General features: G+C 50.4%; 95 protein-coding genes. 63 read left to right on the plus strand and 32 right to left on the minus strand.

All coding sequences use genetic code 11. The features are described 5' to 3' along the window. The first annotated feature begins 742 nt into the window (after positions 1-742). From IEX98_RS07650 to IEX98_RS07680, 7 genes are all read left to right on the plus strand, one after another. Positions 743-2,533 (plus strand): sensor histidine kinase, encoded by a 1,791-nt coding sequence (locus IEX98_RS07650; protein ID WP_188888326.1) that lies wholly within the window; start codon positions 743-745, stop codon positions 2,531-2,533. Then, entirely contained in the window at positions 2,526-4,121 is a 1,596-nt protein-coding gene (locus IEX98_RS07655; protein ID WP_188888327.1) for a response regulator, read from the plus strand. Before IEX98_RS07650 ends, IEX98_RS07655 begins: the two co-directional genes overlap by 8 nt. Before the next feature lie 124 nt (positions 4,122-4,245). Continuing rightward, a complete protein-coding gene (locus IEX98_RS07660; RefSeq protein WP_188888328.1) occupies positions 4,246-5,550 on the plus strand; it encodes an ABC transporter substrate-binding protein in 1,305 nt (434 codons plus the stop codon). Between the two features lie 75 nt (positions 5,551-5,625). Further along, positions 5,626-6,504, plus strand: a complete 879-nt coding sequence (locus IEX98_RS07665; protein ID WP_188888329.1) for a carbohydrate ABC transporter permease — start codon at positions 5,626-5,628, stop codon at positions 6,502-6,504. Then, a complete protein-coding gene (locus IEX98_RS07670) occupies positions 6,504-7,322 on the plus strand; it encodes a carbohydrate ABC transporter permease (RefSeq protein WP_188888330.1) in 819 nt (272 codons plus the stop codon). Before IEX98_RS07665 ends, IEX98_RS07670 begins: the two co-directional genes overlap by 1 nt. A gap of 130 nt (positions 7,323-7,452) precedes the next feature. Further along, positions 7,453-9,561 carry an alpha-galactosidase gene (locus tag IEX98_RS07675; RefSeq protein WP_188888331.1) on the plus strand — a complete coding sequence of 703 codons (2,109 nt, stop codon included), beginning with the start codon at positions 7,453-7,455 and terminating at the stop codon, positions 9,559-9,561. 48 nt (positions 9,562-9,609) lie between these two features. After that, a complete protein-coding gene (locus IEX98_RS07680; protein WP_188888332.1) occupies positions 9,610-10,542 on the plus strand; it encodes an aldose epimerase family protein in 933 nt (310 codons plus the stop codon). A 9-nt stretch (positions 10,543-10,551) separates the two neighbouring features. Here the strand turns inward: IEX98_RS07680 and IEX98_RS07685 are convergent, their stop codons facing one another. Continuing rightward, the gene (locus IEX98_RS07685) at positions 10,552-11,439 is read right to left on the minus strand and encodes an AraC family transcriptional regulator (protein WP_188888333.1); all 888 of its coding nucleotides are present in this window, start codon (positions 11,437-11,439) and stop codon (positions 10,552-10,554) included. A 173-nt stretch (positions 11,440-11,612) separates the two neighbouring features. Here IEX98_RS07685 and IEX98_RS07690 point away from each other — a divergent pair, with 173 nt between their 5' ends. The 3 genes from IEX98_RS07690 (at position 11,613) to IEX98_RS07700 (ending at position 17,676) form a co-directional block, all read left to right on the plus strand. Further along, a complete protein-coding gene (locus IEX98_RS07690; protein ID WP_188888334.1) occupies positions 11,613-14,966 on the plus strand; it encodes a tetratricopeptide repeat protein in 3,354 nt (1,117 codons plus the stop codon). Between the two features lie 1,063 nt (positions 14,967-16,029). Next, on the plus strand, positions 16,030-16,797 hold the full coding sequence (locus IEX98_RS07695) for an alpha/beta fold hydrolase (protein ID WP_188888335.1): 768 nt from the start codon (positions 16,030-16,032) through the stop codon (positions 16,795-16,797). A 6-nt stretch (positions 16,798-16,803) separates the two neighbouring features. After that, positions 16,804-17,676, plus strand: a complete 873-nt coding sequence (locus tag IEX98_RS07700; protein ID WP_188888336.1) for an SGNH/GDSL hydrolase family protein — start codon at positions 16,804-16,806, stop codon at positions 17,674-17,676. 69 nt (positions 17,677-17,745) lie between these two features. On the opposite strand, the gene araA is transcribed toward IEX98_RS07700, so the two are convergent. From araA to IEX98_RS07725, 5 genes are all read right to left on the minus strand, one after another. Then, positions 17,746-19,245, minus strand: a complete 1,500-nt coding sequence (gene araA / locus IEX98_RS07705) for an L-arabinose isomerase (RefSeq protein WP_188888337.1) — start codon at positions 19,243-19,245, stop codon at positions 17,746-17,748. A gap of 26 nt (positions 19,246-19,271) precedes the next feature. Then, positions 19,272-20,939: a ribulokinase gene (locus IEX98_RS07710; protein WP_188888338.1), complete on the minus strand. Its 1,668-nt coding sequence runs from the start codon at positions 20,937-20,939 to the stop codon at positions 19,272-19,274. Positions 20,940-20,942: 3 nt separating this feature from the next. Next, on the minus strand, positions 20,943-21,650 hold the full coding sequence (gene araD / locus IEX98_RS07715; RefSeq protein WP_188888339.1) for an L-ribulose-5-phosphate 4-epimerase: 708 nt from the start codon (positions 21,648-21,650) through the stop codon (positions 20,943-20,945). 177 nt (positions 21,651-21,827) lie between these two features. After that, positions 21,828-22,919: a GntR family transcriptional regulator gene (locus tag IEX98_RS07720; RefSeq protein WP_188888340.1), complete on the minus strand. Its 1,092-nt coding sequence runs from the start codon at positions 22,917-22,919 to the stop codon at positions 21,828-21,830. 983 nt (positions 22,920-23,902) lie between these two features. Continuing rightward, a complete protein-coding gene (locus tag IEX98_RS07725) occupies positions 23,903-24,400 on the minus strand; it encodes a hypothetical protein (protein WP_188888341.1) in 498 nt (165 codons plus the stop codon). Between the two features lie 357 nt (positions 24,401-24,757). On the opposite strand from IEX98_RS07725, the gene IEX98_RS07730 reads away from it, so the two are divergent. The 4 genes from IEX98_RS07730 to IEX98_RS07745 all read left to right on the plus strand — a co-directional run bounded on the left by IEX98_RS07730 (position 24,758) and on the right by IEX98_RS07745 (position 27,888). After that, entirely contained in the window at positions 24,758-24,949 is a 192-nt protein-coding gene (locus IEX98_RS07730; RefSeq protein ID WP_188888342.1) for a hypothetical protein, read from the plus strand. A gap of 125 nt (positions 24,950-25,074) precedes the next feature. Beyond that, positions 25,075-25,977: a helix-turn-helix transcriptional regulator gene (locus tag IEX98_RS07735; RefSeq protein ID WP_229692057.1), complete on the plus strand. Its 903-nt coding sequence runs from the start codon at positions 25,075-25,077 to the stop codon at positions 25,975-25,977. Then, complete coding sequence (locus IEX98_RS07740) at positions 25,974-27,242, plus strand: hypothetical protein (protein ID WP_188888344.1); 1,269 nt, start codon at positions 25,974-25,976, stop codon at positions 27,240-27,242. The genes IEX98_RS07735 and IEX98_RS07740 overlap by 4 nt, the downstream gene beginning before the upstream one ends. Continuing rightward, the gene (locus IEX98_RS07745; RefSeq protein WP_188888345.1) at positions 27,175-27,888 is read left to right on the plus strand and encodes a hypothetical protein; all 714 of its coding nucleotides are present in this window, start codon (positions 27,175-27,177) and stop codon (positions 27,886-27,888) included. Before IEX98_RS07740 ends, IEX98_RS07745 begins: the two co-directional genes overlap by 68 nt. A 52-nt stretch (positions 27,889-27,940) precedes the next feature. On the opposite strand, the gene IEX98_RS07750 is transcribed toward IEX98_RS07745, so the two are convergent. After that, positions 27,941-28,642 carry a FadR/GntR family transcriptional regulator gene (locus tag IEX98_RS07750; protein WP_229692041.1) on the minus strand — a complete coding sequence of 234 codons (702 nt, stop codon included), beginning with the start codon at positions 28,640-28,642 and terminating at the stop codon, positions 27,941-27,943. A gap of 128 nt (positions 28,643-28,770) precedes the next feature. Between IEX98_RS07750 and IEX98_RS07755 the strand changes: the two genes are divergently transcribed. The 3 genes from IEX98_RS07755 to IEX98_RS07765 all read left to right on the plus strand — a co-directional run bounded on the left by IEX98_RS07755 (position 28,771) and on the right by IEX98_RS07765 (position 32,259). Further along, complete coding sequence (locus IEX98_RS07755; protein ID WP_188888347.1) at positions 28,771-30,186, plus strand: FAD-binding oxidoreductase; 1,416 nt, start codon at positions 28,771-28,773, stop codon at positions 30,184-30,186. 16 nt (positions 30,187-30,202) lie between these two features. Further along, a complete protein-coding gene (locus IEX98_RS07760) occupies positions 30,203-31,573 on the plus strand; it encodes a (Fe-S)-binding protein (protein WP_188888549.1) in 1,371 nt (456 codons plus the stop codon). 128 nt (positions 31,574-31,701) lie between these two features. Further along, a complete protein-coding gene (locus IEX98_RS07765) occupies positions 31,702-32,259 on the plus strand; it encodes a maltose acetyltransferase domain-containing protein (RefSeq protein WP_188888348.1) in 558 nt (185 codons plus the stop codon). A gap of 88 nt (positions 32,260-32,347) precedes the next feature. On the opposite strand, the gene IEX98_RS07770 is transcribed toward IEX98_RS07765, so the two are convergent. From IEX98_RS07770 to IEX98_RS07780, 3 genes are read right to left on the minus strand one after another with little or no spacing between them, the layout of a single operon-like run. Continuing rightward, a complete protein-coding gene (locus IEX98_RS07770; RefSeq protein WP_188888349.1) occupies positions 32,348-33,427 on the minus strand; it encodes a Gfo/Idh/MocA family protein in 1,080 nt (359 codons plus the stop codon). A gap of 33 nt (positions 33,428-33,460) precedes the next feature. Continuing rightward, on the minus strand, positions 33,461-34,411 hold the full coding sequence (locus tag IEX98_RS07775; RefSeq protein WP_188888350.1) for an AraC family transcriptional regulator: 951 nt from the start codon (positions 34,409-34,411) through the stop codon (positions 33,461-33,463). 55 nt (positions 34,412-34,466) lie between these two features. Next, entirely contained in the window at positions 34,467-35,471 is a 1,005-nt protein-coding gene (locus tag IEX98_RS07780) for a Gfo/Idh/MocA family protein (protein WP_188888351.1), read from the minus strand. A gap of 470 nt (positions 35,472-35,941) precedes the next feature. Between IEX98_RS07780 and IEX98_RS07785 the strand changes: the two genes are divergently transcribed. Together IEX98_RS07785 and rpmG are read left to right on the plus strand one after the other, a co-directional pair. Next, on the plus strand, positions 35,942-37,150 hold the full coding sequence (locus IEX98_RS07785; RefSeq protein ID WP_188888352.1) for a GTP-binding protein: 1,209 nt from the start codon (positions 35,942-35,944) through the stop codon (positions 37,148-37,150). Positions 37,151-37,165: 15 nt separating this feature from the next. Next, a complete protein-coding gene (gene rpmG / locus IEX98_RS07790) occupies positions 37,166-37,315 on the plus strand; it encodes a 50S ribosomal protein L33 (protein ID WP_042166002.1) in 150 nt (49 codons plus the stop codon). Positions 37,316-38,224: 909 nt separating this feature from the next. Here rpmG and IEX98_RS07795 read toward each other — a convergent pair. Further along, on the minus strand, positions 38,225-38,857 hold the full coding sequence (locus IEX98_RS07795) for a hypothetical protein (protein WP_188888353.1): 633 nt from the start codon (positions 38,855-38,857) through the stop codon (positions 38,225-38,227). A 215-nt stretch (positions 38,858-39,072) separates the two neighbouring features. Continuing rightward, a complete protein-coding gene (locus tag IEX98_RS07800) occupies positions 39,073-39,633 on the minus strand; it encodes a hypothetical protein (protein ID WP_188888550.1) in 561 nt (186 codons plus the stop codon). A 101-nt stretch (positions 39,634-39,734) separates the two neighbouring features. Here IEX98_RS07800 and IEX98_RS07805 point away from each other — a divergent pair, with 101 nt between their 5' ends. Together IEX98_RS07805 and IEX98_RS07810 are read left to right on the plus strand one after the other, a co-directional pair. Further along, positions 39,735-40,334, plus strand: coding sequence for a TetR/AcrR family transcriptional regulator (locus IEX98_RS07805; RefSeq protein WP_188888354.1), 600 nt, complete (start codon positions 39,735-39,737; stop codon positions 40,332-40,334). A 44-nt stretch (positions 40,335-40,378) separates the two neighbouring features. Beyond that, positions 40,379-41,368 carry an acrylyl-CoA reductase family protein gene (locus IEX98_RS07810; RefSeq protein WP_188888355.1) on the plus strand — a complete coding sequence of 330 codons (990 nt, stop codon included), beginning with the start codon at positions 40,379-40,381 and terminating at the stop codon, positions 41,366-41,368. 129 nt (positions 41,369-41,497) lie between these two features. On the opposite strand, the gene IEX98_RS07815 is transcribed toward IEX98_RS07810, so the two are convergent. Next, positions 41,498-42,256, minus strand: coding sequence for a YheC/YheD family protein (locus IEX98_RS07815; protein ID WP_188888356.1), 759 nt, complete (start codon positions 42,254-42,256; stop codon positions 41,498-41,500). Positions 42,257-42,416: 160 nt separating this feature from the next. Here IEX98_RS07815 and IEX98_RS07820 point away from each other — a divergent pair, with 160 nt between their 5' ends. The 3 genes from IEX98_RS07820 to IEX98_RS07830 are packed head-to-tail and all read left to right on the plus strand — an operon-like array spanning position 42,417 to position 45,729. Next, on the plus strand, positions 42,417-43,742 hold the full coding sequence (locus IEX98_RS07820) for a CoF synthetase (RefSeq protein WP_188888357.1): 1,326 nt from the start codon (positions 42,417-42,419) through the stop codon (positions 43,740-43,742). After that, the gene (gene sbnA, locus IEX98_RS07825) at positions 43,739-44,749 is read left to right on the plus strand and encodes a 2,3-diaminopropionate biosynthesis protein SbnA (RefSeq protein WP_188888358.1); all 1,011 of its coding nucleotides are present in this window, start codon (positions 43,739-43,741) and stop codon (positions 44,747-44,749) included. Before IEX98_RS07820 ends, sbnA begins: the two co-directional genes overlap by 4 nt. Beyond that, positions 44,737-45,729, plus strand: coding sequence for a 2,3-diaminopropionate biosynthesis protein SbnB (locus IEX98_RS07830; protein ID WP_188888359.1), 993 nt, complete (start codon positions 44,737-44,739; stop codon positions 45,727-45,729). The genes sbnA and IEX98_RS07830 overlap by 13 nt, the downstream gene beginning before the upstream one ends. Before the next feature lie 841 nt (positions 45,730-46,570). On the opposite strand, the gene IEX98_RS07835 is transcribed toward IEX98_RS07830, so the two are convergent. The 4 genes from IEX98_RS07835 to IEX98_RS07850 are packed head-to-tail and all read right to left on the minus strand — an operon-like array spanning position 46,571 to position 50,131. Next, complete coding sequence (locus IEX98_RS07835) at positions 46,571-46,777, minus strand: twin-arginine translocase TatA/TatE family subunit (RefSeq protein ID WP_042165979.1); 207 nt, start codon at positions 46,775-46,777, stop codon at positions 46,571-46,573. 56 nt (positions 46,778-46,833) lie between these two features. Beyond that, positions 46,834-47,601, minus strand: a complete 768-nt coding sequence (gene tatC, locus IEX98_RS07840) for a twin-arginine translocase subunit TatC (RefSeq protein WP_188888360.1) — start codon at positions 47,599-47,601, stop codon at positions 46,834-46,836. Next, positions 47,602-49,323 (minus strand): GMC family oxidoreductase, encoded by a 1,722-nt coding sequence (locus IEX98_RS07845; protein ID WP_188888361.1) that lies wholly within the window; start codon positions 49,321-49,323, stop codon positions 47,602-47,604. A gap of 13 nt (positions 49,324-49,336) precedes the next feature. Continuing rightward, complete coding sequence (locus IEX98_RS07850) at positions 49,337-50,131, minus strand: gluconate 2-dehydrogenase subunit 3 family protein (RefSeq protein ID WP_188888362.1); 795 nt, start codon at positions 50,129-50,131, stop codon at positions 49,337-49,339. Between the two features lie 187 nt (positions 50,132-50,318). On the opposite strand from IEX98_RS07850, the gene IEX98_RS07855 reads away from it, so the two are divergent. Next, positions 50,319-51,083, plus strand: a complete 765-nt coding sequence (locus IEX98_RS07855; RefSeq protein ID WP_188888551.1) for an SDR family NAD(P)-dependent oxidoreductase — start codon at positions 50,319-50,321, stop codon at positions 51,081-51,083. 15 nt (positions 51,084-51,098) lie between these two features. Then, the gene (locus IEX98_RS07860) at positions 51,099-51,587 is read left to right on the plus strand and encodes a hypothetical protein (RefSeq protein ID WP_188888363.1); all 489 of its coding nucleotides are present in this window, start codon (positions 51,099-51,101) and stop codon (positions 51,585-51,587) included. Positions 51,588-52,124: 537 nt separating this feature from the next. On the opposite strand, the gene IEX98_RS07865 is transcribed toward IEX98_RS07860, so the two are convergent. Beyond that, entirely contained in the window at positions 52,125-53,126 is a 1,002-nt protein-coding gene (locus IEX98_RS07865) for an aldose 1-epimerase (protein ID WP_188888364.1), read from the minus strand. Between the two features lie 114 nt (positions 53,127-53,240). Beyond that, positions 53,241-53,603 carry a LytTR family transcriptional regulator DNA-binding domain-containing protein gene (locus IEX98_RS07870; RefSeq protein ID WP_042165970.1) on the minus strand — a complete coding sequence of 121 codons (363 nt, stop codon included), beginning with the start codon at positions 53,601-53,603 and terminating at the stop codon, positions 53,241-53,243. A gap of 182 nt (positions 53,604-53,785) precedes the next feature. On the opposite strand from IEX98_RS07870, the gene IEX98_RS07875 reads away from it, so the two are divergent. The 7 genes from IEX98_RS07875 (at position 53,786) to IEX98_RS07905 (ending at position 66,108) form a co-directional block, all read left to right on the plus strand. Continuing rightward, entirely contained in the window at positions 53,786-54,874 is a 1,089-nt protein-coding gene (locus IEX98_RS07875) for a lactonase family protein (protein WP_188888365.1), read from the plus strand. A 23-nt stretch (positions 54,875-54,897) separates the two neighbouring features. Next, positions 54,898-56,127 carry an MFS transporter gene (locus IEX98_RS07880; protein WP_229692042.1) on the plus strand — a complete coding sequence of 410 codons (1,230 nt, stop codon included), beginning with the start codon at positions 54,898-54,900 and terminating at the stop codon, positions 56,125-56,127. A gap of 34 nt (positions 56,128-56,161) precedes the next feature. After that, the gene (locus IEX98_RS07885; protein WP_188888366.1) at positions 56,162-56,788 is read left to right on the plus strand and encodes a hypothetical protein; all 627 of its coding nucleotides are present in this window, start codon (positions 56,162-56,164) and stop codon (positions 56,786-56,788) included. A gap of 95 nt (positions 56,789-56,883) precedes the next feature. Next, positions 56,884-57,657: a DUF2087 domain-containing protein gene (locus tag IEX98_RS07890; RefSeq protein WP_188888367.1), complete on the plus strand. Its 774-nt coding sequence runs from the start codon at positions 56,884-56,886 to the stop codon at positions 57,655-57,657. 41 nt (positions 57,658-57,698) lie between these two features. Beyond that, complete coding sequence (locus IEX98_RS07895) at positions 57,699-58,109, plus strand: GIY-YIG nuclease family protein (protein ID WP_188888368.1); 411 nt, start codon at positions 57,699-57,701, stop codon at positions 58,107-58,109. Positions 58,110-58,282: 173 nt separating this feature from the next. Next, positions 58,283-59,488, plus strand: a complete 1,206-nt coding sequence (locus tag IEX98_RS07900; RefSeq protein WP_188888369.1) for an S-layer homology domain-containing protein — start codon at positions 58,283-58,285, stop codon at positions 59,486-59,488. An 872-nt stretch (positions 59,489-60,360) separates the two neighbouring features. Continuing rightward, positions 60,361-66,108, plus strand: a complete 5,748-nt coding sequence (locus IEX98_RS07905; RefSeq protein ID WP_188888370.1) for a hypothetical protein — start codon at positions 60,361-60,363, stop codon at positions 66,106-66,108. A gap of 58 nt (positions 66,109-66,166) precedes the next feature. On the opposite strand, the gene IEX98_RS07910 is transcribed toward IEX98_RS07905, so the two are convergent. After that, on the minus strand, positions 66,167-67,363 hold the full coding sequence (locus IEX98_RS07910; protein ID WP_188888371.1) for an ROK family protein: 1,197 nt from the start codon (positions 67,361-67,363) through the stop codon (positions 66,167-66,169). 166 nt (positions 67,364-67,529) lie between these two features. On the opposite strand from IEX98_RS07910, the gene xylA reads away from it, so the two are divergent. The 3 genes from xylA to IEX98_RS07925 all read left to right on the plus strand — a co-directional run bounded on the left by xylA (position 67,530) and on the right by IEX98_RS07925 (position 72,348). Then, on the plus strand, positions 67,530-68,843 hold the full coding sequence (gene xylA, locus IEX98_RS07915) for a xylose isomerase (protein WP_188888372.1): 1,314 nt from the start codon (positions 67,530-67,532) through the stop codon (positions 68,841-68,843). Between the two features lie 18 nt (positions 68,844-68,861). Continuing rightward, on the plus strand, positions 68,862-70,358 hold the full coding sequence (gene xylB, locus IEX98_RS07920) for a xylulokinase (RefSeq protein WP_188888373.1): 1,497 nt from the start codon (positions 68,862-68,864) through the stop codon (positions 70,356-70,358). 274 nt (positions 70,359-70,632) lie between these two features. Further along, entirely contained in the window at positions 70,633-72,348 is a 1,716-nt protein-coding gene (locus IEX98_RS07925) for a methyl-accepting chemotaxis protein (RefSeq protein ID WP_188888374.1), read from the plus strand. Between the two features lie 28 nt (positions 72,349-72,376). Here IEX98_RS07925 and IEX98_RS07930 read toward each other — a convergent pair whose 3' ends face one another. Then, on the minus strand, positions 72,377-73,270 hold the full coding sequence (locus IEX98_RS07930) for a helix-turn-helix domain-containing protein (protein ID WP_188888375.1): 894 nt from the start codon (positions 73,268-73,270) through the stop codon (positions 72,377-72,379). A 218-nt stretch (positions 73,271-73,488) separates the two neighbouring features. On the opposite strand from IEX98_RS07930, the gene IEX98_RS07935 reads away from it, so the two are divergent. Continuing rightward, complete coding sequence (locus IEX98_RS07935) at positions 73,489-73,881, plus strand: hypothetical protein (RefSeq protein ID WP_188888376.1); 393 nt, start codon at positions 73,489-73,491, stop codon at positions 73,879-73,881. 295 nt (positions 73,882-74,176) lie between these two features. Here IEX98_RS07935 and IEX98_RS07940 read toward each other — a convergent pair whose 3' ends face one another. Both IEX98_RS07940 and IEX98_RS07945 read right to left on the minus strand, forming a co-directional pair. Further along, positions 74,177-74,890, minus strand: a complete 714-nt coding sequence (locus IEX98_RS07940) for an IS3 family transposase (RefSeq protein WP_188888377.1) — start codon at positions 74,888-74,890, stop codon at positions 74,177-74,179. 176 nt (positions 74,891-75,066) lie between these two features. Then, a complete protein-coding gene (locus tag IEX98_RS07945) occupies positions 75,067-76,347 on the minus strand; it encodes a BaiN/RdsA family NAD(P)/FAD-dependent oxidoreductase (protein ID WP_188888378.1) in 1,281 nt (426 codons plus the stop codon). A 335-nt stretch (positions 76,348-76,682) separates the two neighbouring features. Between IEX98_RS07945 and IEX98_RS07950 the strand changes: the two genes are divergently transcribed. From IEX98_RS07950 to acpS, 9 genes are all read left to right on the plus strand, one after another. Continuing rightward, the gene (locus IEX98_RS07950) at positions 76,683-77,522 is read left to right on the plus strand and encodes an alpha/beta hydrolase (protein ID WP_188888379.1); all 840 of its coding nucleotides are present in this window, start codon (positions 76,683-76,685) and stop codon (positions 77,520-77,522) included. Between the two features lie 124 nt (positions 77,523-77,646). Then, positions 77,647-79,308 (plus strand): ATP-binding protein, encoded by a 1,662-nt coding sequence (locus IEX98_RS07955; protein ID WP_188888380.1) that lies wholly within the window; start codon positions 77,647-77,649, stop codon positions 79,306-79,308. Positions 79,309-79,383: 75 nt separating this feature from the next. Next, the gene (locus tag IEX98_RS07960; RefSeq protein WP_188888381.1) at positions 79,384-79,500 is read left to right on the plus strand and encodes a spore protein; all 117 of its coding nucleotides are present in this window, start codon (positions 79,384-79,386) and stop codon (positions 79,498-79,500) included. Between the two features lie 17 nt (positions 79,501-79,517). Continuing rightward, positions 79,518-79,676, plus strand: a complete 159-nt coding sequence (locus IEX98_RS07965; protein WP_188888553.1) for a DUF3905 domain-containing protein — start codon at positions 79,518-79,520, stop codon at positions 79,674-79,676. Between the two features lie 124 nt (positions 79,677-79,800). After that, positions 79,801-80,235 carry a BrxA/BrxB family bacilliredoxin gene (locus IEX98_RS07970; protein ID WP_042165934.1) on the plus strand — a complete coding sequence of 145 codons (435 nt, stop codon included), beginning with the start codon at positions 79,801-79,803 and terminating at the stop codon, positions 80,233-80,235. A gap of 15 nt (positions 80,236-80,250) precedes the next feature. Beyond that, the gene (nadE, locus tag IEX98_RS07975) at positions 80,251-81,060 is read left to right on the plus strand and encodes an ammonia-dependent NAD(+) synthetase (RefSeq protein ID WP_188888382.1); all 810 of its coding nucleotides are present in this window, start codon (positions 80,251-80,253) and stop codon (positions 81,058-81,060) included. Positions 81,061-81,196: 136 nt separating this feature from the next. Next, positions 81,197-81,424, plus strand: coding sequence for a hypothetical protein (locus tag IEX98_RS07980; protein ID WP_188888383.1), 228 nt, complete (start codon positions 81,197-81,199; stop codon positions 81,422-81,424). Between the two features lie 23 nt (positions 81,425-81,447). Then, complete coding sequence (locus tag IEX98_RS07985) at positions 81,448-82,179, plus strand: SDR family NAD(P)-dependent oxidoreductase (RefSeq protein WP_188888384.1); 732 nt, start codon at positions 81,448-81,450, stop codon at positions 82,177-82,179. A gap of 73 nt (positions 82,180-82,252) precedes the next feature. Continuing rightward, the gene (gene acpS / locus IEX98_RS07990) at positions 82,253-82,651 is read left to right on the plus strand and encodes a holo-ACP synthase (protein ID WP_188888385.1); all 399 of its coding nucleotides are present in this window, start codon (positions 82,253-82,255) and stop codon (positions 82,649-82,651) included. Positions 82,652-82,710: 59 nt separating this feature from the next. Here acpS and IEX98_RS07995 read toward each other — a convergent pair whose 3' ends face one another. Continuing rightward, positions 82,711-83,073 carry a c-type cytochrome gene (locus IEX98_RS07995; RefSeq protein WP_229692043.1) on the minus strand — a complete coding sequence of 121 codons (363 nt, stop codon included), beginning with the start codon at positions 83,071-83,073 and terminating at the stop codon, positions 82,711-82,713. An 83-nt stretch (positions 83,074-83,156) separates the two neighbouring features. Here IEX98_RS07995 and IEX98_RS08000 point away from each other — a divergent pair, with 83 nt between their 5' ends. The 4 genes from IEX98_RS08000 to IEX98_RS08015 are packed head-to-tail and all read left to right on the plus strand — an operon-like array spanning position 83,157 to position 86,840. Continuing rightward, entirely contained in the window at positions 83,157-84,044 is an 888-nt protein-coding gene (locus tag IEX98_RS08000; protein WP_188888386.1) for an AraC family transcriptional regulator, read from the plus strand. Continuing rightward, positions 84,041-85,234, plus strand: a complete 1,194-nt coding sequence (gene mutY / locus IEX98_RS08005; RefSeq protein ID WP_188888387.1) for an A/G-specific adenine glycosylase — start codon at positions 84,041-84,043, stop codon at positions 85,232-85,234. Before IEX98_RS08000 ends, mutY begins: the two co-directional genes overlap by 4 nt. A 25-nt stretch (positions 85,235-85,259) precedes the next feature. After that, positions 85,260-85,898, plus strand: a complete 639-nt coding sequence (locus IEX98_RS08010) for a bifunctional 4-hydroxy-2-oxoglutarate aldolase/2-dehydro-3-deoxy-phosphogluconate aldolase (protein ID WP_188888388.1) — start codon at positions 85,260-85,262, stop codon at positions 85,896-85,898. An 18-nt stretch (positions 85,899-85,916) separates the two neighbouring features. Beyond that, positions 85,917-86,840, plus strand: coding sequence for an alpha/beta hydrolase (locus tag IEX98_RS08015; protein WP_229692044.1), 924 nt, complete (start codon positions 85,917-85,919; stop codon positions 86,838-86,840). 489 nt (positions 86,841-87,329) lie between these two features. Here IEX98_RS08015 and IEX98_RS08020 read toward each other — a convergent pair whose 3' ends face one another. Then, complete coding sequence (locus IEX98_RS08020) at positions 87,330-88,601, minus strand: MFS transporter (protein ID WP_188888389.1); 1,272 nt, start codon at positions 88,599-88,601, stop codon at positions 87,330-87,332. A 31-nt stretch (positions 88,602-88,632) separates the two neighbouring features. Further along, a complete protein-coding gene (locus IEX98_RS08025) occupies positions 88,633-89,250 on the minus strand; it encodes a TetR family transcriptional regulator (RefSeq protein WP_188888390.1) in 618 nt (205 codons plus the stop codon). Positions 89,251-89,423: 173 nt separating this feature from the next. On the opposite strand from IEX98_RS08025, the gene IEX98_RS08030 reads away from it, so the two are divergent. Next, a complete protein-coding gene (locus IEX98_RS08030) occupies positions 89,424-92,540 on the plus strand; it encodes a hybrid sensor histidine kinase/response regulator (RefSeq protein WP_188888391.1) in 3,117 nt (1,038 codons plus the stop codon). A gap of 80 nt (positions 92,541-92,620) precedes the next feature. On the opposite strand, the gene IEX98_RS08035 is transcribed toward IEX98_RS08030, so the two are convergent. Both IEX98_RS08035 and IEX98_RS08040 read right to left on the minus strand, forming a co-directional pair. Then, on the minus strand, positions 92,621-93,643 hold the full coding sequence (locus IEX98_RS08035; protein ID WP_188888392.1) for an immunoglobulin-like domain-containing protein: 1,023 nt from the start codon (positions 93,641-93,643) through the stop codon (positions 92,621-92,623). Positions 93,644-93,819: 176 nt separating this feature from the next. After that, on the minus strand, positions 93,820-94,977 hold the full coding sequence (locus IEX98_RS08040; protein ID WP_188888393.1) for a response regulator: 1,158 nt from the start codon (positions 94,975-94,977) through the stop codon (positions 93,820-93,822). A 139-nt stretch (positions 94,978-95,116) separates the two neighbouring features. Here IEX98_RS08040 and IEX98_RS08045 point away from each other — a divergent pair, with 139 nt between their 5' ends. The 5 genes from IEX98_RS08045 (at position 95,117) to IEX98_RS08065 (ending at position 100,703) form a co-directional block, all read left to right on the plus strand. Further along, complete coding sequence (locus tag IEX98_RS08045) at positions 95,117-95,539, plus strand: response regulator (protein ID WP_188888394.1); 423 nt, start codon at positions 95,117-95,119, stop codon at positions 95,537-95,539. Positions 95,540-95,704: 165 nt separating this feature from the next. Then, positions 95,705-97,198, plus strand: coding sequence for a spore germination protein (locus IEX98_RS08050; RefSeq protein WP_188888395.1), 1,494 nt, complete (start codon positions 95,705-95,707; stop codon positions 97,196-97,198). Between the two features lie 6 nt (positions 97,199-97,204). Further along, positions 97,205-98,299, plus strand: a complete 1,095-nt coding sequence (locus tag IEX98_RS08055; RefSeq protein ID WP_229692045.1) for a GerAB/ArcD/ProY family transporter — start codon at positions 97,205-97,207, stop codon at positions 98,297-98,299. Continuing rightward, the gene (locus IEX98_RS08060; protein WP_188888396.1) at positions 98,292-99,407 is read left to right on the plus strand and encodes a Ger(x)C family spore germination protein; all 1,116 of its coding nucleotides are present in this window, start codon (positions 98,292-98,294) and stop codon (positions 99,405-99,407) included. Before IEX98_RS08055 ends, IEX98_RS08060 begins: the two co-directional genes overlap by 8 nt. Positions 99,408-99,551: 144 nt before the next feature. Next, positions 99,552-100,703 carry a transglutaminase domain-containing protein gene (locus IEX98_RS08065; RefSeq protein ID WP_188888397.1) on the plus strand — a complete coding sequence of 384 codons (1,152 nt, stop codon included), beginning with the start codon at positions 99,552-99,554 and terminating at the stop codon, positions 100,701-100,703. Positions 100,704-101,007: 304 nt separating this feature from the next. Here the strand turns inward: IEX98_RS08065 and IEX98_RS08070 are convergent, their stop codons facing one another. Continuing rightward, on the minus strand, positions 101,008-102,159 hold the full coding sequence (locus IEX98_RS08070; protein WP_188888398.1) for a virulence factor: 1,152 nt from the start codon (positions 102,157-102,159) through the stop codon (positions 101,008-101,010). A gap of 244 nt (positions 102,160-102,403) precedes the next feature. Here IEX98_RS08070 and IEX98_RS08075 point away from each other — a divergent pair, with 244 nt between their 5' ends. From IEX98_RS08075 to IEX98_RS08090, 4 genes are all read left to right on the plus strand, one after another. Continuing rightward, positions 102,404-103,447: an MBL fold metallo-hydrolase gene (locus IEX98_RS08075; protein WP_229692046.1), complete on the plus strand. Its 1,044-nt coding sequence runs from the start codon at positions 102,404-102,406 to the stop codon at positions 103,445-103,447. Between the two features lie 103 nt (positions 103,448-103,550). Further along, entirely contained in the window at positions 103,551-104,615 is a 1,065-nt protein-coding gene (locus IEX98_RS08080) for a Gfo/Idh/MocA family protein (RefSeq protein WP_188888399.1), read from the plus strand. Positions 104,616-104,749: 134 nt separating this feature from the next. Then, on the plus strand, positions 104,750-106,213 hold the full coding sequence (locus tag IEX98_RS08085; protein ID WP_188888400.1) for an FAD-binding oxidoreductase: 1,464 nt from the start codon (positions 104,750-104,752) through the stop codon (positions 106,211-106,213). Next, positions 106,210-106,800, plus strand: coding sequence for an MFS transporter (locus IEX98_RS08090; RefSeq protein ID WP_188888401.1), 591 nt, complete (start codon positions 106,210-106,212; stop codon positions 106,798-106,800). The genes IEX98_RS08085 and IEX98_RS08090 overlap by 4 nt, the downstream gene beginning before the upstream one ends. Before the next feature lie 562 nt (positions 106,801-107,362). On the opposite strand, the gene IEX98_RS08095 is transcribed toward IEX98_RS08090, so the two are convergent. Next, on the minus strand, positions 107,363-107,683 hold the full coding sequence (locus IEX98_RS08095; protein ID WP_188888402.1) for a hypothetical protein: 321 nt from the start codon (positions 107,681-107,683) through the stop codon (positions 107,363-107,365). Between IEX98_RS08095 and IEX98_RS08100 the strand changes: the two genes are divergently transcribed. Continuing rightward, positions 107,664-109,283: an ABC-F family ATP-binding cassette domain-containing protein gene (locus tag IEX98_RS08100; RefSeq protein ID WP_188888403.1), complete on the plus strand. Its 1,620-nt coding sequence runs from the start codon at positions 107,664-107,666 to the stop codon at positions 109,281-109,283. The two genes, IEX98_RS08095 and IEX98_RS08100, sit on opposite strands and share 20 nt — an antisense overlap. Before the next feature lie 57 nt (positions 109,284-109,340). On the opposite strand, the gene IEX98_RS08105 is transcribed toward IEX98_RS08100, so the two are convergent. After that, positions 109,341-111,062: a methyl-accepting chemotaxis protein gene (locus IEX98_RS08105; RefSeq protein ID WP_229692047.1), complete on the minus strand. Its 1,722-nt coding sequence runs from the start codon at positions 111,060-111,062 to the stop codon at positions 109,341-109,343. 212 nt (positions 111,063-111,274) lie between these two features. Between IEX98_RS08105 and IEX98_RS08110 the strand changes: the two genes are divergently transcribed. Both IEX98_RS08110 and IEX98_RS08115 read left to right on the plus strand, forming a co-directional pair. Continuing rightward, positions 111,275-112,153 (plus strand): cation diffusion facilitator family transporter, encoded by an 879-nt coding sequence (locus tag IEX98_RS08110; protein ID WP_188888559.1) that lies wholly within the window; start codon positions 111,275-111,277, stop codon positions 112,151-112,153. Between the two features lie 363 nt (positions 112,154-112,516). Further along, positions 112,517-113,368, plus strand: a complete 852-nt coding sequence (locus tag IEX98_RS08115; protein ID WP_188888404.1) for a C40 family peptidase — start codon at positions 112,517-112,519, stop codon at positions 113,366-113,368. A gap of 55 nt (positions 113,369-113,423) precedes the next feature. Here IEX98_RS08115 and IEX98_RS08120 read toward each other — a convergent pair whose 3' ends face one another. Further along, positions 113,424-114,266, minus strand: coding sequence for a polysaccharide deacetylase family protein (locus tag IEX98_RS08120; protein WP_229692059.1), 843 nt, complete (start codon positions 114,264-114,266; stop codon positions 113,424-113,426). Between the last annotated feature and the right edge of the window lie 111 nt (positions 114,267-114,377).

Genomic DNA, 114,377 nt, shown 5'->3' on the forward strand with positions numbered 1-114,377 from the left:
TTTCGCAAATGGAGAACCTAGGTTCACGAAAAGCGAAAATCGCTTCGCTAATTTGCAAATGCCGCGTCGCGACAGGCAGATTAACGAAAACAGCTTCGTTAAACAGCGAAGCCGCTTCGCTCTGGCTGGTCAGTGAAGTTGCCCCGCACCCTCTCGCACCTCGTGCTGCTGAGTCCACCGTCCTCCTAATTCGCCGCCGCATTCCACTAAAATTGTTCTTATGGAAGCCCAGCGAACCAGCTTCGCAAAATAACGAAGCAAACTTCGTAGTTAGTTGGTTGAGTGGACTGCAACGTTGACACAGCGAAGCAAACTTCGCAAATGGAGAACCTAGGTTCACGAACAGCGAAAATCGCTTCGCTAATTGGCAAATGCTGCGCCCCAAAGAGGGAGATTAACGAAATTCGCTTCGTTAAACAGCGAAGCTGCTTCGCTATAGCCCGTCCGTCGGGGATACTAAGCTTAGCCATTCCCGGAGTCTCGAACGCTGCCCCGCCAACACTCGTCCTGTACCCTACACACCAACACACCGGCCCTGACCACTGCTCTCGAACACCAATTCCACGCCCCCCGACTAATACCCCGACCCTCGCTAGTATAAAATATTGAACATCAAACCGACAAAAGACTAAATTGTGGCAGGTACATGCGAAATGTTACAATTATGAGCGCAAAACGCGCTGCGTTTTAAGCAATCATTACGATAAGCAGTGACATCATGACGGGGGAAGTGGCATAACGCATGTATAAATGGCTTTTCGTGAACCGAAGCATTCGAACGAAGATCGTTTGGAGCAGCGTCGTCATCTCGCTTATTCCGCTGCTGGTGCTGTCTTTTTTGTTTTACCGCAGCAGTAATCTGTCGCTGGAGAAGGCGATGGTTCGCAGTGCGGATCAGAACGCGGCTTATCTCTCGGATGATTTGGATGAATATTTTCGCAACTTCACTTCCTCTGCTCTTCAGGTATACGGCTTTAGCCGGATTACGAACATGATGGCGCATGGCGCAGATTACAACAACGCGGATGTTATCAACCTGCGAGAGTCGCTGGCCAGCTATTATCTGCTTGTCGTCAATAAAAACACGGACATCATTAAGATCATGATTTATGGTCAAAACAACGAGCTGCAGGATACTTGGTCAAGGGCGTCAAGCTACAATACGATTCGGCTGGGACCGGGCACTCCCCACTTCAAGGAGATGCTCGATTTGCCGTTTCAGCATACGTTGATGTATACCTACCGCGAGCCGGCGCTGAATCAAGACTTATTTGTCTATTCCATTACGATCTACGATCCGTTTTACCGAAAAAAATTCGGTTCCATGGTGTTTTTCGTGCAGCATAAAGAACTGGCCAAAAAAATTGAATCAATGAACCGGCCTCCAAACGTCATCTCGCTGCAAAATGCTTTCGGCGAGACCTTTTATCGAACGAACGATGCTTACCCGAATGAGGTGCAGCCGTATACAAGGCCCGATGAACCGCCAGTCGAACGGACGAGGGAATTGTATTTTTCGAAAAGCAAGGATTTGCTTGTGAGTCAATCTCAGCTTGATCACGCAAACATTGGCCTTACCTTGCTTTATCCGGCAACCGAGCTTGCCCAAAACCGCAAAAACACCATGTTCATCATTATCGGCGCGGTCGCCTTCGTTATGATTATCGTTGCGGTGTGCTCCATGCTGGTACAGAAGTCGATTACGAAGCCGATACAGCTGCTTGGAAAGGCGATGAAGTCTGTGCGCGGGGGCGACTTCCATGTCACCTTGGAGCCGAGGCGCTATCGGGACGATTTGTCAGAGCTGATGCGCAACTTCAATTTCATGACTGATAAAATCAGAGAGCTGATCGAGACGGAGTACCAGATGCAGCTCCGCAATAAAGAAGCACAAATTTTAACGCTGCAAATGCAGATTAATCCTCATTTTTTATACAATACGCTCCAAACGATTGGCGGCAAGGCGGTGCTGATCGGCGAATATGATATTCACGAAATGTGCCGGGCATTGGCTGATATGTTCCGTTACAGCTTTTACGAGGGCAATATGGAGTCGACGATTACGCATGAGCTGGCTCATGTGAACAACTATTTGTACATTCAGCAGCTTCGGTTTGAGGAATCGATCTCGACCGAATTTGAAATTGAGCCCGATCTGATGGACGTTTCCATCATCCGCTTTGTCATGCAGCCGATTATCGAGAACGTCGTCATTCATGTTCTGGACAAGCATAGTGAAGGCCAGCTTCGGATACGGGTAGCCGCGTTCCGCCAGAATGAATCGGTCGTCATTGAACTTCGGGACAACGGCCCCGGCATTGAGCCGGAGAAGCTGTCTGCCTTGCAGCGCAATCTGGAGAAACGTTCCCTTGAGGTGCTGTCGGGCGTCTCCATCGGTCTGAAAAACGTACATGAACGCATCCGGCTCGTCTATGGTGAACCGTACGGACTGGAAATAGACAGTGAGCTAGGGAGAGGGACGACGATTCAAATACGAATCCCCTATAAGAAAAGAGGGATAGATCATGTATAAAATTATGGTAGTCGACGATGAGGCGCTAAGCCGTAAAACGATTGTCAAAATGATAGACGAGCTCGGGCTGCAGACGGAAGTGATCGCGGAAGCGAAGCATGGCGAAGAGGCGCTCCAGCTCATTCAGATCAATAAGCCGCATATCGTCGTTACAGACATGAACATGCCTGTGATGAACGGACAACAGTTTCTGGAGACGCTGTATCGCGAATTCAGTGAGATTAGAGTTATCGTCATCAGCGGCTACTCACAATTCGAATATTTGAAGGCGGCATTGACCTTCCAAGCTTGTGAGTACGTGCTGAAGCCGGTAGCCGTTACAGAGCTGCGCGGGGCGCTTAATAAAGCAATTGAAGCGGTGAGCGAATATTCCAGCAGGCAGCAGGAGCGAAAGTCCTCCCGGGAGATGATGAAGCTGCGCCGTGAGGATTTTCTTCAACATGTAGCCAACAAGCGGATTACGAATAAATTCGATATTCAATCGCAAGCGGAGGAGCTTGGGCTCGCACCGGTGCTGTCCGCAGGCGGCTACCGGGTTGCGGTCTGCGTCATTCGCCAGTTCAAAGAGATATCGCGTACTAAATTTCATGGCAATGCTGATCTATTTATGTTCTGTCTCGAAAATATTATGTACGAGCTATTGCCGCAGGAAGAGTGTGCATGGATCTACAAATCGGATGACCGGTTTCGTCTCTGTCTCATATTGCCCGTGAATGCCTTTCAAAAGAAGCGTACCGAGGAAACGCTGCTGGCCTTTCACAAGGCCGTCCATCAGACACTTGGCGGAGACGTGGCGGTGGGCATCAGCCCCGAGTTCAGCGGATTAGAGAAGCTGCCAGAGGCATACGGCACAGCGATTGATGCGTTTGAGCATAACCCGTTCGCGGGCAATGGCTTGACCGTCCGTCATGCGGAAGCCGGGGGACGGGCAGCAGAGCTGGAGCTGCTTGCCTCCTTCGATCAGAAGCGGCTTGGACAGGCATTTGGCTCCGGCAAAGCGAAGGATATGCGGGGCATTATGAGCGATTTTGTACGGAAGCTGGGGCAGCATGCCGAAGCGGCGATTCGTGACGTGCACCGGGAGCTGTTCAAAATCCGGCAAACGGCCATTTCGGAAATGAACGGCATCGCGACGGCGGAGCCCTCTTTATTCGATTCGCAAGCTGTGGAGGCCGTGCTTAGTCCGCTCGAGCTGCGCTCCTTTCTCGATAAGCTGGCCTCGGCAGCAGAGGATTTTGGCAAAAATCGCGATATGCCCGAATCGGTTCAGACCGTCCGGCAAATCGCGCAATATATGGATGAGCATTACTTCGAGGATATCGGCTTGATCGACATTGCGACGCGTCATTATATGGACCCCGCTTATTTAAGCAAGCTGTTCAAGGCGGTAACCGATGAGAATTTTATCGAGTATCTGACGCGCAAGCGGATGGAGAAAGCTTGTGAGCTGCTATGCTCACCCGAGCGGAAAGTGAATGAAATTGCGGAGCTGGTCGGCTATGAGAATCAGCGGTATTTCAGCCAGGTGTTCAAGAAATTTACCGGCCGTACACCCTCCGAATACCGGGAGGCATTTGGCCAGCTGTAGCCGCGATTTCAAAAAAATAAACATGAGGCTCACAATAAATTGGATTACCGTTCCTCCCGGCGATTAGTAAGCTAGGTTCAGAACATGCAAGTTGTTCCCGTATAAATCGAGGAGGGGTTACAGAATGAAAAAAGCTTTTAGCCTGATCATCGTATCGGCGCTCCTGACACTGCTTCTGGCAGCATGCGGCTCCAGTAACGAAAAGCCGGCAAACACGGCCGCACCGACAAACGGCGAGAATCAAGGAGGCAAACCGGTCACGATTTCATTCATGCATTTCAAGAGTGATTTCACCGACGGCGTAGCGAAAATCGTCGAGCAGTTCGAGACTGAGAATCCATTGATCAAAGTCAATGTACAGCCAGTCAAATATGATGATTACTACACCTTACTGAAAACAAAGCTGGCGGGCGGAGACATCGTAGACGTCTTCACGCTGAATGCAGGTGCGCAAACGAAGCTGTTCTCCGACGGCGGATACCTGGAAGATTTGACAGGCAAGCCGTTCCTGGCAGACTTCGAAGAAGCTGTACTGAAGTCGCAATCGACTGACGGTAAAAACTACGTTATGCCGATTAACGCCAACCCGATCGCGGTCTTTTACAATAAACAAATTTTCACTGACCTCGGCATTGAAATTCCACGGACGTACGACGCGCTGATTGAAGCGGCGAAAAAGATCAAGGAAGCGGGCAAAACGCCGTTCGCCTTGGGCTGGAAAGATCCATGGACACTGAGCATGTGGTTGTCCCGCGATCTGCCAAGCAACTCCGCACTCGTTAACAACCAGCCGGATTTCTTCGAGAAGCTGGAGACGGGTTCCGTCAAATTTGCCGATAATCCGGCGACAAAAACGATGATTGAGCATGCGCAGCAGCTGTTCGAACTCGGCAACAAGGATCAGCTCGGCGTTGATTACAACGGCGCAGTCGATCTGTTCGCCAAAGGCGACGTTGGCATGATGTACATGGGAACATGGCCGCTTGCCGATATTCAGAAGAAAAATCCGGATCTCTACAACAACATGGGTTACTTCCCGTATCCGTTCAGCAACGATGAGAGCCTGAACAAGCTGGAATTCAACCCGGACGCTTCCATCGCGATCAACACGAAATCGCCGAACAAGGAAGCAGCAGAGAAGTTCCTTGCGTTTCTTGCCAGCAAAGAAGGCGGAGACCTGTGGGTTAAAAACCTCAATTCCCTTAGCTATGTAAAAGGAACGGAAACGAACATTGCGCCTGCAGTCAACGATCTGAAGCCGTACTTTGACAGCGGGGAGCTGTACGATTCCCAGCTTTACCTGGCTAAGACGACGATTGACTGGGGTACACCATTTACACAATCGCTGCAAAAGCTGTTTTTCAAGAAATCGACTGTAGATCAAGTCATTCAAGAGATGGACGACTGGATTGCGAAAAACCATAACTAACGCTCTTTAATAAGCAAAGAAGAATGGCACGGGGAAATTTCACCTGTGCCATTCCTCTTCAGAAAGGGAATTTCTATGACCAACATGAAGCGAATTCTCCGTGGAGAAGGCTGGTACCTCTTCTTCCTTTTGCCCGCCGTCTGTCTGTTTATTCTGGCGGTTGTTGTACCTTTAGCGATGGGAGCACGCTATTCCTTTTCCAGCTGGGATGGTGTATCCACTACAATAGCTTACAATGGTTGGGACAATTACGTGAAAGCTTTCCAGGACAAAGATTTGTGGAGAGCGTTATGGAACACGTTTAAATACGCCATCATTTTAACAATTCTGATTAATGCACTATCTCTTTTTCTTGCTTTGCTGCTCGATTCCTATCTTAAATTCAGAAACGTATTCCGTACGATCTTTTTCCTGCCAAGCGTTATCTCTATCGTCTTGTCGGGCTTCGTATGGAACTATAACTATAGTCAGGGCTTTCCGAAGCTGCTCGCTTATTTCGGCGTCGACATGACAAGCCCGCTGGGCAATCCTGATTATGCGATGATGGGCTTAATTATCGTTGCTCTGTGGCAAGGCATTGGCTCGCCGATGATCATTTATATTGCAGGCTTGCAAGGCATTCCGGGCGAATTGCTGGAGAGCGCCAAGATAGACGGGGCTACGACGTGGAAATCTTTCCGCCACATTACGTTCCCGCTGCTTGCGCCTTCGTTAACGATTAATTTGCTGCTCGTCATGACGGGCGCGCTTAAGGTGTTTGATCTGGTCTATGTAACGACGAAAGGCGGCCCGGGTTTTTCGACCGAGGTGATGTCGACGTACATTTACCGCACCTCATTCGATAACTTCAAGGCGGGGTACGGCATGACGCTGTCGATGATATTCTTCCTCGTCCTCGTAATCGTCACCGTTGCACAAGTCGGAATTTTCAGAAGACGGGAAGTGGATTTATAATGAAAATAACCCGAATTTCGGTTTTTGCCTTAGTTGCTCTGCTAGCTGTCTTGTTCATCTTTCCGCTGTACGTTGCCGTATTAATGGCGTTCAAATCGGCGAAGCAAACGTTTGATTCCTTTTACGCGTGGCCTTCGAGCCTCGATTTCTCAAACTTTGTTCAAGCCTGGAACACCTCGGACTATCCGAAAGCGATTTTTAACAGTCTTATCATTACGATTATTTCGGTGGCGCTCATTATTATCGCTTCCGCACTGGCAGGCTACTCCATCGCCAGAAGGAACAAGCCGTTCTATAACGTTGTCTTTCTGTTGTTTCTATCGGGGATGATGGTTCCTTTTCAGGTGACGATGCTTCCGCTCTATAAGCTTGGCAAATCACTGCAGCTTGTGGACAGTCATTGGGGAATCGCGCTGATTTATGGCGGCTTTGGCGTTCAGATGGGCGTCTTGTTCTTCTCCGGCTTCGTGCGCGGCATTTCAAGAGAAATCGAGGAGGCGGCACGGATTGACGGCTGCTCCACTCCCGGCATCTTTTTCCGCATCATTATGCCGCTGCTCAAGCCCGTTACCGCAACGGTCGTCGTATTGAACGTGCTTTATATTTGGAATGACTTCCTGCTGCCGCTCTTGTATTTGCAAGGCAAGGATTTCCGGACGATTCCGCTGCAGCAATACTTTTTCTTCGGCCAATACAGCAGCGATTTGAATCTGGCCTTCGCTTATGCCGTTATGGGCATGGTACCGATTGTCGTCTTCTTCCTGTTCATGCAGCGGTTTATCGTCAAAGGAATTGCGGCAGGTGCGATCAAGGGCTAACAAATCCGAATATAGTCCATGATAATCCGAATTCAGTCAATTGGCTCCTGGACCGTTTCGGGATAAAGTGAAGCATACGTTCAAATAGCAGCAACCCGCAATGGAAGGTTAACGAAGGAGGATGACAGCGATGACGATTAAATATTGGGAGAAGTCCAACCTATTCGAGCTTCGTACCCACAATACATCTTATCTTTTTGGCGTCAACGAGAGCGGTACGCTTCAACATATTTATTGGGGAGCGCCCGTTCATGCGGAGGAATGCGCAGGCCTGCTCCGGGCACGGTCACATAGCTCGTTCGATATGGCTGTTGACCGCGAGACTGAGGAGTATGGCGGCCGGGGCGGCGCAGGTTATGCCGAGCCGGGCTTGCAGGTCACTTTCGCAGATGGTGTCCGCGACTTGAGGCTTGTCTACTCCGGCTATGAGCTGGAAGGCGACCGTAACCTGACGATCAAGCTGGCCGACGAGCATTATGCACTGAAGGTGGAGGTGAGCTACACTGTCGTCTCCAACCATGATGTAATTGAGCGTCAAGTCAAGGTGACGAACGAGGAAGAGCAGCCTGTACGTGTTGAGCAGATTATGTCTGCGCTGTGGTCGATCGGCGAGCTTCCGGACTACCGGCTGACTCATGTAACCGGCCGGTGGGCTGGTGAATATCAATTGCGCTCTAATCTTCTGACAGAGGGAAAAAAAGTGCTGGAGTCCCGCAGAGGCTTCACGGGCCCGCATGCTAACCCTTGGTTTGCCGTTGACGATGGCAGTGCACGGGAAACAACCGGCAGCGTATGGTTTGGCGCGCTCGCTTGGAGCGGCAACTGGAAGCTGGTGCTGGAGCGGACGACGTTCGGCAAGCTGCGGATTGCTGGCGGCATCCACGATTTCGACGGCTCGTTCCTGCTTGCTCCGGGAGCATCGTACGAAGCTCCCGTCTTTGTTGGCGGATTTACGGATGGCGGATTTGGCGAGATGAGCCGGATTTTGCATCGTTATGAGCGAAGCGAGATTATTCCGGCGACAAAACTGCGCAAAGTGCTATACAACTCCTGGGAGGCGACGGAGTTCGACGTTACCGTTCAAGGGCAGCTCGCGCTTGCTGAGCGGGCGGCAAAGCTTGGCGTGGAACGCTTCGTCGTGGACGACGGCTGGTTCGGCCAGCGGCACAGCGACCGGGCGGGGCTTGGCGACTGGTACGTCAATCCCGAGAAATTCCCGAACGGCTTGTCGGAGCTCATCGATGAGGTGAAAGGCCTTGGCATGGAATTCGGCCTTTGGGTAGAGCCGGAATCCGTTAATCCGGACAGCGATCTTTACCGCAAGCATCCGGATTGGACGTACCATTTTCCAACACGTGTAGGCACGGAGCTTCGGAATCAGTATTTGCTCAATTTGGGCAAGCCTGAAGTTAAAGCGTTCGTCTTAGACTTTATGACGGAGCTGCTGTCTACGTACGACATCTCCTTCATTAAATGGGATATGAACCGGACGGTAACAGAGCCTGGCGAAACGTCTGGTCCGGGGCAGGACAAGTCGGTATGGATTCGTCATGTGGAGCATCTTTATGAGATTTGGGCCGAGCTGCGCCGCCGTTTCCCGAATGTCGAATTTGAGACTTGCGCCGGAGGCGGAGGCCGGATCGATCTGGGCATCCTTCGGTATGCGGATCAGGCATGGATTAGCGACAACACGGATGCGAGAGACCGGCTGAGCATTCAAGAGGGCTTCAGCTATGCATACAGCCCGTCTGTCATGATGTGCTGGGTCACAGAATCGCCAAATGGATTTAACGGCAGAAGCTTGCCGCTCTCCTATCGCTTCCATAGCGCCATGATGGGCGGACTTGGCATCGGTGCGAACATTGGCAAGTGGTCGCCGGAGGAGATGGAGGAAGCGCGTAAATTCGTGGAGCTGTACAAGGAGATTCGTCATGTGGTGCAAGAGGGCGAGCTGTACCGCTTGCAATCGCTGCGTGACTCCAATGTTTCAGCTACTCAGTATGTCAGCGCGGACGGCGGGGAAGCCGTTGCGTTCGCCTTCCTGCAGTCGCATCATTTCGGCAATTCGCTGACGATGCTTCGCCTTCAAGGGCTGGATCCAGAAGCAGCCTATGAAGTATCGGGGGCTGCCGCAGAAGGAACAGGCATCTTCCATGGCTCGAATCTGATGCAGATCGGCTTGCCGATTTCTTGGAGAGGCGACTATGCCAGCGTCTTGATCCGCTTAAAGCGGGTATAAGAGCGTAAGGGATAAACACTTTGCGTAAAAGGGAGGCGGGTGAACGAGATGACAGGCAAGTGGAGCAAGGTGCAGGAACAAGGATATGAGGCTTGGACGGGCAGCAGCGATCGCCTGTCGATCACCGTCATCCCGGCCCTTGGCGGCAAGGCGGTATCACTCCGCAATCTGGCTACGAATCGTGAATGGTTGTGGACCAGCGGGAAGCCGCTCGGCAACAATGGCTTTGGTTCCCCGTTCGGAGAAGGGGACGAGAGCGGCTGGGATGAGATGTTCCCCGGCATTAATGCATGTACGTATGCGGAGGAGCCATGGCAGGGACGCTCTGTCCCGGATCATGGAGAGGTGTGGTCATTGCCTTGGCATGCTGAGGAGAGCGAAGGCTCTCTTCATTGCCAAGTAGAGGGACGTAATTTTCCATATACATTGGAAAAAACGTATACGTTCTCCGGTCCAGACACGCTTCGCATCGACTATGTGGTGACCAACAGGGGAGAGGCTTCGCTCCCCTTCCTTTGGGCTGCGCATCCGCTTTTTCAAGCTCCTGAAGGATTGCAAATTCGCGTTCCCGAAGGAATGAACGCTATTGAGGTTTCCTACTCCGCCGATGAACGGCTGGGCGTATTCGGTGACCGGCGCAGCTGGCCGATTGCCGGGAACGGAATCGACTTGAGCGTTGTGGAACCGGCATCGAGCCGCTCCGCTGAGAAATATTACTTCGAAGGAAAGGCACCGGAGGGCTGGGCGGAGCTGCATGATCCCGGAACGGGAGAAGCGGTCAGGTTCCGCTTTCCGCCGGATAAGGTTCCTTATTTGGCTGTCTGGGCGAATAGCGGCGGCTATGGCGGGCATCACCATGTCGCGCTTGAGCCTGCAACAGGCAGGATGGATGATCTTGCTGTTGCCATGGAGCGGGGCGAAGTCGCCGCCGTAGAGCCCGGCGGCAGGTACGAATGGTATTTGGAGCTGCAGGTGAAGTAATAAACGAGCTCAGCCCTTTGGGGCGCTGCGGTATTCCGTCGGCGACGCACCCATTCTTTTTTTGAACAAGCGGGAGAAATAGTAGGGGTCCGACACCCCGACGGATGCGGCGATTTCTTTCACCGTAAGGCTGGTCAAGCTGAGAAGCTGACCGGCCTTTTGCATTTTCATCCGCAAAAAATATTCAATCGGAGGGAAACCAGTCTCCTGGTTGAACATGAAGATTAAATGCTGCTTGGACAAACCCGTATGCGCAGCCAGCTCGGGCAGCGTGATAACGTCAGAGAGCCGCTCGCTCATGTATTGAATGGCGCGCTCGAGATCCTGCCGCTTCTTGCGGTCGCGTGCCGTGCCTCCCGAGCCGAGTCCAATCCGTCCAAGCAGCTGGCCCATCGATTGCGAGACATGCACTTGAACGGGCATCGAATACGGCTTGTCCGTCAGCAGCTCGAAGCAGCGGGAGAAATTATCGGCCCATTCGGCGTAAAGGGCTGCCGGGAGCGGCAAGGGTCCAGAGTCAAGACCGTACAGCTGGATATAGTCTGCGACATGTTCGCCCTTGAGATGGAACCAGTAGATGCTCCAGGGACGAGCGGCGGATGCGCCGTAACGATGAGCCGCTCCTGCTGGAATGACCGCCAGATGATGCTCAGGCACCGGCACCGTCCGGCCATTCAGCTCAAGCCAGCCTTCACCCCGCAGGCAATAGATGAAGATATGGGCATCGCAGCCATCCGGCCGTTCCCGGTAATGATATTGAGCCTCGGGGAAAAAACCGATATCGCTCACGAACAGACCGCGCGTCAGCTCATAGCGGGACAGCTCCTCGATATGATAGGCGGGAAGCACGAACAGCTTCTCCTCCTCGAACCCTTCAGACTTTCTAAGCTCATCCATGTCATCCGCACCTTTTCAGAAAATCATTCATCTGTTCATTATATTGCTTATATTTATAAACCAAACCGTATTTCATAAATAAGAATATAGTCCATTATAAACCGAATTCCGTCAATTGGCACCATACTCATTTCAAGATAAAGTGTAAGTAATCAGCAAAGGGGGAATGACAAATGGCTCCATCGCAAAAAAATGCCGGCTCAGCCGTGCGCATTTGGGAAGAGGAAGTAACGATTCCGACTTACGGTATTGGCGCTCCCGACCGCAACCCGATGTTTTTGGAGAAACGCGTCTATCAAGGCAGCACAGGCAAAGTGTATCCGCATCCTGTCGTCGACAAAATCGAGGATGAGAAAAAGGATCAATCTTATAAACTTGCTATTCTGGAAAATGAATACGTTCGCATCGAAATTATGCCGGAGCTTGGCGGCCGGATTTACCGGGCGCTGGATAAAACCAACGACTATGATTTCGTTTATTATAACCGCGTGATCAAACCTGCACTTGTTGGACTTGCTGGGCCTTGGATTTCCGGGGGCATCGAGTTTAACTGGCCGCAGCACCATAGACCGAACACGTACGGACCGGTCGAATACCGGTTGACGGAAGGCGAAGACGGCAGTGCGACAGTGTGGATTAGCGAAATCGACCGGATGTACGGAACAAAAGTGACGGCAGGCTTTACGCTTTATCCGGGAAAAGCTTATCTGGAGGTGTCCGCACAGCTGTACAACCGGACGACCTTGCCTCAAACCTTCCTGTGGTGGGCGAACCCGGCCGTAGCCGTCAACGACGATACGCAATCGGTATTCCCTCCTGACGTTACCGCGGTATTCGACCATGGTAAACGGGATGTATCTCGCTTTCCTATCGCTACAGGCACGTACTATAAAATGGACTATTCCGAGGGCGTCGATATTTCGCGCTACCGCAATATTCCAGTGCCGACCTCATACATGGCGTATAAGTCGGATTACAATTTCGTAGGCGGCTATGATCATGGCGTACAAGCCGGACTGCTTCATGTGGCCAACCATTTCGTATCGCCGGGCAAAAAGCAGTGGACTTGGGGAAATGGCGAATTCGGACAGGCATGGGATCGCAATCTGACGGATGAAGACGGACCGTACATCGAGCTCATGACGGGCATGTACACGGATAACCAGCCGGACTTTACATGGCTGCAGCCTTATGAAGAGAAGACGTTCAAGCAATACTTCATGCCGTATAAGGATGTAGGCGTTGTGAAAAATGCCTCCATCGACGCCGCGGTCAATCTTGAAGTCGACGAGGAAACGGGAAAAGCAACGGTACTCGCTTACGCGACTTCGGTGTTCACGGGCGCGGTAATTGAGCTTAAAGGAAGCCGTCGTTCTTACTTCCGTGAGACGGTAGAGCTGTCTCCGGTATCGACGTTCAAATCGGTGGTTGCGCTCGACGAGGGCGATCTGCCGCATGATCTGATCGTTTCCATTCGGGACGCAAACGGCAAGCTGCTTATTTCCTACAGACCAGCTAAGCCATCTATTGAAGAGGTTCCGGACGCCGCTCAGCCGCTTCCAGAGCCGCAAGAGCTGCGTACGAATGAGCAGCTTTATCTGGCAGGTCTGCATCTGGAGCAATACCGCCATGCTACTTTTGAGCCGGCATCGTATTACCTCGAGGGTCTGAAGCGTGATCCTTCGGATATTCGGATCAACGTTGCCTACGGTACGCTTCTGCTCCGCCAAGGGCTGTTCAAGGAAGCGGAAGGGCATTTGCGCAAAGCTATAGCTTCTATGACATGGCGTAACCCGAACCCTTATGACAGCGAAGCGTTATATCAGCTGGGCCTTGCGCTGAAGCTGCAAGACCGGCCGGAGGAAGCATTCGCTGTCTTCTACAAAGCGGTGTGGTCGGCTGCATGGCAGGACGCAGGTTACTTTAATCTGGCCCGTATTGCTAGCGCGAACGGCTCATTTGCAGAGGCGCTTGAACTGGTAGACCGCGCGCTTATTCGTAACTCGCGCAACTACAAGTCACGCCATCTTCGTGCGGCACTGCTTCGCAAGCTGGGACGCTTAACCGAAGCTGTTGCTTATGCGAAAGAGACGCTTGGTATCGATGTCGCCGACTTTGGCGCTGCCCGCGAGCTGGGTCTGGCGCTGGCCGAGCAGGGGCTGTCCGCAGAAGCGGACGCTGCCGTAGCGGAGCTTGGCCGTCTAATGCGGAATGACCCGCATAACTATTTGAGCCTGGCTTCCGATTATGCGGAAAGCGGCTTGTATGCGGAAGCGATCGATGTGTTGAACGTACTTGTCAGCCAAACGCCGGCTGCGGACGTTTACCCGATGGTTTACTATACACTGGGTTATTTGCATGAACGTGCAGGGCAGCCTGAGCAAGCGGCAGTTGCCCGTAAAGCGGGACAAATCGCGAAGCCGGACTATTGCTTCCCGAACAGCCTGTTTGAACTGCTCGTGCTGGAAAGCGCGGTTCAGGCTGATTCGAGCGATGCGCGCGCACTTTACTATCTCGGCAACCTGCTGTACGACAAGAAGCGTCATGGAGAGGCTATCGCGAAATGGGAAGCTTCCCGCACGCTGAATGACGGGTTTGCAACGGTACATCGCAACCTGGCACTCGCTTACTTCAATAAGCTTGGAGACAGTAAGGCGGCATTGGAATCGCTGGAGCAGGCTTTTGCTTGCGGACCAGAGGATGCCCGCGTCTTCTACGAGCTGGATCAGCTTTATAAAAAGCTCGGCTACGCGCCTCAAGTGCGTTTGAACGGTCTGGAACAGCATTTGAATCTCGTGCAGTTGCGGGATGATCTGTACTTGGAGTACGTTGCGCTGTTCAATGCGCTTGGCCGTCATGAGGAAGCAGCCGGCAAGCTGGCTGCGCGGAAGTTCCATCCTTGGGAAGGCGGAGAAGGCAAAACGACTGGCCAGCATGTGTTGAGCCGTGTTGAATGGGCGAAGCATGAAATCGCCGAAGGCCGCTACGCCCATGCTGCCGAGCTGCTTCAAGAAGCGCTAGTCTACCCGGAAAATCTGGGCGAAGGCAAGCTGGATGGAGCGCAGGAGAATAACGTGCATTACCATCTGGGACGCGCTTACCTCGGTTTGCAGCAGACAGAGCAGGCGGAAAGACATTTCCGCATCGCCTCGCAAGGGCTGGAGGAGCCAGCCAGCGCGATGTACTACAACGACCAGCCGCCAGATATGATTTTCTATCAAGGCATGGCATGGCAGCAGCTTGGCGACCTCAAGGAAGCGAAGCGCCGCTTCAACAAGCTGATCGATTATGGCGAGAAGCATATCCGCGACGATGTGAAATTCGACTACTTTGCCGTATCGCTGCCTGACTTCCTTGTATTCGAGGATGACCTGAACAAGCGGAATGAAATTCATTGCCGCTACATGATCGGCCTCGGTTTGATCGGTCTTGGCCGCTACGCCGAAGCTCGCGTTCAATTGAACGAAGCGCTGGCGATGGAGCCAAACCACCAAGGAGCCAAGCTTCACCTTGGCTTGTGCGAATAAAGCAAGAACCAGAGAGCCCGCGTATTCCGCGGGCTCTTTGGTTGTTTAGAAAGCACTGTAACGTGAATGGATCCCCGTTGAGGCTCCAACCAACGCAGTACAGCTAGTAACCCGAGCACCGCCAGTAACCCCAGCACCCAACATCCCAGTAAACCAGCACCCAACATCCCCAGTAACACCGCAGCACCTCCAGTAACTAAGCCCTTTCGCGAAAAATGATGGAAGAGCGTCATAACTAGGGCGCCATCACCGCCCGATGGATAAGGGCCAACACGTTTAACAGTAACAAAATGTAAAAATACATTTTGAAAAGCCTCAAATTACCTGAAATCACCTTCAAAATGCAAAAGTGCATTTGAAATCATAGAATTTGGGTTGATCGGCCCCTTTTGGCCCGATCAACCTGCACATTTGCATTTTGAAGCCACAAATCGTCGAAAATTCGGCTTCCAACCTGTATTTTTACATTTTGAATGGCTGACTTATCGCTTCTAGCGAATCTTTTTCGCTAAGAGCGAATTTAGATTCGTTATTCGAGTTTTCTAGAGAGTTAGGCAGCAGAATGACCGACATGTAGTTAGTTTGGACGTTTTGCGATTGGTGGGGAGAGCGGAGCGTTTTGAGTTCAGGGGGACTTTTTGCAGATTCTATCCATTATTCATCGAGAAGCGATGAGGTGTTGGAATCAAGAACGGCCCCATGGACCAAAACGCGCAGGGAACGAGTCTGAGACGTAAGCGTGACTGACTGCTGGACTATTAGTTGGTTTGGACCTTTTGCGATTGGTGGGGTGAGCGGAGCGTTTTGAGTTCATGGGGACTTTTTGCAGATTCTGTCCATTATTCATCGAGAAGCGATGAGGTGTTGGAATCAAGAACGGCACCATGGACCAAAACGCGCAGCGAGCCCGGTATCTTACACGCAGCGAGCGAAAATAATAGCGAGCATAAAGAAGGAGAGTCCGCACCAACAAAGAATTGATAAAAGAGTATAAAGCGTTTACATGGTTTTGCTAGATCATTCGCTAGCGCTTCAGAGTACAAACGACAAGGGGAGATTATACATGTCTGCTGTTAAAGGGATTTGGAAGGGATATGAGCGTTACGATTTTACCGTCAACGGGCGTGAGGCGCTGGTTGTTACCCCTAAAGAGGTGGCGCCAGGAAATCCGTGGGTATGGCGCGCCGAGTTCTTTGATGCGTTCAGCCAAGTAGATATGGCGCTGCTGGAGCAAGGCTGGCATTTGGCCTACTGCAACGTTAGTGATATGTATGGCTCGCCAGAGGCGATTGAACTCATGCGTCCGTTCCAGCTGCATGTCTGCTCAGAGTTTGGGCTAGCGGATAAACCGTCTATTTTTGGCTTCAGCCGGGGAGGCCTATACACAGTAAACTACGCCCTGAAGTATCCGGAATCGGTCTCTTCGCTGTATCTGGACGCGCCGGTGCTGGATTTACGGAGCTGGCCTGGCGGCAATGGCAGGACGGATCAGTGGAAAAAGGAATGGGAGGAATGCAAGCGAAGCTACCAGCTCACGGAGGAGCAGTTTGCAGACTTCCGCGAAAGCCCGCTCGACCGCGCTGCCGAGCTAGCGGCTCTGCAAATACCAGTAATCCTCGTAGTCGGTGATGCCGATGAGGATGTGCCGTTTATGGATAATGGGCATCCATTTGCTGAACGCTTTGCGGCAAACGGCGGACAGATCGAGGTAATCGTAAAGCCGGGTGTGGCGCATCATCCGCATTCGCTTGACGATCCAACTCCTGTTGCAGAATTTATTCAACGCGTTTTTAACGGTCAGCAAGAAACTGAATCGATTGGAGCAGAGTAAACCATCATGAATGAAAATACAGCGAAGAGAATTGTATTTCTAGGGGACAGCATTACCGACGACGGCACCTATATTTCTTATTTGGATGCTTTTTTTAGAGAGCAATTTACCGAGCAGCCTTATACGTTCATTAACTTGGGCGTCAGCAGCGAGACGGCTTCCGGTCTAAGCGAGCCGGATCATCCGTTTCCACGCCCATGCATTCATGAACGGCTGCAAAGGGCGCTGAGCGAAAGCCGTCCGGATTGGACGGTTATTTGCTATGGCATGAACGACGGCATTTATTATCCGTTTTCGGAGGAACGGTTTGCGGCCTATCAAGATGGTATGCACCGCTTGATTGAGGCTGTACGTGCGACGGGCTCCAAGGTCATTGTGATGACACCGCCGCCTTTTGATGCCCCTTCGCTAAGCGGTGCAACTCTTCTTCCCGAGGGGGAAGAAAAGTACAGCTACATGACGCCCTTTATCCGTTATGACGATGTATTGGAGCGGTACGCAGAATGGGTGCTTGGACTTCAATCGGCGGCGGTTGACGCCGTTATTGCCATTCGAGAGCCGCTCTTGCAGCACATCGCGGAGCAAAAAAACAGCAACCCCGACTACCACTATGGAGACGGCATTCATCCTGATGCGGGCGGGCATTGGGTCATTGCGCAGACGCTGCTTCGCCAATTGTTCAAGCAAGATGTGGAGCAGGCGCCGGATACATGGCCGATTTATCCTTTGGTCTACGAGCGCCATCGCTTGTTAAGCGCTGCTTGGAAAGAGCATGTCGGGCATACGAATGAAAACAAATCGGAGGCTTTGCCGCTGGATAAGGCCCTCCAACATGGTGAAGTGCTGGAGCGCCAAATTCAAGAGCTGCTGCAAGCCTAACTTAACCGACAGCTGCTGTAAAATAACAAGAGGCGATGGAATCGATCCATCGCCTCTTGCTTTACAATACTACATCATCCGCCAAACAGCGTCCGATAGACGTAATTGCTGACGAAGCGCAGGAGCTGCCGTATTTTGATCGATGACGACAATCTCTATCCCCATCCATTCTGCAAAATCGGCGAGCTGCTCCGTCGTAACCGAGTAGGAAAAGACAGTGTGATGTGCGCCTCCTGCCAAAATCCATGATTCAATTCCATCCTTCATACTAGGCTGGACCTTCCATAATACGCGGGCAACAGGCAGATGGGGCATGGCTTGTCCAGCTTTAGGCGAGACGGCCTCGACTTCATTGACGAGCAGCCGGAAACGGTTGCCCAGATCGATAATCGAAGCATTTATCGCGCTGCCGGCCCGGCCATTGAATACGAGTCTAGCCGGATCAGCTTTGTCTCCAATTCCGAGCGGATGCACCTGTATGGCAGGCTTGCCGGCTTCAACGTCTGCGATGGTAGGACAGATCTCCAGCATATGCGCCCCCAATACGAGCTCATTGTCCGGATCAAGATGGTAGGTGTAGTCCTCCATAAAAGACGTACCGGCGTTGCCGGACATGATTTTCATCATGCGCAGCAGCGCTGCTGTTTTCCAATCGCCTTCGCCGCCGAAGCCATAGCCTTGTGCCATCAGACGCTGAACGGCTAGCCCGGGAAGCTGCTGCATCCCATGCAAATCCTCGAACGTCGTCGTAAACGCGCCATAGCCGCCTTCCTCCAGAAAAGCCTTCAGCCCCAGTTCGATCCTCGCCTGGTACCGAATCGATTCGCGAACTGCTTCATCGGCCAGCGATGGAATTTCATATAGCTGCTCGTAGACAACCATCAGTGTATCGACTTCCTCGTCCGCTATCCGTTCCATCCGCTCAACGAGATCGCCGATGCCGTAGCCATCCACCGTCCAGCCCAGCTTGATCAATGCTTCGACCTTATCGCCTTCCGTAACGGCTACCCCTCGCATATTGTCGCCGAATCGGGCTACTTTGAGGCTGCGGCATTCGAGGCAGGCTATAGCCGTTGCCATCCAATCGCTAATCCGGCTGCGCACCTCCGGGCTTTGCCAATGGCCGAAAACAACCTTACGGGGCAGTCTGAGCCGTGTGTTCACAAATCCAAATTCGCGGTCGCCATGCGCAGCTTGATTTAAGTTCATAAAATCCATATTGATCGATTGCCAAGGGATATCCCGGTTGAACTGAGTGGCCAGATGGAGGAGCGGCTTTTGCAGCCGGGTCAGGCCTCCAATCCACATTTTGGCCGGGGAGAAGGTGTGCATCCATGCAATAATGCCGGCGCATCGTTCATCTGTATTCGCTTCCGCCATGACGCGGGTGATTTCATCTGGCGTCGTCACGACGGGTTTGAACACGATTTCGAAAGGAATAGAAGAGTCCTCATTCATACCCGCTGCGATCGCGGTAGAATGTGCGTTGACCTGTTCCAATGTTTCTGGACCGTATAAGTGCTGGCTTCCGGTTACAAACCAGAATTGATAGGCTCTAGTCGTCGGCATACCGATAACCTCTTTCCGCATCGGGCTTAGTAATGTTTTTTTAGATTTTTAAGCCGTTTCATCACATCATTGCCGCCGCGGCCAAAATAATCATGCAGCGTCACATACTCCTGATACAACTCCTCGTAGACGGCCGCATGTTCGGGATTTGGCCGTAATGCTTCTTCGCGTACCCGGGCCATATTTTCCGCGGCTTCAACAATAGTGGCGTAACCGCCAGCTTCAGGTCCCGCCGCTACCGCCGCGAACATGGCTGCTCCGACAGCTGGAGTGTGCTTGGAATCGGCGACTCTGATTTCCATATTGGTGACATCGGCATAAATTTGCATCAGCAGCCGGTTCTTCTGCGGCAGTCCGCCGCAGGCGTAGAGCGTGTCGACAGCTACGCCACTGGAACGGAAGGCGTCGACGATTTTGCGGGTGCCGTAAGCCGTAGACTCTAATAAAGCGCGATAGATTTCTTCAGGCTTCGTTAACAGGGTGCAGCCTAACAACAGCCCGGTCAGATCGGTGTCGACGAGAGTGGAACGGTTGCCGTTCCACCAATCCAAGGCGAGAAGCCCTGATTGGCCCGGCTGCTGGAGCGCCGCTTTCCCCTCTAACCATTCATGAACGCTCACACCAGCTTGCGCCGCTTCTTCCTTCACATAAGCGGGGACCGCTTCATCCACGTACCATTCGAAAATATCGCCAACAGCCGATTGACCCGCCTCATAGCCGTAAAAGCCCGGAATGATGCCGTCTTCTACGACGCCGCACATGCCTTCGACTTCTTTCTCCTCATCGCCGAGCAGCATATGGCAGATGGAAGTTCCCATTGCCATAACCAGCTTGCCTGGCGTAACGACGCCAACGGCAGGCACAGCAGCGTGAGCATCTACATTGCCGACAGCGACGGCGATACCTGGGCGGAGTCCCGTTAAAGCGGCTAGCTTTTCGTTCAACTCGCCAGCCTTTGTGCCAAGCGGGACGATGTCGCCTCTGAGCTTCGTATCGGCAAGCTTCTCAAGTCTTGGATCAAGCGAAGCGAGGAACGCCTCGCTCGGGTAGCCGTCCTGCTTATGCCAGATCGCTTTATAGCCGGCTGTGCAGCTATTCCGCGTTATTTGTCCGGTTAATTGAGAAATGACCCAGTCCGTTGCTTCGACAAATTGATCCGCAGCTTCATAGATTTCAGGAGCTTCATTCAGTATTTGCCATATTTTCGCCAGCATCCATTCCGATGAGATTTTGCCACCGTAGCGGGCCAGCCATTTCTCACCGCGCTTCGCGGCCATTTCATTGATAAGATTGGCTTCGTCTTGGGCGGCATGATGCTTCCATAACTTAACCCAGCTGTGCGGGTTGTCCTGGTAGGCGGGCAATGTGCACAGCGGCTCGTGAAGTTCTGTAATCGGAAGCATCGTGCAAGCTGTAAAATCGATACCAATACCGATAACGTCCGCCGGATCGATGCCGGATTGCTTCATCACCTCGGGAATCGATGTCGTTAACACTTCGATATAGTCGAGGGGATGCTGCAGCGCCCAATCGGCTTCAAGCGCTTCACCGGAATGGGGCAGACGCTCGTCGATGACATGATGGGCATACGGGGTTACATGATCCGCCACTTCATGACCGTTCGACAAGTCGACGAGAACCGCCCGTCCGGATTGGGTGCCGTAGTCGACGCCAATTGCATATTTTCGATTCATCGTTTATTCCTCCTTAAGGGCAGCAGTCTGACCGTAGTAAGCGTTTGCACCATGTTTTCTCAGAAAATGACGGTCAAGCAGCGTCTGCTGCATAGCGGCTGTCTCTTGGTTGATGGCATGCGTGCGCGAAGCCATTTTGGCGACTTCCTCCAGCACGACGGCGTTATGAACCGCTTCATGCGCGTTTTTTCCCCAAGTAAAAGGGGCGTGGCTATGGACGAGAACGCCGGGAATTTGCAGCGGATTGCGGTCACGGAACGTCTCTACGATGACATGTCCGGTTTCTTTTTCATATTCGCCTTTAATTTCGGCTTCCGTCATCGCTCTAGTGCAAGGGACATCGCCGAAAAAATAATCCGCATGCGTCGTACCGAGTGCCGGAATATCCTTGGCTGCCTGCGCCCAGCTTGTAGCCCAAGGGGAATGCGTATGGACGATGCCGCCGATCCCCGGAAAATGACGATACAAAACCAAATGTGTAGCTGTATCCGATGACGGCCGGTATTGGCTGTCCACGACATTGCCTAATAGATCGACGACAACCATTTTATCCGCTGTCAGTTCTTCATAGGGAACGCCGCTTGGCTTAATAACGACGAGTCCTTGTTCACGGTCGATGCCGCTAACATTGCCCCAAGTAAAGGTGACGAGCCCATACTTCGGCAAATCCAAATTTGCTTGGAGTACGTCTTGTTTCAATTGTTGAAGCACGATTATCACTCCTCATGCTGTATAAAGTAAGTACAAGTTTTTATTTTATTATAAACATGTACGTACAAGTTGGCTATATTTTTTTTATGGGTGATGAAAAACGGCCTTGATGCTGCCTGTAAGCTGCTTATTCAGCAGAATGGCAATCATCAAAGCCGTTTTGAAGTGGAGCTTGGGTTAAACTGGTGAATCAACAGCGGCTGTGGAGCTTCGAATAATCAGTTCGGGCTGGAAGACGAAATCCTCCGCTTTTGATCTTTTCTCGATTAGGTCAAGCAACAGCTCGGCTGCTTTCTCTCCTAGCTCCGCCTTAGGGTGGGACACGGTCGTTAAGCCCATCGCAGACGCGATCGGGGAGTCGTCGAAACCGACTACGGAAATATGCTCCGGCATCTTCAGATGCAATGGCTTGAGTGTCTCTTGCAGCTTCATTGCGAGCTCGTCATTGTAGCAGACCAGTGCGGTTGGACGCTCGGCGGTATCAACCTCCAGCAGCCGGTTTGCAGCAGCAGGAACACGAGTATGAAGCTCTTCCGTCACATAGTGGACGAGCCATTCCGGATTGACCGCAATGCGGTATTGCTGATGGGCGCGAATGAAGCCCTTCAACCGGTTAACCCCCTGCAGGTCATCGGTTTTGAAAAAACCGGCAATACGCTGGTGGCCCAGCTTGATCAAATGCTCCGCCGCGAGAAATCCGCCCAGCTCGTCATCCACTTTTACGACCGGACAATGAATTTCAGAGTAACGCTCATTGATCATCACGTAAGGGATGTTCAGGTTCGAGAGGGTCAAATAGAAATTGAGATTCAAATTAGTCTGGGCGCTTTTCGTAGGCTCGATAATGAGTCCGCTTAACGGCTGCTGGATGAGCAGGCTTAAGCTTTCCTGTTCCCGTTCTTTATCGTTATCTGTGCTGGACAGCAGCAACTGATAGCCCCGTTCCCGGAGCTTGCTTTCCGCGCCGCGGACGATATGCGGGAAAATATAGCCCGAAATATATGTTGTCAGCATGCCGACAGCCCGAATGGACTTATCCTCGGGGGATGACGGATGCGCTACGAATGTTCCTTTTCCTTGGATACGGTACAGCACGCCTTCCGTCTCCAATTCGCCCAGCGCTTGCCTTACCGTCTGACGGCTCATCTGGAACAATTGGGTGATCTCATGCTCGGACGGCATTTGCTCATCGGGACGAAGTTTGCCCGTCTGCACCCATTGAAGCAATTCCTTTTTCAACTGCACATATTTCGGCAATCGCTTAGTCATCTTACACCCCGTACTCCTCTAGTCTTTCATTCATTATAGCAGTTTCGGTTGGCGCGGCAACCGGGCAAATCCAGATGTTGGCGCATGCGTGCGAAAAGAAGATATGGCTCGCGGCGGCAATTGGACAGATGGAATTAGTTCGAGTAAAAGAAGAGAGGGCCGAGCGGTAACTGCACAGCACGCAGGTGGAAAGGAGATAAGAATTTGACAAGGAGGCTGCAGACTGTTGAAGCATATTCTGGCAGCGCCAGTCGGAAAGCGAACCTGAAAGCGAACTTGAAAACGAACCTGAAAGCGAACTTGAAAGCGAAACCCATCCTGAAAGTGATGGCCACCCCCGTCTACATGGCTCCCTCGTGCTATATAAAAAAACAAAATGCAAAAGTGCAGTTTGAGGAGGCTCAAAAGCTCCAAAATCGCGTTCAAAATGTAAAAGTACATTTGAAATCGCATGATCTCTCTCTATACAGGCTTTTTAGGCGAATCAAACTGCACCTTTGCATTTTGATGCAAAAAATCGACTAAAAAGTGGATAACAAAATGCAGTTTTACATTTTGATGCTATGCGGTATGAGTGGATGATAGCTAAAACATCCGATGTGGGCAGGGATAAGACCCCGAAAGGGTCTTATCTCTTGAAAAAAGCACCGGGGAGGGCGTGATAAGACCCTGTCAGGGTCTTAAAGCCGCCCACCGTGCAGAAAATTACCCGCTGGACATGCTCCAGAGAAGAGATAAGACCCCGAAAGGGTCTTATCCCTCGAAAAAAGCACCGGGGAGGGCGTGATAAGACCCTGTCAGGGTCTTAAAGCCGTCCACCGTGTAGAAAAAAGCTGGCTAGATAAGCTCCAGAGAATAGATAAGACCCTGAGAGGGTCTTATCCCTCGAAAAAGCACCGGGGAGGGCGTGATAAGACCCTGCCAGGGTTTTAAAGCCGTCACTAAGTTTCTCGAAGACCTAGCCTACTCGCCTGCCATTCCGGCTAACGCACGAAATCCAAGCTCCTACTGTCGCTATGTCTAACCACCTTGTCGCCATACCGCTGGAGCTTAGCCTCGAAGCTTGCCCGGTTTGCTTCAAAATCCGCAGTCCACTTGTACATCATTCGCAGCATGGTGAGGTCAGGTGTGTAATGACAGGCTTCAATGCCGAGCTTCTGCTTCACAAATCTTACGAAAATGCGAATGCGGCGCTTCCATAAGGGGGGATCTAGAAAGATGATCGTATCGGCCATCTCCAATAAACATTGATACGACTCGCGATCCGTTCCTTCGAAAATCCAACATCCATTTGCGTTCCGGTCAATCTCCTTAATAACTGCCACTTGCTCATCCGCCGTCCGTTTATGTCGCCCGTCTGCTGTCTGATGATGAACGATGCTGTCGAGCTCATACCAGGGGGTGTTCAACGTATCGGATAACCGTCTAGCCAATGTCGTCTTGCCGCTGGCGACGATTCCGATGATTAGAATTTTCTTCATGGACTCTCCTTCGCATGCTGCTCAATAATTTCGAATGGATAATAGATATCCAAATATGGCGTCGCATGCCCGCAGATGAAAGAACTCTCGCTGTGTTTACCTCTATAGCAGCACACTGTATATATTTGTTTCCTCTACTTATGAGGCTATCAAATGATAGGCCTCTTCACAATATTATTAGAGCCTAATCCTTCACTTTCAATGTCCAAAATCCATGCACAACAGCACAGCACCTCACCATAAATAACGTCTGAAAACTTTTTTAGTGATGCGACATTTTATGTCGTACCACCTCTTCTATAATGGGGACTGTAAGACAACGCAAGGTGAAAACGATGAACAAAGGAGCATTAGAGAATGTCTAAAACAAAAAGGGGACGGGTATTGTGGAATCTGCCTTCGCGGGGGCGGGGCACTTGCCCGGTTTGCAATATGACACGAATCAAACTGCTGTATTCCCGTTCGAAAACAGACGGAACCGTTCTAAAAGTGTGTAAAAGATGCCAAGGTGCGGTTCAAAGCAGAATCGACGCCGTTACGGGATCATAGTCCGAGCGTACGTAAAATCCGTTCCGAGGAACGGATTTTTTAATGGGGAGGTTGCATATTTTTCCATTCAGATGGTGTAATAAGGAAAAGTACTATTTTTCCGGAGGGGAATGCATTTGAGCAATATGCACCGGATCCAGTGGTTCGATCAGCAAATAAGGGAAAGCCGCTATCCGAACAGCAGCCAGCTTGCGGAGAAGTTTGAAATATCGAAGCGTCAGGCGCAGCGCGATATTGAATATATGAACATTACGCTGAGGGCTCCGCTCGCTTATATCGCCAAGCATCGGGGCTATATGTACGAGGAACAGACGTATATTCTCCCTCATCTCTACATGACGGAGGACGAGAAGCGAATATTACAGTTCCTTATTCACCGTTACCGGCAATACGATTACGACAATGCGGATGCGGCGAATCGAGTCGCTTATTTGCTGGAACGCTTTACGGATGCGGAGGACGATTCCAGCCACAACAGGCTGCCTGTATTTGAATTCAATCCGAAGCTGATGCAGACCGTTCTGCTCCTATCGGATGCGATGAAGACAGAGCGGGCAGTTGATATCCTATATGAGGGTGAGCGGCTGCACATTTTCCCGGTCAAATTCGAATCCCGCTACAACATCGATTACATCGTCTCCTATTGCGAACAGAATCAGAAGCAGCGGATGCTCCGCCTCGGCGCCATTGAACAAATCGAGATCGCCGAGCAGTCCAAACGCAATAACGGAGTCATGCCGGTAAAAGCCTATCCCATTGATGAACCTTGGCGGCCCATCCAGCAGCCATTCACGGCGAAAATACAGCTAATGCAGCAGCCCGGCCCATCCTGGGGCGGCTTCACAGCAAGACCTGCTGCAAATTCGTCCGATCTATACGAAATCGAATTTTATGATACGGAGGCCTTCCTCCGGCATTTAATGACAAGCTCTTGGAGTGCGCTGCTCGCTCCGAAATGGCTTCGGGAAAAGCTGCATGCGAGATGCGGCAGCATAATGAATCGATTAAACGGGGAGGAAGACGAATGACACGCGTTTATTTGGAACATATGCCGATGAAGCGGGAATCTAAGGCTTTCACGGACAGTCTTTACGCTGTGCTGGCCGGAGCAGGGCTGTTCGAGGGCTCCAAGACGTGGCTGTCGGGCTTGAGCGGGCTGGCATTTAAATTTAGCGTCCATAAAAAGCTGCTTCCGATGTCGGTGTCGGCCTACGGACAATTTGGAACCGAGCATCATCGTGCGATCGACAACTTGGCTATTTTCACCCAATCCGACGGCGGCCGCACTAGACATGAGACTTTTCGCAGATATCAGCTTGATGCTGTGCAAGGCGTGAAGGAAACCCTGGATAGAGGCATCGGCGTTATTTACTGGATACCGGAATTTGGTGTCATTCGCGGTTATGACGATGAGGATGGCATTTTTTATGTACAAGATGGCTGGAATTCCGAGGATCAGATTGTGCTGTATGACAATTTTGGGCTTAATTTTACTCCGTTCTGGAGCGTTCACTGGATCGGGGACAAGGTTGAAGTGCCGGCAGAGACGATGGTGCTGGGGTCACTGCGGCTAGCGATTGAGGATTGGGACACACCGTTCAAAACGCTGCCTGACCGGGAGATTGCCTCCGGCAAGCTTGCTTATACTTATTTGCTGGACGGGTTGAAGAGCGGAGATTTCGATGAGGGCGGAGCCAGGTACATTATCGATACCTATTGGTATGCGAGAAGGGAAATTAGAGATTATTTGGCTGCTGCCATGGAACTGCTCCCCGAACTAAAGACGGCTTATGCGAAATATGCGGAGCTGACAGAGCTGGCACCTGCGGAGAACGGCAGTCGCAGCTTTGCTGTGGAAGCGGAATATTTGGCGGCGGCAGAGCCGCTTGAGCATGCGGCGATGGAACAAATTCGCAAAATATGCGCCGACAATGACACGCCAGAGCAGCACATTTTTACCGAGATGGGGCGCTCATGCTCCAAGATAAAGGGGGAGAGAGTAGATGTCGGACCGGCTTTTGAGCCCTATCACTATGAAAGTAGAATCACGGTCGTATATCGACGCTTTTCATGCGGTGCTGCAGCATCAAGGGTGGTTCACGCGGAGCAAAGCGATGCTGTCGGGCATGACGGCCTTCGGCTTCCGGCAGTCGGTTCACCGGCAGTTAAAGCCCGAATCATCGACCGCTTACAATTGGATGGCGGAAAATTTTCTCGCGGCGGACTTGATCGGCGTAACTTCATCGCAATATGCCGGGTTTACATTTTTACGGACCTTTCCGCTCTACCGTGAATATGTGATCGGGCAAATTAAAGCTTCAATTGACCGCGGTACTCCGGCTATCTTTTGGCGGGACAGATTTGTCGTTGCCTGTGGTTATAACGATGAAGCAAAGCGTATTTATTACAAAGACGGCATCCATGATGATGTTCAGGAGCTTCCATACGATGAATATGGTTCTCCTCCTTACTATCATTTGCAAGTGCTGGAAGAGGGAATGAAGCTCGATCCGGCAGCAGTTTATAAGGAGTCCTTCCTGCAAGCCGTCTACAAATGGGAGGAGCACGAACTGATGCTGCCTCGTGAGGAATACGCTTGCGGCGGCGAAGTCTACCAAGCGATTATTGATGCGCTGGCAAGCGGGGATTACGATGCTGACGGAGCTGCAACTACGCTGGAATGGCTGGCTGCGACGAAGCGGGATTTAGCCGATTATATGGCTGAAGTACAGCAGGAGTGGAGGGAAGCGGGGAAGGCGGCGGTACATTACCGGGCGCTTGCCGGTCTTATGGAGCGTGTGTCCGCAAGTGAATCCACGGCGCTGCGAATAAGGCTGCTGCAGGATGCTTTCCAAGCAGAGTCGTTGGCGATCCGCGAGTTAAGCTTGCTTGTAAGAGAAGCGGCCGGCAATCGATTCGATTATGTCGGTTTAAGATAAACGAGCTCAGCCTTCCAGCAGGTCAATGAAGCCGGAAGGCTGAGCTCGTTTTTTAGTTCTGAGGCATCGCTTCCCGCAGCACCTCAATCACCTTCGATAGATGCTCGTCGACCAATTGTTCGGCCAATTGCTTATCGCCGCTGGCAATAGCGGCGCAGATTTGCCGATGCTCATGAAGAAGACGCGAAGCGGTCGCCTTTTCCTTGTAAAACCACAGCTCCCACGTTTGCCGGATGGAGCCCGCAAATCGTTCCGACAGTGACTCCATCATATGGATCAGCAAGGAGTTGCCTGAAGCGGCCACAATTGCCATATGGAACTGGGTATCGGCGCTTTCGCTGCCGGAGATGTCCTGCTGTTCAAGGCTGCGCTCCATCTCATGAAGAATCGCCTCAAGCCTCTCCAAGTGCTGTGCGCTGCGGCGGTCGGCAGCTAACGATACAGCGCCGATCTCCAGCACTTTGCGGACCTCCAGCAGCTCGATAAGGGAGTCGGCATTCTGAAATAAACCGTCTCCGCTTTCTGCGGGAAGGGTTGTTTTGACGAAAGTGCCGCCGCCATGGCGAACATCCAGCCAGCCTGTCGCTTTGAGCGCGCTGACCGCTTCTCGAATGGTGGAGCGGCCGACACCGTATAATTCCGCAAGCTCGACGACGGACGGGAGACGTTGACCCGGCTGCCACGCACCTTCGCGAATTTGTGTGAGAAGATGCTCCGCCACAAGCTCATGGCCTTTTGCGGTAGTAATTTTCAATGGAAAGCCTCCCGGGCGAAAATGTAATTCGGTATCTATACAATAGCCAAAGTATAGCATATAATGATGTCAAAAGTCATCAGATGACCTGACTACTATTCGACTGCTATGGGGGCGAGGGATTACATATGATAGATGCGGTTTTAACGAAACGGCTGCGGCAAATCGTGGGCGAGAACAATTATAGAGATGATCAGGAGGCGCGGATTTCCCATTCCTATGACGGCACGCCTATGCTGCAGTCACTGCCGGACGGCGTTATTTATCCGAGCAGCACGGAGCAAGTTTCAGAAATCATGAAAGCGCTGGCGGCTTATCGGGTACCGGTCGTTTCCCGAGGCTCAGGCTCCAACCTGTGCGGCGGCACCGTCCCTGTAGCCGGAGGCGTTGTGATGGTCATGCACCGGATGAACCGGATTTTGGAGATTGATATGGAAAATTTGACGGCTACCGTGCAGCCGGGAATCATTACGGGGGAGTTTATCGCCCATGTCGAGTCACTTGGCCTTTTCTATCCGCCTGATCCCAGCAGTATGAAAATATCGACGATCGGCGGCAACATAGCAGAATGCTCCGGCGGGCTGCGCGGCTTGAAGTATGGTACGACGAAGGACTACGTTATCGGGCTGGAAGCGGTGCTTGCCAGTGGTGATATTATCCGCACAGGCGGCAAGCTGATGAAGGACGTCGCCGGCTATGATTTGACGAAGCTGCTCGTTGGTTCTGAAGGTACGCTTGCCATTATTACCGAGGCGACGTTGAAGCTCGTTCCGCCTCCGGCAAGCAAAAAGACGATGCTGGCGATGTATAAGGATCTTTATGGCGCGGCAAGAACGGTTTCCCGCATTATTGAGGGGAAGATCATTCCGGCTACGCTGGAATTTATGGATAATCCGACGATTCGCGTCGTTGATGATTTTGCCAAGCTGGGGCTTCCACGGGATATGGAAGCGATTCTGCTGATCGAGCAGGATGGCGATTCCGAGACGGTGGAGCGAGACATTGCGAAAATCCGGGAAATATGCGAGCTGGAGCAAGCCGACCGGATTGAGGTAGCTGAAAACAGGGAACAGGCGGAGAAGCTGCTGACGGCAAGACGAAGCGCCTTTACTGCGCTGGCTCGTCTTCGCCCGACGACGATGCTGGAGGATGCAACCGTTCCCCGATCTCGGATTGCCGAGATGGTGCTGCGAATTAATGAGATTGCCCGCAAATATGATGTTGCGATCGCCACCTTTGGCCATGCGGGAGACGGGAATCTCCATCCGACGGCGACGACGGACGCTAGAGACAAGGAAGAGGTTCACCGGGTTGAGCAGGCGTTTGAGGATATATTCCAGGCGGCTATTGAGTTCGGGGGGACGATTACAGGCGAGCACGGCGTAGGACTTGTTAAAGCCCCTTTTCTGGAATGGAAGGTTGGGCCGGCAGGGTTAGAAGTAATGAAGGGGATCAAAAATGCGTTTGATCCGCATCACTTGCTGAACCCGGGCAAAATTTTCGCAAAAGAAACGAGAAAAAGGGTGGTGATCGAACGTGGCTGACTCTCATGCAAATGCAATGGCAACGCTAACGCCAATGGGCAAGCCTAATATCGAGCATGCCAATCCGCTCGCCAGAACGATGCTGGCTAAGCTGGATTACGACCAGTTGACCAATTGCATGCGATGCGGCTTCTGTTTGCCTGCTTGCCCGACTTTCCGGGAAACCGGCCTGGAGCCGGAGTCACCGCGCGGACGGATTGCCCTTATGAAAGCCGTTGCGGACGGCCTTATGGACCCGGATCAGGTGTTTCAGGATCAGATGAATCACTGTCTTGGCTGCAGGGCTTGTGAGCCGGCTTGTCCGGCGGATGTCAAATACGGTCAGCTGATCGAACAAGCGAGGGATGCGATAGAGGATCATGCAGAGCATCCGGCAGCTGTCAAAGGACTTCGCAAGCTGGCATTCAAGGGCGTATTTCCTCATCAAAGCCGGATGAAGTGGGTAGGAAGATCGCTTGCCGCTTATCAGAAATCCGGGCTGCGAAGCATCGTTAGAGGAAGCGGCCTTATGAAGCTGTTTCCTGCGCATATGCGGGATATGGAGCGGATTTTGCCCGATGCATCCGGCAAGGGCGTCGTTGAACGAGTGGGCACGCTGTACCCGGCCAAAGGGGAGAAAATTGCTACGGTCGCGTTGTTCCGCGGCTGTATTATGGATGTGATGTTCGCCGAGACGAACGTGAACACAGTGAAGCTGCTCGCCGAAGCAGGCTTTGAGGTCGTTATTCCAAGCGAGCAGGGCTGCTGCGGAGCGCTCCATGCCCACAGCGGAGAGATGGAGCAGGCGCGAGCGCTGGCGCGGGCCAATCTGGACGCTTTTAAAGCAGCGGATGTTTCCTATATCGTCTCTAATGCTGGAGGCTGCGGCGCTTTGCTGGTGGAATACGATCACCTTCTGAGCGAAGATCCGGAATATCGCGAGCTTGCCGCATGGTTCGCCTCCCGTGTGATTGACGTGAGCCGGCTGCTTGCAGAGCAGGGACGCCTTCCGGTATTTGAAGAGACTGATGAGCATGCATCAACCGGGCCAATCCGCATCACCTACCAGGATTCCTGCCATCTTCGCAATGTCATGAAGAGCGGCGATGCGCCAAGGAAGCTGATGCGACAGGTGGCGAATGTGTCATTCATTGAAATGAAGGAAGCCGACCGCTGCTGCGGCTCAGCCGGTATTTACAACTTGACGCATCCGGAGATGGCGGGGCAGATTTTGGAGCATAAAATGGAGCATGCCAACGATACCGGCGCCCGCTATTTGCTGACCAGCAATCCCGGCTGCCTGCTGCAAATGAAAGCAGGTGTTGAGAAGCACGGTGCAGGGGAGCAAATGGAAGTGAAACATGTCGTCGACTTCCTGTACGAGCGAATCGCTGAGCGGCAAGAATAGATTTGCCGGAATTATTGAGGTGATGTGCTTCTGACCGACGTTTAAGCAGCACGGTTTTTGAACAAAACTAGTGCAAAGGCCGGAATATTAGGCCGCTCGCTTGAACGGAACGGAGGGGAAGCGAAGAAATGGAACCGAGAACGGAAAAAGAAAAGATGAGGAGCGGCGAGCTCTATCATGCCTCCGATTCACAGCTTGCGCTGGATCGGCAAAATGCCAGCAGACTGCTGCGGCTCTACAATCAATCGCTGGAGTCGGAAAATGACCGTCGAACGGCGCTGCTCAAAGAGCTGTTTGGCTCAACAGGAGCAAGGCTGTATGTACAGCCGACCTTCCGCTGCGATTACGGCTACAATATTCATGTCGGCGATGGCTTTTACGCCAATTTTGATTGTGTGATTATTGATGTATGCGAGGTTCGGATCGGCGATAATTGCTTGATCTCGCCGGGCGTTCATATTTATACGGCCAGCCTTCCTCTGGACCCTGTTGTACGGGCTTCTGGAGCGGAGTTTGGCAGGCCGGTTACAATCGGAAACGATGTATGGATCGGCGGGAGAGCAATCATTAATCCGGGTGTTACGATTGGCGATAATGCCGTTATTGCCTCCGGTGCGGTTGTAACCAAGGATGTGCCTGACAATGTCATCGTTGGGGGAAATCCTGCAAAAATAATGAATACTTAATTGACAGGCATTATGCATTAAAGAAAAAGCCGTTCCGGAAACGGGTCATGGAATCTGACCTGCCGGAACGGCTTTTATTTTGCTAATCTTACAGATATACGGCTTTGCCTGTTTTCGCCGATTCGTAGATTGCTTCAAGAATTTGCGACACAACGAAAGCTTGTTGCGGTGTAACGACTGGCTCCGTATCTTCTTCAATCGCTTTGATCCACAATTTCATTTCCAGATCAGCCGGGTTCTCCGAGCTGCCCTCGTAGAAGGCAACGCCGCCAGCACTCAGATCGACATCAGTCGTGAAGAGACGGCTATGCTTCTCTCCGTTAATGCGCAGACCGTTTTTCATATCCGCTCCGCCTTCTGTACCGGAAAGGGAGCATTTCGCCTCGTCAACTTCAAGCGTATTCAGCGCCCAGCTGGATTCCAGCGAGATTGTTGCTCCGTCTTCCATTACGATCATGCCGAAAGCGGAGTCCTCTACTGTAAACTTCGCAGGGTCCCAAGGGCCCCAAGCATTTGCGGCATTCTCGCGCTGCGAAAGCTTGTGATAGGCAGTACCCAGTACAACCTTCGGCTTGTAGTTGTCCATCATCCAAAGCGTCAGGTCAAGCGCATGCGTACCGATATCGATCAGCGGGCCTCCGCCTTGTTTTTCTTCGTCGAGGAATACACCCCAAGTTGGTACGGCGCGGCGGCGAATCGCATGCGCTTTCGCGAAATAAATGTCGCCCAGCTCGCCGGATTCGCATAGAGCTTTCAGGTGCAGGCTGTCAGAGCGGAAACGGTTGTTGTAGCCAACGGTGAGCTTTTTGCCCGTGCGTTCTGCAGCTTCTACCATCCGTTTTGCATCATGGGCTGTTTTGGCCATCGGCTTTTCACTCATGACATGCTTGCCTGCTTCAAGAGCGGCGATGGAGATGTCAGCATGCGAGTCGTTTGGTGTACATACATGCACGACTTCGATGGAGGAATCCTTCAGCAGCTCAGTGTAATCGGTATAGACGCGAGCGCCTTCAGCACCGTATTTAGCAGCTGCTTCTGTTGCACGCTCTTCTACGATGTCGCAGAATGCGACGATTTCAACGTTGTTCAATTTGCTCAGGCTTGGCAAATGTTTGCCGTTGGCGATGCCGCCGCAGCCGATAATAGCAAGCTTGTGAACTTTAGACATAGGAAAATACCTCCTGTAAGATGTTGTTATTTTTTATTTCATAGTCAGCGGCTGCTGCTCATGCTGTTTCCGGTATTCCGTTGGCGTAAGCCCGAACTTCTTGCGGAAAACAGCATGGAGATAGTTGCCGCCGGTGAAGCCGGTTCCTTTGGCGATCTGTTCGACGGATTGATTCGTTTCGAGCAGCGCCCGGCAAACGGCCTCTAGCCTTATATCTTCAAGAATCCGGCTGAAGGTTTGACCGTCGTGCAGCTCCTTGAACAAGCGCTGGATATGGCGGGTGCTCAAATTGAGCCGGTCCGCAACATCCTCTAGCGTTATTGCACCGTCATAGTTGGCGTGAATATGCTCCATCGCCAGACGGAAACGGTACGCTTTCATATCCCGCAACGGAAAATGCTTATGCTCCTTCGAGGCGTCATAGGCCCGAACGGAGCGAAGCAAAATCTGAATGACCGATTGCTTAATCGTCGTATAGCTGCCGGTAAAATTATCGCTGCAAGCTTGATACGCCTGCAGAAAGTAAGGCATCGCCTGATGAATATCTTTGGCCGGATAAAGCGGGAGCGCTTTCAGCTTGGTGATGCAATCTCGGGCTTCGGCCGCTTCCCAGTCATCGTAAGACGAGGAATCGTCGCCGCCTTCCGCCGTACGTTCAATAATATCGACATGGAGGCAGAGCTCTTCCATCGCCTCGGCAGCGTCCGCTTCCTGATAGTGCATAATATCAGGACCGGTCAGGTAGAACATGCCGGATTTTAACGGGTACTCCTGGTCGACAAGAATAACCTTTCCTTTGCCTTGCGGGATGTAGTGCAGCTCGAACTCCGCATGCTTATGAAAGCTGATGACCCGCCCCGGCTGGAACGTCGTCAGATGAAAGCGAAGCACATGGATGTCATAGGGACCCCATTTGATCCGCAAATCCAGCCGTTCCAGCGCATCCGGCCGTTCTCTCATATCCTCGTAAGGAAAGCTTGCCATGTCGACTCCTCCTGTCCGTTAAGCCATCCATCATGTGCGATGCCGGAAATATGAATTAGCCTTCCAGCTCGTCGAGTCGGATGTTGCGATTTTCCTTGGCTGCCAGATTTGCAGCTTCCATCAGCTTCGTCAGATCAACGGCCAGAGCGATATTCTCATCCGCCGTCGTGCCTTCTTGGATATGGCGGACCCATTGGTCAAAGGCGCTTTCCCGGCGTGCAGGGAGCGGGATCTCCGTCCATTGCTGGGCAGCATCTCCAGTTGCAACAGAAGAACGAAGCAGCAGCTTGTCTTGCGGAGTTCCGTACAGCAGCGAGCCTTTGGTGCCGTGTATTTCAATCGTGAATGGCGAATGGTCGTTGACGAAGCCCGCCTCGACGATGCCAACCGCTCCGGAAGCTGTTTTCAGCAGCACAGCAGCGTTATCTTCCACTTCTTTGCCGGTTACATAGCTGAATTGAGCCGATACTTGCTCCGGAAGCTCATTCAGAAACAGTCTGGCCAAATACATCGGGTGGCAACCGAGGTCGATGAGCGCTCCGCCCCCGCATTGCTCCAAATTATAGAAATGCTCTGGCAGCCAGTTGGCAGTTGCCCCGTTATGTGAAAGACGGGCGCGAACGAGCGTAACTTGTCCAAGCAGCCCTTGCGTCAGCACGTCGCGGATCGCGAGTGTGTAGCTGTCATTCAAGCGCGGAAGCGACACGGTCAGCTTCACTTGGTTTGCCTTCACTTCGTTTAAGACAGCGTTTACTTCTTTCAGCGTAGCTGCGATTACTTTTTCGGTGAAAATATGTTTGCCGGCTTTTGCTGCGGCTTTCATAACCTCTTCATGCATCGAGGTTGGCGCGTCTACGATGACCGCGTCAATATCGTCGCGTCCGAGCATTTCATTCAGGTCAGTATAGAAGGGAACGTCCAGTTTGGCAGCAGCCTCTTCTCCGCGGGCAGGGATCTCATCCCATACGGCAACGATTTCAGTGTCCGGGTGCTCTTGGGCTTGTTTCGTATAATCCCAAGCATGGACATGCCAATAGCTTATTTTTCCAATGCGAAGCATAACTTGCTCACTCCTCGTAGGTTCGATTATTAAATGGTTATGATCACTATAAAAATATGACAACATGTTTAATCTAACATATTTAAATCTTTATTTTTAGTGCGAATTCATGACTTTGATACTATGATATTACGACATTGAGTGAAAAGATAGTTGATCCATTGACATAATAGCGCTGCATGGTGAGGGATCGACTACCTGCAAGTAACGCAGCAGCGCCTTCCGGGAGTCAGGTTCTGCTGCAATAAATTGCACGGCAACGGTGAGTGTGAATAGTAAAGCTGATGTCATCCGGCTTGACGAAAGGGGAATGGAGAACGTATACTGTTGTTAAACGTAATAATTACGATTAAAGAAACGGGCGCTATGTATCTGGCCTTATGGTCGGATTTTTTTATGATACATAATCGTAATGATTACGCTTTGTTGATCGGTGTAGAACATAAAAAGAAGATTGAGGTGGCATTGACATGACAACGAATAAAATTCCGGTAACCGTATTAAGCGGTTATTTGGGAGCCGGCAAAACAACGATTTTAAACCATGTGCTTCATAATCGGGATGGCATGAAGGTAGCGGTCATCGTTAACGATTTGAGCGAGGTTAATATCGACGCTGAGCTTGTGAAGAACGGTGGCGGATTGTCGCGTACTGATGAGAAGCTGGTGGAGATGTCGAACGGCTGCATCTGCTGCACGCTGAGGGAGGATCTGCTTCGCGAGGTGGAACGGCTGGCGAAGGAAGGCCGCTTCGATTACATTCTAATCGAGTCGACGGGGATCGGCGAGCCGGTGCCAGTTGCCCAAACCTTCACCTATATTGATCAGGAGCAGGGCATCGACCTTACGCAATGGTGCAGGCTCGATAGCATGGTGACCGTCGTAGACGCGTACCGGTTCTGGCATGATTATTCTTCGGGCGAGACGCTGCTGGACAGAAACCAGGCGGTTGGCGAGGATGATGTGCGCGAAGTCGTCGATTTGCTGATCGACCAGATTGAGTTTTGCGACGTGCTGCTGCTGAACAAGTGCGATATGGTCGGCGAGGAGGAACTGGAAGAGCTTGAGGGCGTGTTGCGTACGCTTCAGCCTCGCGCCAAACTGATTCGGACGGTAAAGGGTCAGGTAGCACCATCGGAAATATTGAATACGGGGTTATTTGATTTTGAAGCGGCCAGTCGTTCGGCAGGCTGGATTAAAGAACTTGAATCGCCAGTGCATAAGCCGGAGACGGAGGAGTACGGCATCTCTTCTTTTGTCTATCAACGGGTTAAACCATTCCATCCGGGGCGTTTGATGAAATGGATGGAGCAGTGGCCAGAGGATGTCGTCCGGGCCAAAGGGATCGTGTGGCTCGCTTCCCGCAGCCGTCATGCGCAAAGCTTGAGCCAGGCGGGTCCTTCTATTCAATTTGGTCCTGCCGGCTTGTGGGCGGATGCTCTGCCTGAAGAAGAAAAGCTTCAATTGCTGTCGGAAGAGAAGGACCTGGCGCAGCAATGGCATCCAGAGTACGGTGACCGGATGAACAAGGTCGTGCTGATCGGTATCGGACTGAATCGTCCGGAGCTCGAAGCTTCGCTCGATGATTGCCTGTTGAATGAGGACGAAATGGGCAGTGACTGGAGCAAGCTGTCCGATCCGTTCCCAACCGTGCCGGACGAAGCTTATGCGATCCAATAAGGAGGTGACCCCGCTATGAGAGTAACCGTAACGCTTGCGTGCACCGAAACCGGTGACCGTAACTACACAACAACGAAAAACAAACGCACAACGCCTGAGCGTCTGGAGCTGCGCAAATACAGCCCGCGCCTCAAGCGCGTCACGCTTCATCGCGAGACAAGGTAAAGCGGAGGCGGCGCTTGCGCCACCCTGCAAGGGAGCGGCCGATGAGGTTTCCACCGTAGCCCTTGTAACTCTAAACAGCAAACTTCGCTGTCCGCTCCTAGTAACTTAGACAGCAAATGTAACTCTAAACAGCAGATTCTGCTGTTCCCTATCAAGTAACCTTAAGCCGTAAACTCGCTGTTCTACTCTAAGTAACTATAAACAGCAATATTCCCCACCCCGCTCCAAGTAACCTAGTTTAACGAAGCAGCTTCGCAAATTAGCGAAGCTGTTTTCGCTGTAGTGGCAATTCTTCTAGGCAAGTTGAGCTACAACGAACCTAATTTCGCTATTGGCGAACCTAGGTTCATGAATAGCGAAGTTTAGTTCGCTGCGATAAAGCAGGGGAGGCGCAAGTGACTGAACAGCGCAACTTGCTTCGCTATATAGCGAAGCAGGTTCGTTAAATTGTGTTTAAGGTTTGGCAGTGGAAAGTAACAGTGTTTTAATCAATTACGTTTGAGCTGCAAAGTATCATCTACCGGATTGCTTAAGTAACTCTAAATTTCGCTGCTACTCCAAGTAGCTTTAAACAGCATCGTACCCCGCCCCGCGCCAAGTAACCAGATAACGAAGCAGCTTCGCAAATTAGCGAAGCTGTTTTCGCTGTGGTGGCGATTTTGCTAGGCAAGTTGAGCTGCAACGAACCTAATTTCGCTATTGGCGAACCTAGGTTCATGAATAGCGAAGTTTAGTTCGCTGCGATAAAGCAGGGGAGGCACATGTGGCAGAACAGCGAAACTCACTTCACTATATAGCGAAGCGGGTTCGTTAAAAGGTGTTTACAGGTCGGCGGAGGAGAGTTAACAAAGCATCTTCGTTAAAAGGTGTTTAGGTTGTGGCGGCAGAAAGGAACAGCGTTGTAGTCTTCTATAGTTCCCCATAAGCAATGACCTCATTACTCACGGTATCCCACAGCCTCGGGCGAGTGTCATTTTCGGCTAAGAAAATGACGTTGCCTTCCCGGTCAAAAGCGTATGCGATCGGTATTGAAATCGTACTGTCGCGATAAAATCCATCCGCATGGCTGACGCCAATCATACAGGTGCGATAAGTTCTGGCGATTTGCTGAGCTGCGGCGGTCCATTCATCGAACTGTTCCTTACTGAACATGCCGACGCCGATACAATGGACGATTAAATCAGGGGATGGAGCTTCTTCGCTTCTAACGCCTTGTAAAACCAGTTCATCGCACAAGACGATGCCAATTGTAAGCCCACCTTGGCTGACAAAAGCTGTATCACTATATTTAACCCGGTCCATGACGATCTCGCCTGACCGTCCCACGATAATGGCTTGATCTTTGGGGCGCTCCTGAAGCTTCCGGTATCCCCCGATTAGTATGACCCCGTGCTGGCGAGCCAGCGTTCGCGCTGCCTCTACGTTTTCATTCAAGTAGCCCTCCGGAAAAACAACGGCATCAATGCCGGGATAGTCATGCAACGTCTCCCTTAATTGCGATAGTGTATTTTCAAGCCTAGGCTGGAGCATCAAAATTTTCATAAAATAGTCGGCCTCCCCGAATTCATTCATAGAACCATGCTCTATTATCCTAATCCTGTAAATCCGATCTGCGCAACCGCTTATTTGCCGGCCGACAGAGGGCAGCTCGGTATATGAGAAGCCCGTCCCTTAACAGAGCGTCCATTTAACAAAATGACAAGAAAAAACCGCCAGCCTCCTCAATGAAAAAAGAAGCTGGCGGTTGCCTAAGAACGCTAGGACAGCGTCGTCGAATTGTTTTTTTCCTTCCGGGGCCATAGCGTAAAACTAAAGCTGTACAGGAAATCAACGGCGGTAATGATCGACCACACCTTCACGGTCCCCATTAATGCGTCAGTCCGTTCAGCATCACCGATAAAAAATATCATAGCGAGCAGAAGCACACAGCCGATGACATAAGCGGTAAAATAACGAAACCAGGTGACACGCTCATGCCGTGCATGCGCCTGACCGTATTTCGGCTTGTGCTTTGGTTCCGGCTTCGGACCGCCTACAAAGCGATAAGCAAATTGACCGTCGGCCCACTGGATCATCCGATGTCCGAATACGATGGAAACGGCGATATAAATGGCCGCCAGGCCATGGATGAAGGAAGCGGTCTGACCGTTTCGCAGGTCAATAACGGTTGCGAACAACAGGATCAAATCGACAATTGGCGTACACAGCAGGAGGATGGCTCCTGTCTTCTTCATCCGGAAAATATAACGAAACAGCAGACCGGACAGGACAAACAGCCAAAATCCGATCTCGCATCCGATAATAAACGCAGCGATTATAGCGTCCCACTCCTTTTTATAAAATACAATTGTATTAAAATAAAGTTAATGTTATTTTAGCATGGTTGTATGATGAAAAACAACTCTGATACACTAGAGATATGCCAAAAATAGTCGATCATGATAGGCGCCGGGAACAACTGGCGGAAGCGGCTTGGCGAGTGATTCGCCGGGAAGGGATGGAAGGAGTGTCGGTGCGCAGTGTTGCGGAGGAAGCGGGAATGTCTCTCGGTTCGCTGCGGCATTATTTTGTCACACAGTCCGAGCTGCTTGCGTTTTCCATGCAGTTGGTGTCCGAGCGCGTGATGCGAAGAATGAAGGAACTAAAGTTAACCGGGGATCCCCGTCAAAATATTGAGCTGATCGTTGCTCAGCTTGTGCCGCTGGATGAGGAACGGCTTGCGGAGTCGGAGGTATGGCTCGCTTTTATGGGCAGGGCTGTCGGAGATCCCTCTATCCGCGCTTTCAGTCTTCAGGTACATGACCAACTATATAACGGATTTCTGTCCATTGTCAGCGGTATGGTTGTACAAGGATTAGCCGCAGGCGATTTGGACGTTGAGCTGGAAGCGAAACGGCTTCATGCGCTAGTTGACGGGTTGGTCGTACATGGAGTTACACGTCCAGAGCGGCTGACTGCAGCGGAGATCAACCGTGTGTTGTTGTATCATCTGGATCAGATGATGGGAAAAAGAAGCTAAGCAGCACGCAGATACAGATGATTTATAGAAGGAGGATGCGGAAAATGGGAGCTTTTCGCGCTTATGTATTGGAACGTCAGGAGGACGGGCAAACGTCTTTTTCGTTGAAGCAGCTTGAGAAGGAGGCTCTGCCGGAGGGAGAGGTTGTTGTCCGGGTAGCCTACTCCAGCGTGAATTATAAGGATGGCATGATAGCCATTTCCAATCAAATGGTCAAAAGCTATCCGCATATTCCAGGCATTGATTTGGCCGGGACGGTGGAGCAGTCGAGCGATCCTCGCTTCCGCGAAGGTGATGCTGTTATCGTCACAAGCTATGGGCTGGGCGTATCGCAGCATGGCGGCTTTAGCGAGCTGGCACGGGTGCCGGCAGATTGGGTCGTTCCGCTCCCCGAAGGGCTCTCGCTGAAAGAGGCGATGATACTTGGAACGGCGGGTTTTACGGCAGCGCTGTCTGTACAACGGCTTGAGGATAACGGGCTGCATCCCGGCAAGGGTCCGGTCCTCGTTGCTGGAGCGACCGGCGGCGTCGGCAGTGTTGCAGTCGATTTGCTTGCGGGGAGAGGTTATGAAGTGACCGCAAGTACCGGCAAGGCGGAGGAGCATGCGTATTTGCGGGAGCTTGGCGCCGCGAATATCATCGGCCGTGAAGAGCTGGCAGACATAGGACATAAGCCATTGCGCAAGGGGCTGTGGGCGGGAGCTGTTGACCCTGTTGGCGGACAAACGCTTCAATATATTCTGAGTACGATGATGTATGGCGGTTCAGTTGCGACTAGCGGTTTGACTGGCGGTCATGAAGTGGCGACTACCGTCTATCCGTTTATTTTACGGGGCGTGAACTGGCTGGGTATCGATTCGGTCGAATGTCCGATGGAGCTCCGCCGCCTTGTGTGGAACAGGCTTGCAACCGACTTGAAGCCAAAGCATTTGGGCGGAAGTCTAGTTAACGAGATTCGTCTGGAGCAGCTGCCCGAAGTGCTGCAAAATATTTTGCAAGGCAAGGTGCGCGGACGCACGATTGTTGCCATGTAGCTAGAGATAGGAAGTGGAGGCTTTCTTTATAAGCTAGAAAATAGCAGATCAGATGGCTGTCCAATGCAAATAAGACCCTTACGAGGGTCTTATTTGCGTTAAGCTTCAATTTGGGAAAATGCCGCTTGCTCAGCGGTTAAAGCGCCGGTATTGCAAAATGCGCCGATACATCGTTTTATCGGGCAAGCGGGTGAAGGGAATGGACTCAGGTCGTACATTAACTTCCAGAACCCAAGGATGGAGCTTGCTGTCGAGCGCAATATCAAAGCCGAGTTCGGTCAAGTAAGGAAAGTTTCGCCGCAGCTCCAAGGCAGCCGACAAACAAAGCTGTTGCAGCGTTGCTCTCGTGCGGGTCTGTGAGGCGCTCCCGGCATGTGCGGCAAGCACGGAATCGACAGGATGAATCGATGCGCCCTGCGCGCCGTTCGTTACGGCTCTGCCATGCTTTGCTACTCTAGCAAGCATGCCGGTCATGCGCCAACTCTTGCTGCGATCAAGCTGTACAACGACACGCAAGTCGAAAATACGTCCGCGATGCTTCAACATCGCTATGCCGCGCTGCATCAGATAGGGTCTTCTGCCCGTCTTTTTGCGGACGATTTGCAGCAGTTTGTTCAGCGGCAGGCTGCGCGTAATTACGCTGCCGTGGTGAAGCGAATAGCGGGAACCGGTTCTTTCAATGCGCATGATTCCGTCACCATGTGAGCCGCGTACCGGTTTTACATAGACGAGATGGTAAAACGTTAGCATGGACACCAATGCATGGCTGCTGTATAGCCGGGTCGGCGGGATGAAGCGGCGCAGCGTTTTTTTTCTTTGGAGAAGGATCGTTTTACGCCATTTGCTGGATGCTGCCCGGTATTGCTTTTTCGTCAATTTGCCGGTCATTGCGCTGAGTTTCCCTCCCATTGGTCTAATAGAGCTGGATGTTTTAATAGCATATGCTTGCCCATTAAGCTGCGAATGGACTTATGCGGACAGGATATGGGGGACCCTTGCTGCAAAATCGGCATAAGATGAACGACGACGGTTTTATGGGGGAATGGACATGCGCATATCAATTGAAGATGGGGCGGTTCGCGCAAAATGGGAGGAAGTGCGGCGGATGTACCCGTGGTATGCCAAGCTGGCGCAAGCTTCCGAGCCGGCGGAATGGGAAGATGTTCCGCTTCTGACGGCTGAGCGCTTGAATGATTATTATAATAGAGGGGACGGGGCCAACGATCCGGAGTGGAATGTATACCGGACATCGGGCACAAGCGGGGGAAGGCGCAAGGCCATTTATTATGACGCAATCGACGAGACGTTCTATGTGATGCAAAAGGTCGCGTTGTTCGGCAAGCTTCTGGCCGGCACCGACGGTATAGAACGCGTACTTAGCGATATGGGAACGGGACATGCCGAAGCAACGGCGAAGCATATTTTTGAACAGCTGGGCTATGAATGCGAATCGGTTCCGTTTGGTTTGCCCGCGGCGGTACATTTGGTCCGCATCCAGCAGTTTCAGCCGGATGTGCTGTATACGATGCCATCGCTGCTGGATGGTCTTTTTCGTGCTGCTCCTGTCCAATTTGCATGGGGGCTTAAAAAAATAATCCTCGTCGGTGAACCAGCTCCTCCTGAGTGGAGAAGGCGGGTTGCCGAGCGGCTAGGCATAGCAGCTTCAGATATTATCGATACGTACGGCAGTATCGAAATTGGGACGATCGCTTATTATGATGCCGCGATGGATCGTTATGTATTGCTGGAAGGACTGTTAGCGGAAGGGGTTAGCCCGGGTGAAATCGGCTTGCCGGATATTGGGCTGCCCGAAGGAGAGCAAGTGCTGGCGCTTACCTCTTTTCAACGGCGCCGGTTTCCGGCTCTTCGCTATGTGACTTACGACGTCGTGAGGGATTTACGTACAGAGGTTAGCGAAAACGGTGAGACGCTTATAACCTTCGAAGCCATCGTCAAGCGGATCGGGCCGGAATTGAAGCATGGCGAGAAGATTAGCGTCTATGATGTGGAGAATGCCGTATTTAAGCATATCGGGCAAGCTGAAGTCCGGGTACAGGTTAGCGGAAATCGTCTGCAGGTCCAGATTGCTACTGTGGACGAAGTGGATGAAGAGACAGCTGCAGCCGTCCGTGCCGAGCTGCAAGGAGCGATTCCGGAAATCGGGGCGATGATTCGCGGCGGCTTGCTGGAGGAGATGAAGGTGGAATTCATTCCGGCAGGTTCTGAGGCAGGCTGGGGCGGAGTCCCTGCGGCAGAACAGCGTATACTGGTAACAACTCCAGCACCTGTTCCCGTCAAGCGGAAGAAGCTTTACCTCTCCGACGAGAGTGATAAAGGCAAAGGCAATCGTATAGATAGAAGCGGATCGCAATGAGCCTTCATAAAAATATTTTGTCAGCGATTGGCTCAACTCCTGCCGTACAATTGAAAAAACTATTCGCCCACGCACCGTTCAGCGTATACGCCAAATTGGAAATGCTTAATCCCGGAGGCAGCATGAAAGACCGCCCAGCGAAGGAAATGCTGATGGCCGCCTTGGAGCGGGGGCTCATTGGGCCAGGTTCTACCGTTGTGGAATCCAGTTCGGGCAATTTGGCGATTGGTTTGGCGCAAATATGCAATTTGATCGGCTGCCGGTTCATCTGCGTTGTCGATCCGAGAACGACAGAGACGAATTTACGCATTTTGCAAGCCTATGGTGCGAGAATTGATATGGTTACGAAACCCGATGCCGCTACGGGCGAATTTGTTCCCGCGAGGTTGAATCGTGTTCGCCGCTGGCTGAGGCTGCTGCCTGGCGCTTATTGGCCTAATCAATATGCTAACCCGAATAATGCGCTGGCCCATCAGCAGACGACGATGGCGGAGCTTGCGGCGGATTTGCCGGAGCTGGATTATTTATTTTGCGGTGTAAGCACCTGCGGCACGCTTAAAGGCTGTCTAGACTATATCCGCATACAAGGGCTTTCGACGAAAGTGATAGCGGTTGATGCCGAGGGCAGTCTTATTTTTGACCGAAACGGAACTGGCGCAGCCCGGCTGCTGCCGGGACTGGGTGCCGGAAGGCGGCCGGAGCTTTGCCCGGAAGAGGGCGTACACGCGGTCGTTACGGTTAGCGAGACGGAATGCATCGAAGCCTGCCGCGCCCTTGTGCGCAGGGAATCGATTCTGGGGGGCGCATCCTCTGGCGGAGTCATCTCGGCTGTAGAGCGATATCGGGAACGGATCGAATCGGGCGCTGTGTGCGCCGTTATTTTGCCGGATCGGGGGGAGCGGTACTTGGATACGGTTTATGATGACGGATGGGTGGAAAATATATACGGTCTCGAATTTGTGGAGCAGGTCCGGTCTAGAAAGCGGGTGCGCTCATGCGATATTTAAACGAGGCGGATATTAGGCGAATCGGCATCGATTGGAAAAAGCTTACCGCCGTCATTAAGGAAGCGGCGGATGCTTATGCGAAGGGCGAGTATGCGCAGCCATTGAAGCCTTATTTGAAATTCGGCGATGCAAGCAACCGGATAATTGCAATGCCCGCTTATGTAGGAAAGCCGCAGCGTGCTGCTGGACTGAAATGGATTGCGAGCTATCCCGGCAATATTGCGGCTGGAATGCCCCGCGCACATAGCGTAACGGTGCTGAACGATCCCGATACAGGGGAGCCGACCGCCCTCATTCGGGGCGGTCTTATTAGTGCGATCCGAACGGCAGCGGTAAGCGGTGCGGTGCTCTCAGCACTTCTTAGCTCACGCTCCCGCCTTGCTGGCAGCAGGCCTATGGAAGCAGCTATTATCGGAATGGGGCCGATTGGCCTCACCCATGCGCAAATGCTGAATGCGCTATTTAGCGATCGTGAAATTACCCGGCTTCGTCTCTACGATCGCAGAGATGTTGACCTGAAATTATGGGAAGACGACTCGCTTAGCACGATACAAGTGGAGAGGGTGTCCTCTTGGCAGGAAGCTTACCGGGAGTCGGACTTAATTCTCACTTGCACTGCTTCACCGGAGCGTTATATCGATGAGGCTCCGTCAAAGACCAGTAGCATACTAATGCATGTATCGCTTCGCGATTATGTATCGAAGGCGCTTGCCGGAGCGGGAGCTGTGATCGTCGACGACTGGCTGGAAGTATGCCGTGCCGACACCGATATTGAGCGGCTTCATCTTGAGCAGGGCCTGCAAGCAGGCGATACGGTTGCGCTTGCCGAGGCATTGGCTCAGCCAGACGCTGTTCTGACCGTTGCTGGTGAGCGGCCGGTTTTGTTTGCCCCGATGGGAATGGCCATCTTCGATGTCGCAGTTGCCGCGTACTACGTCGCTGAGGCTGAACAGCTTGGCATCGGCAGGCTGCTGGATTGAGCAATCTGCTAGAGATGATGCTGCATTAGCATAAACAGCAGAAAGTAAACAACTCTTAGGCAGAACAAGTGGAACATCAGTTAGCTGGTGCATTAACGCATACACGATTCAACCCGCGCTTTATTCCAACCATAGAAGACGTGGAATAAATACATCTACTGATGCATTAGCGCAGAAGAGAAAGTAACCACCGCCTATTTCATTCCAAGCTCAGAAGCTGGGAGGCCAGTCGACTGATGGGTTAGCACACACCAAAAAAGTAACCATTCCTTTCTCTAGGGGGGAGAGACGTATTTGCTCGCCTCCAGCGAGCCTATTTCGCGATATAGCGAAGCCAAATTCGCTAATCGGGCTAACTTCAGCATATGATTAAAGAACAACGAAGAGAATTTCGCTATTCGCGAACCTAGGTTCATGAGTAACGAAGCTAGCTTCGCTCGAGCAAAAAGCTGGACGGATGAATGCTCCCGCAGCGAATCGGGCTTCGCAAAATAGCGAAGCAGCTTCGTTCTAGAAGAAGCTGAGCAGATGAATGCTCCAGCAACGAACCGAGCTTCGTAAAATAGCGAAGCAGCTTCGTTGTAGAAGAAGCTGAGCAGATGAATGCTCCAGCAACGAACCGAGCTTCGTAAAATAGCGAAGCAACTTCGTTCTAAAAAATAGTTGAGCAATTAATATTGCTCCAGCGAACCTGTTTCGCAATATAGCGAAGCCAAATTCGTTAATCGGGCTAACTTCAGCGTATGATCAAAGAACAACGAAGAGAATTTCGCTATTCGTGAACCAGAGCAGAACCCCCTTCCTTGAACAAACGGAAGGGGGTTCTTTTTCGAGCAATCTTCTATTTCAGCAAATGATCATCCTGCTGTACTTGAATCGGGGCTGGTTGAGGAGCAGGGTCGTCGGCAATGCCTTTTGTCGAGTTGCGGAATTCACGCAGCGTATCGCCGAACGCGCGGCCGAGCTGAGGCAGCTTGGCCGGCCCGAAGACGATTAAAGCAATGGCGAAAATAATGATCAACCCGGAAATGCCAATATTGTTGAACATCGTGTAGCACTCCTTTGTATGTGAGAATTGTTAGTCCAATCCATCTATTTCGGTCATCAGGTCGGATTTGGAGTTGGATTGGTATTGCTATTGTTCAGGGCTGCCAGCTTCCTTTTCTTACCGAGGGAATAGCGCCAAGAGACGAATACGCTCACTTCAAACAAGATGAGCAGCGGAACCGTCACGGATAGATGCGAGACGAAATCCGGCGGCGAAATGCAGGCACCGAGGACAGCTAGCGCGACGTAGGCGTACTTTCGTACAAACCTGACGCGGCCTGGCGTCAGTACGCCGATTAGCGTCAGGAACAGCATGACGAGCGGCATTTCGAAGGCGATACCCATCGGGAACAGGAAACTAAGCAGAAAAGAAACGAAATGCTGCAGCCCGTATACTTCATTCGCGCCGATCGTATGATTCAGCTTGACCATGAAGCGGATCATCATCGGCAGCGCCACAGTATAGCCGAACAAGACGCCAAGGGCGAACAAGACGGCCGAGGCGGGAACGAACCATAAAGCGCCTTTCGCTTCACGCTCAGTTAAGCCGGGGCGGGCAAATGCCCACACATGATAGAGCAGAAACGGAAGGGTAGCCGCAAAGCCGAACAGCATCGCGCATTTCATGTAGACGAGCAATCCGTCGGACAACGCGAATACGCTCCACTGCACATTTAAGGAACCAAGGTTCGATTGGATGAAGCGCAGCAGGTGCGGCGACAGATAGATGCCGAGGCCCAGTGCGCCCAGAAACCATCCGGCTACATAAATTAGCCGTTTGCGAAGCTCGGTCAGATGAAGGACGACATCCTGCTGCATATCCATCTAAGCCAGTGGTCCCCCTTTCTCCAAATATTTAAGGATGCCTTCTACCGCACGGTACGCGAGTGCGCCAATGGTAGCAGTCGGATTGTAGCCGCTGTTGTGAGCGAACGCCGAAGCCCCAACGACAAATACGTTGTCCGCATCCCACATTTGCAGGTAGTTATTGACTGTTGAAGTAGAAGGGTCTTTACCCATAACGACACCGCCCGTGTTGTGGGTTGACTGATACGGTACAATGCTGTACTTCGATATTTGGTTGCCCGTCTCGACGAAGCTTGGCTTCATCGCCTCGGCAATTGCCTTCGTCTTCTCTGCAATGTAGGAGACGAGCTTCTTATCCTGATCCTCGAAATCGTATGTCAAACGAATAAGCGGGTCGCCGTAAATATCTTTATAGACCGGATCGAGATCAAGATAATGGTGCCGGAACGGCATGTTGGCGCCTTGAATGCCGACGCTTAGCGTTCGATTCGCATATCTGATCGACTTTTGTTTAAAATCCTTGCCCCAAGATGGCGTTCCCTTTGGCGTTGGGTTGGTCGCAATTGGCCGGTTGCCCGTCTGGGTTAGCCGAATATTGCCGCCATGGAGAAAATCGAGTGAGCTATGGTCAAAATTGTCACCGTTGAATTCGTCAATGGAGTTTCCGAGTGCTCCGGCCCCCATGAACGTATTGAATTCTTTTTCTTCGAAGAACGCGGTGGACGAGCCGCCGACGATTTGATAGGCGTAATTGCGTCCAACGACGCCGGTTCCCGACTTCGGATCATAAGGCTTGCCCAGCTTGGACATTAACAGTAAGCGCACGTTCGAGAATACATAGCTTGCCAAAATGACAAGGTCAGCCGGCTGCTCGAATTCCTCACCGGTTGGTGTATTCACATACACCACACCCGTCGCTTTTCCGTCCTTGTGGAGAACCCGGGTCACATTGGCGTGAGTGCGAACCTCCAGCTTGCCGGTTTTTTCAGCAACGGGAAGCACGGTTACAACCGGATCCGCTTTAGAGCCGTATTCGCAGCCGAAACGCTCGCAGAAGGCGCAATATTGGCAAGCACCGCGGGAGATACCGTCCGGGTTCGTATAGTTCTCCGATAAATTTGCCGATGCAATGACATAAGGCTTGTATCCCAGCGATTTGGTCGCGTCTTCGAACAGCTTCATGGCCGGCGTTTTTTTCATCGGCGGCGTCGGGAACGGCTTGGACATTTTACCGATAAACTCGACAGTCTCCTGCTCGCCAGAAATGCCAGCCATCGCTTCAAACTTGGTGAAATAAGGGTCCAGTTCGTCGTAAGTAATGCCCCAGTCCTGGATAATCATGCCTTCCGGGATTTTTTTCTTGCCGTAGCGTTCCACGGTTTTCGAGTAGATCTCGAAGTCGTACGGGAGAAAACGGTGATACTGGCCGTTCCAGTGGACGCCTGCCCCGCCTATGCCGTCGCCTAGAAGGAAGGAGCCGTATGTGCGCATGGGCAAGGAGCGGACTTTCTCATTGGAACGGAAGGTCACGGTTTCCTTAGACAAATCCTGCATCAGATCATAACGCTGCGAATAGCGCAGCTCGTCATGAACGTGGAAGTAATCTTCTGTTTTTCTGGATTTGCCGCGTTCGAGCGCGACAACCTTATGACCGGCCTTCGTCAGCTCGGCGGCAATGACGCCGCCCATCCAGCCTAAACCGACGATAACGATCGGCACCTTGGGCAATTTTGTAGCCATCTTTGCTCTCTCCTTAACCTATATTCAGATGATCATGCAGGCTTAGCGGATCGATCTTCTGGAATTCGTCTTTGTCGATCACATCATAGTAGCTCATTTGGTTGCCCGGATAGCTGCGCATTTTCCAACCGTCCATGTTGCGGTTACCGCTGTAGAGAGGATCGGCGTATACCCCTTCGATCGTCAATTGGCGCAATAGGCTGAAGAAGGTTCCTGCAGGAATGCCCTTGAGTGAAGCATCGCTTTTCTCGAAAGCAGTTAATACCGCATCTTGCTCTTCACCGCTTAGCTCTGTAAATTTTTTCTGATAGGTTTTTGCGCTGTACTCTTGCATGGATGCCAGCCCCATCGTAAACAGCTCATGCCGTTTGAAGCCAAGCTGGTAGCCTTGTTCTGCATCCGCTTGATAGAAAGGACCCTGCATGTAGTCGCGGGCGTTGATGCCGTAAGCCCCTGCGAGCTGATGGTCGACGAAAAAAGCGACGCCAAGCGCTTTTGCACCCGGTCCGATATCGTCCTCAGGAAAGATGCGTTCAACGGCTGCTTCTGTTATTTGAAATTGATCCTGCGTCAAAAACATTAGCGCTTCGTTAAAGTTTTTCGTGGTCTTCTCCGGAGTGCCCGGTTTGACGCCCGATTCCGGCTTCTCCTTGCCTTTCATCGAATTGCCGATGACGCCGCCGATCAGGCCGCCTACAACCGCACCGCCCAGCGCGGTACCGGTATATTTCATGAAATTACGCCGTGACGTGTCCTGCGGCTGTTCCTTGGAGCCCTTGTTGATATTGTTATTGTTGTTGTCAGCCATAGATCTCGTTGCCTCCTCATTCGCTGGCTATTTATGACTTTTGCTTAACGGAAGTTTTTCCTATTTTCCGAAATTCATCCACAAATGCTGAGAAAAATATGATGGATAGACTTCTTCCGTCCAATGATGGAAAATAAGGGGGTAACGAAATCGCAGCGAATGATGCATAAAGGGGGATTATCGGATGTTGAACTTGAATTTATCGGGCTCCATTGCGCTCGTAACTGGAGCGACCGGAGATTTGGGCCGTGTGATGGTACGTACGCTGGCCGAATGCGGAGCGGATATCGTCATTCATTATTTGAGCAATGAAAGCAAGGCTTTGGAGTTGAAGCGGGAAGTTGAGGCGCTAGGCCGCCGGGCCATTGCGGTTCAGGGGAATGTCACGAAGCAAGACGATATCGAGCGGATCAAGACGGAGGCTGCCGAGCAATTGGGGACAGTTAATATCGTTGTTGCAAACGCTGTCATCCAGTACCAATGGACAAGCATTCTGGAGCAGTCGGCTTCCGATTATGAAAGCCAGTTCGAATCCTGCGTCATGCAAAGCGTATATTTGGCGAAGGCCTTCGTGCCGGCGATGATCGAGCAAGGGAAAGGCGGCCGTTTTATCGGCATTAACACCGAGTGCGCCATGCAAAACTTCCCCAACCAATCCGCCTATACGGCAGGCAAACGGGGAATGGACGGTATTTACCGCGTTCTTGCGAAAGAAGTTGGTGCCCACCAAATTACCGTTAATCAGGTGGCACCTGGGTGGACCATCAGCGACCGCGACCGGGAAGCTCAGTCCGAACGCAATGAGCAATATGAAAGCAGCGTGCCGCTGAAGCGCCGGGGAAGCGATCAAGAAATCGCCAACACGGTTGCGTTTCTCGCATCGGATCTGTCGAGCTTCATAACGGGTGCTTATATCCCGGTCAATGGCGGCAACGTGATACCGGCGATTTAAGGGTTGTGAACTATTTTGGACTATATGGAGTATCTAAGTTCTAATAGTGAAGTCATTCAGTGTAAAGTTGAAAATGCTCTTGAAAAATATCGAGCTGAACCAGTCGGAGACGGTTACATTGATATTATTACGGATTTTCAATTTGTAGAGGGATTCATACTTGAACTTACAAGTATCGGTATCGCTATTAATAGAGTGACTTGGTGGTGTCATTGCTATAACGAAAAGAAAGGTTGCCCTCATGGTATGGGAGGACCACAAAGTCAGTACAATGAAGGATGGTATAGCGAATTGGGGAATGACATCGATGTTATTGAAATTTCTCAATCCAGCTATGAACTACTGGAACAGGAAGTATCGCTTGATAGAGTCAAAGCAATAAATGAGACCATTCTGAACGGTCTAATAAAATATTCAAAAAGCGAACGTTTTAGAGATTGTGATACGCCGGCATTATGGCTCCATGTACCAGATGAATGGAAAAGATTGAACACTATGAAATAATCTCTTTATAGGGAGTTAATCGCTCCATTCACAAACTAATCTTCCTACGCTGAACGAGAAACAAAATGTAAAAGTGCAGGTTGAAGAGCCCAAAATGATCCGGAAATAGCTATCAAAATGTAAAAGTGCATTTGGAATGCTAGAATTTCGACCTTTTGGGGCTTTTTAGACCAATCAGCCTGCACTTTTGCATTTTGAAGCGATAAATCGTAGAAAAACGTGCTTACAAACTGCAGTTTTACATTTTGAGTGCCGAATAGTCCTTAGTCTGCTTTATGCGCGCAGCGACCCCGGCGTGAGCTGCATGCCATCAGGGTAAGCATAGCGATACGAGTTCAGGATGACATTTCGCAGGTTCTATCCATTGTTCATCGTGTAGACGATGGGAGAATGGAATCAAGAACGGCAAGAACGGCAGCATGAACCGAAACGCGCAGCGACCCCGGCGTATGATGCGTGTCACAGACTCACAGTATGATCACTTAATGAAAAAAAGGCTGCCGAGATTTTCTCTCGGCAGCCTTTCTGCACACTAAATTACAACTGAACGACATACAGTCGTCCCGACTGCTCCCAAATACCGCCTGGCTCAAGCGAGACCAAGCCGGTTTGCTCCGCCGGAAGATCAACGTTTGGCGCGTTGACGAGGTTCAACTGCGGCTCCGGGCAAAAGAATTTGCCTGACGGATGCTGATTCCACACCATCCATTGCTTGTAACCAGTACCCACATCGTAGACGAGCTTGACGTTCTCGAGGCTGTCAGTCAGCTCCATCCGGTTGCTGCCGTTACGGGACTGCGCCGTGTAGTGATTGTCCATAGGCGCCCAGAACGGGTGAACGCCAGTCGTTTTGAGCGCTTCCTCTTCAGCAGTCAACGGCTGGAACTTGCCCGTCGGCAGCATACGGTCGCTGAGCTCCCAGCGCTCGCCGACTGTTATCGTAATTTTGCAATCGTCAGCAGTGCTGTTTGGCGCGAATGGCGCATTGATCGCTGTATGGAAGCCAATCATGTTAGGCATCGCTTCTTGGCCTTCATTATGTACCGACACATGCTGCAGCAGTCCATCGCCGTTAAGCGAGTAACGCAGCTTGATGGAGAACTGATGAGGCAGGTATTGGAAAATCGAGTGGCTTTCGTCGACAGACAGCTTCAGTACGACAAAGCTTTCCGTTTTCGTTACGCCGAAGTCCTCAACGCTCCATACAGCCGTATGTGCAAAACCGTGCAGGGAGTTTCCTGTCCGGGGCTCATTAACCGGGAATTGGTACGTCCGTCCGTTCCATTCAAAGCGTCCGCCATCGTAGCGGTTGGGAGGGAACAGCAGCGGAATGCCGTGGATGCCGGGATTCGCTTTGAAGCCTTCCATTTCATCGGCTGCCGGCTCATGCAGAAAACGATAGTTTTTGTCCGTGTCGCGGAATGCGATAAGATTGGCTCCTACTTCAGGAAGTACGGCCGCCTGGTAGCTGTTCCACTCCAGCCAAACCGCTTTTTCACCATTGAAGTTTTGTTCATATGCTTGTCCTTGTGCGCTCATTATGGACCTCCTAGTTATGAATGCGATATATCTCTGCCTAGAATAACAGGATCACCCGCAACAAACAACCGCCGCATTCCGTTAGGGACGGAACGCGGCGGCTTCGGGTATTCACTATGGCGTGATGCGCAGCTCACTTTCAATCGCCCGCTGCATGAACAGCTTCTGAATGACATATTGCTTTCTGCGCGGTACCGGCAGCTGCTTGCATTCGGAGTGCTCACCTCCGAAATAGACAATTCCGCCAGCGATCGATTTGATCTTGCCAATGTTAATGTAGATATTGGAGCTTACCTGGAAGAAGCTGCGCTCCTGCGTAAGCTTCTGAATCTGTTCGGCAGTCATTCTTTTCTTTATATTGTAGTTTCTGCCGTGAAAGCTAACCAACTCAAGCGAGCCGATCTTAAAGAAGAGCACATCTGATTCCAAATCGAAATCCTCATATACATTCCTTCCGCTCAGCGTCGAATTCATCATTCCGCATTCCCCCTTTTGAAATGTGAACCACTGAAATGTTAGCGCTTACATTATATCACGCCATTCGGCCTTTGAAAAGCATTTTTTGGGCTTTTAATTATAATTCCCCTTGAATTGGGAATCAGGCAGGCTTATGCTAAGAGCATCGCTTTGCAAACTATTCGAAACGGAGTTGTTTGAACATGACGAGAAAGCCATATGAAGGCCTTGTATATATTGGTTCCTACGGAACTGCGGAGCAAGCTACGGTCCGCGTTGGCCGGTTTGACGGGGCTGCAGGAACGTTGACGGTGGAGCAAGAGTTGTCGTCGGCAGAAAACGCATCCTTTCTTGCGCTTCATCCATCAGGCGGACAGCTTTATGCCGTAAGCGAAACGGCAGAAACAGACGGAGCTGTAGGAGGCTCAGTTATCGCTTATGCCGTTGATCCAGCGAGTGGCAAGCTTACGCTCATAAATCGCGAGTTGACCCATGGCGCTCACCCGTGCTACGTCAGCACGGATGCTGCAGGCCAGTCCTTGTACATAGCCAACTATTCTGGGGGAAATGCCGTCCGCCTTCCTATTCAAGAGGATGGATCATTGGCTTCGAATACGGCTTTGGTGCGTGAAAACGCGCAATTAGGGCCAAACGCGGCTCGCCAAGAGGCTCCTCATGCACACGCCATCGTGCCAAACGGCTCTTTCGTCTATGTAACGGATCTAGGCACCGATTCGATTCATATTTATAAAGAAGAGAATGGCGGGCTGTCCTATCTGTCCGCAGGCAAGACCCCTGCAGGAGCAGGCCCGCGCCACATCGTATTCCATACCGATCTTCCTTATGCATACGTAATTAATGAGCTTGACTCTACAGTGACGATTTTTGAGGCGGACGGGTCTAACGGTCATTTAACCGCGATTCAGACTATTTCTGCGCTGCCGGCCGACTACACAGGAAAAAGCGACGCGGCAGACATTCACTTGTCGCCGTCCGGCCGCTTCTTGTATACCTCCAACCGCGGCCATGACAGCATTGCCGTATTTGCAGTCGATCAGCAAACGGGTTTGCTGACGGCTGTCCAGCATGAGCCTTGCGGCGGCCAAACGCCGCGCAACTTCGCCATCACGCCGGACGGGGGCCAACTGCTTGTTGCGCACCAGACGACAGGCTCCATTTCTTTGTTTGATATTGACGAAGAGTCCGGAAAAATCACGTTCCACGGCAAGCTGCTTGATGTGCAAGCGCCGGTCTGCATTCGTTTCGGTAAGGAAACGACGGAATCATTTTGAGAACCTAAAGGAAGTGTTGGGTAGTGTCCGCTCAGTCATCGCCATCGGCATCTGCTGCCGTTAAGCAAAGTACTGTTTTTTCCATTCTTGTCGCAATTAGCTCTGTTCACATGTTGAATGATTCGATGCAATCGGTCGTATCTGCGCTTTTTCCAATTGTGGAAAATTCGCTTGGCCTGAAGCTGGGGCAGATCGGCTGGATCGCTTTTACGCTTAATATGACTTCATCCGTGCTGCAGCCTGTCGTTGGTATTCTGTCGGATAAAAAGCCTGCTCCCTGGATGCTTCCAGTCGGGATGGCTTGCAGTATGGTGGGGATGGCGGGACTTGCTTATGCCCCGAATTTCTGGCTGCTGCTGCTCGCCGTCGTATTCGTCGGCTTAGGTTCCGCAGTCTTTCATCCGGAAGGTTCCCGCGTCGTGTACTTTGCAGCTGGAGGAAGAAGGGGTCTGGCGCAATCAATCTATCAGGTAGGCGGGAATTTTGGTCAGGCATTGGCGCCGCTTATGACGATTTATATTTTCGTACCGTTAGGTCAACGGGGGGCTGTGCTTGGTACCTTCCTTGCGATTGCGGCGATTCTCATCCTGCTGCGGGTCGTTCCGTGGTATTCGGTTCAATTGGCTGAGAAGGGCAAGCCCGCGCCAAAAGCAAAACCGGGCGGAGGGACGACTGTCAGCTTACAGCCTCCTCTATATAGCAATAGAACGATCGGTTTTGCGCTAAGCCTGCTGCTCGTTCTCGTATTTGCAAGATCGTGGTATGCGGCCGGGATTGGCAGCTTTTATCAATTTTTTCTGCAAAGTGAATATGGTTTGTCGATCAAGCAGGCGCAAGTGCCGTTGTTTCTGTTTATGGCTGCGGGTGTTGCGGGTACGTTTTTCGGAGGCATCTTGGCGGACCGGTTTGGCCGCAAGCAAATGATGCTCTTCTCCATTGCAGGCTCGGCGCCGTTTGCGCTGCTGCTGCCGCATTTGCCTATCGAGTGGGTGTATCCGATCATTTTCGCCCTTGGATTTATACTGCAATCCGGCTTTGCCGTCAGCGTTGTTTATGCCCAGGAGCTTATGCCTGGTAAAGTGGGGATGGCTTCCGGGCTCGTGACGGGTCTTGCATTTGGAATGGGCGGTCTGGGTGCTATCGCTTTCGGTACTGCGGCGGATCATTATGGTCTTGCGGATGTCATGGTGGCATGCAGCGTGCTGCCATTGTTCGGACTACTGTCTATTATGCTGCCGAAGGACCGTCGGTAATAGTATAGAAGAGCTAGGAGAAGGGAGACGAGTAGTGGCAGGCGGATTGGAAAAGAAGGCTCATACGAAGGAAAGTTTCCTTGTTATTGTAGTATTAATTGTATCGCTTCTATCTTTCTGGCTTCTCTATAAGCTGGTTATCTACAAATGGTTTGAGCGCAGTCATATGACATTAGAATGGTATGCAATTGTCGTTGCCTTGCTTCCCTTTCTAATCCTCGCTCTCGGGTTTATCGTATTTAATTACAGAAAAGCGGCAATTCGCGCAACTAAAATAGAGCTAGCCTTTTTAATCGTATGGATTTCGATCATTCCGTTTCCTTCAGCAGCGCTGCTGTTCGAAAATGAAAAAGATACGCGGTATACTTACAATCGCTGGGTTAGCGAAGTAGAGTCTCGCGAGATGATGCTTCCCGATTTGCTCAAACAGAGAGATTTAATCGGCATCGATCGTATGAAGGTTGTTGATCTTCTGGGCGCGCCTCATGATCCTTACGATTATCAAGAAGGCGAAAAGTTTATTTATTGGATGGGAGTAGAACGAGAGACGGAGGACAGTGTCTTTCGGAAGCAGCTAGTCATCCTGTTTGACGAGAAAAATAAATCCCGCGATTACGAAGTGAATGTCGTGGAACGGCCCAAACCCTCTCCTCCAGCCTAGCTGGAGAAAGAGGGTTTTTCTTATGTTGAAATAAAACAAACAAAAGTGTATATTGTTTATATAATAAATAGACGTTATTGTGAGGTGTTTGTTTTATGGAGATGACAGAGTTGTTCTGGACCTTCAGTTTAGAGGAGATTAAGAAAGGGTATGCCTATATCGGGGAAAAGGGGCATAGCCGTTGTCTGATCTGCGGCGAGCAATTCGAAGATGGGGAGGTATTCCGGCTGCCGGGGGAAGACAAATGGTACGATGCCCGCAAATATGCCGCTTATCATGTAGAAACGGCGCATGGTTCCATGCTCGGCTATCTGCTTGGTTTGGATAAAAAAACGAATGGATTAACCGATCTGCAGAAAGATCTGATCCGAGATTTTGCAGCCGGTTTGTCTGATGCAGAGATTGTTAAGAAAGCAGGGAGCGGCAGCGCTTCGACCATCCGCAACCATCGTTTTGTGCTGAAGGAGAAGGCAAGGCAGGCGAAGCTGCTGTTGGCTGTTATAGAGCTGATGGAGGAAGGCGCGCCGCTGGAAACGCCGAAGTTTGTGCCCGTTCACCGCACAGCAACCCAAGTTGACGAGCGGTATGCGATAACCGAAGCGGAACAACAGTCGGTGTTGAAGCAATATTTTCCGCAGGGGCCGGACGGTCCGCTTACCCATATTCCGCGTAAAGAGAAGAAAAAGATTTCGATTCTTCGCCATATCGCTTCTTATTTTGAACCGGGACAGAGGTATACGGAGAAGCAGGTAAACGAACAGTTGAAGAAATTCTGGGAAGACGATTACGTGACGCTGCGCCGTTATTTAATCCAGTATGGATTTATGGACCGCGAGGAAAATTGCAGCGAATACTGGTTGAAGGTTTAGAGGAACAGGCGAAATTCAGATTGCGATGAGAGGTGTCGTAAATGAAAAAAGATGTGAAGAAGCAGCTAGCTGCCGACTATATGGAGCAGGAACGGGTTATGGGCGTGTATCAGATTGTGAATCAGACGACCGGACGGATATTTGTCGGATCGTCTTCGAATATGAGCGGCGCATGGAGCCGGGCTCGTTTTGAACTGGATATGGGGATGCACAAATGCAAGCCGCTTCAAAACGATTGGAAAAAACAAGGCTTAGACGCCTTTACCTTTGAGATAGTCGATCGGCTGAAGCTGGAGGAGAAGCTTCGCTTTGATTATAAAGATGTTTTTTCGCTGCAGCAGGAAGGGCAAGCCGCTCAGCAGATCCGGCAGTACCGGAAGGATACACAAAAGCTGGAGCAGGTATGGTTGGAAAAGCTTCAAGAGCAAGGGATCGATATCTATAATGAGTAACTGCTAGACGATCATAGATTTGTAATTGACAATAAAAGAAAAAAAAGGTAATATGTAAATAATTTAGTAGCGAAGCACGCTAAAAGCCTAATTGGTTTTTTTGCGTGCTTTTTTTGTTATCCGGGAAATGATGAGGATTTAAAGATAAACAACGATGAAAGAGGGACTTTTCTATGAAAAAAGTATGGATCGGTTTATTGAGTTTAGTTGTAATTGCTGCTCTATTGACGACCACTAGTTTTACTCAAGAATCGCGGGTGGATGCTGCTGCTCCGAGCTTTAAAGATGTAGCGGGCCACTGGGCGCAATCCTCGATTAACGTTGCCGCACAAGCCGGTATCATTAACGGTTATCCGGATGGCACGTTTAAACCGGATGGGACGATTACGAGGGCTGAGATGCTGAAGGTGATGGCTTTGACGGCACATATTGAAGTTGGCTCGGCGACGGCAGGGAAGCCATGGTATACGCCGTTTCAAACGGCTTTGACGGATGCTAAGGTGTATGCGGCTGGAGATTTTTCTGGTGATATGAATAAGCCTGCTACTCGCCTTGAACTAGCCAAACTATCAATGCGTGTAGCAAAAGCAGATTATCGCGGCAAAAAGCTTACGAATGACGAGCTGTTGTTCAGAGCGGTTAATGTCGGGTTGCTATCACGTACGGGTGCAAAAGCAGAAACCATCGATCCAAACGGTACGACAACGCGTGCGCAGGCTGCCGTGCTAGTTACGAGATTGTTGAAGCTTGAAAAAGGCGAGAAGCTAGCTGTTGACCAAGGCGCATCGAGCGCAGCGGAGATTACATGGCATCGGCATAATATGATCACGATGTTCGATCAGGAAGATATGGTAGAACTTCCGCATTCACTCACGATTAACCCTAAATACAAAGTTTCTATTGAACAACTAACGATCCTTGATCCAACGGATAAGAAGGGGTACTTGGTGGAGTATTTGGAGGGGGCAAAATACTTCGGTTCTGCTGATCCCACAAAAGGATACATCTTTGCTTATAAGCTCAAGGGTGAAAGTTTAGCAGATAGTCCGAAACAAAATCAATCAATCGCAACCAGTTTTTATATGTATACGGAACAGGATAGTGGGTCCATATCTTTAAACAATAAATACCATCACATGGACGATAAATTAATTGATAGACCAGGGCTATACAAAAATAAAATTATATTGAGTCTTGCTAAGAAAGGGAATAGCGGTTACGACTACATTTTCCCTTATGTAAGCAAGGCATACGCTCAAGAGCAAGTGAAAAGATATGGAGCATTTCCTATCCATCTTGAAAAATTTGGAGGGGTTCTAGGTTCTAGTAGTAATCAATTCTACTTAACGGCGGTGAAAGATCATTGGGCAAAAAAATAACCAACAAAACTATACTATCATGCCTTCTGCTCCTATCTATGTTAACGGAAATGTTCCCTCAAATCAGTTTAGCCGCAGAAAGCAATACGATCACTAATACCCAAAACATTCGCTTTCTTGCAAGCGAACGATTTAATCCATCACCAGCACTTTCAAATATCAAAGTAGATTTACAAGTTCCTGAAGGATATAAGATAAAGGAAAATTCATACCAATTATGGATGAGAGTTTCTAGTGGGAAAAATTTATCACTTAACCAACGAGGAACAACCTTCTCTTTATCGGGTAACACCTTGATTGTAAATAGTGTACCTGGTACAAAGGTTAATTTAGTAGCTAGTGGCCATACTTCAGATATGTATTATGTCGTAAATAGACGAACCAACGGTACAGAATGGATTGTTGGACGAAGCAGCAATGGAGGAGGAACTTATTATGTAACTCCTTCCAAAACAGATGTTGATTCAAAAGATTGCTGGCAAGGCAATTTAACTGTTTGTCCTGGTTTGTTGTCTACTAAAGATAATGCAGGTACAACAATTGATTCATTGGTTCGAAGTTCAAAAACCATAAACGGAGTAAAAACATTAGGTTATGCTATCGAAGATAGCAAACAGTTTCAAGGTCCTGCATACTATGAGTTTATATATACAGGTAGAGAAAAGGAGAATGTTTATAAAGGCGCTGCGATTGCCAATTCAATTAATATTACAGTAGCAACCCCATTTGCGGGTCACCATCAAGTTTTAGATTATGGTAAAGGGGATGTTGGTTTCGGCTGGGTCCAAGTTGCTGTTCCATTAAATAATTCGGATTATGAAACAATAGAGTGTAATGGATGTTCAGGTAATGCTAAAGCACTTAAATATACTATGCTAACTAAAACCGATTGGTCCGCCGAAACCTACTATTACGAAGGCGAAGTCCGCGTCACCTACGAAAAACTCCCTCCCAAGGACAAGCCTCTCGTAGATTGCTCCTGCGCAGCCGATCCGTCCACAGTTCAATTTGCAGATAGGGACATCGCTGCAACATCAACCCTAACGGCCGCAGTTGCTCAAAAGGGTAGTCTGCGCGTTAAAGAATGGAAGCTCTACGGCCGACTAGCAGACGGTACACAGTTGCAGACGCAAACGCTAGGCGCTTTGGACAAGGTGACCTATAAATTTTCTTTCAACATTCCAAAGGCAAAAATGATAGATGTTGATACCTATACCGAAACCTACGTCATGCGCGCCGTCATTTATTTCACTGATGGCAGCAGCGCCGAGGATGTCATTGAGTGTTCGACGGTGATTAGCAGACCGGGAGCGCCACCGCAGCCCAGTCCAGGAAGCACACCAGAGCCGACGCCTAAGCCAAAGCCCGTTTTGAAAATCAATGCGAATTGGAGTCCGGTATCGATCTTCACAGGCGAAACTTCAACGCTGGATGCAATGGGAGAAAACTTCAATGACTGGTCTTGGACCTTTAGTGAGAATTTAGATCCAAAAATTATGGATAAAACAGGCCTCCAATATCCACAAATAAGATTCGATGAACCAGGTACATACACAGCGGTGATCAAGGCAACAAATGAATACGGGGATGAAAAATCAGCCACGGCCATTCTTTACGTCAATGATCCAAAGCCTGTCGCCATCATTTCCGGGGTTACCCGATGGATTCAAGGACGCCCGTTTCCAGCTCCGCATCATTTAAATAATTCTTATACACCGCTGTCGTCGAAAGGTGTCACCATCGATCACAGCAAGTCGGAAAAGAAGTACAAGAAAAACGATGAAGCTTATTATACGGTTGCTCCATATCTTGCTGTTGCCCCTATGGAGCTTGGCAATTACACGCTTGCAGGAAAGGTTTACGACTCGGAGGGCCGTACCAGCGAGTGGACGACGTATCCGCTGGAGGTCGTACCGGATGAGCCGCCAACGGTCGAAATTTTTGCTTCGGAAACGGGTATTCGAAAGTCGGATCTGCAGTTAATTATTAACGCTCAAAGTCCGGACGGGGACACTATCACGCGCTTATCGGTTGAAGAGCGTTATGATCAGAATAATGACGGCAATTTTGAAGATGAAGCATGGAAAGTCATTTATAACGGTGTGTACAAAGAATCTGTCAATGTACGATATACAACCTTGGGCCATCGGCAATATCGGGCCACGGTAACCGAAGATTATGGACTAACTGGCACATCCAATATTGCTCATACTGAAATCATCAACCTTGCTCCAGAAGTTGACTTTACGGCAAATGGTATTACGCAGCAACCGGACCAAGGGGAAGAAAGTACAGTGCCGATCATCAATTATTCCCCTCAATCCATTCTGCGCTCCTGGACGTTGAAAAGGCCGTATGTCGGCGGATCAGAGAATAAGGATGGCTGGAAGATTGATGGCAACAGCTTGAAAACTCGAAATGCGGTTTGGGCTAGCTTTGATAAACCATACAACCTCGCTGCCAACTTGAAGAAGCAGCCTTTTTGGGAGATTCCAGCGAAACCAGTGGGAATGTATGGATGGACAGTTCCCGGAACAGCATCACAAGTTTTCCCGGGCTATCGCATGATTTTGCATTATACAGGCTCGTACAATTCATACAATCAGGATGAGTCCGATGGTTATCTTGTAGAGGTAGATGCGCGAACAGGAAAACAACTAGCTGAGCATCGTATACCTGGCAGATATTCCGTCAATCTAATCGATTACGATAGCAGCGGCGAGAAATTTTATTCGTACTTCGATAACAATCTTTATTTACTTAATCTCGATGGTCAAATTTTAGACATATACCCGTTATTTATGGTACATGGCCAAGATAAAAGCGTCACTAGCGGCTGGGGTGGACCAGGTATGCAATTCAATTTCTCAAAAGATAAAAAAACGCTTTATATGGCCTATGGTGTTACAACAAAGGAAAGTAATGTTTATAGTCAAAGACGTTCCATCTATGTCATAAAATATTCGCTGGCACAGAAAACGCTATTGTGGTCATCTATCATTTATCAAGATGACCGAGAATTGACGTTGACCAATGTAAGGGGTATTGCCGTAAATGATAGTGGTGATGTGTTTGTCACCTACCAATATGCCCCTGTTATGTTTACCAAACAAGCGTATATGAATGGCTTTGCCGCTTTAAATGCGAATGGCATCATTAAAAATAGTTATCAAGGGCCGATTGGGGGGATATCTCCGCCTGCAGTATCTGATGATGGGCAATACGTCTATATGTCAGGTGTAAATGCTCACAATCAATCTAGTGATATGTGGCTTTACTATTTTGGATTATTCGTCTACAACAATGCCACCAATCAATTTTATTTATCACAGACCAATAGCCATTCGGCCAGTGGTCCTCATGTATCTCCTACCATTTATCAAAATCCTGTTGTACGGCGAGACGGCACGGTATATAGCCCAGCATACGGTACGTTTACGAAAACAGGCGTGCGTATAGTAGGAATTGATATCTTAAATTATAACGTAGGTAACGACCCTACTGATCCGCCTGAGGCGCTGCCGAATGAGTTCGAAATGAATAAATCGTCTTACGGTGCTAACGCTTACCTGCAAGCTTTTGAACAACCAAACGGTAAATTAGTGCGAATGGAAAACTGGATAAGATGGCAGAAAGGTAATAATTCCGGCAAATACTATACGCCATTTTTTGCCCTAGCTAATGGAGCTGATGTAACTTCTTTTTTAGGCGAGAAGACGAATCAATATTACAGCAACCATGATCTTTTCGAGGGATCGACCTATTATTATCAGGCTACAACCTTTAATCGCGCTAGCAGGGTAGCACCTGACGGATCTGTTTATTTAAGTGCTACGAGGACGAAATTATCAACCACTACTGTAGGGCAAATTGCAACATCAGTTATCGTTCCATTTATAGGTGAATCATCCGGCGAGCTGCCGCGTTTAATTGATGACAACACTGTCGAGATTGATAGCGAAACTTGGGGCGGTTTGCTCTTTGATCCAAACGATAAAATGCGTAATCAGGTGCTTGAATTCGACGTCTCCGTAGGTGGTCTAAATAATGACAAATCCATCGGTGCGGCCATTCAGATCCAGGACGAGAAAAACATGTACAGCATGGAATGGAGCCCAAGCAAGCTTAGTCTGTTCAAGGTCGTTAATGGAATTAAGACCGAGTTAGGCAGCACAACGATGGTGCGCGCATCTAGCGTACCTTACAAATTCAAGCTGGAAACCATCGCCGGAACGATCCGTTTATCTGTGAATGGCGTCGCAAAGCTCGAAGCTGTAGACAACAAGTTTGTGCGCGGATCAGCGGGTATTATGTCCCTCGGACAACAGCAAGCTGCATTCAGCAATGTAAAGCGAACCAACTACGGAACGACCGTTCCGGAAGAAACGTTCGAAGCCGTACTGATTGGCGAGCAGATTGACTATAAGAAACTGTTTAACGACCTGGAGGCCGATCCGAAAAATGCTGAGCAATGGATCTACAAGCATGATCCGAATTATTTTGCCAATTCGCTCGGGTTAAGCCAATATGTCGGGAAAACGCTGCCTCAAACTTTGAACAGTTTGGACAAGCCGGGTTTATATGAGATTACGTATCGTGCGCAGGATAAGCTGCCTTCGCCGTTTGGTTCTTATCAGTTATTTTCCGCGCCGGTGAGGAAAAACTTGTATGTACACCGCAGACCAATAGCACAGCCGAATGTAAAATTCACTGGTGTTGTTTATCCCGAAGGGGAAGCACTGGATTATCTTGCAAACGATGCATCCTATGATCCAGATATCCCGGATCGGCTAGCGGACCGGATATTCCGGACAAGATGGGCGGATCAGCCGACTTGGACAACGGGTGAAAGATTACTGTACAGTCGGCCCGGCGTTGAGCTTATCGTTCAAGAGCAGGTCAAAGACTTGCACGGCGCATGGAGCTATTGGGGCGAGACTCGCGTATATAAAGACGCGCTGCCGCCAGTCAATCAGACTAAACCGCGCATGACCATTACGGTGCCGAATGGGACGCTGGCTAAGCCAACTGTTCTCATCACCGATCCGACTGTGAAATGGATCTACAAGGATGACGAGAACGATCCGCAAGAGCTATACCGATTGATCTTCACTTATGTCGATAACGGCAAGCAAGCGTTCTACACGCAAGGCATTGGGGATGATGTGACCTATGAGGTGCCGATAGGAACGATAGATGAAGGACGCCTTGTCAAAATACATGGCTACGTGTATTCCAATGGTGTATGGTCCGATGCCAGCAATACGGTCTATTTCATTCTAGACTTGCCGCCTATTACAACGCTCTTGAGTTTCAACGGGCCCAAAGCCTCTGAACCGGTCTTTACGAATAATAACCGGCCAGAGCTGCGCGTTCGTGTTACCGATCCGGAAAATCATCCGATTGCAAGCATTGATTATGAGGTGTTTTACAACTCCACGGGTACACAAGTCATCGATACCAATGCTTCGACAGCTGCCACTAGCTATAAACCGCCTGCCGGCTTGCAGGAAGGGCTGCATCATTGGCGGGCAAGAGCGAATGACGGCTATCTATGGGGGCCATATAGCACCAACGGTTATTTCTTTGTCGACACCGTGCGGCCGGATGATGTTGATGAGCAATTGGACATTAAGCCAACCTCCGTTATAGTCAAATGGAATTCATTCCGCGATGCGCAGCCGTCGTCGGGGCATGCCGCCCGAACCTTTTATATGCAGAAAGTCAACCCGGACCGTTCGGTTACAGCCATCGATCTGAATGGTGACGGTACGCCGGAGTATAGTCTGCCGTTGCCGAAGACGACGAATTCTTATCAGGTAAAAGGACTGATTCCGGGTCAGGAGTATCGATTGACGGTAATTGACCATGATGTGGCCGGCAATGAAGGGCAATATGCGTATATTTATTTCAAGACCAATTCCCCGCCAACCGGTGATTTCAAATGGTCGCCTGATCCTGTTTTTGAAGGGGATACGGTCCGATTCTACTCTATCGTTAGTGACCCGGATCGAGATAATTTGGATGTTGTTTATGAACTGACGAGTCCAAGAGGGGTCAAAAAAACATTTTCCTATGTGCTGGGCTATCCGTACGCGGATACCGGTCCAACCTATCGGATGCTGGATGTTGGGGAGTGGACAATCAAGCTGACGGTAAGCGATAACTTGGCTCCGCCTGTTGTCGTTACGAAGAAGCTCATGGTTTATGAGCTGAAGCTAAAAGGCTTCGTTAAGCACACACCGCTTTGGGAGCAATATCGGCAAGCTTATAACGATGCAAGGAGCCCCAATGATGCTTTAATAAGGCCGCCGCATATGTTTTGGGCTGGTGAGAAGTTTATGCTGGAGGCGGAAACTTCTGATACACGAACGGATACGTATGCCGAGCGGGTGGAGGTTAAAATGCTGCGTTACACATTGGACCTAACCAGCCAGAACGGGGCTAGCACTCGTTGGAAGGGCGAGCTGTGGGAGGAGTCTTTCGAAAAGCTGAAAAACGGGACGATTACGTTTGTATTCACCGTCTATTACAGCAACGGGATTGTGAAAACCGATTCTGTAGACGTCGAAATCTCAGGAACGGTCTATGATTATCTCCAAATTCATCGGGTAAGATAACGAACAAAGGGGAATCGGCTAGCGCACACTACAGGCGCTGCCGATTCCCCTTTGCCATTTAACTGGTGCGCAGCTTCTCAAGAAAGCGGCTGATCGCATAATAGGCTGCGCCGCGAACAGCTGACTGGTCCTGCAGCTCGGCGAACAGCAATTGCAACCGTTCCCGGTGATAGGGAAGAGTACGTCTTGCGACGGACTGCTGCACCGCTTCCTCCAGCCAAGCCTTTGCACGGCTCATACGGTTTCCGATAATGACGACGTCAGGATTAAACACATTGACGATGTTGGAAATGCCGGCTCCGAGATAATCTCCGATAGAGTGGAAGAGCTGCTTAACCTCGTCGTTCCCTCCCTCTGCGGCTTGCAGCAAGTCTTCGAGATTGTCGAAGCCCAGCGGCTTGGCACGTTCGAGCAGTGCATTTTCCGAGGCATATAGCTCCCAGCAGCCTTCGTTGCCGCAGCGGCAAGGTTTGCCATTGTATTCGATAGAAAGATGGCCGAGTTCTCCGGAAAAACCGGATGCGCCTTTATAAAGCTCTTTATTCAGTATGATGCCGGTGCCAATGCCAATGCCGACACTGACATAAATCTGATGCGCGATGCCGCGGCCTGCACCATATTTCTGCTCGCCTTGAGCACCCGCGTTCGCTTCATTGTCGATGGTGACCGGTACTTGAAAACGCTCCTCAAGGATGTTCTGCAGTTCAACCTGTTTCCAGTCCAAATTGGGAGCGAAGAGCATGGCGCCTTTATCGTCGACAATGCCAGGGACGCCAACTCCGATACCAACAATCCCGTAAGGACTGCCCGGCGCTTGCGCCCTAAGCTCGTCGATACACTGGATTAATTGCTCCAGTGTGAAATCAAGTGCATGTTCTTTCAGGCTTCGCTGCGATTCTCTCAGCACTTGACCTTCGAGGTCGGTCAGCACACCGCGAATATAGTTGACGCCAAGGTCGATGCCGATCGCATGTCCTGCTTGTCCGTTAAACAGCAGCATCACCGGCTTGCGTCCGCCGCTAGATTGTCCCGGTCCGATCTCCAGCACAAGATGGCTGTCGATCAAGTCTTGTACGAGACTGGAGACCGTTGCTTTATTAAGTCCGGACAGCTCCGAGATTTGCGCCCGGGATAGCGGAGCATTCCTTCGTACAGCGTCCAAAACGATAGAAGTATTTATTTTTTTTATCAGGGTCAAGTCGCCTGTCGTAGTCACTTTCAAGAGCAGATAGCCTCCGTCCGTTAATCCATTCATCGTCATTGTACCACGAAATAAGATATAAACTGCGTTCATGCAGCTTGAAAAAATTATAACATAAATTCTTTGTTTGTTTAATAGACAAACTAAGTTTCGGCATGTTATGCTCTAAGTGAGCGTTTTCATAAACTAATTCATCTACCTTTAAGGAGGCCACTTATTCATGACTTACTTCGCGAATATCGGCAAAATTCAATTCGAAGGCAAAGGCTCCGACAATCCGTTTGCATTCAAACACTACGATCCGAACCAAGTTGTACTGGGCAAAACGATGGAAGAGCATCTTCGCTTTGCAGTCGCTTACTGGCATACATTCAACGCTAACGGCACGGACCCGTTCGGTGCGGCTACGATGGTTCGCGGCTGGGATAAATATGATGGCCTGGACCGTTCGAAAGCCCGCGTGGAAGCGAACTTCGAGTTCCTGGAGAAGCTGAACGTTCCTTACTTCGCATTCCATGATGTAGACATTGCTCCGGAAGGCGCAACGCTGCAAGAAACGAATAAAAACCTCGACGTTATCGTCGCTTTGATGAAAGACAATATGAAACAATCCGGCAAAAAACTGCTGTGGAACACGGTTAACATGTTCTCCAACCCTCGCTTTGTTCACGGTGCGGGAACAGCCGTTAATGCTGACGTATATGCTTACGCTGGCGCACAATTGAAAAAAGGTCTGGAAGTCGGCAAAGAGCTTGGCGCCGAAAACTATGTATTCTGGGGCGGCCGCGAAGGCTACGAGACGCTTCTTAACACAGACATGGGCTTCGAGCTCGACAATCTGGCACGCCTGTATCATATGGCAGTTGCTTACGCGAAAGAAATCGGCTTCGATGCGCAATTCCTGATTGAGCCTAAGCCAAAAGAGCCAACCAAGCATCAATATGACTACGATGCAGCAACGACGATTGCATTCTTGCAAAAATACGGCTTGAAGGATCATTTCAAGCTGAACTTGGAAGCCAACCATGCAACGCTGGCTGGCCACACATTCGAGCACGAAATCCGCACAGCTGCAATCAACGGCATGCTGGGATCGCTTGATGCGAACCAAGGTGACCTGCTGCTCGGCTGGGATACGGATGAATTCCCTACCGATCTGTACTCCACAACGCTGACGATGTTTGAAGTGCTGAAAGCAGGCGGCATCGGCCGCGGCGGCGTGAACTTTGACGCGAAAGTTCGTCGCGGTTCGTTCGAAGCGGATGATCTGTTCCTCGGCCATATCGCAGGTATGGACAGCTTCGCATGGGGCTTGAAAGCAGCTGCAAAACTGATTGACGAGAAAATTCTCGACAATATCGTCGACAACCGCTACCGCACGTTCAAAGAAGGCATCGGCGCTGATATCGTTGCCGGCAAAGCAACGCTTGCTTCGCTTGAGCAATATGCGCTGCAAAACAATCCGATCAAAAATGAATCCGGCCGTCAAGAGCGGATCAGACTGATGCTGAGCGAAGTTATTTTCAGCGTATAGTCGAGAGGAGCTCATCTTATGAGTTATGTCATTGGAATAGATCTCGGTACGAGCGCCGTTAAGGCGCTGCTCGTCGACCGGAAGGGAACGGTGGCTGCGGAAACTTCACGCAGCTATCCGCTCTTCCACGAGCATTCGGGCTGGAGTGAGCAAAAGCCGGATGACTGGGTAACCGCAACGATAGAGGCGCTTCGCGAGCTAGTGGAGACGGAGGGCGTGACGTCCGAGCAAATTGAGGGCATCAGCTTTTCGGGACAAATGCACGGTCTAGTGCTGCTTAATGAAGCGGGCGATCCGATTCGCAATGCGATATTGTGGAACGATACCCGTACAACGGAGCAGTGCCGCGAAATCGAGCGCACGCTTGGCGACACGCTGCTTACCATTACACGGAATCCGGCGCTGGAAGGCTTCACCTTGCCGAAAATTTTGTGGGTCCGCCAGTACGAACCCGAAGCATTCAAGGAAGCGAAGCTGTTCCTGCTGCCGAAGGATTATGTGCGCTACCGGTTAACCGGCGAGCTGCATATGGACTATTCCGATGCGGCGGGCACGCTCCTGCTGGATGTTGCGGGCAAGCAATGGAGCCAAGATGTGCTGAACGCTTTTGGCCTGCCAGCTAGCTTCTGCCCGGCTTTGGCCGAGTCTCATGCTCTGACGGGCACATTGCTTGATGATGTAGCGTCTGCGACAGGCTTGCTGCCTTCAACCAAAGTGTTTGCCGGCGGTGCCGACAATGCTTGCGGGGCGATCGGCGCTGGCATATTGTCCGAAGGACTGACGTTGTGCAGCATCGGTACATCAGGCGTTATCCTATCGTATGAGAACGATAAGGATAAAGATTTCCGTGGCAAGGTCCATTTCTTCAACCACGGCAAGGAAGATTCATTCTACGCAATGGGCGTTACGCTTGCTGCAGGCTACAGCTTGAGCTGGTTCAAAAAGACGTTTGCAGCGGGCGAGTCGTATGACCAGTTGCTGCAAGGCGTGGGTGAAGTGCAGCCAGGCGCAAAAGGCTTGCTCTTTACGCCATATCTTGTAGGTGAGCGGACGCCGCATGCCGATCCATCCATTCGCGCCAGCTTCATTGGCGTGGACGGCTCGCATGAGCGGATTCATTTTGCCCGGGCGGTTATGGAGGGGATTACGTTCTCGCTGAACGAGTCGGTTGATCTGTTCCGCAGCGCAGGCAAAACGGTTGATACAATCGTATCGATCGGAGGAGGTGCGCAAAACCCAGCATGGCTGCAAATGCAGGCCGATATTTTCGATGCAACCGTCGTTGCTCTTGAGAATGAACAAGGTCCGGGTCTTGGTGCAGCGATGCTCGCGGCATACGGCTGCGGCTGGTTCGACAGCTTGGAGGCTTGCGCTTCCCAGTTCGTCAAACATGCGTCCTCGTATGCGCCTCAGCCTGAGGCTGTTGAGACCTACAAAGGTTTATTCCGTATTTACCAGCAGGTTTACGCGCAAACGCGCGGTCTGAACGAGTCTCTGGTCGCTTACCGGAGCTAGTAATTGCAGCAATGGCTGGATTTGATTTAAACAAAAGCGAGTTGACACCGTTCTTCCTTCATTGGGGGAACGGTCTTTTTTTGCAAAAAAATGTCGATTATTAAAGAGATTGAACTTTTTTATGGAAATTAAAGGAATGATGGATTAATTAGGCTTGCGGACGAAGGAATGCATGTTTATCCCCTCTAATAAGACTTTGGTCGTTACACCCACGTAAAGTATACTAACATTACGCATGGATACAGTAGTCCAAATGGCTTAGGAGGGGACAGAGATGAAGAAAAGATGGCGTTTATCCGTAGGTCAAAGACTGACTGCGTCCTTCTTTGCGATAATCGTCATACTTGCGGGAAATGGTGCACTTAGCCTGAACATGATGAGCAATCTCACGGAGAATGCCCGGGAAATTTCGCAGGTTTGGCTATTGAATGTTAAGACGATCAATGAAATTAATTATTTGAATGAGCATATGCTTGGGCTGCAGTATAAATTGGCAGAGGAAACCAATGAGCTGAAGCGAAAGCTGTTGGAGGAGGATGGCGAATACACAATCTCCGTTATGAATGATAAATATAAGCTATACCTTTCCTCCATGAGCACATCCAATGATATGAATGCATCCCGGTCGCTGGAGGGCGAATGGAAAGCGTATCTCGCGCTTTACCGCAATGTGGTTCAGCTTTCCGGGCAAGGTGCTGGTACCGAGGCTGTCGTCAATGCTTTAAAGGAATCCGAGCAATCCTTCAGTGTCATGCAGACCTATATTAATACGCTAATCAGGTTGAATGAAGAGGGCGCGGCCCAATCGGAACAGTCCAGTCAGCATATCTATAAGCAAGGTGTGGCGTCCATCGCATGGAGTATCGGGACGGCAGTCTTGCTCGTTATCGGTATCTTGTTCTACATACGCCATACGATCTCGCAGCCGCTGCGCAAATCGGCGGATGTGATGGCTCAAATCGCTGGAGGCACATTGTCGGTCACAATCCCGAAGATAAGAACGAGGGATGAGATCGGCTCAATCGTCAAAGCATTGGGAGAAATGGTCACATCGTTAAGTGGTACATTGCAAGGTGTCCGGGGCGCATCCGACAATATCGCCGCAGCATCGCAGCAAATGCTTGCCGCTTCCGAGCAAAATGCCAGCTCTGCGGGACAAGCATCGTTGATGCTGAAGGAAGCGGCCGCAGGCTCGCAGGAGCAATTGCAAAGCTTTGAGGAAATTGAGCGGTCAACGGAGGAGATGGCGCAAGGCACGCAGCGCATCGCCGAAAGCAGCTCGAATGCGGCTGAGCTCTCAGCCATTGCGGCAAGACAAGCTGAGCAAGGCGGCATGACGATCGAGGAAGCGGTTGTAGCGATGGGGACGGTCGACGAGACGGTTCGGGAGGCAGCCGAGTATGTCGCTTTGCTTCAGAAGCATATGAATGATATCGGTAAAATTACCGAGCTGATCGGCAATATTTCGAAGCAGACGAATCTGCTTGCCTTGAATGCGGCTATTGAAGCGGCTAGAGCTGGAGAATCGGGCAAAGGGTTTGCAGTCGTTGCAGAGGAGGTGCGGAAGCTTTCTGCCCAAACAGCGGAATCGGCATCGGATATCGCTTCAGTCATTGCTAGAATCAAGGGCGATACGGAGACTACGGCGGGGAAAATGGAGTCCGGCCGCGAAGGGACGGCAAGAGGAATGGAGAGAGTTCAGGCTGCGGGAGAATCATTCCGGCAAATATCGGCAGCAGCGGTTGACGTATCGGTCAAGATCGAGGAAGTTGCCGCGGCAGCGGAACAGCTGGCTGCAAGCTCCGAGCAGGTCTCAGCTTCGATAGAGCAGTTGACCGGAATTGCGCGCCGCACGAATGAAATTGCCAGTTCAGCAGCGCAAGGTGCTCAACAGCAAACCGCCTCGGCGGCAGGGATAGCATCCTCAGCTGGCGGTTTAGCCCATGTAGCGGTTAATATGAATGAGCTCGTTATGCGATTTAAATTGTAGTCTTTAGATACCGGAGGGCTTCAGGCGGTTAGCGCTTGAAGCTGCTCCAGATCGATTCGGGTTTAACCCCCAGCTCTCCGGCAATCAATTCAGCCGTGAGACGTTGGGGTTTTTTGATTTTACCATTGCGGATTTTCGAGATGGTCGTCAGCGAAATGAGCGTGGATTGGGCAAGCGAAGTGGCCGAAATATTTTTGTTGAGCATGAGCATACGAAGCTTGTAAGACGAATCTTCATCCTGCGCATGCAGATTCAGTTCTGTAATGATGATCGAGAAGCTCCGAAAGGTCTTATTGCCGTAATAGAAAGGTTTAATGAGCGCCGAAGCCAGGTAGGTTTTGTCGTTGATCGACATTCGAAGCTCCATTTGTTCCTCGATGCCATTCTTCCGGGCATTGTCCATCACTCGCCGCAGCGGTTTGACGCTGTCCTCCGCTACAAAATCGAACATGCACTGATTGACCAGACTCGAAGTCCGCTGCTTGAGTGGCGTATAGTAACGTTTGGCGTCCATGATCCGATACTGCTCGGATACGCTCAAAGTCATCACAATCTGATTTTCTTGGGCAAAATCATCGATCCAATTGGGCTCGGACAAATCTTTGCAGCTGACGATATAGCCGGTAAGGCTATCCTCCTGCAGCTTGCGGCATGTCAACTTCACTGGAATAGGCGCTGTTAATCGCGCAATCAACTCCCATTCGAAGGAAGAGTCTCCTTCCTCTTCAGTAAGCAGTGTCATGAGATGATGGAACGGGAGGCCGTCCTTCAAGAGGCTGTCCGGATCGATATCGGAGAGTTCATTGTTCTTATAGCCGGTCAGCAAGGTAAATGCATCATTGACATCGCGTACGTACCAACGGTTGTGCTCGAATTCGACGATCATCATGGGGTCGTCTAGCATATAAAAAATGTTGTACATCTGGATGGCACCACCTTGGCGTATATTGGTCTTAAATGAATGTGATATGTTATTTCACAATTAGAGTGAAGAAATCTAACATAAAGTTGATACTTTAAATTATAGTAGAAAATAGTGAAATGACAATACATATTCGCATAATAGATATGACTGAAATTAGGACAAACTAGAAGCGAGCCCCAAATTGGCATGCAAATACGTTCAGAAACAGGAGATGAATGCGGGTGAGTTCAGCTATTTTATTTGATTTTGCCGACGCTGCAAGCGCCTCGGTGGCTTGCGACACGCTTCAGGAGTTAGGTTATGAACCGATGCTTCATGAAGGCAATCGGGTCCATATTCATGTGGACGGCGAGGATTTAACTTCGGCGCTGGAAATCGCTCAGACCTATGGCGGGAAGTTGGTGGAACAGGCATCAATCAGCTCAGAGGCCGTGACGAATACCGCTTATTCGCTAGATGCTATCACGATTCCGGCACATGTCGTCAACGAGGATCTGAATGCGCAAGATGAATTAGATGAAGAACTGCATAATTGGAATGACGATGCTGACGAATATCGGGATGAGTTCAAGCCCGATGACGGCAGCTATAACCATTTCAGCGGCTAACTGTCTCTTCTTCGTTTGGTATTGGAAAAAAGGCGATACAAGGGCTGGCCGGTTTTTCGGCTGCCGAAGTATCGCCTTTTTTGGCGTGGAAAATGTGGTCTGGCGTGCATTAGGGGCTGTACCAAACAAACAAAATGTAATAGTGCATTTTGTTTGGCTTAAAACGGCCCATAATGTGCGTCAAAATGCAAAAATACATGTGGAATCCCATGATTTAAGCGAAATTAACGGGTTTAGGGGTAATCAAAATGCACATTTGGACCTCTGTCAAGAAAGCAGACATTGCTTAAGTGTATCAACTTACTTTTTTGTAATAATTCAACTCAAATTGATTGGGTGATAAATAACCCAATGAACTATGAATTCGTTTTCGGTTATAAAACAGTTCGATATACTCGAACATCTCTTGTTGTGCCTGAGCTTTTGTATTGAATTTGGTGCAGTATACGAACTCTTTTTTCAGTACACTGTGGAAGGACTCGATACAAGCGTTATCGTAGCAATTCCCTTTACGGCTCATACTTGCTTTCATTTTGTACGTCTTTAATCGCTTTCGATAGTCCTCAGAGGCATACTGCGAACCTCGGTCCGAATGGTGAATCAGCTTTTTCTTTGGCTTCTGTGCTTCGTACGCTTGATCGAGGGCTGCCAGGACAAGATCTGTCGTCATTCGGTCAGCAAGCTTCCAACCCACGATCTTGCGTGTGTACAGATCGAGGACACTGGCTAGATACATGCGGCCTTCACGGCAAGGGATATACGTGATATCGGTTACCCAGACTTTGTTTGGTGCTGTCGTCTCGAAGTTTTGGTTGAGCAGGTTTGGTGCAATCGGCTGGTCATGATTGGAGTCTGTCGTATTTACCCGATATTTCTTGGTTACACAAGAACGCAACCCGTTCTCTTTCATGAGTTTGCCTACGAAACGCTCTGAGACCTTCCAGCCTTCTTTGCGAAGCAGAGAAGTGATTTTCGGACTCCCATAGCGATCGATTGAATCTAAATGCAATTTGCATTTTGAAGGCTTGTTTCGACTAAAAACGCTCCATCAAAATGCACATTTGCATTTTGATGGAGCGTTTTGGTTGCTCAGCAGGCCAAATGTGGCCCATTATGAAAAAAACTCGCATGATACAGTCCCGCCCTGTCAGCCAACTCTGCCTCAAACGAACAGCGCTCCTGCTCCTAGCGGGCGGAGATAACAGCAGCGGCGGCGCTTTTGCCGGCGTTGTAGCCGGTTGAGAAGGCTGCGGTAATGTTGTAGCCGCCAGTGTAGCCGTGGATGTCGAGTACTTCGCCGCAGAAGTAGAGGCCTTCTGCCAGCTTGGACTGCATCGTTTGCGGGTGGATCTCCTTCAGATGAACGCCGCCGCCAGTGACGAAGGCTTCCTCAATAGATAATGTGCCGTTCACGGCAACAGGGAAGTTTTTTATCCGCTTCGCCAGTTCCAGCCACGGTCCTTTTGGAATATTGTCGTAGGTAATGTCGCCGTTAATGCCGCATTGCTGCAAGAGCACCTCCAACAGCCGTTCTTGCACATAGGTACGGAGCACATTTTTGACTGCTTTTTTTGATTCCTGACGGGCGAGGCTTAACGTCTCTTCATATACTTCAGCTTCCGAACGCCCTGGCATCAGGTCGATCGTAACGAGTACCGTCGATTTTGCGTCACTGCCTGCGTTTTTCTTCAATTCCTTAACGACGAACTGGCTGCAGCGCAGCGCCGCAGGACCGGACAGCCCAAAGTGGGTAAAAATCATATCGCCGTCATGCGAGACCAGTTTTTTTCCTTTGGCGTTCCATACCGTTAGAGTTACGTCCCGAAGCGATAGTCCTTGAAGGACGCGATTGTGAATCCAAGGCTCCTTGGAGGTTAGCGGTACTTCTGTCGGGAACAGTTCCGTTATGGTATGGCCAGCTTTTTTTGCCCACGGATATCCGTCGCCGGTTGAACCCGTGTGCGGAACCGATTTGCCGCCTGTTGCAATAATAACGGACTTCGCCGCAATTTTATCTCCAGATGCCAGTCGTACTCCTTGAACAGCACCATCTTCGTAAAGAACCTCTTTAACCGGCATATTGACCCGGATTTCAACACCTTGATCCCGTACTTTGCGAACCAGCGCATCGACGACGGTTTTAGCTTTATCGGATACCGGGAACATACGGCCGTTGTCTTCTTCCTTTAATGCGATACCCATTCCTTCGAAAAAAGCGATAATATCGCGGTTGCCGAATTGATTCAGCGCGCTGAACAAAAACTTACCATTGCCGGGAATATGACGAATCAATTCGTCCATTTCCTTGACATTGGTAACGTTACAGCGTCCGCCGCCGGAAATGCCCAGCTTGCGGCCCAGCTTGTCTCCCTTATCGATGAGCAGGGTGCGGGCGCCCTCTGCGCTTGCCGCAACTGCGGCCATTAGTCCGGAGGGGCCTCCGCCAATTATAATGACATCAAACATCGTTCACTCAGCCTTTCTTTCTTAACTGTTGTCTATTGTAACATTGATTGGATTGAGATTTGTACAGAACCTTCTATGGTAGCGCTTGCAATTGCGGTTTATAATAAAAGAAACATACGAACGGAAGGAAGAAGGAAGCAGGAAGAAGGAAGCAACAAGCAAGAAGACAAAGAAAGCAGTCAATCAACAGGCAGTCGTATAAACAAGCAAGAATTCAGGAACAAGAAGTAAGAACCAAGAACCAAGAACCAAGAACCAAGAAGTAAGAAGCAAGAAGCAAGAATCAAGAAGCAGAAGAAACAATCAACCAACCAAGCAGGAAGGGCGGGAAAACAATGGAACGTGTAGAATGGGAACTCATCGGATCGGATGGCACTAAGCTCTTCGTTAGGGAGTGGAAGCCGAAGCTGGATCAGCCATCCGTGGAGCGCGGCGTTGTCTGCCTGCTCCATGGCATGGGAGAGCATGGGGACAGATATGCGCATGTTGCCGCCAGATTAACAGCGGAAGGTTTTGCAGTGCTTGCCATGGACCAGCAGGGCCATGGGCGTACAGCAGGCAGCAGAGGGCATATGCCGTCCATTGAGACGACAGTCAGTCATGTCGGCACGCTGCTGGAGGCAGCTTCGGAGCGCTATCCCGGATTGCCCCGCTATTTGTACGGCCACAGCATGGGTGGAAACGTCGTCTTAAACGCTGCGATTCGGTTAAAGCCGGACCTAAATGGCGTCATTGCTTCAAGTCCATGGCTGCGTCTGGCTTTCTCTCCGCCTGCGGCCCAGCTTTGGGTAGGCCGCATCATTGCCCGTGTCGCTCCTGGCCTGCCGCAATCGACCGGTTTAAAGCCGGAACAGCTTTATCGGCAGGGATATCCGCATGTCTCGCCTATTGAAGGGGACCCATTGAATCATACTCGAATAACAGTGAAGACCTTTCTTGAAATTCAGACTGCCGGGGAGTGGGTATTGAATCACATACAGGAGTTGAATATACCGCTGCTGTTGCTTCATGGCAATGCGGATCAAGTCACTTCCTATGCGGCTAGTGCAGAGGCAGCGAAAAAGCTAGGAGACTGCTGCCGTTTCATAAGCTGGGACGGGGGCTTTCATGAGCTGCACAATGATCTTGAAGCCGAGCGTGTTTTGGATTCTATAGTGGAATGGTTGAATCACTAATTGTAAAAAGATGTCGTTTATGTTTTAATCGGACTACAGAACAATAATCAATGTTACAATACCTGCCAAACGTCGAAGCTGCGGCAATCCATCCGGAATGCGATTAGAGGGAGACTGATCGTCCGTGTTGAAAGAGATGCTGGTCCAATTTCTTATTTCATTGTTGCCTGTGTTTTCGTATCAGCTCTGGAGCAATCGTGGAAAGAGCTGGAATGGAGTACCTGCCTTTTTAAGTCTGTTCAGCGGTGTTTCGGTTATTTTATCCATGCTGGCCAGCTACAAGTTTAACGATTATGAAATGAATTTCAGAATGATACCTTACCTCATTGGCTGTTTGTATGGCGGGCCCTATGCTGTGCTTGGGCTGTCTGCCATTTATACCATATTCCGTATTCCTACTCTGGATACAGCATCGGAAGTGGTCTTCTTTATAGCTTTCATGGCGGCATATATTCCAATTATGCTATTCCTATACAAACCGTTTCAGCGGTCCCCGCGTTACAAAAAGCAGCGTATCGTCATGTTTTTGATGATAGCCATTCTGCTGTTTTTTATAATTACCATCGCATATCACAGTTTCGAGCATAACATCGCTTGGACTAACCAAGTCGTTCTCTCGATTGCATTGTCGGTTATCGGCTCACTTGCTTCAATATGGATCTCTATATTCGTAATCGAGAGCTTGAAGGAAAACCAGCAGCTTCAATATGAAGTACATCGGGTGTCCGTTAATCACCGGCGCGAGGTCGAGAAGCTTCAGCAATTTATAGACGAGACGACTTTTGGCGTCATTATCGTTAATCATCACGGCCGGATTACACATTTGAACGAGATGGGCTATCGGCTTTTTCACAAGCGGGCGAACATTTCCGAACGTACAGAAATCGTCGGCAAATATTATTCCGCCTTCCTGCACGCCGACAATCAGGCTATTGACATTCAATTGCTTCAAGAAGCGTTGAAGGGGACGAAAACAAGCCTCGAGCCGCTCATGGAGGAGGGGCGAATGCTCGTGAAGACGGCATTTAGCATCCGTAATCTGACTAGCGGCGCGATTACTGGTGCAGCGCTAATCGCGCAGGATGTGACAGAGCTGAACTTGCTGCGCAATGAAGTGGGCAGGATGGAACGGCTTAGTCTCGTAGGACAAATGGCAGCGAGCATTACTCATGAAATTCGCAACCCTATGGCCGTCATTCGCGGTTTCGTTCAGTTAATGAAGGAGCGGATGCCAGGGGAGCAGCAGCAGTATTTCCGCATTATTATGGAGGAGCTGGATCGCGCCAACGCAATTATTAGCGATTTTCTATCCTTGGCACAGAATCGCGCATTGGCTATGGAAATGAGCTCCCTTCATGAAATCATCGGCGAGATGGCGCCGCTATTGGATGCCGATGCGAACATGAGGGGCCAGTCGATTGAAGTGGAGCTTTGCGATTACATACCGCCGTTGATGCTGAATAGTAAGGAGATCAAGCAATTGCTGCTCAATTTGGCACGCAACGGAATGGAAGCAATGGGTGACAAAGGCGTGCTGCGGATGAAGACCGAATATGTGCAGGAAAAGGAACGGATCGAGCTTCGCATTCAGGACCATGGAGTCGGCATTCCGCAGGAGCAAATGCAGCATCTGTTTGAGCCGTTCTATACGACGAAAACTCGCGGGACAGGACTGGGACTGCCGCTTTGCCTCAGTATTGCCGAGCGCCATAATGGTAAAATCGAGGTAGAATCGAAGGAAGGCGAAGGCACGACTTTCATCGTCTCTTTCAACAGAAGCGCTTAGGGCAACATATTGGCAAGAAGGAATGTACATACTATCGTTGGCGAAACTTTACATGATTCAGGAGGGATGTCAACGATGGCTAAAAATAAGGATAATAAAAAAGCTGCCAGAAGCAAGGGAAGAGAGAGCGTTGCGCCGGAGACGGCAGGTTTTGATAAAAAGCTGGACGGGCCTAATCGCCCTTCTACCTAAAGCAGGGAAAAACGGTGATGATCGGCAAGGATGATCCCGGTCTGGATCCTTATGAAATCGCCTTTCTTCCTCAGTTTCGCAAGGGGAGAGGGGAACGCGAGCCGTTCGTAAATGAATACGGCGTCGTAATTGGCGATCATGATACGATTGCCGGCGAAGAGAAATATGAATCGTAACAAGCGACCGGGGCGGAACTGCTCCGGTTGCTTTATTTCCGGAAATGGCGCCAGCCGTTTACACTTAACACAAGGGGGGGTATAATAGTAACTAAATTTATGTAATTAAAAGGAGTGTGTTCATATGTCGATGTCTTTTGAGAGATATATGTTAGATATGGTACAACCGATGCGTGACGATTTGACTCGTATTGGCATTCAAGAGCTGCGTACGCCGGAGGAAGTAGAGGAAGCGATTCCTAATGCAACAGGCACAACGCTCATCGTTGTTAACTCTGTTTGCGGATGCGCAGCAGGCCAATGCCGTCCTGGCGTTGCCGAAGCGCTGCAGCACGCTGTAACGCCTGATCAACTGTACACGGTATTTGCCGGCCAAGATAAAGAAGCTACGGCTAAAGCACGCGAATATTTCGCACCTTATCCGCCGTCTTCCCCTTCCATCGCACTGATGAAAGACGGAGAGCTTGTTCACTTCATCGAGCGCCACCAAATCGAGAACCGTTCCGCAGACGATATCGCTGCTGATCTGACTGACGCTTTCGACCGATTCTGCAAGTAATAATAGGGGGACCCTATGAGCTTACAACAAGAAATTATTGAACGGCTGGGCGTAAAGCCTGAGATTGATCCGCAGGCAGAAATTCGCCGCCGGGTCGACTTTCTGAAGCAATACGTCAAGCAATCTGGAACTTCCGGTTTGCTGATCGCGATTAGCGGGGGCATCGACAGCGCAGTTGCTGCAGGGCTATGCAAGCTTGCAACCGATGAGCTGTCGGAGGAAGCTGGCCGTGAATACATGACGCTGGGCGTATTCCAGCCTTACAGCGAGCAAACTGATATTCACGACAGCTACGCGGTTGCGGAGGCATTCAATCTGAAGCACCTCGTCGAGACGAATATCGGCGAGACCGTTGATGAGATTGCGATCGAAGTCGAGCATGGCTTCAAGAAACTAGGCATGCCTCGTCATTTGAGCCGCGGCGGCAAGGGCAACGTAAAGGCAAGAACACGCATGGTCGTTCAATACGCGCTCGCTTTTGATCTCAACCTGCTCGTTGTCGGAACTGACCACGCTTCGGAGGCCATTACCGGCTTCTATACAAAGTGGGGCGACGGCGCAGTCGATATTACACCGCTGAGCACACTCAACAAACGGCAGGTTCGCCAATTGGCAGCCGAGCTGGGCGTTCCACAAAGCGTGCTCGACAAAGCGCCAACAGCCGGGCTTTGGGACGGACAAACCGATGAGGGCGAGCTGGGCATTCTGTACGATGAGAATAGTGCCTATCTCGAAGGTAAAGACATCGGTGCGGAAGCGAAGGAAAAGCTGGAAAAGCAATACTTGAAGACGGAGCATAAACGTTCTCCGATTCCGGGTATTTAAGAGAAGAAGCTGAGCTGAAAGGTTATCCAATGACCTTTCAGCGACGGCTTCTTTTTTTGCGGGCGAAGGAAAAGAGGCGCTTTTGTCGAAAACAAGGAGACAGGAATGAAGCCAAATACCGAAAGGAGGGGCGGCAATGGTGATTTATGCAATCATGGCATTCGCTATGTGGGCCATCGGTCTCGCCGTGCTTAGCCTTGTTATCCGCTCTGCTATCGACAATTCCCAAACTTCGGCAAAGCTAGATATGCTGACGTATGAGTTAAAGATGGTAAGGAGAGATCTTCAACAGCTGAAATCAGGGCAGGATGTCTCTGAGGGCCGAACACCTGAAATCAAACATATTATCAATCATAAAATATAGGGTGAATCAAGGAGGAGCAAGGAATGACGCAGCATCTTACCGCATTGATAACGGGAGCGGACAGGGGAGTTGGCCTCGCGCTGGCTACACAGCTTCTTCAAAAGGGCTGGCAGGTTATTGCCGGGAGATACCTGACGCAATGGAAGGGGCTTGAAGAGCTACAATCGCAATTTCCAAATCAGTTGCGAATCGTAGAGCTTAACGTTGGCGACGACCAGTCGGTAGCCGCCGCTGTCCGGCAAGTAAGCGAATGGACAGATAAGGTGGACATGCTCATTAATAATGCAGCTATTCTGGGCAATATTGAGACCACAATCGGTGATGAGCTGAATTTTGATGAAATGCTTCAAGCTTTCAACATCAATTCGCTTGGCGCGCTTCGTGTGACGAATGGCTTTTTGCCTCAAATTTTACGGAGCGACAGCAAGCTGATCGTCAATATTTCCTCTGAAGCAGGAAGCGTCGCCAATTGCTGGCGGACAGGCTGGTTCGGGTATGCGATGTCCAAGACGGCGCTGAACATGCAGTCCATGCTCGTACATAGAGGCTTGAAGGACAAAGGGGGAAGAGTGCTTCTTCTGCATCCTGGTCATGTGCAAAGCTATATGCAAGGCGAGCTCGATAATTCTGGGAAATATACGCCGGAGCAATCGGCTGCTGCTATTTTGAAGCTGGCAGAGCGGCGCCTTGGCGACGAATGGAATGGGGAGGAGCTTGCACTCATCGATCCGGAGGGGCAAGTCATTCCTTGGTAATTCGTTTTGACTTCAAAGCATTAATCTGATAATGTCGGCATCATATAAGAATGCGAGAACGGGTGTGGGGAAGATGATCGTCGGAATCGGGCATGATGTGACGGATATGGGGCGGATTGCTGCATTGCTGGAGAAGAAAATCGGCGGCCGGTTTATGGAGCGGATTTTGACGGGACGAGAGAGAGAGCTGTCCGCCTCCTACGCAGGCAATCGGCTGATTCAGTTTGTCTCCGGCCGCTTTGCCGCCAAAGAGGCTGTCGTAAAGGCGCTCGGCTGCGGGATAGGCGAGACGGTCGGCTTTACCGATATTGATATTTTGCGGGATGAGCTTGGCAAGCCGATTTGTGAGCTTTCAGAGGCGGCGTGGTCGAGACTGGCGCTTGACCCAGAGCGGCTGCGTCTCCATGTTACGATTACGCATGACCGCTCTATCGCATCGGCCGTTGCTATTGCCGAGCAAGTTAAGGAATAGAAAAAGCCGATAACGGCTGCGCTTTGAGGTTAAGAGCGCGTCCTTATCGGCTTTTTCGTTTATTTTTTCGCTGCTAGCCATGCCACTAATCCGGCGATCTGTTCTTCCGTCAGCCGATCTTTGTACCCTTTCATCGTTCCGTTGTTCGGAGAGCCTTCTTCAATTTGCTTGCGAATATCGATTTCGTTCATCCTTGCGCCGACTTTCTGCAAATTCGTTGCATCGCCGATTCTTCCTTGCAGGTCCGAGCCATGGCAGCTTACGCAATTGGCTTTGTATACGGCAGCGGTATCGCCGGCAGCATCCATATGAGTTTTGGCAGCAGAACCGCTGCCGCTCGAGCTTCCGCAGCCTGCTAAAAAAACTATCAAGGAAATGACAGCCATAATTGATAGATTTTTCAATAGTTTGTTGAATTTCACCGTATGCTCACCTTTTCCATATGATTTTTTACGACGAGTCTATATAATAGAATATGGTTTAATAAGATTATACAGGAGCAACAATGAAACCTACAAATGTACGAATTTTGCAGCATCAGTTTACACAATACCATGCTGAGGTCATTATGGCCGGGCAATCCGCATTTGCGGCGCGATGGTCGGACAAACGGTCCCAGCACAATTTTTTTCGCTTATGTTATATCGAGAGAGGCAGTGCCCGATTGGTCATAGACGGTCAAAGCCATACGCTGCAGCCGGGAAAGCTCTATCTGCTGTGGCCGGAAGTCGAGCAAACGATCGTCAACACGGGAAAAGGATCGTTGAACGCTTCCTGGTGTCATTTCCGCTTAACGAATCAAGAGCAGCTTCCCGCTTATCGGATGCAGCTGCCGCTTTGTACGGATGTCACGGACGAGCAGCAGGTGCTAAGCTTGTTCCGTAAAATGGTTGCGGCACAAGCCTCGTCCACCTTCTCCAAACAGCTGGTTATGCACGCTGCGCTGCTCGAACTGGTTGCCTGCTTTTTAGATGAGAGCATAAATGTATTCGATTCCATTAAGATTACCCCTGATACGAAAAAGTGGCAGGAGGTTATAGATTACATCGATGGCAATTTGCACCGCAACATTCAAATCGAGGAATTGGCGAAGGTTGCCTACTTGCACCCTAATTATTTCATTACGGCGTTCAGAAGTCTGATGGGCTGTTCTCCTATTCAATATGTAACGGAGCAGCGGCTTAGCTTAGCCAAGCAATTGCTGGCCGATACAAAGCTTCCGATCGCCGATGTAGCTATCAGGGCAGGAATGCTCAATCATTATTTGTCGAGGCTGTTCAAGCGGCGGACCGGAATTACTCCAATGCAATACCGGCGTCTGATGCAAGGCTACAAGCGTAATGCTGAAGATCTAAATATGGATTCAACTGCAGAAGGAAGTGAAGGACGATGAAAAGCGAAGCGGAGCAGCATTTCAGCCGGGAGCTGCTATCTTGGTATCGAGCGAACAAACGAACGCTCCCATGGCGGGTCAACCGTGATCCTTACCGGATTTGGGTATCGGAGATTATGCTGCAGCAAACTCGGGTGGATACGGTCATTCCATACTATGAACGATTTATGGATCGTTTCCCAACGATTCGTGCGCTGGCGGAAGCACCGGAAGCCGAAGTGCTGAAATGCTGGGAAGGGCTCGGCTACTATTCTCGTGCCCGAAACCTGCAGGCTGGCGCTCGCATGGTCATGGAGCTGTATGGCGGCGAAGTACCGGATGACAAAACCTCCGTTGCTGGGCTGAAGGGGGTCGGCCCCTATACGAGCGGAGCGATTATGAGTATTGCCTTTAACCGGGCGGAACCGGCTGTTGACGGCAATGTAATGCGGGTGCTGTCCCGTTATTTCTGCTTGGAAGAGGACATCGCTAAGCCGAAGACGCGGATCGGTATCGAGAAGCTGGCCGTCTCGCTCATTCCGGAAGGAGCGGCCGGCGATTTCAATCAAGGGCTGATGGAGCTGGGTGCGCTCGTATGTACGCCAAAGTCACCTAGCTGCCTGCTATGTCCGGTTATGGAGCATTGTGCCGGCCGTATCGCGGGCAAAGAGCATGAGCTCCCTATTAAGACGAAGGCCAAGCCGCCGCGTCCTGAGCATCGCGTTGCCGCGATTATCGCCGGATCGGGCGTAAACGCTGGCAAGGTGCTGGTTCGCCAGCGGCCGGAAACCGGGCTGCTGGCGCAAATGTGGGAGCTGCCGCATCTGCTGCTGACGAAGGAACAATCTTATCTGCTGGCAATCGACGGTGCTGCTGCGAATGAGCAGGCAGTCGCAGGCGAGCTGCTTACGAAAGCTGTGGAGTCAGAGTCGGGTCTGCTCATCCGTCCGCGCAAATGGTTTATGGATGCGGAGCATGTGTTCAGCCATATTCACTGGACGATGCGCTTTTATCTCGCTGATCTTGGCGCGGAAGATTACAGCATTGCGGCTGAGTCGGCCGCAGCTTATGAGACGGGTGGCATAGACGGCAGCGGCGAATCCCCTTCGGAGGCTGTAGAGCAGCCTTATCGCTGGATTGGACCGGAGGATATGGAGACGCTCGCTTTTCCGAACTTATTTTTACGTATTTTGCGAGAGTATTGGGACTAGAGTTAGGAAGGGAACGGGGAGCGAAATGACAACGGGAACAATGTTGGACCAGCTGTTGGAGCATAAAATCGTCGCGATTCTTCGCGGTATTGAGGATCGCCATGCTGATGCAGCCGGCCAAGCGCTAATTGACGGCGGTATTCGCCTGATGGAGATTACGATGAATACGCCGGGAGCAAGTGTGATGATCGAGCGTTGGCGTATGAAGTTCGATGGCAAAGCTTTTATCGGTGCGGGAACGGTGCTTGATCTGGAGATGGCGAAGGTCGCCGTGGACGCGGGTGCGCAATATTTGATCACGCCGAATCTGGATGAAGCAGTTGTCGCCTATGGCCGCGAGCGCGGGCTGTCGGTATGGCCGGGCGTGATGACGCCAACGGAGATCGTGAAAGCTTGGAAGGCTGGAGCTGACGCTGTGAAAATTTTTCCGATGGGCACGCTGGGTACGAAATACTTAAGTGAAATTCGCGGTCCGCTTGATCAGATTCCGATGATGGCGACAGGCGGGGCTGATTTGAGCAATCTTGCCGAATATTTCAGAGCCGGCGCTAACGCTGTGGGCTTGGGCAGTAAATTAGTGAACCTGGAATGGATTCGTGAAGGGAAATACGATCAGGTGACGGAGCGGGCGCGGCAGTTTGTCGATGCCGTTCAGGACCTGTAAGGAAGAAGGGCGCAATCGATGATGGGAGCGGCAGCTATCGGCGTGACAGTCGCAGCAGCGATTGTGAGTGCAGCAGCGGCAGGCATATGGCGAATCGGAGTGCGGAGTCAAAGCCCGAAGCGTAAAGAAGTGACGGGAATTGAAGATTCCCGGTTGATCGTGGACGATGTTGTCTTTGAAAGCGCAGGCTCGAAGCTGGCTGGATGGCTGATTCGTCTGCCAGCAGCGGATGCGGATTGTCCGCTGCCGGTGGTCATCGTTGCCCACGGCTGGGGCTCGAACCGTTCGAGAGTGCTGCGCTATGCGAAGCCTCTCTATGAAGCGGGCTATGCGGTTTTCCTGTACGACGCGCGAAGCCATGGCGACAGCGAAGACATTAAAGCCCCTTCCGCGCTTATGTTCCGCGATGATGTGCTTGCAGCTGTACAGGCTGTGCGCAGACTCCCTCAGGCAGATAAGGACCGGATAACGGTACTGGGTCATTCATTGGGCGGTTTTGGTGCTGTTTTATCGCTTGCACAAGGGATGAAGGTACGTGCTGTCGTGACGGACTCGATGCCGATTCATTTCGATACGATGGTCCGGTCGCAGCTCAAGGCAAAGGGGCTGCCGTTTTTCCCGCTGGGCTATTTCATTCCTGCGATATGGCTGCTTCGCGCCAGAATTCCGCGCTCCGTCGTTCGGGCGGCTAATATCCCCGATGTCTTACGGCAATATGCGGGAATTTCCGAAGCGGCGGCACTACATAAAACGCCAGTCTATATGGTTCATTCGCTAGGAGACAGCTTTATACCGGCGAAGGATTTGAAGAAGCTGAAGGATACGCTTGCTCCAGGCACAGTCGATACGCTGTTCGTTCAATCTGACGGGCATAGCGCTTCCGAGCGGGACCCGCAGTTCTGGAAGCATGTACTGCCCTTCATTGACCGCTATATGAAATGAATAGGACCCTATAAAAACAAAGTTGCCTGCGGCACGGGGCCGCAGGCGCAAGAGAGAATATATAATAAAGGGGGGTCATGTGTCTATTATAGAAGCGCAAGATGAAGCCAAGCTGAGTGGAATGTTACAATTGGATTACAAAGTTTATAGCGCTTACAAAATAAATGTGCTACCGGCATAGGAATTGCTAACCTTGTATGATGAATCTGGTGAGCTTGTATTCTAAACGCTAGTGAGCCTGAATATACTATATTGAACAGAATACTCCTCATGGGAGAGGCGGGTCCGGATGAAGAGTCATCTTATCAGGATCGGAGGAGATGGCATGAGCTTTCTGGAAATCCTTGCATTGCTCACGCTTCTATTAAAGATCATTGAGTTGACTCAGAAAAAGGACTAATTATTTTGTTCAAAAAATGGAGGGGCTTAATAGAGCCGCCTCCATTTTAATTTGTAATCGTTTTGGGCGTATGGTCTAAGCTGTCATCATTATGATGACGGCCTATTTACCGTTTCATCCGCTGCCGTCACTCTTACCCGCAGTAAAGGCGGCAAACCGATCAAATAGCTGGTGCTGACAGCAATGGTGCACAACCCCAGAATATAATGGAGCCAGGTGATTGTTATGAAAGCAGGGAAGGCGAGAGCGACAAAGCCAAGCGCGAGGGAGTGACCGAGCATCATAACCGGCTCAATCAACGCATTAACTTTCCCTATATTTTGCGGGGTAACGAGCTCAGGCATCCAGCTTCCGAGCGCTATATTGACTGGTGCAATCGTTATGCCGGCCAGCAGCACAATCGGCAGGTAGGCCCAGATGGCATTCATAGAACCAAGCGCAATAATGATGATGCTGGACATAAACAGTCCGGCGATCAGGACATTGGCCCGTGAGAACCGCTTGATAAATAATGGTCCAATGATGCTGCCGATTAAAAAGCCGATGCCCAGAAAAATCGTAATGAGCGAGGAATGAACGATATAGTTATCCGGACTAAGCTTATATTTCATCGTAAAGATTGGTAGTACGGCAAATACGCCGTTGATGATGCCAAAGAAAAGAAAGCCGGAGACGAGCATAAGGAGCAGCTTGAACTTGAGGATGTAATCCAGCCCTTGCCGGAAATCTTTGATCAGCATCGGAATCCGCAAATCCCGGAGCCTCTTCTTCCCATTAGGCATAAGCGCGGTCTCTGGAAATTGGCAGAGCAACAGCAGAATGCCTGAACCGATAAAGCTTAAGCAATCTACAATAATCGCGCCTTCGATTCCCATATAATAATAAGCCGTCGCCCCCAAACTCATACCAAACAACAAGAACACGCCCGTAATCATCTGATTGAGTCCTGAAGCCTGAACGTACTGCTCCGGTCCGATACTTCCTTGTAAAAGGCCCATCTCAGCTGGCCCGAAAAACTTTGACACCGCGCTGCGCAGAAATAGGATGAGGAAGCACATGAAGATCACATCATAGTGCACAAACAAGAGAAGAAGAAGCGTTAGCCCTGCGCGAATCCAATCGCTGTTGACGGCAATCCATTTCCGGTTAATCAAATCCGCGATAACACCTACAACCCAGAACACGGCCAACGTGGGCAATGAATACATCAGCTCCGCCATAGTCGCATAGGATGGACGCGTGCTGAACCGGTCGACTAAGTAGTAGGCGAAAGCCATGTTCCCCACGACGGTGCCTAGCTGGGACAGGAAGTTTGCCGCAAATAGCTTGGAGAATATAGGGTTGCGAAATAAGGCGATCATCTTCGAATTTCCTCCTCATCGTCTCAATTGCTTAGCGGACCTGAAGCAGCTGCTTCAAGTACCGGATTAACTCTTCCAGTTGCATCTCCGTGTTGGCGACTTGCGGGCCGACCGAAATGGCATACATGACAATTCCCTCCTGGAAGGAGGCGATTAACCGGACTATAGCATCAACGGGCAGAATGGGGGTAAACTCTCCGCGATCGATACCCAGCTGCAGCAGCTTCGCTAACCGGGCAATGCCAGCCTCATACCGTGCGGTCAAAGTTTTCCTACGTGCAGCATCGCGCCATCCCGTCAGAAAATATTCGTAAAAAGGGGGAAGAAAGCTATCCTTAACGCTAATAAGCGGCTCCATCTGCTGCGGTGAGTAAATCACCATCAAGACATCCCAAACGGAAGAATGACGAGCCAGAAGCTCCTCCAAATATTGTTCATGATACAAATCCGACTGCTGAAGCAGCGCTTCGAATATCTCTTCCTTGGTCTGAAAATATAAATAAATCCATCCCCGGCTCATGCCTGTTTCTTCCACGATATCTTTTAAGGTAGCAGGCTCATAGCCTTTTAGAACAAAAACCCGCTTCGCGGCTTCTAAAATTTCTTGCCGGCGCTGTTCTTTTTGCTGATTGGACATTTTGGGCGACAAAATGATGCCCTCCTCTTTTTGTTAAAATGAACCAGGTGTCATTTTTGATTATAATGACACGCGGTTCATTTTACAATAGCAAAAAGAAAATTCTACCTTATTGGATGGCGCTGGGATACAATATTACAAGATATTATGGCATTCGACATCATGCTGTCCGGGAGTTAGTTGAGATGAACAAAAGCTGGATTTTTAAAATAGCGGTTTTGCTGCTCGCCATTAGTTTGCCGGGTTATTTTTTGGTTCAATTTGCAATGTCCGGGGCGAATACGAAGGTTGAGGCGAAGGAAGGCTTGCTTGATTTAAGCCGTTGGAGCTTCCAGCAGGAAGGCAGCGTCGAACTGAAGGGCGAATGGGCCTTTTATTGGAATGAGCTGCTCACGCCAGAGAAGGTGGAGTCCGTGCTTGATGGGCAAGCGATGATTCAGGTGCCCGGGAAATGGAATGATTATTTACGGGAAGTGGAGAAGGTTGACCGGGGAACCGGCTACGCTACTTATCGTCTCCAAATCAAATTAAGCAATGATCAGGCGGGTATGTACGGCCTTCGAACGTCGAACATTAGGATGGCCAACCGTATTTTCGTAAACGGTCAGGAAGTTGGAGCCAGTGGATCACCATCTGTCATTGAACGGGAGAGCAAGCAGGGGAACGTACCCTACACCCGCTTCTTCCCGCTAACGGGAGGAACAACCGATATTCTGGTCCAAGTGTCGAATACGAAGTATTCGAGTGGAGGGATGATTTATCCCATTACGTTTGGGGATCAGGCCTCTATCTTAAACATAAGAGAGCACGCTGTATTTAAGGAAGCGATCATGATCGCTGGTTTTTTGGTGCCGGCTGCTTATTTTCTAATTTTGTACCAGCTCAGGCGGCAGGAACGGGGAATGCTGTATTTGGGGTTGTACTGCCTTGTCGTCCTTCTCTACATTTTAACCCATGGCGAAAAACTGCTTGTCCTGCTCGCTCCTTCCTTTTCCTATATGGTATTACTGAAGCTGCAGTTTATCTCATCAACGCTCGTATACTATTTTCTTCTTTTAGCTACCGTTGCGCTTGATCCTAAAGCGGTACATAAGAAGGTCATGCTATTTTTTCATGGTCTAGCTGCATTGTTGCTGTCGCTTGGGGTATTGCTTCCTACGATGATTTTATCCTTATGGGAGCTAGAAATTATCGGTGCCGGATTTTTGATGCTTCTGTTTCTGATGTACGTGATGATCCAGGGAATGCGCAGCAACAAAACGGACGCCTTGTTTATGCTCATGAGCATGCAAAGCATTATTGCGATTATTGTGGTCAGTGTTTTACAGGTGCTCGGTATCTATAACGATCAAGTGCTTATTCCCTACGAAATGCTCGTATTTGTTATTGCGCAAGCCCTTTTGCTCGCTCAGCGCTTCGCGGGCTCCGTCCGCGATGTTGAAGAGCTTTCGAGCCGGCTGATGACGCTGGACGGGCTCAAGGATGAATTTATGGCCAACACATCGCATGAACTGCGGACGCCGCTGCATGGGATGATCAATATCGCGCAATCCATGCTAGAGGGTGCGGCAGGAGCTGCCGGCAGCCAGAAGCATGCGGACAATTTGGCAATGATCGTGACGACGGGTAAGCAGCTCTCTCTATTAATTAATGATATTCTGGATTTCTCCAAGCTGAAGAACGGTGAGATCGAGCTGCAAAGACGCGCCGTGCATTTGCCGTCCGTTGCCCAATCGGTGTTGGAGGTCATTCCTTATTTGCTGAAAAAAAAGCAAATTGAGATCGTTCAGCATTGGCCGGATCATTTGCCTTTACTAGATACGGATGAGGATCGGCTAAGACAAATTTTGTACAACCTTCTAGGCAATGCTGTGAAATTTACGACGAAGGGGCAAATTACCCTTTCTGCCCGGGAAGCGGGCAGCTTCATCACCATTATGGTTGAGGATACGGGTATCGGCATTGCGGCTGATCGCTTGAAGACGATATTTAATGCCTTTGAGCAAGAAGGCTACGCAACTAATCGTGAGTATGCAGGAACGGGGCTTGGACTCAGCATTACGAAGAAGCTGATCGAGCTGAACGGAGGGCGGATTAAGGCGGAGTCGACGCTTGGTCAAGGCTCTCGCTTCATCTTCTCTTTGCCGGCTGCGAAGCTGTCGTCGCTGCCTGCACCGGCTGATCCAGAAGGTTTACAGCAGGGGGCTGAAGCGGATCACTCGGGCATGCAGCAGCAAGCCGGACTTGCGCAGATCATTCAGGAATCAGAGGAGGAGCCATCTGTTCGGAAACGGAGCAATGATGGCAACGAGTTCCGGGTGCTGGTCGTTGATGATGATCCGGTCAATTTGCAGGTGCTCATTAATTTGCTCACGCTGGAGCAATATGAGGTGACGGCAGTGAGCGGTGCGGAGGAGGCATTGGCGTCGCTTGCCGGTGCTCAGAGCTTTGATCTGGTCATTACCGATTGGATGATGCCGGGCATGTCGGGGCTGGAGCTTTGCCGCAGCATTCGGGAGCGGTTTATGCTGTCGGAGCTTCCCGTACTTCTGTTGACTGCAAGAAGCCGGCCCGATGATATCCGGACAGGCTTTGAAGCGGGAATCAATGATTACTTAAGTAAGCCGGTAGACGCGGGCGAATTGAAGGCGAGAGTTCGGACGCTGCTTGAGCTGCGTCAATCAGTTCGAACAGCGGTACAGTCCGAGCTCGCCTTTTTGCAGGCGCAAATTAAGCCGCATTTTTTATATAACGCACTAAATACGATTATCGCCTTCTGTCCGACAGAGCCGTATAAGGCGATGGACTTGCTTATCGAGCTGAGCCAGTATTTGCGCAGCAGCTTTGACTTCCGCAATCGGGACCGTTTGATAACGCTGGATAAGGAGCTGGAACTTGTGCAATCCTACTTGGCTCTCGAAAAGGCGAGGTTCGACGAGCGGTTAAGGGTGGAGCTTGATTTGAATGCTGACATGCATGCACTTATTCCTCCATTATGTATACAGCCGTTAGTGGAGAATGCAATTAATCACGGTATTATGCGGAAGGAGCTTGGCGGCACGGTGAAAGTTAAGGTCCGCCAAACGGACAGCGTCATCAGTATTGAAGTCTCCGATAACGGGATAGGCGTGGATGAGGAACGGCTGTCTCAGGCTCTATCTGATGGAGGAAGCAGCAGGGTCGGGCTTAAAAATATTAACCGCAGGCTGCTGATGCTGTACGGCGAGGGCTTGCATGTTGAAAGCCAGCACATGCAAGGCACGACAGTCAGCTTCCAGATTCCGATGATGCTTAGGCATTAAAAGCGGCTGCACGAAACGGACAGGAAGAAAAATTTCCCATTTGTTTCGTGAGGCGCAAATTTGTGTGCGTCATTTCCTTATTATGGAGTTTGTAGCGCTTCTTCAATTACTTCTGTTGCGATGTTCCCAGCCGCATCTTCCGCATTGTAATGGATGTAATAGGTGCTTGGTACTGTCGTGTCAATGCCGGTTACAGAGCTACCGTCTTTGGTGCATGTGACTTCGGTCGTTAATCCCGTATCCACATTATCGGTGACGGTTGCGCCGGGATCTGCAAATTCGGCTCCGTACTTTACCAATAGTTCCATAGAGCCGTTTAGTGAAATAACAGGCTTTTCGGTGAAAGGAGCATGGCTATCGTTATATTCCGGGGCTGCCATGATATTGTTGCTAAGAGCAAGGTAGGCCTTTCCATTAGGCAAAAAAACGATTGAGTTCAGGGAGGCAATTGGCGAAAAACTTTTCTTAGTGATCTGACTGCCATTTGCATTTACCATGTAGAGGTGCAGATCATTTTCGCCAACGATATAAAGATTGCCGCTAGGACCAACGCTTAAGCCGTATAAAGGTGTACTGAAATGATCTAAAATTTTTGTCGCTTGGCCTTGTCCTTGCGTGAATTTGTAAATGCCCTTGCTGGTATAGTCGGTAAAATATAAATTGTCTTCTGCGTCAAAGCTCATTCCATAAACATAACTTAAGTTGGTTGCATAATAATTTGTGCTCACAGCAGCAACTGTGGATGAAGAAAGCGGCAGGCTGGTCAGATCACGATTGGCGATTTTTTTGATAACTGCTCTGTTACTATCAATTGTATAGAATAAATCTCCCGCTTGATTGAGAGCGACGGACATGATCTTGTTTAACTCTAACACTTTCGTCACCAATCCAGTATGGATATCTATCCGGTAAATGCCGCCCGGATTGTCTCGTTGTGCCGCATAAATATAGCCATCATGGTAAGTAACTGCTCTCGCACCGGTGAGTTGTACGCTATTGAACTCGCCTATAGGCGATGGATCAGGCGCCGCTAACGTGCTGGACAGCGGAAAAGCTCCAGTGAGCATTAACAAAATCAACAGCACAGCTGTTATTCTTTTCATGCCAAGTAATCCTCTCCTACTCGTGGTTGTTAGACAGAAACGAATCTATCGTATACAACAACGCTGAACCGATTCTGAGCAATTTCGACATTATTAAACAGTATTCAGCATAATAAAAGTCCGGCAGCGGGATAAGACATCACACTGCCGGACTTTTTAATTTCTGTTAGGTAAACTTAATTTTGTATGAGGTTTTGATAGAGGGCTGTCGTCTCCCGATCGGGCTCAGTGCCAAGCTCCTTGTTCAAAAGAGTTGTGAATGACCGGTAATGGCGTTGTACCGCTTCCATATCGTTCAATCTGGCGCAAGCTTCTAGAAGATGACGGCATATTTCTTCCGAGTAAGGATCTCTCTGCTGGGCGGCCATCAGCCGGTTTATAGCATGTGTCTCACGGCCTGCGCTTGTTTCCTGTCTGGCAATCGCGAGTACCAGCTCCATATATTGACGCCGCAGCTGTTCCTGTCGGGGTTTGGCCCACCAATAATCATGCTCCTCCAGATAGTGGCCGGTATACAGACGAAGCATGCTGTCGTAATGGGGGTGTGCGGCTGCCAAAGAGGCAGAATCGCCAACAGGTGCACTGGTTTCCATCAGAGCCTTCTCGAACAGCTCGACATCGGTGAATGCCCCTTCACCTGTAAACGACAGCCGATAGCAGTCTTGTGAGAAATCAATGACGGCCTCCTCACTCCATTCCCGCAGCAGCTTGCGAATCTGATAGATAGAAGTATGTAAATGGGTCATCCCTTTATCGGGAGGATAATCGGGCCATAAACAATCTAGCAATTGTTCCTTGCTGATCCATTGCTCTTTCAGGTGAAGCAGATAGGCGAACAGCTCTTGTGCTTTGGAAGTCCGCCACTTGAGCTTGGCGCTTGGAGTCTTATTGCCGCGAAGCTCCAGCCTGCGAAAGCAGACGATTGCCGGTTCATTCTCAATTCGGGCAGCGGGCTCTGGCGGCTGCTTTCTGTAATTCGATAATTCAATCATACGATTGACCGTTTTGGTGAAGCGGGCTGAGCTGACCGGCTTCAACAAATAATCAAGTGCATTAAGCTCGAATGCATCAATGGCATATTCCGAGAAGGCAGTTACATAGATAATCCGGATGTCGGGATCTAGCTGCAAAATATATTCCGCTGCAGTCAGGCCGCTCATCTCAGGCATGCCGATGTCGAGAAAGACAAAGTCGGTTTTGGACGTGCTCAAATGCTCCAGGCTTTCTCTAACTGTCGTAAAGGCCCCGGTTACTTCAATCCGTCCGTCGTCCTTTATTAACCGTTCCATCTGGATTAATGCCGCTTTCTCATCATCGATTAATAGAGCTTTCATTTGTCTGAAGGAGGCTCCTTCCATGAAGGGATAGTTTATTTATTTATAATTGCACTCCCGTCCCTCTTTTGTCCAGAAATGGTTCATTGGTATTTTGTATACTAATGGGAAAATGAACGAAGGCGTGGAGGCTGAAGCTATGGCGAACATTGTAATTGCCGATCACTCGAATGAATCCCGAATGATGCTGAGAAACCTGCTGGAGCATGACAATCACCTGATCGTTGGCGAAGCTGCCGACGGAGAAGAAGCATATAGAGAATACGAGCGTACTAAACCTGATTTAATCATACTGGAAAGTGAGCTTCCAATCTTGGACGGAGTGGCAGTTTTGCGCAAAATTTTGTATTTCCATCCGCATGCCAGCATCCTGATGATTAGCACGGTCAATGAGGCGAGCACGGTGCTTCGCGCCATTCGGCTCGGGGTGAAGCAGTATATCGTCAAGCCGGTTGAAGCCGAGTCTTTGCGCAGAGCGGTGCGGGAAACGCTGGAGCAGTTGGAGCAGCGACAGGACAAGGCGGAATCGAAGCTGGCTGCCTTTTTGAATAGTTTCGATTAGCACCAGTCTGCCATTCGCTAGTTCTATAATATTACCGAAGCAAGAAACAAAGGCGTCAACCTGCGGGTTGGCGCCTTTGGCGTTTTATAAATACTTTTCCATATATTGCGCAAAATAAGGTTGGTTCATTTAGCGATCATCCATCCTAACCATCCGGAGGTGCGCATGAAAAAGTCCAACTGGTTGAAAAAAATACTGCTAAATACGGCACCGCCTGATTCGGCAGCCGAAGACAACAGCCCGCCGGAAGCGAACGTAGCTCCTACTCTTGCACATACGCTTAAAGAATTTGAGGATTGTGCTGATCTGACTCACCGCCATTTCGAGAATCCGGATGTAGATCTGATTTTTTTCGAGCATTTAATCGATCAATTGAAGTTCAACCGGGAGATCCTTGCTCCGCTGTTAAGCAGCGACGGGGAAGCGGTAGCCAATCTGCTCCAGCAGATGGATTCTTTTATCGTCCAGGATTCCAAGGCGGTAGTTCTCGGCATATTGTCGGGCGGAATCGCGATTTTCGCAGAATCGAAAGCCTATCTCTTCAACGTGTTTGGTCTTCAAACTCGCGCTGTATCCCAATCAGAGACGGAAACGGTCATTACAGGGCCCCATGATGCGTTTACCGAGCAAGTAAGCACGAGTCTGTCGCTGATCCGTTCCCGGTTGAAAAGCTCTCATCTTAAAATTATGAAACTGGCGGTCGGCGAGGTAACGAAAACCGAAGTTTACCTGCTGTATGTTAAGGATCTCGTTAACATGGAGTTTGTCCAGGAAACGGAACGGCGAATTAAGGCGATTGAAGTAGACAGCATGCTGGATACGAATATGCTCATTCAGTATATCGATGACAACAAGTATTCGATTTTCCCGCAAATTCTAACGTCAGAGCGCCCGGATGCAATCGTATCGAAGCTCGTGGCGGGACGTGTGGTGGGCATTGTTGACGGAAGCCCCTCGGCTTTTACGGTACCCACCTCATTCTTTGAATTTTTCTCGTCATCTGACGACTACTACCAGCGCTGGATTCTGGGCAGCGCCATTCGGCTGCTGCGTTTTTTGGCTTTTATAATAACGATCAGCTTCACCGCAATGTACGTGTCCGTTACGACCTTCCATTACGAAATGATTCCGGAAAATCTGCTGATGACGCTGACGGAGTCTCGCAGCCGCGTACCGTTTCCTCCGCTGTATGAAGCTTTGCTGATGGAAGTGACGATCGAGCTGCTGCGGGAAGCGGGGGCGCGATTGCCGACCAAGATCGGTCAGACGATCGGCATCGTTGGCGGTATCGTAATTGGTCAAGCCGCCGTGCAAGCCGGGCTGACGAGCAATATTCTGATTATTGCAGTCGCATCCTCTGCGATTGCTTCCTTTGTCATTCCAAGCTATGTAATGAGTGCTTCGATTCGGCTTATCCGGTTTGGGCTTATACTCATGACTGGTTTATGGGGCAATCTTGGACTTGTAATGGGAATATCGGCTATCGTCATTCATTTAAGCGGATTAACCAGTTTGGGGACATCTTACTTGACGCCGCTAGCGCCGTTCAAATTTAGAGACTGGCGGGATATTTTTATTCGCGCGCCTTTCAGCATGCTTCGGGAGAGGCCAACTCAGAGCGAGTCTCCCAATCCGATCCGAAATCGAACCAAGAGGTGATGCTCGTTGGAGAAAACGAAGGAAAAATTAGCTCCGTTTCACGTGATGATCCTTATATTTATGACGCAAAGCGGGGTTATGGCGTTCATCCTTCCCCAACTGCTGGCGGACAATTTCGGAACGAACGGCTGGGCTTCTCTCATCGGCTTCGGGCTGCTTGCTACGCTGAATGTCGCTCTGATTGGACTTGTTTATAAGCTTGGAAAGGGACGGTCGATCTTCGTCATATTGGAGCAGGCGTTTCCCAAATTTCTGATATTCCCGATTTATGTGGCTGTAGCCTCATTATGGACGATGATCGGATGCCTGGCCGGTAAGGAGTATGTGATGATTTTCCAGATGTTTGCGTTTCCGACGACCAACCCGATGCTATTCAAATTAGTGCTGGATGTGCTCGTTTTCTGGCTGCTGACGAAAGGAATCTACAATATCTCCAAAGCGGCGACGATCTTTTTTTGGCTGTTTTTTTGGATGGTCTTCTTGCTGTTTTTCTTTTACGGAGAGTTTCAGTGGGCCAGGCTAACGCCGTTTCTGTTCAAGGGCGGGAAATATGAATGGATGAAAAATGTAGATATCTACTCGGCGTTTCTTGGCTGCGAGCTAAGCATGCTGCTGTTCAGCTATTCGAATAAGCGGACTAAGCTCATTCAAAGTACAATGTGGGCCAACCTTATAACGACTGCAAGCTATGTATATATGGCGATCATGCTGTTCGGCATTTATAGTCTGAAACAATTGCAAACTAAAAATTTTCCGGTGCTGGATGCGCTGGCTTATATCCGATTTCCCTTCGTGGAGCGCGTAGAAAATTTATTTTACGGCTTTTTTATGTTCTCCGCGATCTTCTCTGTGCTGTTGTTTGTTTGGTCGGCCAAAGAGATGCTTCATCAAATTGTACCCAAGGTGAGGGGAAGTGCGATCGGATTTATAATTATGGCCGCTGCCTACTTTATCGCGATGATCCCGGACATTTTGAATGAGGTAGGCGAATGGCTCAGTATTCTCAGTCTTATTGAAATAGGCGTTGCCTTCGGTCTGCCAGTTGTCCTGATTGTCGTGCTTCTTATACAAAACAATGGAGGCAAGCAAGCCTATGAATAAACGGATTTGTTTCCTTCCAAGGGGGATTGTGCCGCTGCTGCTGCTATTGCTGCTGTCTGGCTGCGGTGATTATCGCATTCTGGAGCGGATGGGCTTCACGAGCACAGTCGGTTTCGATCTGCTGCCCAAAGGGGAGATGGAAATTACGGCAAGCATTCCGAGAGCCGAGGCGTTTACACCTGTCAAGCGGGAGGTATTGTCGACAGTTTCCAAAAGCTCCAAGGAAGCGAAAATCAAGCTGGGACGCGAGACGAACCTGATGATCGTGAATGGCCAATTGCGGGATGTGCTGTTCTCTGACCAAATGGCCGAAAAGGGATTGTTCGAGCATATCGATTCAATAAGAAGAGATACCTCGGTTTCTCCGCAGATCAAAATCGTCATCGTCAACGGCAGCGCGAAGTCGCTGCTCTCCAAGGATTACAAGCAGCATCCGATGACGGACCGGTATATCGATCGCTTATTGGAGAAGGAGGCTGTTGGTCATCTCGTGCCCAAAACGACGCTGTATGACTTCGAGCGGGATTATTATGATGATGGCATCGATCCGGCAGTGCCGATTCTTAAAGAAGAGAGCGACCATATTTCAGTTGATGGGATCGGTCTGTTTAAGGGCGGCCGCTATGTGCTGAGAATCCCCGCAAAAGACGCATTAATCTATTCTTTTCTGCAGGGCAACTTCAAGCAGGGGGAAATGAGTCTGGAGCTAGCGGACAAAGGGGGAGGACATGATATGGTCATGTTCACTTCATTGATCAGCAGCAAGAAAGTGAAAGTCCGGCAGCAATCCGGGCAGAAGCTTAATGTAAGCATCGATGTTCAGATGAAGGGCTCTATTTACGAATATACGGGAAATTTGAAGCTAAGCAATGACAGCGACCGGCATAAGCTTGAGAAGCAGGTATCCGACCACTTAAATGCAAGGGCCAATCAGATGGTCAAGCGGATGCAGGACAAGGAGGCTGACAGCCTTGGCATTGGCATGTATGTCCGCAACGGGATGAGCTATAAAGCGTGGAAAAGCATGGATTGGAGCGAGTCATACGCCAAAGCGAATATCAAATGCAATGTCCACTTCAAAGTGAAGGACTATGGAAGCTTGCAGTAACAGCGCAGCATCGGACGCAGAATACAGCCTGTTCCTCAATTCCTAGCGGGAAGACTAGTTAGCATCTTGATTAATCGGGTAGAATAGATTAAGAAGAGAATGTTTTCCAGTTAGCCATCGTTAATGGTGAAGGGAGGGCGGCACATGCGAAAACATGGAGGCAAGCTGCTTGCCTTAACGCTTGTCGTAATTATCGCGTTCAGCTTGGAGAAGAAGCTGGATTTGTTCTCAGTTATGGCCGATGCCGGTCAAAGCTCGACGATGGGCCAGCTCGAATCTGCGATGGCGAAGCAATTCCAGAGCCGGGCAGAGCATTTTACACTGCAATATGCGGGTGACAAAAAGCAGCTTTCCGACACACTGCAGACGACGATTCGAAGCTCGCTTGCCGAGGATGATTATGTGGCCTATATCCTCGATTCCTATCTGTATACGATCCGCAGCTGGGGAGACCGTTCAACGATAAAGATAGAGGCAAGATACAGGGAGACACCGGAGCAGACGGCGCAGGTCGATGAGACGGTTAAGCACGCACTGGCCGAACTGCTGACTCCTTCCATGAATGATCATCAGAAGGTGAAGGTCATCCATGACTGGATCGTGACCAGATTGGACTATGATCAATCGCTGACCCGTTATACCGCTTATGAGGCATTAGCCACAGGCAAAGCAGTATGCCAGGGCTATTCGCTGCTTGGCTATAAAATGTTGAAGGAAGCAGGCATACCCGTACTAATTGCCGAAGGAACGGTCAAGACAGGCGATCATGCTTGGAACATGGTGCAGCTTGACGGCCAGTGGTATCATCTGGATCTGACCTGGGATGATCCCGTTGTGCAAGGCGCGGAACAAACCGGAAGCGCTTCCTCCCGGATGCAGCCAATCCGCTATACCTATTATTTGAAGACGGATAAGGAAATGAAAGCCGATCATGATTGGGTGAAAAGCTATCCGCCGGCAACTGCAAGCTACGGTGACAAGCTGCGGGAGCTGGGAGATGGAAGCCGGCCGGATGCGAAGGCCTACATCCAGTTGAAAGAGGATATCGGACTGGGCTGGCTCGAAGCCGAGCGAACGATTGCCGACCGTAAAGCGTTGTCCCAAACCGTATTGAAGCAGCTTGCGGCAAAAAGCGTGAAGTTCCAGTTCCGTTACTTGCCCGGAGAGCGTTTGTCGGAAGATTTAAAGGCCGCATTCCTCGCAGCGAGCATACCAGTCGGATACTCTGCCAGCTATGAGCCTTACGGTAATGACGGTTCGATGCTTGTTAGCGTTGAGGTCAGCTATAGCAGTTGAGGAACAAAATGCAAATGTACATTTTGATTCCTTCCAAATGGTCCAAAACAGCATTCAAAATGTAAAAGTGCAGGTGAAATGGCTCCATTCCGCCTTAGAGGCTATTCAGGCCAATCAAACTGCATATTTACATTTTGATGCGAGAAATCGCCGGAAAAGCGGCTTCTAACATGTACTTTTGCATTTTGATTTGTGATGTTAATGGTGGTCGGTCGAGTCCTTAATCGACAGTCAAAAGCCCGGCACGATTGACGTGCCGGGCTTTTTGTTGAGGCTAATCGGTCTTGGATCGGCCTATTAACTGCTATTGTTGCTCGCGTGCGCGGGCTGCGGTCATTTGCTGCCAGACGGACCCGGCAGCTTCTTCGCCGCGTTCGATCCGCTCCAGCGCCATTTGCGCTTGAAGCTGAATTTCGAACTCGGCGTCTTGTGCTGCCAGACGAAGCGCTTCAATCGCACTTTCGTCGCCTATTTCATAGAGGAAACGGGCAGCGCGCCAGCGGACAAGCTTATTCTTATCGCGCAGCGCTTCAATCATCGGGCCGGTTGCCGCCGGATTGCCCCAATCGGACAACGTGTCGCCAGCTGTACGTCTAACGGCGGCGGATTTGTCTCGCAAAGCTTCGATCATATGAGGCATTGCCTCCGGCGTATCGCGAAGGTCGCCGAGATAGACGACGGCGAGCCTGCGTACCGACATGTTCTCGTCACTTAGTGCTTGTGCGAGAACAGGAAGCAGCTCAGGCTCGGCATTGCCGATGCGTTCCAGAGCCGCGTAGCGAACCTGCCATTCCGGTGATTGCAGCCGTTCAGCAATTTCTTCCGCTGAGAGTGGCGCAGGTCTTGCCGGAACGACAGGCTCCTCGCCAGGTCCAAGCGCTTGCGCTGCTTCAATTAATGCGCGGAGCCGTTCTTCCGTATACGCAGCGTCCAGCTCCTTCACGATATCAGCAGCGATCTCTTCCAGCTCGCCATAACGTACGCCGAGCTCCTCCAGCCGCCGTTTACGAATCATTGAGGCGCCAGCGGCTTCCGCAACTGCCTCGCCAAATTTCGGCGGCAGGGCGGAGCGGGCTTCGCGCTCTCCGGTTTTAACCCGCACCTGCATCGGAATGCCGCGGAACATTTGGACGAATACATGTGCTTCACCGTAGCTCTCTGCAGAAGGCACGGCGGTGTCCGCTTCGGCTCCCGCCTCGCCGCCGGACAGAAGCGAACGGGTCTCGGCCAGAATACGGGCCCAATCCGCATTGCTTACGCGATCCAGCGCGATAAAATCAGCCGTGCGGAACACGCTTCGCACGCCTTCGATGGCAAGCAGGCTGCGCAGCGGCTCAGGCGCGCTGTCAGCTTCCTTTTTCGTATACGATTGCTGCAAACCGCGCGGAAGCGGCTCGTCAACATTAAGTTTCATGGAATTAGGACTTGGTGTTGGTTCAATGGAAATTAGCTTCATAGCTCGTTGATAACCTCCCATTCAATAAGCGATATGCATATAAATAGTGTACACAATTAGTGTACATGAAATCGCGCTTTGATGCGAATTGTGATTCCCTTGAAGAGCTGTAGTCTGATCGTCTTGTTGCTTCTGTCTGGCGTAGTTGATATCTTTACAGTATAGCTTTTTTCTGCAAACAAATATTCCGACAGCGATATCATGAACATCTACAACTAACGCAAATGAAGCGAGGGATGCAGCATTGAGGCCTAAAAAATTTGTGAATATCGAGCCGATCGAGCAGCACAATTCGTTCAAACAGTTTACCAGATGGCGTCAGGAACGGATGAACCGAGTCAAACAGAAGGATTACTCCTATACGGTTCCAAACGTCAAACCGGAGCTTTCTTTTTTGCATAATTGCCGCAGCCACAAACAGCCTTCCATTACGTGGGTAGGCCATTCCACTTTTCTCCTTCAAGTGGCCGGGCTTAATCTGATTACGGATCCGGTATGGTCGGGACAGATGGCTTTCCAAAAAAGGCTGGCACCGCCGGGCATCCCGATTGAGGATGTACCTCCGATTGACGTTGTCTTAATTTCACATTCCCATTATGATCATTTAAATATTCAATCGCTTCGCCGTCTCGGCGGACGCAAGCAGCTGCTCGTCCCAGCGGGCCTAAGCTCCAAGCTCAAGCTGAAGGGATTCGCCAATGTCAAAGAGCTGCACTGGTGGGAATCCGTTCATATCCATGGTGTAAAATTCACATTCGTTCCCTCGCAGCATTGGACCCGGCGCAATCCTTGGGATTCGAATAGCTCCCACTGGGGCGGATGGGTCATTGAGCCTTATGCTTCGTCTATGCCGAATTCGGCGGGTTCAACGGACGAAAGCGGAGCAGGTCAGGCAGCTGGCGCAACAGGCCGGCCGCTTGTTTGCGAGGCGCCGACGATTTATTTTGCCGGGGACAGCGGTTATTTCCAAGGCTTTAAGGAAATCGGCCGGCGGTTCGATATCGATGTAGCACTTATGCCAATCGGCGCTTATGAGCCGGAATGGTTTATGGGGCCGCAGCATGTCACGCCGGAGGAGGCGCTGCAGGCTTTTGAAGATACAGGAGCCAAGTGGTTCGTTCCGATGCACTATGGAGCGTTCAAGCTTGCCGACGATACGCCGCGAGAAGCGCTTGACCGGCTTGAAGCAGAGCGTGCCGCCCGTGAGATTGAGGAAGAGAGAATTGTCGTTCTTCCGCACGGAGAGACATGGAAGCTTGCCGGTGGTCTAAATCATCAGCGCAAATGACAAATAAGAACAAAGCCGAGCCAAATGCGTTCAATGACAACTGGCATGGAGAGCGATATACTAACAGCAATGGCAGTTATTATGAAGGAGGCCTTTTCATACTATGAGTCAACCAATTCGTATTGGCATAATTGGAGCAGGAGCCATCGGCAACGTTCATATGACGACTTTTGCTAAAGTAGATACTGCGGATATCGTTGCTGTAACTGATGCTTACTTGCCGCTTGCGCAGCAGCGCGCGGAGGAGCATGGCATTTCAGTCGTTCATGACAGCCCTCAAGCTCTTCTTGAGGACCCGACTCTGGAAGCCGTAATTATTGCGGTGCCGAATCAATTTCATGCATCGCTTGCAATCGAAGCTTTGAAGCAGGGCAAGCATGTATTGCTGGAAAAGCCGATGGCGATTGATTCGACTGCCGCCCGTGCGATTGTGGAAGCGGTAGAGCAATCCGGCAAGGTATTGATGATGGCTCATCAAATGCGCTGGAGCGGGTTGGGACGAGCGATTAAGGCTCGTATCGACAATGGCGATCTCGGCAGCATTTATAATGTAAAAACCGGCTGGATGCGCAAAAAAGGCATTCCGGGCTGGGGCTCTTGGTTTACCCGCGCGGACCAATCCGGCGGCGGCCCGCTTATCGATATCGGCGTTCATATGCTTGACCTGTCGCTCTACTTGATGGGCAATCCGAAGCCGGTATCCGTATATGGCTCCACTTACGCGGAGTTTGGTCCGAGAAAAGAAGGGATCGGCAGCTGGGGTACGCCAAACTGGGAAGGCTATTATGACGTTGAAGACTTGGCGTCCGCACTCATTAAGCTCGACAACGGCGCGACGCTGTCGCTGGATGTAAGCTGGGCAGCCCATTCCGCTGCGCTCAGCGAAGATCCGTTCATCCATCTGATGGGAACGGAAGGCGGCGTATCGCTGGTCGGCGAAGCTGGATCCTATGTGACCCACCAGGATAATGAAGTGGTGAAGTCGGATATCGAGCCGCTGGATGGCGAAGAGGACCGAGTTCTGCTGAGCAAGCATTTCGTAGAATGCGTCATCGAAGGCAAACAGCCGATCGCACCTGCGCTGTCGGGCTACACGAACATGCGTATTCTTGATGCAATCTATGAATCCTCCCGCACCGGCAACGAGGTTAAGCTGAACTGGGACTAAGAAAAGGTATTTGACGTTTCTCTAATTTCTAAATTAAATATATACATCGAAAAGCTCTCACTTCCGCACAATGAAAATCATGCGAAGCGGGAGCTTTTTTGCTAGCGGTCGTCTTGAAAGAAAGGAGCAGCGTTATGAAAAAGACTGCGGCGCTACTGCTGCTTATTGCGCTTTGCATGTACAGCTATGTCAGTACGGCGGCGTCAAGTCAGGATCCTTTTCTCATTACCGATTACAGCAGGCTGCATCCCGTCAAAGTGAATCGCGTCGTTGAGAGCAAGAAGGAAGAGCAGTTATTGGCCTTACTGGAAGACGCGAAAGCGAAAGGGCTTACCGTGTCTATAGCTGGCCAGCGTCATAGTCAAGGCGGCCATACTTATTATAAAGATGGCATCGTGGTCGATATGACGAGTTATAATCGGATACTGTCCTTCGATCAAGCAGCCAAGCGCATTACCGTTCAGGCCGGGGCTACTTGGGAGGATATCCAAAACAAAATCAATCCGTATGGACTTGCGATAAGAACGATGCAATCTCCAAATTTATTTACAGTGGGCGGTTCCATCAGCGTCAATGCGCATGGCCGAGACATCCGCAACGGGTCGATGATCAAAAGCGTAGAATCATTCCGGCTGCTAACGGCCGATGGTATCATTCGTAATGTTAGCCGCGAGGAAAATGAGGAGCTTTTCCCGTTGGCATTGGGCGGCTTTGGTCTGTTCGGCATCATACTGGACGTTACGCTTCTGCTTACGGACGATGAGCTTTACGAAGAAAAGACGATTACGATGGAGATGGGTGCGTACGTCGATTATTTTCGCAAGAAAGTGATGACCGACCCTGACATTCGTATGCATATTGCCAGACTATCAGTCTCGCCAAAAAGCTTTCTGACCGAAATGTTCGCTAAAAATTACAGCATAGTGCCGCAGGCGACGGAACCTCTTTCCAGCCACAATAAGCTGACGAAGCGTGAGCCTTGGGTAGTGCCGGGGAAGCTGTTGTTTAATGCGAATCGTTCCTTCGATTGGGGCAAGGAGCTGATGTGGAATTTGCAGACTGATTTTTTTACGATAAATTCCGGTACATATATTAGCCGCAACAACACGATGCGCGCTGCATGGCGGTTAATGGAGTTCAGTGAGCCTAGGAGCAATGATTTGCTTCAAGAATATTTTGTGCCGCTCGATCAGTTTGAGGTGTTCGTCGGGGAGCTTCGCCGGATCGTCACGGATGACGGGATGAATCTGCTTAATGTGACGGTCAGATATGTGAACGAGGATGAAGAAGCTGTATTGTCCTATGCTCGAGGGGACAGGCTGGCCTTAGTTTGCTTATTCAATGTTCCTCTATCAGAGAGCGGGCAGCGGAAAATGAAGCAGTCGGTGCAGGCTATTGTAGATGAGCTTCTCGCCGTGGGCGGTTCGTATTATTTGCCATATGCAGCGTATCCAAGCAAAGAGCAGTTTCAAGCGGCATATCCGAGCTATGAGCTTTTCTTTCAGAAAAAACATCAATATGATCCAGATGGTCTTTTTATGAATTATTTCTATGAGCAGTATGGTGATTCGGGGGTATTAAAGGGGGAGCAGGAATGAAGTGGAGAGGACTAATTCGTTCGCAGAGCCTCGTCACGCTGGCGGCTGGCATGATCTTTCCGTACTATTTGCTTTTTTTGAAAAATCTCGGCAACAGCTTCGCCAAGTACGGCCTCGCGTTTGCTGTGTTTACGATTAGTTCAGCCTTGGTGTCACAATGGGTTGGACAAAAGCTGGACAAGCATAGTCCGTGCATTATGCTGCTCAGCTCGCTTGGGATGATGGCGGCCATGCTGGCTTTTCCGTGGGTGATGTCGTACGGATGGGTGCTGGTGCTCCAATTGCTGATGGGAACCTGCAGCGCTATGCAGAAAATGAGCGAGAGGGTGCTGCTGGCAGATCTGACAGAGCCGGGTGCTCGAGGAGGTATGATCGGCTCCTACCATTTCTGGACGACGATAGCTTCAGGCTTCGCTGTAATCATTGGGGGTTATGTGATCGATTGGCTGACAATCAATGCGCTATTTTATGCAAGCGCGCTGCTGTATGGAGTCAGCGCCTTCGTAATGCATCGCTCTGTAAGAGGAAACCAGTCGCAGAACAAGGCAGCCGGCAGCCAAATTTCGCAGCCGGTTGGTGTGGAGTAACCTAGCTTCTATTAGCCTATAGTCCGCATTCCAACGTAAAAAGTAACTAGTTAGCGGGTCGTAAAAGTAACATTGCCTTTGAATGGTTCGGTTGGAGGGACTAGCGAAGCCGATTCGTTAGCCTATAGTCCGAAACCCAACGCAGACGCAGAAAATAACTAGCTAGTGGGTCGTAAAAGTAACATTGTCTTTGTATTGCTCGGTTGGAGGAGATAGTGAAGCCGTTTCGCTCTACAGCGGATCTAGATTCGTTGTAGAGATGCTAGAGCGAGACAGGATGGTCTCCAGCGAAGTAGGTTCGCTAAATAAGGAACCTAGATTTGCTGTTGAATAAGGTGGCGAGGAAAGTTGCCTCCAGCGAAGCGGGTTCGCTAAATAGCGAACTGAACTTCGTTCGTACTATGATAGAGTGAGGCACGTTCCACTCGCAGCGAAGCAAACTTCGTAATTCGCTAACCTAGGTTCACGAGTAGCGAAATTAGCTTCGCTAATGAAGAGAAATACCCCTAAGCAAGAGTGAATAGCGAAATTCCCTTCGCAAAATAGCGAAGCCGCTTCGCTATCAGCCGTAAGGGAAGGTGACTATGGCTCGCGAGACATCGAAGCACATCAGTCCGAGTGCGTAGAGCCATACTTCATGCTCATCCATAAAAGGGGGACAGTCTGTCGCGAACAGCATCCTGTCATCCTGCAGCGCACCTAAGCGCGGCCGGATAGAAAAAACGGCTGCGAATGCGCCCTCTATATGGGAAATGCCTGCATTTTTCAACCTGAAAATCGGATTGCGGCGTTCGTTTCCGGTGTAGACTGTGTTATAATGGTTCGAGATATTGAGTATGGAAGAGAAGGACGGGTTGCGAACAATGATTAGTACAAGTGGCATAACGCTTCGCTACGGGAAGCGCGCGCTTTTTGAAGATGTTAGTATTAAGTTTACGCCAGGCAACTGCTACGGTCTGATCGGAGCGAACGGCGCTGGCAAGTCTACGTTTCTGAAAATATTGTCCGGTGAAGTCGAGCAGTCGCATGGCGAAGTGCATATTACACCGGGTGAGCGTCTGGCTGTACTGAAGCAGAACCATTATGAATATGATGAGTTCGCGGTACTGGAGACGGTTATTATGGGCCATAAAAGTCTGTATGAAGTCATGAAGGAGAAGGATACGCTTTATGCCAAAGCCGACTTCACCGATGAGGACGGCATGCGTGCAGGCGAGCTTGAAGCGGAATTCGCCGAAATGAACGGCTGGGAAGCGGAATCGCAAGCGGCGGAAATGCTGAACGGTCTTGGTATTACAACGGAGCTGCATGATAAGAAAATGGCGGAGCTGGGCGGCAACGAGAAGGTACGCGTTCTGTTGGCGCAAGCATTGTTTGGCGAGCCGAACATTCTGCTCCTCGATGAGCCTACCAACCATTTGGACATTGAATCGATCCGTTGGCTGGAAGATTTCTTGTCCCGCTATGAAGGCACTGTTGTCGTAGTCAGCCATGACAGGCACTTCCTGAATACCGTATGTACCCACATTGCGGATATCGACTTCGGCAAAATCCAGATGTATGTCGGCAATTACGACTTCTGGTATGAGTCCAGCCAGCTGGCGCTTCAATTGCAGCGCGGCGAGAACAAGAAGAAGGAAGACAAGATTAAGGAGCTGCAAGCGTTCGTTCAACGTTTCAGCGCCAACAAATCCAAGTCCAAACAAGCGACTTCCCGTAAGAAGCTGCTTGATAAAATTACGCTCGACGACATTCGTCCGTCGAACCGTAAATATCCGTTCATTCTGTTCAAAGGCGAGCGCGAGGCTGGTAAATCGCTGCTGCTCGTTGAAGGGCTGACGAAATCGATCGATGGCGAAAAAGTAGTCGACAACTTAACGCTGACGATCAACAAAGGCGACAAAATCGCTTTCGTTGGACCAAACGGCCTGCCGAAGACGGTATTGTTCCAATTGCTTATGGGTGAACTGGAGCCTGACGCCGGTTCTTACCAATGGGGCGTTACGACGACCCAAGGTTATTTCCCGAAAGACAATGCCCCTTACTTCGATGGCGTTGAGCTGAACCTGGTGGAATGGCTGCGTCAATATTCGAAAGACCCGGACGAAACGTTCATCCGCGGTTTCCTCGGCCGTATGCTGTTCTCGGGCGACGATGCGATGAAGAAAGCAAGCGTATTGTCCGGCGGCGAGAAAGTCCGCTGCATGTTGTCCAAAATCATGCTCAGCGGCGCGAATACGTTCATTCTCGACGAACCAACCAACCACTTGGATCTCGAATCCATTACGGCGTTGAACAACGGTCTGACCGATACGGACTGCACGGTGCTGTTCACTTCGCATGACCATCAGTTCGTTCAAACGATTGCGAACCGCATCATGGAAATTACGCCTAACGGCCTGATTGACCGGATGATGACTTATGATGAATACCTCGAGAGCGAAGAAGTAAAAGCGCTCCGCGAGCGTATGTACGCTGTCTAATAAGCAGCAATAAAGAAAGAGGCTTGGCATCGCGCCAAGCCTCTTTCTTATATTCCCTTATACTTTGAAACGGCTGATTAGCGTCTTTAATTGCTGGGACATAAGCCGTATGGATTCAGAAGACGTGCTTACCTCCTGCATGGCCTGAAGCTGTGCATCGGAGGAACCGGCAATTTCTTTAAACCGGTCGGCGAATTGCCGGGAGATGTTCTCCATATCTTCCACAGACGCCGATACTTCCTCGGATCCTGCGGAGAGCTGCTCAGATGCAGCAGATACATCATGCAGCCTTTCGTTAATCGTCTCCAGACCGCTGCGAATGACGAGAAAGGAATCACCGGCCTGCTTCACGGTTTCCATGCCTGCCTGTATGTCCTGCATACTTGCCGTCATTGTGACGGACAGCTCGGCCGTCTGCCGGACTATCGCTTCAATCAGCTCAGCGACTCGTTTGGAGGACTCTTCCGACTGATGTGCAAGCTTTCGTACCTCACCGGCTACAACTGCAAAGCCGCGTCCATTCTCACCGGCTCGAGCCGCTTCAATACCGGCGTTGAGCGCCAGCAAGTTCGTCTGTGTTGCGATACCGGCCATCATGGAGACAATCCCGCCAATCTGTTCGGAATAACCTTCCAAGGCATGGGCGACATTCGCAGCTTTACCGGAGGAGGCATGAATGGCTTCCATTCGTTCTACGGCCGCTGTAATGGATGCCGTTCCTCCGGAGGCATTGTTGGTCGTTTGCTGCGATACATCGGCAACGATTGAAGCGGCTTGCGCGATATGCTGCATGCTGGTTGTGACCTCCTCCATAGCCGAGGAGACTTCCGTTGACCGCAGCACCTGCTCGCTTGCTCCACGAGATGCTTCCCGAATGCTGCCGGAGATGAGCGTGCTTGCTTCTGCGGTTTCTCCAGCATGGAGCGAGACGCCTTCCGCCGTTGCCAGCAGCTTGCTTGAGCTGTCGCTAATGCCTTGAATAACGGTTCTCGTATCGAAGACGAGCTGCTTGAACGCATCGGCAAGCTGTCCAATCTCATCACGGCGTTCTATGCCTAGTGCGTCTGCCAATGTCAGATCACCCTCTCCGACCTTCGCAACCTGAGCTTTCAGTTTTTTCAGCGGATTGGTCAAGTAGCGCGCCAGCGCATAGATGAGCAGCATACTGGCAAGCAGAATCGCTAACGATATCCAGATCATATTGGTACGGCTCGACTTCATAAGCTCGTAAATTGCTGTAGCGTCAAGATCGGCACCCATCACTCCAATTAGTGCGCCATCCTCCGTTACTATCGGCACATAGGCCGAAATCGTCGCCCCATAGTCGTCATTAGTCAGATCTCCAATCTGCGCCGTCCCTTCTGTAAAAGCACGCATCATCCCTTTATAGGGATTGTCTTCCTTAGTGCCGATGGGCGAAAAATCATCTTCGGCAACATCTTGCGGCGCGCCGTCCACGATATAATAATAGCCTTCTTGCTCGCTATAGCCGAGCGTGTATAAATACTTCAAACCGTTTGCTGTCCGTACTTCGTTTAATTGTTCTCTCAATTGCTTGTAATAATCCGTTTCGCCGGAATCGGGTCCGAGCTTGGCATACGCATCTATCGAAATTAACGTTTTAGCCCTCTCGGCAACAGCTTTCGCTTGCAAGCCCATTGAATCCTCGACCAGCTTGGTTGAAGAGTGGTAGATCGTTAAGCCAATTACGGCCCCTCCCAGAAGCAGAATACCGGAAAAAAAGACAAACATTTTCGTAACCAACTGGTTCATAAACATGAAACGATGTTTCCCCCTCTTATCTGTAGAGCGTGTATGAAGCCGCGAGTCATATTATACCATTTTTGAGAAGGAGGCACGCAGCGCTTTTTAACGAAAGTGTTGCATTTATGCATAAAAGCAAGACTGAGGTAAACACTGTTTCTCTAGACCCACTCGTTTTCGGTCGGTTATGATACCGTTATAAAAGAAATGGAAATGAGGGAAGGAAACTGGTTCAATACGAGGATATTAAGCAGGGCGAGAAGGGGGCCTGGGTTAGCATTACGGCCTATCTGGTCCTATCGGCGTTGAAGCTGGGGGCAGGTTATTGGTTCGTCTCCGGGGCTCTCGTTGCGGACGGGTTCAATAACCTGACGGACATCGTAGCCTCAGTGGCTGTATTGATCGGTCTCCGTATTTCACAGAAGCCGCCGGACAAAGACCATCCCTACGGACACTTCAGGGCCGAAACAATCGCCGCGCTTATCGCTTCCTTCATTATGGCGACCGTCGGCATTCAGGTGCTGATTAGTGCGACCGGCGATCTGATTTCGGGGAAGGGGCATGTACCTTCATTGATAACGGCCTGGGTTGCGCTGTTCGCAGCCGTCTGCATGGCAGGCGTATATATGTATAATCGAAGGCTGGCGAAGCGGATTAACAACCATGCGCTTATGGCTGCAGCCAAGGATAATTTATCGGATGCCCTGGTCAGTATCGGGGCCGCAATCGGCATCATTGGCGCACAGTTTGGTTTGCCATGGCTGGACCCGGTTGCTGCGATCACTGTAGGCTGCATTATTTGCAGAACGGCCTGGGGAATTTTTTATAGCTCTACGCATGCGTTGACGGATGGATTCGATGCAAATGAGCTTTCATCCTTGCGGACAACGGTGGAGAGCACAGCGGGAGTCGAGTCGATCAAGGATATTAAAGCCCGTGTACATGGCAGCAACGTATTGATCGACGTGATCGTACAAGTGAATCCGCAGCTGTCTCTGATTGAGAGTCACCGGATCAGCGACGAGATTGAGAAGCGCCTTGCAAGGAGAAGCAACATTATGAGCGTACATGTCCATGTGGAGCCGCTGGAGCTTTTGGAAAGCTAAAGAAGGCGAAAAGTTGCAGATTTATGGCCTTAAGCTAGCAAGTAAATGTTGGAAACAAATCCAGACGCAGAATAAATTGGTTCTAAAGGCTCAGTCATCCATGGCAAGCTTGCCCTAGTTATGAGCGGAATGGAAAATCTGCCGCAAATGCAGTGGAGGCAACAGGTTCCGCATATTTCGCTATTGAAGCGTTCCCCGCAGGGGAACGCTTCTTGGCGTTTATTTACAATCCTCCTCTGAAACCATGTGCCTAGATGGGCGAAAGCGCCAATTAGGAACATCGGTCGATGCTTGAAGAGCGGGTCGATTCTACAATGGGGACAGCGGCGTGTTAGAGGGCCGCAAACAAGGAGGCGTACAACTATGAATAACAGGATTCGGGCAAAGCTCGTAACGACAACTCTTTCAGCTGCGTTATTGTTTAGCGCTGTCTCGGCTTCAATCCCAGCAGCATGGAACGCACAAACGGCATCGGCCGCAGCCAGCACTTCATTATCGGCAGGCCAAGCTTTAATCAAGGCTTCTGTTTCTTTCCGGACAGCCCCTTCGACATCGGCATTGCGTATTAAATATTTGAAAAAAGGCGAGCAGGTATCCGTGCTGTCCCAGCCGAACAGCTATTGGTACCAAGTGCAAGATTCGACAGGTACGACCGGCTATGTCAGCTCGCAGGATCAATATATTACGGTAGGCTCCCTGTCACCCGGCGGAGGGAATACCACTAATCCGAGCAATCCGGGTAATAGCGGGGGCAGCGGTTCCGTTCCGTCATCAAGCTCGGTTGAAAAGGTAATCGCAGCGGGGATGAGTTACTTAGGGACACCGTACGAATATGGCTCAGACCGCAACACGACAAAGACCTTTGACTGCTCGGATTTCGTTCGGCAATCGTTCATCGATGGAGTTGGACTCAAGCTTCCAGCAGATTCGCGCGGACAAGGAAGCTATGTGAAAAACAAAGGCAACGCAGTGACCGACTGGCGGAAGCTGAAGCGCGGCGATATTATGTTCTTTATGTCCTACAAAGGAACGAAAGCATCTGCATATTCCGGTGTGAACAAGTCGACTGCGGCCATTTCCCATGACGGCATCTATCTGGGAGACGGCAAAATTCTACATACGTATTCCAAAGAGAGCGGCGGCGTTACGATCAGCAGCATCGAAGGAACGCATTGGGAATATCGTTTCCTATACGGAGGAAGCGCGCTAAATTAATTAGAAAAAGGGATGTACCCGCGACGGGCACATCCCTTTTTTTCATTCATAACGATTAGTGGAACTTACGCAATGATTCCAAAAACTTATTGGCCGTAATTTTCGGCGATCCCGCATTGATGCGGAACACTTCATCAGATCCGGCTTTGTTGATACCCGGCCGCGTCGTGAAGAACAAGGAAACGCCTTGCTCTTTCTGAAGCTTTTTCACTGTGGAGTTGAATGAGCCAAACGGGAAAGCGATCATTTGGTACTTGTTGTCCAGTTCATCCTTCAGCTTGCCTTCGATTAAGGAAATATCGTTTGTGACTCTAGCGGTATATTCCGCTTTGGTCTCCAGCCGTTTTTTGTCTTTCAAATAAATACGGTTGCTCAGCATCGGGCCTTTCTTGCTGCCGCTTTCGTTCAGCTCCGCGTATTTATGCAAATCATAAGTATGGCTGTAAAAGCTGAAGCCTTCTTCTTTTAGCTTGCGCATCGTATCCCAGGACAGGTGCTTCGTCGATACGTTTTGCTTGTCGCTGCTTGCGCCGATAATAAAATGAGTAGCGACAAAATCATATTTTTTCATAATCGGGACAGCATACTGGTTGAAGCTTTCGTAGCCGTCATCAAACGTAATGACAACTGCATTGTCGGGAACCGTTCCCTTCTTCTGCATGAAATCAGCGAACTGCTCCACACTGATTACGTTATAGCCATAATCTTTCAACAGCTTCATATGCGTACCAAAACGGCCTGGCGAAATCGTTGCTCCGCTTTCTTTGGTATCGATGTGATGATACATCAGCACGATGACTTTGTTCTTATAGTAAGAAGAGGAAGCATTCAACTGGCTGGAGGATACCGGCCAGACGACCGCAAGTGCAATAACTAAAAGTAAAGCAATAGCTTTCATTTTCAAAAGTAATCCCTCGCTATCGTGAAATATGTAAACCTAGGCGTCCAGCTGCCTTTCCGTTCCGGATGGAGAAGCAGGTTGTTTCTTCGGCTTCGGAAGATTCCCGAA

This window comes from Paenibacillus radicis (ex Gao et al. 2016), assembly GCF_014641555.1.
GTDB classification, from domain to species: Bacteria; Bacillota; Bacilli; order Paenibacillales; family Paenibacillaceae; genus Pristimantibacillus; species Pristimantibacillus radicis.

What these genes read in the sequence shown, in the direction of transcription:
- IEX98_RS07965 (WP_188888553.1), top strand. Translation starts at nt 79,518, where the DNA reads ATGATCGGCAAGGATGATCCCGGTCTGGATCCTTATGAAATCGCCTTT.
- IEX98_RS07775 (WP_188888350.1), bottom strand. Translation starts at nt 34,411, where the DNA reads ATGGCAAGCTTTCCTTACGAGGATATGAGAGAACGGCCGGATGCGCTG.
- IEX98_RS08100 (WP_188888403.1), top strand. Translation starts at nt 107,664, where the DNA reads ATGATTAGTACAAGTGGCATAACGCTTCGCTACGGGAAGCGCGCGCTT.
- IEX98_RS07740 (WP_188888344.1), top strand. Translation starts at nt 25,974, where the DNA reads ATGACACGCGTTTATTTGGAACATATGCCGATGAAGCGGGAATCTAAG.
- IEX98_RS07905 (WP_188888370.1), top strand. Translation starts at nt 60,361, where the DNA reads ATGCTAACTAAAACCGATTGGTCCGCCGAAACCTACTATTACGAAGGC.
- sbnA (WP_188888358.1), top strand. Translation starts at nt 43,739, where the DNA reads ATGAGCCTTCATAAAAATATTTTGTCAGCGATTGGCTCAACTCCTGCC.
- IEX98_RS08090 (WP_188888401.1), top strand. Translation starts at nt 106,210, where the DNA reads ATGAAGTGGAGAGGACTAATTCGTTCGCAGAGCCTCGTCACGCTGGCG.
- IEX98_RS07680 (WP_188888332.1), top strand. Translation starts at nt 9,610, where the DNA reads ATGACAGGCAAGTGGAGCAAGGTGCAGGAACAAGGATATGAGGCTTGG.
- IEX98_RS07735 (WP_229692057.1), top strand. Translation starts at nt 25,075, where the DNA reads ATGCACCGGATCCAGTGGTTCGATCAGCAAATAAGGGAAAGCCGCTAT.
- IEX98_RS07910 (WP_188888371.1), bottom strand. Translation starts at nt 67,363, where the DNA reads ATGAATGGATTAACGGACGGAGGCTATCTGCTCTTGAAAGTGACTACG.
- IEX98_RS07710 (WP_188888338.1), bottom strand. Translation starts at nt 20,939, where the DNA reads ATGAATCGAAAATATGCAATTGGCGTCGACTACGGCACCCAATCCGGA.
- IEX98_RS07875 (WP_188888365.1), top strand. Translation starts at nt 53,786, where the DNA reads ATGACGAGAAAGCCATATGAAGGCCTTGTATATATTGGTTCCTACGGA.
- IEX98_RS07720 (WP_188888340.1), bottom strand. Translation starts at nt 22,919, where the DNA reads ATGACTAAGCGATTGCCGAAATATGTGCAGTTGAAAAAGGAATTGCTT.
- IEX98_RS08080 (WP_188888399.1), top strand. Translation starts at nt 103,551, where the DNA reads ATGAGTCAACCAATTCGTATTGGCATAATTGGAGCAGGAGCCATCGGC.
- IEX98_RS07665 (WP_188888329.1), top strand. Translation starts at nt 5,626, where the DNA reads ATGACCAACATGAAGCGAATTCTCCGTGGAGAAGGCTGGTACCTCTTC.
- IEX98_RS07890 (WP_188888367.1), top strand. Translation starts at nt 56,884, where the DNA reads ATGGAGATGACAGAGTTGTTCTGGACCTTCAGTTTAGAGGAGATTAAG.
- IEX98_RS07830 (WP_188888359.1), top strand. Translation starts at nt 44,737, where the DNA reads ATGCGATATTTAAACGAGGCGGATATTAGGCGAATCGGCATCGATTGG.
- IEX98_RS08105 (WP_229692047.1), bottom strand. Translation starts at nt 111,062, where the DNA reads ATGTTTATGAACCAGTTGGTTACGAAAATGTTTGTCTTTTTTTCCGGT.
- IEX98_RS08115 (WP_188888404.1), top strand. Translation starts at nt 112,517, where the DNA reads ATGAATAACAGGATTCGGGCAAAGCTCGTAACGACAACTCTTTCAGCT.
- rpmG (WP_042166002.1), top strand. Translation starts at nt 37,166, where the DNA reads ATGAGAGTAACCGTAACGCTTGCGTGCACCGAAACCGGTGACCGTAAC.
- xylB (WP_188888373.1), top strand. Translation starts at nt 68,862, where the DNA reads ATGAGTTATGTCATTGGAATAGATCTCGGTACGAGCGCCGTTAAGGCG.
- IEX98_RS08030 (WP_188888391.1), top strand. Translation starts at nt 89,424, where the DNA reads ATGAACAAAAGCTGGATTTTTAAAATAGCGGTTTTGCTGCTCGCCATT.
- IEX98_RS08070 (WP_188888398.1), bottom strand. Translation starts at nt 102,159, where the DNA reads ATGAAGCTAATTTCCATTGAACCAACACCAAGTCCTAATTCCATGAAA.
- IEX98_RS07695 (WP_188888335.1), top strand. Translation starts at nt 16,030, where the DNA reads ATGTCTGCTGTTAAAGGGATTTGGAAGGGATATGAGCGTTACGATTTT.
- IEX98_RS07835 (WP_042165979.1), bottom strand. Translation starts at nt 46,777, where the DNA reads ATGTTCAACAATATTGGCATTTCCGGGTTGATCATTATTTTCGCCATT.
- IEX98_RS07925 (WP_188888374.1), top strand. Translation starts at nt 70,633, where the DNA reads ATGAAGAAAAGATGGCGTTTATCCGTAGGTCAAAGACTGACTGCGTCC.
- IEX98_RS08010 (WP_188888388.1), top strand. Translation starts at nt 85,260, where the DNA reads ATGACAACGGGAACAATGTTGGACCAGCTGTTGGAGCATAAAATCGTC.
- IEX98_RS07820 (WP_188888357.1), top strand. Translation starts at nt 42,417, where the DNA reads ATGCGCATATCAATTGAAGATGGGGCGGTTCGCGCAAAATGGGAGGAA.
- IEX98_RS07690 (WP_188888334.1), top strand. Translation starts at nt 11,613, where the DNA reads ATGGCTCCATCGCAAAAAAATGCCGGCTCAGCCGTGCGCATTTGGGAA.
- IEX98_RS08020 (WP_188888389.1), bottom strand. Translation starts at nt 88,601, where the DNA reads ATGATCGCCTTATTTCGCAACCCTATATTCTCCAAGCTATTTGCGGCA.
- IEX98_RS07935 (WP_188888376.1), top strand. Translation starts at nt 73,489, where the DNA reads ATGCGGGTGAGTTCAGCTATTTTATTTGATTTTGCCGACGCTGCAAGC.
- IEX98_RS08065 (WP_188888397.1), top strand. Translation starts at nt 99,552, where the DNA reads ATGCGAAAACATGGAGGCAAGCTGCTTGCCTTAACGCTTGTCGTAATT.
- IEX98_RS07970 (WP_042165934.1), top strand. Translation starts at nt 79,801, where the DNA reads ATGTCGATGTCTTTTGAGAGATATATGTTAGATATGGTACAACCGATG.
- IEX98_RS07805 (WP_188888354.1), top strand. Translation starts at nt 39,735, where the DNA reads ATGCCAAAAATAGTCGATCATGATAGGCGCCGGGAACAACTGGCGGAA.
- IEX98_RS07850 (WP_188888362.1), bottom strand. Translation starts at nt 50,131, where the DNA reads ATGGCTGACAACAACAATAACAATATCAACAAGGGCTCCAAGGAACAG.
- IEX98_RS08000 (WP_188888386.1), top strand. Translation starts at nt 83,157, where the DNA reads ATGAAACCTACAAATGTACGAATTTTGCAGCATCAGTTTACACAATAC.
- IEX98_RS08035 (WP_188888392.1), bottom strand. Translation starts at nt 93,643, where the DNA reads ATGAAAAGAATAACAGCTGTGCTGTTGATTTTGTTAATGCTCACTGGA.
- IEX98_RS08095 (WP_188888402.1), bottom strand. Translation starts at nt 107,683, where the DNA reads ATGCCACTTGTACTAATCATTGTTCGCAACCCGTCCTTCTCTTCCATA.
- IEX98_RS07725 (WP_188888341.1), bottom strand. Translation starts at nt 24,400, where the DNA reads ATGAAGAAAATTCTAATCATCGGAATCGTCGCCAGCGGCAAGACGACA.
- IEX98_RS08015 (WP_229692044.1), top strand. Translation starts at nt 85,917, where the DNA reads ATGATGGGAGCGGCAGCTATCGGCGTGACAGTCGCAGCAGCGATTGTG.
- tatC (WP_188888360.1), bottom strand. Translation starts at nt 47,601, where the DNA reads ATGGATATGCAGCAGGATGTCGTCCTTCATCTGACCGAGCTTCGCAAA.
- IEX98_RS07960 (WP_188888381.1), top strand. Translation starts at nt 79,384, where the DNA reads ATGGCTAAAAATAAGGATAATAAAAAAGCTGCCAGAAGCAAGGGAAGA.
- IEX98_RS07660 (WP_188888328.1), top strand. Translation starts at nt 4,246, where the DNA reads ATGAAAAAAGCTTTTAGCCTGATCATCGTATCGGCGCTCCTGACACTG.
- IEX98_RS07655 (WP_188888327.1), top strand. Translation starts at nt 2,526, where the DNA reads ATGTATAAAATTATGGTAGTCGACGATGAGGCGCTAAGCCGTAAAACG.
- IEX98_RS07870 (WP_042165970.1), bottom strand. Translation starts at nt 53,603, where the DNA reads ATGATGAATTCGACGCTGAGCGGAAGGAATGTATATGAGGATTTCGAT.
- IEX98_RS08050 (WP_188888395.1), top strand. Translation starts at nt 95,705, where the DNA reads ATGAAAAAGTCCAACTGGTTGAAAAAAATACTGCTAAATACGGCACCG.
- IEX98_RS07730 (WP_188888342.1), top strand. Translation starts at nt 24,758, where the DNA reads ATGTCTAAAACAAAAAGGGGACGGGTATTGTGGAATCTGCCTTCGCGG.
- IEX98_RS08085 (WP_188888400.1), top strand. Translation starts at nt 104,750, where the DNA reads ATGAAAAAGACTGCGGCGCTACTGCTGCTTATTGCGCTTTGCATGTAC.
- IEX98_RS07950 (WP_188888379.1), top strand. Translation starts at nt 76,683, where the DNA reads ATGGAACGTGTAGAATGGGAACTCATCGGATCGGATGGCACTAAGCTC.
- IEX98_RS07765 (WP_188888348.1), top strand. Translation starts at nt 31,702, where the DNA reads ATGGAACCGAGAACGGAAAAAGAAAAGATGAGGAGCGGCGAGCTCTAT.
- IEX98_RS07985 (WP_188888384.1), top strand. Translation starts at nt 81,448, where the DNA reads ATGACGCAGCATCTTACCGCATTGATAACGGGAGCGGACAGGGGAGTT.
- IEX98_RS08040 (WP_188888393.1), bottom strand. Translation starts at nt 94,977, where the DNA reads ATGAAAGCTCTATTAATCGATGATGAGAAAGCGGCATTAATCCAGATG.
- mutY (WP_188888387.1), top strand. Translation starts at nt 84,041, where the DNA reads ATGAAAAGCGAAGCGGAGCAGCATTTCAGCCGGGAGCTGCTATCTTGG.
- IEX98_RS07900 (WP_188888369.1), top strand. Translation starts at nt 58,283, where the DNA reads ATGAAAAAAGTATGGATCGGTTTATTGAGTTTAGTTGTAATTGCTGCT.
- IEX98_RS07760 (WP_188888549.1), top strand. Translation starts at nt 30,203, where the DNA reads ATGGCAACGCTAACGCCAATGGGCAAGCCTAATATCGAGCATGCCAAT.
- IEX98_RS07675 (WP_188888331.1), top strand. Translation starts at nt 7,453, where the DNA reads ATGACGATTAAATATTGGGAGAAGTCCAACCTATTCGAGCTTCGTACC.
- IEX98_RS08120 (WP_229692059.1), bottom strand. Translation starts at nt 114,266, where the DNA reads ATGAAAGCTATTGCTTTACTTTTAGTTATTGCACTTGCGGTCGTCTGG.
- IEX98_RS07780 (WP_188888351.1), bottom strand. Translation starts at nt 35,471, where the DNA reads ATGCTTCGCATTGGAAAAATAAGCTATTGGCATGTCCATGCTTGGGAT.
- IEX98_RS07865 (WP_188888364.1), bottom strand. Translation starts at nt 53,126, where the DNA reads ATGAGCGCACAAGGACAAGCATATGAACAAAACTTCAATGGTGAAAAA.
- IEX98_RS07810 (WP_188888355.1), top strand. Translation starts at nt 40,379, where the DNA reads ATGGGAGCTTTTCGCGCTTATGTATTGGAACGTCAGGAGGACGGGCAA.
- acpS (WP_188888385.1), top strand. Translation starts at nt 82,253, where the DNA reads ATGATCGTCGGAATCGGGCATGATGTGACGGATATGGGGCGGATTGCT.
- IEX98_RS07945 (WP_188888378.1), bottom strand. Translation starts at nt 76,347, where the DNA reads ATGTTTGATGTCATTATAATTGGCGGAGGCCCCTCCGGACTAATGGCC.
- IEX98_RS07980 (WP_188888383.1), top strand. Translation starts at nt 81,197, where the DNA reads ATGGTGATTTATGCAATCATGGCATTCGCTATGTGGGCCATCGGTCTC.
- IEX98_RS07755 (WP_188888347.1), top strand. Translation starts at nt 28,771, where the DNA reads ATGATAGATGCGGTTTTAACGAAACGGCTGCGGCAAATCGTGGGCGAG.
- IEX98_RS07685 (WP_188888333.1), bottom strand. Translation starts at nt 11,439, where the DNA reads ATGGATGAGCTTAGAAAGTCTGAAGGGTTCGAGGAGGAGAAGCTGTTC.
- IEX98_RS07770 (WP_188888349.1), bottom strand. Translation starts at nt 33,427, where the DNA reads ATGTCTAAAGTTCACAAGCTTGCTATTATCGGCTGCGGCGGCATCGCC.
- IEX98_RS07700 (WP_188888336.1), top strand. Translation starts at nt 16,804, where the DNA reads ATGAATGAAAATACAGCGAAGAGAATTGTATTTCTAGGGGACAGCATT.
- araA (WP_188888337.1), bottom strand. Translation starts at nt 19,245, where the DNA reads ATGCCGACGACTAGAGCCTATCAATTCTGGTTTGTAACCGGAAGCCAG.
- IEX98_RS08060 (WP_188888396.1), top strand. Translation starts at nt 98,292, where the DNA reads ATGAATAAACGGATTTGTTTCCTTCCAAGGGGGATTGTGCCGCTGCTG.
- IEX98_RS07895 (WP_188888368.1), top strand. Translation starts at nt 57,699, where the DNA reads ATGAAAAAAGATGTGAAGAAGCAGCTAGCTGCCGACTATATGGAGCAG.
- IEX98_RS07795 (WP_188888353.1), bottom strand. Translation starts at nt 38,857, where the DNA reads ATGAAAATTTTGATGCTCCAGCCTAGGCTTGAAAATACACTATCGCAA.
- IEX98_RS08045 (WP_188888394.1), top strand. Translation starts at nt 95,117, where the DNA reads ATGGCGAACATTGTAATTGCCGATCACTCGAATGAATCCCGAATGATG.
- xylA (WP_188888372.1), top strand. Translation starts at nt 67,530, where the DNA reads ATGACTTACTTCGCGAATATCGGCAAAATTCAATTCGAAGGCAAAGGC.
- IEX98_RS07785 (WP_188888352.1), top strand. Translation starts at nt 35,942, where the DNA reads ATGACAACGAATAAAATTCCGGTAACCGTATTAAGCGGTTATTTGGGA.
- IEX98_RS07815 (WP_188888356.1), bottom strand. Translation starts at nt 42,256, where the DNA reads ATGACCGGCAAATTGACGAAAAAGCAATACCGGGCAGCATCCAGCAAA.
- IEX98_RS07670 (WP_188888330.1), top strand. Translation starts at nt 6,504, where the DNA reads ATGAAAATAACCCGAATTTCGGTTTTTGCCTTAGTTGCTCTGCTAGCT.
- IEX98_RS07650 (WP_188888326.1), top strand. Translation starts at nt 743, where the DNA reads ATGTATAAATGGCTTTTCGTGAACCGAAGCATTCGAACGAAGATCGTT.
- IEX98_RS07930 (WP_188888375.1), bottom strand. Translation starts at nt 73,270, where the DNA reads ATGTACAACATTTTTTATATGCTAGACGACCCCATGATGATCGTCGAA.
- IEX98_RS07845 (WP_188888361.1), bottom strand. Translation starts at nt 49,323, where the DNA reads ATGGCTACAAAATTGCCCAAGGTGCCGATCGTTATCGTCGGTTTAGGC.
- nadE (WP_188888382.1), top strand. Translation starts at nt 80,251, where the DNA reads ATGAGCTTACAACAAGAAATTATTGAACGGCTGGGCGTAAAGCCTGAG.